The organism is Streptomyces sp. NPDC086519 (genome assembly GCF_040686075.1).
GTDB lineage: Bacteria > Actinomycetota > Actinomycetes > Streptomycetales > Streptomycetaceae > Streptomyces > Streptomyces shenzhenensis.
Window position 1 is genome coordinate 1 of sequence record NZ_JBFBJL010000030.1, and the last position, 112053, is coordinate 112053.

Here is a 112053-nt window from a genome sequence, read left to right on the forward strand (position 1 = left end):
TCGCCGTCCTCGTACGCGGCCCTGCGCTGGGCCCTGCGGTACGCCGGCCTCGTCGGCGGTGTCGTGGAGGCGGTCGCCGTGTGGGAGCTGCCGGGCCTGTACGGCTGGTCGGCGCCCGCCGTGGACATGGACCTCGACGTGGAGGAGGCCCGGGACCGGATGCGGCAGGAGCTGACCGACGTGCTCGGTCCGCTCCCACCTGGTGCACGGCAACGCCTCCGACGTCCTGCTGCGGGCCGCGGAGGGTGCCGAGGCGCTGGTCGTCGGCAGCAGAGGGCGGGGCGGGTTCGCCCGCGCCCTGCTGGGTTCCGTCAGCCGGCAGGTCTCCCAGCACGCCACCTGCCCGGTCGTGATCGTCCGCGCCGGACAGCCCGGACAGCCCGGACAGCCCGAGCGGCCCGGACAGCCCGGGCAACCCTGGCAGCGGTGACGCGGGAACCGGTCACTGGAAGGCCGCGTGGATCTCCTGCTCGGTGGCCTCGTGCGAGACGAGCAGCAGTTCGTCGCCCGCCCGGAGCCGTATCTCCGGGCCCGGGACGGTCGGCCGGCCCTCGCGCACCACGGTCGCCACGACGGTGCCGGCCGGGAGGGTGATCTCGCCCAGGGTGTGCCCGGCCGCCCTGGACTCCGCGGTGATCGCGGTCTCGATGACCTCGACGCCCGCCTTGCTCAGGCGCAGCAGCGCCACGGTGTCCGTGGCACCGGTGGCCTCCTCGATGAGCGAGACCAGCGGGGTGGCCGCGGGCACCGGCACGTCCACGCCCCACCGGCGGTCGAACAGCCAGGCGTTCTCCGCGTCGTTGACCCGGGCCGCCACCCGCGCCACGCCGAACCGCTGCTTGGCGAGCAGGCTGATGACCAGGTTGTCCTCGTCGCGGCCGGTGGCGGCGATGAGGACGTCGGCGGTGCGGGCCCCGGCGTCGGCCAGCAGACCGGGCTCCGAGGCGTCCCCGGCCACCAGCCGCACCTGCGGCATGCCGTCGAGTTCCGCGAGCCGCCCGCCGTCGCGCTCGACCAGGGTGACGTCGTTGTGCGCGGCGGCGAGCACTCGCGCGATCTGGGTGCCGAGCCGGCCCGCACCGGCGATCAGGACCTTCATGTTCCCAGCTCCTTGTCGAGGAAGCCGCGCAGCCTGCCGAGCGCGGTCGCGGCGACGGCGAAGGTGACCAGGTCGCCGGGCTCGGCCGCGACGCCGTGGGCAGGCAGCAGTGAGCGGCCGGCCCGGGTGATCTCCACGACCCGGATCTCCCCGTCGACGTCGAACGCGGTGAGCGGACGCCCCGCGAGGTAGTCCGGGAGTTCGGAGCGCACCAGCAGCGTCTCGCCGTTGCCGAAGGCGAGTTCCGGGGTGAGGTGGCGGTGCAGCAGCATCTGGTGGATGCGGCTGACGGCCCAGCGGACGCTGGAGACGGCCGGGATGCCGAGGTCCTGGTAGATGTCGGCGCGGCGGGGGTCGTGGAGGCGGGCGAGGACGATCGGGACCCGGTAGGTCTCCTTGGCGGTCCGCGCACTGACGATGTTGGTGTTGTCGGTGGAGGTGACCGCGACGAAGGCGTCGGCACCGTCGACGCCGGCCGTCTCCAGCACGGGACGGGCGAAGGCGTTGCCGACGTGGAAGGCGCCGGGGAAACCCACCGGCAGCAGCTCTCGTGCCGTGGGCCGCCGGTCCACCAGCCGTATGTCGTGGCCCTCGGTGGCGAGCTGCGAGGCGAGGGTGGCCCCCACGCGGCCGCAGCCCACGATGACGACTCTCATCGTGTTCCTTCCTTCGCGGCCGCCGGGTGGCGCCGCAGCAGCCGTTTCCGGCACTCCTCGGCGGCCAGCAGCAGGGCACCGAAGCAGGTCAGGACCGCCCAGTCGGCGGCCGTCAGCGGGGCGGTGTCGAAGACCGCCTGGAGCGGTGGCGCATAGCTGATGGCGGCCATCAGCGCGATGCCGAAGCCGCCCGCGGCCAGCAGCCAGGGATTGCTCAGCAGTCCGGCCCGGAACACGCTCTGCCGGTCGGTGCGCACCGCGAGGGCGTTGAAGAACTGGCTGACGACGATGCCCGCCTGGACCAGCGTGATCGCCTCCCGGTAGGCGGGGGTGTCCTTGGTGAAGTCCGCGTAGGGGATGCCGGATGCGTGGATGTGCCAGAAGAAGACGGCACACACGCCCAGGGCCTGGATGCCGCCCAGGAAGAGGATGCGGCCCACGACGGCCGCCGAGAACAGCCGTTCCCGGCGGGGCCGCGGCGGGCTGTCCATCACGTCGGGCTCCGCCGGCTCGGCGCCGAGTGCCAGCGCGGGCAGCACGTCCGAGCCGAGGTCGATGGCGAGGACCTGGACGGCGGTGATCGGCACCAGCGGGAAGCCGGCGAAGGTGGCCGCGAGGATCGGCACGAGTTCGGCGATGTTGTGGCTGAACAGGTAGATCAGGAACTTGCGGATGTTCCGGTAGACCGAACGGCCCAGCCCCACGGCGGTGGCGATGGAGGCGAAGGAGTCGTCCAGCAGCACCATCACCGCCGCCTCCCGGGCGACGTCGGTGCCGGAGGCGCCCATGGCCACCCCGATGTCCGCGTGCTTGAGCGCGGGCGCGTCGTTGGCGCCGTCCCCGGTGACGGCAACCACCTCGCCCCGCCTCTGGAACGCCGTGACCACCCGCATCTTGTGCTCGGGGCTGACCCGGCACAGCAGCAGTTCGGCGGATCCGGCCAGCAGCGCGTCCAGCCCGCCGTCGTCCAGCGCGTCCAGCCGCGCACCGGTCACCACGGTCGGATCCGGGCCGCGGACGATCCCGACGCGGCGGGCGACGGCCTCCGCGGTCAGCGGATGGTCCCCGGTGACCATGACGATCCGGATCCCGGCCCGTCGGCACGCGTCCACCGCGTCCCGCACCTCGGGCCGCGGCGGGTCGTACATCCCGGCGAGCCCCAGCAGCGTCAGCTCCGACTCCACGTCGCCGAGCGGCGGGCGCGGCCCGGCGACCCGCCGCGCGGCGACCGCCAGCACCCGCAGCCCCTGCCCGGCCATGCCGTCCGCGGCGGCGGCGACCTCGGTGCGGGCGGAATCGGTGAGCGCGACCGGCGCGCCGTCCCGGTCGACGGCCGTGCAGCGCGCCAGCAGTTCGAGCGGCGCCCCCTTGACGTACGCGACGTACGTCCCGTCTGCGGCGCGGTGCACGGTGCTCATCAGCTTGCGCACGGAGTCGAAGGGATACTCCGAGACCCGGGGCGTACGGGCCTCCTCCGCCGCCGGATCCAGGCCGGCCTTGCGGGCGGCCACCACCAGGGCGCCCTCGGTGGTGTCGCCCAGCACCCGCCACGCGTCCCGCCCGTCCGGCGGCACCAGCCGCGCGTTGCCGCACAGCGCCGCGGCCCGCAGCAGCTCCCGTACGGGCGCCGCGTCGGCGACCTCGCCGTCGGGCGCGTACCCGACGCCGGTCACGGGGTGCGGCGTCCCGTTCGCCCACAGTCGTACGACGGTCATCTCGGCCTGGGTGAGCGTGCCCGTCTTGTCGGTGCACACCACGCTGGTCGAGCCCAGCGCCTCCACCGCCAGCAACTGCTTCACCAGCGCGTGCCGGCGGGCCATCCGGCGCACCCCGATCGCCAGGGAGACGGACAGCGTCGCCGGCAGCCCCTCCGGCACCAGCGCGACCATCACGCCGAGCGCGAAGACGAACGTGTCCACGAACGGCTGCCCGCTGGGGACGCGCAGCGCGAACACCACGGCCCCCGTCGCCAGCGCGGCACCGGCCACCCGCCGGGCCATGGCGGCGACCTGACGCTGTAGCGGGGTCTGCTGCCGTGGCGCCGCGGCGGTGAGCCGGAAGATCCGCCCGAACTCGGTGGCGGGCCCGGTGGCGAACACGACGGCCTCCGCGGTCCCGGCCACCACGTCGGTGCCCATGAACACGCAGTTGCGCGCGTCCAGAAGGGCGCCCGCGGGTACCGGGTCGGCGACCCGTGCGACGGCGTCGCTCTCGCCGGTGAGCGCCGCGTTGTTGACCGCGACCTCCTGCGCCCGGACCAGCCGGCAGTCGGCGGGCACCGCGTCCCCCGCTTCCAGGACCACCACGTCACCGGGCACCAGATCGCGCGCGGGCAGCTCCCCGGGCTCACCGTCCCGCAGCACCCGGCAGGTGTGCGGCACCATCGCCTGCAGGGACTCCGCGGTGCGCTCGGCGGAGTACTCCTGGGCGAAGCCGATGCCCGCGTTCAGCAGCACCACGCCGAGGATCGCCACGGCCAGCTCCAGCGTGGCCGCGTCCCGGGGCCGGCCGAGCAGGTAGGCGAGGAAGGTGATCGCCGAGGCGACCAGCAGGACGACGGCGAAGAGGTCGGTGAACTGCGCGAGCAGCCGCCGCCCCAGCCCGCCGCGGGCCGCAGCGGGCAGTTCGTTGGCGCCGTACCGGGCCTGCCGCGCCGCCGCCTCGGCCGGGGTGAGCCCGCGCGGGCTGCCGGCCAGGGCGGCGAAGACGTCCGCGGCCGGAAGACAGGGGACGGCGGCGGGTTCGGGGGCCCGGGGCCGCTCGATCGTCGGTCTGCCCGGATCCGCCGGGGAGGCGTGGTGCTCGCGCACCGCGGGTGTCCCCGGAGCCGGATCAGAGCGCATGCGGCGCCCCGCCCGCCGAGTCGGGCCCGGACGGTTCCTGCAGCACGGTCCGGGCAAGCGGCCCCAGCAGGTCGCCCAGTCGGCGGAAGACGTCGAGGAACAGGTCGTCGACCGTCAGCACGCCCGTCACCCGGCCCAGCTCCAGGACCGGCAGCCGGCGCACCCCGGTGCGGCTGAACGCCCGGTAGGCCGCCTGGAGGTCGTCGCCCGCGTCGACGGTGACCACCCGGTCCGACATGACCGCGCGTACTTCCGCGTCCTGGCCCAGGCCGCCGCCCAGGCCGCGCAGGGCGATGTCGCGGTCGGTGACGATGCCCAGCAGCGCCCCCTCGTCGTCGACGACGAGGACGGATCCGACGGCGGCCTCGGCCATCCGCCGGGCCGCCTCCGCCAGCCGCACGTCCGGTGCGACCGTCACCGGCGGCGCGGTCATCGCCTCGGAGATCTTCATACGACAGCTCCTCACGGTGGGAAGAAATGACGCGGGCACGGTCGGCGTACCGCGTCTCAGACGACGTCGAGCACCTCGGACACCGGACGCCGGGGGCTGGGGCTGCCCTCCGGGCCGTAGCCGAGCCGGATGACCATCTGCACGTTCGCCATGCCGGAACCCGGGTCGCGGGTCACCCAGCGCAGCTCCGGCCACTCCAGGGTCTGGGACGTCATCGTGGTGACCAGGCCGCCGGCCGTGGCCGTCAGCAGGACCCGTTCCAGCGCCTGACCCGCGCGCAGCCAGTCCGCCGGTCCGTCGTGACCGGTACCCAGCAGGGCGATCTGCGGGTTTCTCTCGAACACCGCCCAGCCGCGTCCGGGCACCGGCCGTCCGGCGGCGAAGTCGCGCACCGGGGTCGCCGGACCGTACCGGCCGGGGCCGAACGCCTCGGCGGGGATCCCGTCCGACGGCCCCTGGTCGTCCGCCGGCCCGGTCCGGGTCCAGCGGATCGTCTCGGCGCGCAGGCCGGGGTCGAGTGCCTCGCGGCCCTCGGCGTCCTGCACCAGCTCCAGCAGTTCCTGCACGTGCCAGGTGCCGGGGAAGACCAGCTGCGCGCCCTCGGCGCCCGCGGCCTCGCACATGTCCTCCCGCAGGTCGGCCGGTATCGGCCGCTCGCTGTAGGGGTGACGGCTGGAGTGGCGCCGGGGGATCGCCGGGTGCAGGGCGGCGAGGGCCTGGTCGGGCGGTCCGGTGCCGTTCAGGTCCACTTCGGCGAGGAGCGCCGGGTCGGCCGGGTCCGGCAGCAGCCGTACGACCGGGGCGCGTCCCGCCGCGGCGGCGGCCACGCGCAGATTGAACAGGGCGGCACCGCAGCCCATGTGCAGGCCACGGCTGTCCGGGTCGGTGCGCGGCAGCGCGCGCGACTCATCGGCGTACAGGCGCAGGACGCCCTCGGCGGCGAGGTGACGGAACCGCCACGGCTGTGTGTTGTGCTGCGACGGCGCCGCCGTGGCGTCGGCCACGAGTGCGTGGAGCGCGTTCGCGTCCACGTCTTGAGCGGTCACGGTGACTCCCTTCGCCGGGCCCCGGTTCCAGCGTGGACGATCACCACCGCGGCGGGGCAGGGGCCGCATGGACCCGGCGAGGGACCGAGTGGACCTACGGCGGCCGCCGCTCAGGCGGCGGCCGGCGGAACGACGAGGACGGGGCAGCGGGCATGGTGCAGCACGCCCTGGCTGACCGAGCCCAGCAGCATGCCCGTGAAACCACCGCGCCCGCGGGCGCCGACCACCACGCCCAGCGCGTGGGCCGAGGCGTCGGTGAGCACCTGCACGGGATGGCCGACCACCAGTTCGTGCCGCAGGTCCACCTCCGGATAGCGGGCCTGCCGCCCGGCCACGATCTCGGAGAGCAGACGGCGCGCCTCCTGCTGCGGTTCGTGCTCGTCGAAGATCCGCAGCGGCCCCGGCTGCCACACGTACAGGGCCCGCAGTTCGGCACCGTGCAGCGCCGCCTCCGCGAAGGCCAGGTCGACGGCGGCGGCGCAGTGCTCGCTGCCGTCGACGCCGACGACGAAGTACGCCGGTTCCTGGGTGACGTGCTCCGGTTCCGGTACGACGATCACGGGACAGCGCGCGTGGGCCACGACCGGTACGGCGACCGAGGCGGAGCCGAACACCTCCTCGGCCCGGCTCAGATGGCGCGAGCCGAGGACGACGGCCTCGGCCTCACGGCTCTGCTCGCGCAGCACCCACACCGGGTCGCCCTCGGCGAGGAGGGTGTCGGTCACGACGTCCGGCTGCCGGGCCGTGGCGAAGGCCGCGGCCTCGTCGAGCAGCCGCCGCCCCGCCTTGTGCAGTGCCGCGTTCCACTCCTCCCAGGACGGTGGGACCTCCCGGCCCCGGTACCCCCTGGTGGGCACACCCTCGGCGTGGACCACCCGCAGCGGCAGCCGACGGCGGGCGGCCTCGTCGGCCGCCCAGGCCAGCGCCGTCCGCAGGCCGGGCTCCGGCGCCACTCCCACCACGACCGGCCGGCGGTCACCTGTCCCGGTCATGGCGGCCTCCGTCGGTCAGATGCCGGACGAAGGCGTCGGAGCCCGGGAAGTAGAGAGTCACGCGTCCGTCGTCGGCCCAGCGCACGTCGTACGGCGGGCTGCCGTCCGGGTGGTGCACCCCGACGACCTCGCCGTCCCGGGCCACGACCCCGTCCGTGGTGCCGCGCACCACGATCTCGTCGCCGACCCGGGCGTGCATCGAACCGCCGGTCGCCTCCTGGCGGGTCTCCGGATCCGTCTTCCTGCTCGGTGCGGGAGCGGTCATCGTCCTCGCCTCCTTCGGGGCGGCGCGGCGCTGCGGCCGCCGATTCCATGGAAACGCCGGCAGCGCCGGGCTGCCAGTGCCATTGGTCCCGGTCCTGGGCCTGTCGGCCCACCGGCAAACCCGCCGCGGCCTGCCGGGCCTGTCCCGGCCCGGCCTCGGCTTCGCCGTGCTCGCGCGGGGCACGGGGTGCCTGCCCGCCTCCCGGCCGGTACCGCCGAGGACTTCACCGCCCAGCCGGCCCGGTCGTACGCCTCCCGGGCCGGATCCGCGTCGGTCTCCCCGGCCCGGCCGGGGAAGCGGTCCTGGACCGCGGCGGCCAGGGAGCCGATCGTCACGAGGCGGGTGAGGGCCGCGAGGCCGCCGGGCAAGGCCCGCGCCGAAGCGGAGTTCGAGAGATCACCGGTCCGGCCGTGCAGCCCCTCCGGTATCCGTCGTCGTGTCCCCCGGGCCCCACCTCGTCGAGGCCCGTCGTCCTGCGCTCCTCGGCCCGTCGCGCGCCTCATGACCGCCCGGCCGGTCCGGCCGGACCGGGTGCGGCGGCCCAGCTGCGCCGTACCGCCTCCTCCTGTTCGCCCTCCTCCAGCGCCAGTTCCACCACGGCGAGTTCGTGTTCCAGGCGGGGGATCCAGTGCCGCCGCAGGGCCCGGACCCGCTGCCGGGTACGGGCGGCCTCGGCGGTGAGCAGTTCGGCGGCCGTCCGGTGGACGGCGTGCTCGGCGGCGGCGCGGACGGCGGCACGGTAGGCCGTCTCGGCGTGTGCCAGGGCGGTGTTGGGGGGAGTCCGCTCCGCCGCGGAGCGGACGGGGGCCGTCCAGGCCGCGGCGGCGGGGTGACGCACCCCCATGAGGGCTTCCCAGCCGATCTCGACGTGTGCCGGGTCTGCCGGCACCGCCTCGGCCAGCGCCCGTTCGCCGCCGAGGAGCACCCCGCGCACCAGCCAGCCGTCGCCGTCGGCCAGCCGGTCCCGCCACACCCGGCCGGCCTCCTCCGCGGCCCGCCGCGCCGTACGCTCCCGCTCCAGCAGCAGCCGGAGCTTGCGTTCGAGCAGGTCCGCCCCGCGCCGCGCGGCGGTGAGACTGCGCCGCAACCGCAGCCGGCCGGCGCGGCCCGTCGGCGCCCGTCGCCCGTGCCCGCTCACCGCTCGTCCTCCCGCTCTTCCCCCTGCTCCTCCCGCTCTTCCGCCTGCTCTTCCCCGTGCCCTTCGTACGGCCCTTGGTACCGCCCTTCGTTCCGTTGCGGGCGGTGGGCGTCGAGCAACTCGGCCGGGATCATGCCGAGCTGGCTGTCCGGCAGGGTCAGCAGCACCTCCCAGGCCCGGTCCAGCGACTCGTCCAGCGGGCGGTTCTCCGTCGTGCCCTGGGCGAGGAACCGGCGCCGGAAGCCGTCCTCCAGGTCGAGGTGGGGCAGGTCGGTCGGGCTGAGCGCCTGCCGCCCGACCAGATCGGCCAGTTCCCGTACCTGCCGGGACCGGGCCAGCGCGGCGATCAGCTGGGCGGCGACGGCCGGGTGGTCCGCCCGCGTCCGGTCCGGCCCGGTGCCCCTGCGCATCAGCCGCGACAGCGAGGACAGCGGATCGACGGGCGGATAGGTGCCGGTGGCGTGCAGTTCGGCGGAGAGCACGATCTGCCCCTCCGTGATGTACCCGGTCAGGTCCGGCACGGGGTGCGTGATGTCACCCGCGGGCATGGTGAGCACCGGCAGGACGGTCACCGAACCCGGCCTGCCCCGGATCCGGCCGCAGCGCTCGTAGAGCGAGGCGAGGTCGCTGTAGAGATAGCCCGGGTAGGCCCGGCGGGCCGGGATCTCGCCGCGCGCGGCGGACACCTCGCGCAGCGCCTCGCAGTAGGCGGTCATGTCGGTCATCACCACGAGGACGTGACGGCCCTGCGTGAACGCCAGATGCTCGGCCACCGTCAGGGCGAGGCGGGGAGTGAGCAGCCGCTCGATCACCGGATCGTCGGCGGTGTTCAGGAACAGGACCAGGTCCCGCGCGGCCGACCGCTCCGCCAGCCCGTCCCTGACGAACGCCGCGTCGGCGTGGGTGAGCCCCATGCCGGCGAACACCACCGCGAACGGCTCGCCGCCGCACGTCGCCTGGGCCGCGATCTGCACGGCCAGCTCCAGGTGGGGCAGCCCGGCCGCCGAGAACACCGGCAGCTTCTGGCCCCGCACCAGCGTGGTCAGCACGTCCACCGCGCCCACCCCGGTCAGCACCGGTTCGTCGGGCGGCTCCCGGCGCACCGGGTTGATCGGTGCGCCGCCGACCGCCGCGTACGACCCGCCCAGCACCGGCGGCCCGCCGTCGGCCGGCTCACCGCGCCCGTCGCACACCCGACCCAGCCATCCGGGGCCCACCGGGATCCGCAGCGCGGTGCCCGAGAAGGCCACCCGGGTGCCGGTCCGGCCCATGCCCGCCGTCCCCTCCAGCACCTGCACCACCGCGAGGTCCCGGTCCACCTCCAGGACCAGCCCGTGCCGCCGCTCCCCGGAGTCGAGAGCGACCGTGGCGAACTCGTCCCAGCCCACCCCGCGCACCCCCGCCACGACGACGAGCGGGCCGCGCAGCTCCCGGACGTCCGTGTACTCGACGTCCGCGGGACCGCTCATACCGTCACCCCCTTCAGCAGACCCAGCACGGTGTCGCGGGCCGCCGCCACCGGAGCCGTCTGCGCGGGCCCCGCCGTCTCGCGGGCCCGCAGCAGCGGGGTGAAGTCGACCCCCTCGACGTCCTCCACCCGGGCACCGGCGTCGGCCAGCTGCGCACAGCGGTCGATCACCGCCAGCACGGCCTCGACCAGAGCCGCGGTCTTCTCGGGGGCGCTGTAGGCGTCGGCCGGCGACAGCGCGTTCTGCTGGATCAGCGCCTCCCGCAGCAGCCGCCCGGCGAGCACGCTGATCCGCTCCCGGGGCGGCAGGGCCGTGACGCCGACCAGCTCGACCAGGTCGGCGAGCCGGTCCGCCTCGGCCAGCAGCCGCGCCACCCGGCCGCGCCGCTCGGCCCACTCGCCGTCCCCGGCACGCGCGTGCGCGGCGGCCAGCACCGGGGCGTCGCGGGAGAACGAGGCCGCCCAGGACACCGCCGGATAGTGCCGCGCGTAGGCGAGGTCGCGGTCCAGGCTCCACAGGCACCGGACGAACCGTTCGGTGTGCGCGGTGACCGGCTCGGTGCGGTCACCGCCCGGCGGGGACACGGCACCGATCACGGTGACGGAACCGGTCGCGCCGCCGAGGACGCGCGCGGCGGCGGCCCGCTCGTAGAAGGCGGCCAGACGCGAGGCCAGTCCCGCCGGATAGCCCTCCTCGGCGGGGAGCTCACCCATCCGCGAGCCGAACTCGCGCAGCGCCTCCGCCCAGCGCGAGGTCGAGTCGGCGATCAGTACGACGTCGAGCCCCATGTCGCGGAAGTACTCGGCGACCGTCGCCGCCGTGTACACACTCGCCTCACGGGCCATCATCGGCATGTTGGAGGTGTTCGCGATCGTCACGGTCCGCTCCGCCAGCCGGCCGCCGGTGCGCGGATCGGTCAGCTCCGCCAGCTCCTCGATGACGTCCGCCATCTCGTTGCCGCGCTCGCCGCAGCCCACGTAGACGATCACGTCGGCGTCGCACCACTTGGCGATCTGCTGCAACAGCATGGTCTTGCCGGTGCCGAAGCCGCCCGGCACGGCGACCGTGCTGCCCCGGGCCACCGGGAAGAGCAGATCGACCGCCCGCTGTCCGGTGGTCAGCGGCACCTCGGCCGGCAGCCGCCGCGCGACCGGACGCGGCCTGCGCACCGGCCAGTACTGCGCCATCCGCACCTCGTGCCCGCCCACCACGGCGAGCACGGCGTCGGCGCCCCACTCGCCCGCCGGGGCGAGCCGGGTCACCTCGCCCGACACGTCCGCGGGCACCAGCAGCCGCAGGGCCACTCCCGCCCCGATCCCGCCGAGGACGGCACCGGCCGTGACCCGCGCCCCCTCGGTCACCGTCGGTGTGAACCGCCAGGTCCGTCGGCCGGGTGCGGCGCCCGGCGCGGTGGCCAGGAGCAGGTCCCCGGCGCCCGCGAGCGGACGCAGCAGCCCGTCGTACACGCCCCCGAGCAGATCCGGGGCCAGCCGCACCGACAGCGGCCGGCCCTGCGGTTCGACCGGGTGGCCGGGGGCCAGTCCGCCGGTGTACTCGTACGCCTGGACGGCGGCCGTGTCGCCGCGGATCGCGACCACCTCGCCGGTCAGCCGGTGCTCGCCCAGCTCCACCAGGTCGTGCATGGCCACCGGGGCCGGGCAGGAGATCTCCACGAGAGGGCCGGCGACCCGCAGCACCCGGGCCGCCTCCGGCGCGGGGCCGGCCGCCGGGGCACGGGTCACGGCGGCCCCCACAGCGTCTCGGCCCGCGCCCCCAGCCGGTCCAGAGCACGGTCGGCGAGGGCGTCCGCCGACAGGTCGGCGCGGCGGCCGGGGACCTCCGCCGTGACCCCGCCACCCGGCGCTTCCACCACCCGGGCCCCGGGGCCCAGCAGGGCCCGCGCGGTTCGGGTGAGCCGCCGCTGCCGGCCGGTGTCCTCCGCCAGCGCCCGGCGGACGCCCGCGCGGACCTGGTCGCGCAGCTGTGCGTACACCTCGGCGCGGGCCGCGAGCTCCGCCGCCCACGCGTCCTGTACGGCCCGCGTCCGCTCCCGGCGCGCGGCGTCGGCCCCGTCGGCCGCACCGAGGTCCCGGGCCCGTGCCAGGGACTCCTCGGCCGTGGCACGGGCCGCGCGCAGGATCTCCTCCGCCTCGGCCCGCGCGCCCTCCAGCACGGCGGCCGCCGCGTCCCGTGCCGTCCGCAGGAGTTCGGCGCGCACCGGTTCCAGCGCGTCCGGGGGCGCGGCCATCAGGGCATCACCACCGTCAGCGGCCGGGACGGGTCCGGCGCCCCCACGCTCCCCAGCGCCTTGGCCGCCTCGGCCGTGAGGATCACCAGCCCGACCGTGTCCGGAAGCGTCCGCCAGGCCCGTCGGACGGCGTCCGGATCCTCCGCCACGAGGACGTCGACCCCGGCCAGCGCCAGACCGCTCACGCGGACGTGCGCGCCGATGGCGGCCACGGTCGCCATGGTCACGCCTTCCCGATGAGCAGGACGGCGACCACCAGCCCGTACACGGCGATGCCCTCCGCCAGGCCGACGATCACCATGGCCCGGCCGAACAGCTCCGGCCGTTCGCTCAGCGCGGCCAGCGCCGCCGCACCCGTGTAGGCGACCGCGATCGCGGCCCCGATGGACGCCCCGGCCACCGCGATGGCCGCCGCGATCAGCGCGGTCCCGTTGCTCCCGCCGGACGCGGCGGCCTGGGCCGCCGCGTGTGCGGGGGCCGCCAGCGCCGTGGCCAGGACGGCACCGGCGCCGCCCAGCAGGGCCAGGTTCGTGGCCAGCAGCCAGCGGAAGGCGTGCCGGGTGCGGCGGCGCCGCAGCAGCCGGACGGCACCGAGCGCCGCGGCCAGCACCGGCAGGACGATCAGCCAGGTGAGCATGGGACCACCTTCGTGTCGCGGTCGGCGGGTTTTGCCGGGGGAACGTGCCAGGGACGGAACGGGCGGCCCTCCGCCTCGAAGAGCCGGGAGAACACTTCGTAGAACTCCAGCCGCAGCGCCTGCACACCGGCCACCAGGGCCTCCAGGCCGAAGGAGACGGCCGTACCCACGGTGAAGACCAGCACGGCGCCCACGACGGCGGCGCCACCGCGTGCGGCCAGCCCGGTGGTGCCGCGCCACACCACGTCGGCCAGGGCCGCGTGGGTGAGGCCGAAGGCGGCGAGCCGGGCGAAGGAGAGGGTGTTGGTGCCCGTGCGGACCACCACGTCGAACAGCCGGACCGCCGTCTCGGCGAGCCCCGCACCGCCGCCCGCCGTGTCCCGGAACAGCCCGTACGCCACCAGGGCCAGCCCGGCGCCGGCGAGGGCGGCCCCGGTCACGGCCAGGGCCGGCCGGTGCAGGAGGAGGCCCGCCGCGGCCGTCGCCAGTCCCACGTAGAACAGCAGCCCGGCGCAGCCGGACGCCGCGTACAGCCCCACGCCCCAGCCGGCCTCACGGACCCGGTTGACCGCGCCGGCGGCATGCGCGAGGGCCAGCAGGCCCGCCCCGAAGAGCACGGCGGCGACCAGCAGGCGGGCCGGGCTGTCCAGCGGGCTCAGCCACAGCACCGGGAGCAGCCCGGTCGGACCGAAGAACTCGCCGTAGGCGGCGCCCGCGAGCATGGCAGCGAGCCCGGCGCCCGCCAGGAACGGCCACAGCCGGGTCCACCGGGCCAGTCGCCGGGGCCGCCCGAGACGCAGCGCGAGCGCGCCGAGCAGCAGCAGCGCGCCGTGCCCCACGTCGCCGAACATGATCCCGAACATCGCCAGGTAGGCGAGTCCGGCCGGCCATGACAGGTCCAGGTCCCCATAGGCCGGGGTGCCGTACGTCGTGACCAGCGGCGTGAAGGAGACCGGCCCGCGTGACCGCAGCAGCGTCGGCGGATCGGTGCCGCGCGGCGTCGGCAGAGTCAGCAGCGCGCCACCGGCGGCGGCCAGCCGGCCCGCCACCCGCGCCACCTCACCGGCCGGGCACCACCCGGCCAGCGCGGTCACCTCCCCACGCCGTACGGCGCCCTCCGCGCGCTCCTCCAACTGGGCCTCGCCCGCCAGCAGTCCGGCACCGCGCCGCTGTTCGAGAAGGTCGAGGTCGGGCGCGACGGCGGCCAGCACGGCGGTGGTGTCACTCTGCGGCCCGTCCGCCCCGCCCCGCCCGCGCAGCCGTTGCAGGCGTACCGCCGCGGGCCCCGGAGCGGCCTCCTCGGCGCGGTCGAGTTCCACACAGCCCTCCCGGGCGATCCGGACCAGCGCGTCGCGCAGGGCCGCCTGCGGCACGACCAGTGCGACACGGCGCATCCGGACCGGTGTCATCGCCTCAGACCAGGGCATCGAACACCTCGCCCGGCCGTCCGCCGCGTGCCGCCGACTCCAGCGCGGCCCGCACCCGCCACGCGTCCACCGACAGCACGGCGACCGCGCCCACGACCACCCGCGGCCCGTACCGGCCCTCGCGGAGCAGCGCCGTCCCGTCCCGCAGCACGGTCCGCCACCAGCGGGCCTCGGCCCGCCACAGCCCGCCCGGCTCCTCGACACCCGACAGGACCCACCGGGCCGCCGCGGGCAGCCGGCCGTGGAACTCCTGGTAGGTGGCGGCGGCCGGCGCCCTAGTCCCGAGCAGCCGGGCCGCGTCACGCCGTACCGGATCCGGCAGCGACCGCCCCTGGACGAACCGCTCACGGGCCGTCAGCAGTGCGGCCCGGCCCTGTGCCCAGCGGCGTGCGGGGGGCACGGTGAGGGCGGTGCGGCGTGCGGCGGCCATGCGCATGCCGGTGACCAGCGCCCACGGCGTGTCGGCGCCGGGATCGCCCCAGGGCGAGGCGGCCAGCGCCGCCCGCACCTGCGCGGGGGTGTCCGCGCGTGCCAGGCTCCGCCACGCGGTCTCCAACGCGCCGAGCCGGTACGGCGCGGGTACGTCCGTGCGGCGGCCGTCGGAGAGGACGTCGACGACGTTGGCGATCTCGAAGCCCGCCGCGAGCGGGACGAGCAGCCGGGCACCGCCCGGCGGCAGCCACCCGGCCAGCACCCGCAGGTGCCAGAGCAGGGTGGCGGACACCGCCCGCTGGGCCTCGGGCAGGTTGGTCGCGGGCCGCGCGTACCTCGCGTACGGCGTCGTGGCGAGGCGCCGCAGGCCGTCGTCGAGCGTCGGTCCCGCGGCGATCTCCCGCGCCCCGTCGGCCCCCGGATGCCGGCCGACCAGGCCCTTGGCCCGCACGGCTGCGGCGACCCATCCGGCCTTCACGGCGGTCCGCCCGGCCCGGCCGCGGGCCGCGGTGTCCCGGCCACGGCCTGCTCCGGGCCGGGCGTCCGCGCCCCGGCCTGTTCCCGGACCGCGGGGGCCGTTCCGTCCTCGGCGGCCCGCAGCGCATCAGTCACCGCCTGCCGCACCAGGTCGGGCATCCGCGCCGCCGCCTGTGCCCGGACCGCGGCGGCCGTACGGTTCCCGGCGGCCCGCAGCGCCTCCGCCTCGTGCCGGGCCGTCCGCAGCGGCGGCTCGGCGGCCTGTCGGCGAAGTTCGGGGGCGCGTTCACGGGCGGCCGCCACGATGCGGGCCGCCTCCCGGGCGGCATCACGCCGGACGGCGTCGGCCCTCTCGTCGGCGTCGGCCCGGATGCTGTCCGCCTCCCGCTGGACGTCCGTCAACGACGCGAGGGCGGGCTCCAGTTCGGCCGCGCGTTCCGCCGTACGATCGGCGGGCACGCCGACGGCGGACGCACCCGGTGTGCCCACCGGGCGGAATCGCTCCAGGAAGTCCCGCAGGCCCATCGTCCGGCCTCCTGACGGTCGGCTGGCTCCTCCAGTCTCACCGTTCCCGGTCCGCCCCGCACCGGGTAGGGCCGTCAAGTCGCCACACCAGGGCCGTTCGGCTCTTGGCGGGCGCGGAGACAACGGAAGACTGGGACTGTAGGCAACTCGACGGATTCCGGAGGCCATCGTGAACACGCACGAGAACTTCTCCGCGGAGAGCGACGCCCGGCGGTCCGTGCCTCCCCGTCCGTGGAGCCCTGGTGAGCAGATGCGGCAGGACACGCTCGTCCGCTACCTGGGCGCCGTCGCCACGGCCGCGGCCAGACAGGCCGGCACCGAGCCCCCGGCTTCTGCCGCCGAGGCGGGCCCGCAGGTGTCCCCCGCTCCCGCGCTGCCCTTGGTGCGGGACGTGATGGACGTGCCCGCCGTGTCCGTCCACGACGACCTGCCGTACCGCGACATCGCCCGGCTCCTCGCCCGCGAGGGGACCAGCGCGGTCCCGGTCGTGGACGCGGAGGACCATGTGGTCGGCGTCGTCTCGGAATCCGATCTGCTGGCGAAGGTCGCCTTCGACGCGTCCGGTCACCGGCCCGGACCGGTCGGCAGGCTGCGCGAGCGGCGGCTGCACGGCAAGGCGCAGGGTGAGACGGCCGCCGCTTTGATGACGAGCCCCGCGATCACCGTGCTGCCGGGTGCGACGGTCGCCGAGGCCGTCTGGCTCGCCGCCCTGTCCCGTCTGAAGCGGATACCGGTCACCGACCGCGACGGACGCCTGGTCGGCGTCGTCCGCCGGGACGCGTTGCTACAGGCGCTGATCAGGGACGACGCGGGCATCCGGGCGGAGGTCGAGGGACGGATCGCCTCCCTGTGCCCGCCCGCCGACCGGGAGGCCGTGACGGTGACCGTGCACGACGGCAGCGTGGAGCTGACGGGGCGGGCGCCGGCGGCGACGGCGGACCGGCTGGTGGCCGAGATCGAGGCGATCACCGACGTCGTCGAGGTGAAGAACCTCCTGACCGCCGACTGATCCGGGGCCTCAGGCCACCGGCGAGGCACATGGCCACCGCGCTCCGGCCCGGGCACCCCCGCGTGGGTCCGCGGCCGGAGTGACCCTCCGCGCCGCGGGGGCTACGGTGGATGCGTAGTGATTCGACGTCTCCTCGCCGATGCACCGACGGGTCCAGGAGGAGCGTGGTGACCAGCCCGGAGCGTTCCCGTGTCCGACTGCCGCAGCTGCGGCTCGACGAACTGCTGGACGAGCTGCGGGCGCGGGTCGACGCGGCCCGCCACACCCGTGACCGGGTGCACGGTCTGCTGGAAGCGGTGCTCGCCGTCGGCGGCGAGCTGGATCTGGAACACGTGCTGCACACCGTCGTGGACGCGGCCGCCGTACTCGTCGACGCCGAGTACGCCGCCCTCGGCGTCGTCGGACCCGACGGCAGGACCCTTTCGGCGTTCCACACCGCCGGTCTGACCGAGACACAGATCGCCGCGAGACTCGGCGACCATCAGGCCGCGGACGGCTTCCCGCCCGACCACCCGCCGACGAACAGCTTCCTCGGCGTCCCGATCCGCGTCTGCGACCAGGTCTTCGGCAATCTCTACCTCACCGAGAAGCGCGGCGGAGCCGGGTTCGGCGAGGAGGACGAGGCGATCGTGTCCGCCCTGGCCGTGGCCGCCGGCATGGCCGTCGACCACGCCCGGCTGTACGCGGACTCGCGGCTGCGGGAACGCTGGCTGCGGGCGGACGCCGACATCACCCACAGCCTGATGTCCGGCAGCCCGCGCGCCGAGACGCTCGGCCTGATCGCCGAACGGTGCCGGGAGATCACCGGCTCCGCCCTGGCCGCGGTCGCTGTCCCGATGGCGGAGACCAAGGCTCTCACCGTGGAGATCGCCGTCGGACTCGACGCGGAGGACCACCGGGGGCTCGTGCTGCCCCTGCACGAGAGTCTGATGGGGCTGGCGTACACCGCCGCCGCACCGGTCGCCAGCGACGACATCGCCCACGACCCGCGTATCTCCCTCGAACCCCCGCGCTTCAAGGGGCTCGGCCCAGCGGTCGCCGTCCCCGTCGGTACGCCCGAGGGCGGCACCCGGGGCGTGGTCCTGCTGGCCCGCGAGGCCGGCCGGACGGTGTTCGCGCGGAAGGAGACCGAGCTGCTGCAGGCGTTCTCCGCGCAGGCGGCCCTCGCGCTGGAACTGGCCGAGCACCGGCAGGACGCCGAGCGGGTCGCACTCCTGCGGGACCACGAGCGGATCGCCCGCGACCTGCACGACCTGGCCATCCAGCGCCTGTTCGCCACCGGGATGACACTGCAGAGCACGGGACGCCTCATCGCGCATCCGGAGGCCACCGACCGGGTCCGGCAGGCCGTGGACGACCTCGACGAGACCATCAAGATCATCAGGTCGGCCGTCTTCGGTCTGCGCAGGCACGAGGGCGCCACCGCCGGCGGGCTGCGGGCCCGGGTGGTGGACGCGGTGGGCGAGGCCGCCCCCGAGCTGGGCTTCACCCCGGTCCTGCGGATCGAGGGGCTGCTGGACACCCAGGTACCGCGAGAGGTCGCCGACGACGTTCTGGCCGTGCTCGCCGAGTCCCTCACCGGCATCGCCCGGCACGGCCGCGCGAGCCGCGCGCAGGTGGTGCTCACGACGGACGGCCGTGAAGCGGTACTGACGGTCTCGGACAACGGCGCGGGCCCCCCGGACGCAGGCCGTGACGGCGGCCTGCGCGCCATGGCCGAGCGGGCGGAACGGCGGGGCGGCCGCCTGAGTGTGTCCCGTCGCGACGACGGCGGCACCGAACTGACGTGGCGGGTCCCGCTGCCTGCGGAGCAGACGCCCGGAGGCTGAGCCGGGGACCTCGGCCGGTTCCGGCCCCGCGAAGGGCCACCCGGCCCAGGCCGCGAACGGCACGGCCCCGCTGTGACCCGTGCCCCGGTTCGACCGGCGCGGGGAACCGGACGCCGGCCGCAGTGTGCCCGACAGCCGGCACCGCGCCGGCTGTCAGGCACGCCGCGGATCCGTGCGGACCACTACAGGGGCCAGCCGGCGCTCTGCGCGGTGGTCGTCCGCGGGCCGGTCACGCCCTGGACGTCGTTCTCGGCGATGTGCAGCAACTGGTGGCCGAGATCCTCCATGGCCCGGCCTGCGGCCAGTTCGTCGCCGATCTCCGGCACATTCGTGTCCGCGGGGTTGCAGTGCGCGGTCCCGCGGCCGACGAGTTCGGTGGTGCCGGTGTCCAGCACCACCTGCGCCTTCGTTGTCCCGTCCTCGTCCTCGAAGAGGTGGAGACGGACCTTCCACTGCTCTGTGTGCGACATCGCTCTCTCCTTGCCTCCACGCGCCTGCGGGATGCCGGCCGCGGCTTCGTGCGCCCGGCCGCCACGTCACGCGGCCCACGCCGACGGAGCCGGGTGCCAGGCCTCCAGCAGGCCGCATCTCGGTCCCCCTCCTCTCACTTCTCCACTCTCGGACAGGGCGGCCCTCGGTCACAGGGCCGAACGGCCCTGCGGGACCGGCGTCCGGTCCGGGCGGCACCTGCCCGCCGCTCCGGCCGCCGCGACAGCAGCCGGAGCGGCACCCCCGTGCCCGGCTCTCTGCCAGAACCCGGACCGAGTCAGTGCGGGTGCCCGGCGCAGACCACTCCGAGCGGAGCCACAGGGCGAACGGGACCGTGCCCAGGGGCCGATCGCCCTCGTACAGGTGCCGTTCGGCCTCTGTGGCCGGCTCCCGGCAAGGAGCAGCCTTGACACGAGCCGTCGAGCAGGAACGCGCAGAGGGTGGAGCCATGGACGCTTCCGGTGCCGGCGCGGTCGCCTTGCTGCGTGCCGCTCACGAGCGGTTCGTGACCTCGGCCGGCCGGGGGCCGGAGGTACGAGGCCTCGTGGCCGACTCCTGGCGGCGCTGTGCGGCCGGCGGGATACGACCCGACGGCGGCGACCCGCCCCCGCTGCTCCGGCCCCCCGCCGAACTGGACGCCTGCCGCCTGACGCATCCGCTCGCCGCCGTACTGCCCCTCTTCCGTGACCTCCTGGGTCCCGGCGCCGCCGACGACGGGCACGTGTTCGCGGTCGGCGACGCGGACGGCACCCTGCTCTGGGTCGAGGGGGACGCACAGGCCATCGGGCGGGCCGAGCGGATGCGGTTCGTCGCGGGAGCCGGCTGGGCGGAGCGCACCGCAGGCACCAACGCCCCCGGAACCGCCCTGAGGCTGGGGCGCCCCGTGCAGATCGTCGCCGGCGAGCACTACAGCGTCGCCGTGCACGACTGGTCCTGCGCCGCCGCCCCGGTGCGCGATCCCGCCACCGGACGGGTGGTCGGCGTGGTCGACCTGTCCGGCGGCGCCACCATCGCCACACCCCCGGCCCTGGCCGCCGTGCGCGGCGCCGCGCTGGCCGCCGAGGCGCAACTCGCCCGCACACCCGCCTCGGTACCCTTCCCGGGGCCTGACGCGGCTCGGGGTGAGATGCGGCTCTCGGCGCTGGGCCGGGACCACGCCGTGCTGGAGTACGGGGACCATGCGGTCCGACTCAGCCCGCGGCACAGCGAGATCGTGCTGGCCCTCGCGCTCGTCGGCCGCGGCATGAGCGGGGAGCAGCTCGCCGTGGACCTCTCGGAGCGCGAGATACCGGCCTCCACACTGCGCGCCGAGATGACCCGGCTGCGGGCCGTGCTGGGTGCGGACCTGCTCGGGTCCCGCCCGTACACGCTGCTCCGCCCCGCACGCACCGACGCCGACGACGTGTCCCGGCTGCTGGCCGCGGGCCGCGTCCACGAGGCGCTCGACCGCTATCACGGCCCGCTGCTGCCGGGCTCCGAGGCACCCGTCGTCGTAGAGCAACGCAGGTGCCTGGAGCAGCAGTTGCGCGCGGCCGTGCTCGCCGCCGGGGACGCCGGCCTGCTGCGCCGCTGGGTCGGCGCGACCTGGGGTGCCGAGGACACCGCCGCCTGGGCGGCGCTCGCCCACACCCTTCCCGGCGGCTCCCCGCAGCGCGCCGCCGCGGCCGCCCGCGCTCGCGCGCTGGCCCCCGCGACGCCCGCGTTCCCCCAGCTCCGCACGCATGCAGCGGTGTTGCAGCGTTTCCGCTCCTAGCGTCCTGAGCACCACCACTCGTCGTGCTCGAAACGGGACGAGACAGGGAGAGAGAAGGGGACGGTCATGAAGTACCAGCCTCCGGGCACTCCGGGCAGCGTCGTGGACGTCGCCCCACGCTACGAGAACTTCATCGGCGGCAAGTGGGAGGCACCCACCACCGGCGAGTACAAGCCCAACCTGTGCCCCGCCACCGCCAGGCCCATCTGCGACATCCCGAAGTCGGCGGCCGAGGACATCGAACTCGCGCTGGACGCCGCGCACTCGGCCAAGGACAAGTGGGGCGAGGCCTCCACCGCCCAGCGCGCCGCGGTTCTCAACAAGATGGCCGACGCCATCGACGCCCACCGCGAGGAACTCGCCGTCGCCGAGAGCTGGGACAACGGCAAGCCGGTCCGCGAGACCCTGGCCGCCGACATCCCCCTGGCCGCCGACCACTTCCGCTACTTCGCGGCCGCGATCCGCGCCGAGGAGAGCGAGATCACCGAGATCGACAAGGACACCATCGCCTACCACTTCCACGAGCCGCTGGGCGTGGTCGGACAGATCATCCCGTTCAACTTCCCGCTGCTGATGGCCGCGTGGAAGCTGGCCCCGGCCCTCGCCGCCGGCAACGCCACCGTCATCAAGCCCGCCTCGCCGACCCCGTGGTCGATCCTCAAGCTCATGGAGGTCGTCGGCGACCTCGTCCCGCCCGGCGTGCTCAACGTCGTCAACGGACCCGGCGCCGAGATCGGCAAGGCCCTCGCCGCCAACAAGCGCATCGCCAAGGTCGCCTTCACCGGCGAGACCACCACCGGCCGCCTGATCATGCAGTACGCGGCCCAGAACATCATCCCCGTCACGCTGGAGCTGGGCGGCAAGTCGCCGAACATCTTCTTCGACGACGTCGCCGCCAAGGACGACGACTTCCTCGACAAGGCCGTCGAGGGACTCGTCCTGTACGCGTTCAACAAGGGCGAGGTCTGCACCTGCCCCTCGCGCGCCCTGATCCAGGAGGACATCTACGAGGAGTTCATGGGCCGCTGCCTGGAGCGGATCCGCGCCATCAAGCAGGGCGACCCGCTCGACACCGAGACCATGATCGGTCCCCAGGTGTCGAAGCAGCAGATCGACAAGATCGCGTCGTACGTCGAGATCGGCGTGAAGGAAGGCGCCGAACTCCTCGCCGGCGGCCACCGGACCGCACTCGCAGGGGAGTTCGCGGACGGCTACTTCTACGAGCCGACCGTGCTCAAGGGCCACAACAGGATGCGGGTCTTCCAGGAGGAGATCTTCGGACCCGTCCTCGCCGTCACCACCTTCAAGGACGAGGCGGAGGCCCTCGCCCTCGCCAACGACACGCCCTACGGCCTCGGCGCCGGCGTGTGGACCCGCGACGGCGCGCGCGCCTACCGGATGGGCCGCGCCATCAAGGCCGGCCGGGTCTGGACGAACTGCTACCACCAGTACCCCGCGGGTGCCGCGTTCGGTGGCTACAAGGTCTCCGGCATCGGCCGCGAGACGCACAAGATGATGCTCGACCACTACAGCCAGACCAAGAACCTCCTGGTCAGCTACGGCACCAAGCCGATGGGGCTGTTCTAGAAGGAGCGCGGTGACCATGTCCGTCAGTTCGGTGATCGTCGAGAACGGCACCGCCGGACGCGTCACTGTCACCCGGGCGGCCCGCAGGGCGATCGACGCCCTGCTCGCCGCCCAGGGCGGACCGGTGATGTTCGTCCAGTCCGCCGGCTGCTGCGACGGCAGCGACCCCATGTGCTTCCCCAACGGAGAGTTCCTGCTGGGGGAGGGCGACATGCTCGTCGGCGTGGTGCACGGCTGCACCTTCCACATGAACGCCGACCAGTACGAGGCGCTCGGCCGCCCCCGCCTCGTCCTGGACGTCGAACCGGGCACCCCGGGCGGCTTCTCCCTCGCGGCCGGGGACGGACTGCGCTTCGTCACCCGGACCAAGCCGCCCGAACGCCAGACCAGTTGAGGAGCAGATCATGAAGGCAGCGGTCGTCACCGACTTCGGCAAGCCCCTGGAAATCCAGGACCTGCCCGTCCCCACCCCCGGCCCCGGCGACGTGCTCGTCCGCATGGAGGCCTCCGGGCTGTGCCACACCGACATCCACGCCGCCCACGGCGACTGGCCGGTCAAGCCCAACCCGCCGTTCGTCCCCGGCCACGAGGGCATCGGCCCCGTGGAGGCCGTCGGCGCCGGCGTTTCCGAGGACCTCCTCGGCAAGCGGGTCGCCGTCCCGTGGCTCGGCTCGTCCTGCGGCACCTGCCGCTACTGCGTCTCCGGCTGGGAGACCCTGTGCGAGTCCCAGGTCAACTCCGGCTACTCCGTCGACGGTTGCTACGCCGAGTACGCCGTCGCGAACGCGGGCGCGACCGTCCCGGTCCCCGACGGCGTGACCTCCTTCGACGCGGCCCCGCTGACCTGCGCCGGCGTCACCACCTACAAGGCGATCAAGGTCGCCCGGGTGGTGCCCGCCGAACGGGTCGCCGTCTTCGGCGTCGGCGGCCTCGGCCACCTCGCCGTGCAGTACGCGCGGCTGGTCGGCGGACTGGTCACCGCGGTCGACCTGGAGCCGGACAAGCTGGGCCTGGCCCACCGGCTCGGCGCCGACCAGATCGTCAACGCCCGCACCCACGACCCGGTCGAGGAGATCAAGAAGGCCGGCGGCGCGGATGTCGCCGTGGTGCTCGCCGCCGCGCCGAAGGCCTTCGAGCAGGCCTACCGGTCGCTCAACCGCGGCGGACGCCTCGTGATGGTCGCCCTGCCCGCCGACAACGCGGCGGTCACCGTGCCGATCTTCGAGACCGTCCTCGGCGGCATCTCCGTGATCGGCTCCATCGTCGGCACCCGCCAGGACCTGGCCGAGGTGTTCGCGCTGCACGCCGCCGGACGCACCCAGGTCATCGCCGAGCCCCGGCGCCTCGACCAGGTCAACGACGCCTTCGACGAGGTCCTCGGCGGACGGGCCGAGGCCCGGCTCGTCTTCCAGTTCTGAGAGTTCCGCGGCCCGGCGGATGCGCCGGGCCGCGGGGAGAGGCAGCAGATCATGGCCACCGTCACCGTGGGCGCCGTACGGGAGCGGGCACCCGGCGAACGCCGCGTCGCGCTCGTCCCCGAGGCCGTCACCCTTCTGCGCCGGGCCGGAGTCGACGTCCTGGTCGAGACCGGGGCGGGTTCGGGTGCCTGGTTCACCGACGCCGACTACACCGACGCGGACGCCACCGTCGTACCCTCGGACGAGCTGTACGCCCGGGCCGACGCCGTCCTGTGCGTGGCACCGCCCGACCCGGAGACCGCGGAGGCCCTGCGCCCCGGGCAGACCCTGATCGGCCTGCTCGAACCGCTGCGCCACCCCGACCTGGTCGCCGGCCTGCACCGGCGCGGCGTGCGCACGGTGAGCCTCGACCTGCTGCCCCGCACCCTCAGCCGCGCCCAGTCCATGGACGCGCTCACCTCACAGGCCAACGTCGCCGGCTACAAGGCCGCCCTGCTGGCCGCCGACACCTACGACCGCTTCCTGCCGATGCTCACCACCGCGGCGGGCACCATGCGCCCGGCGCAGGTCCTGGTCCTCGGCGCCGGAGTGGCGGGACTGCAGGCCGTCGCCACGGCCCGCCGCCTCGGCGCCGTCGTCACGGCGTACGACGTACGCCCCGCGTCACGAGGGGAGGTGGAGTCGCTGGGCGCCCGGTTCCTCGACATCCAGAGCCCCGCCGAGGAGGAACCGGACGCCCGACGGGGCGGCTACGCACGGGAGCTGACGCCCGAGGAGCAGCAGGCGCAGCGTGCCGCGCTGGACGCGCACATCGCCCGCTCCGACATCGTCATCACCACCGCCCAGGTGCCCGGCCGCAAACCCCCGCTCCTGGTCACCTCCGCCGTACTGGAGCGCATGCACCCCGGCTCGGTCGTTGTCGACCTCGCCGCGAGCGAACTCGGCGGCAACGTCGAGGACTCCGAACCCGACAAGACCGACGTCCTGCCGAACGGCGTGACCCTGATCGGCGCCGGGCATCTGCCGTCCGCCATGGCCACCGCCGCCTCCACCGCCTACGCCCGCAACCTCGTCGCCCTGCTGCGTCACCTCGTACGCGACGGCGCGCTCGTCCTCGACCCGGACGACGAGATCACCAGCGCCCTCCTCGGAGGTGAACCCTCATGAACGACCTCGACCTCCTCACCGCGATCACCGTCTTCGTGCTGAGCGTCCTCGTCGGCGTCGAGGTGATCAGCAAGGTGCCCGCCACCCTGCACACGCCCCTGATGTCCGGCTCCAACTCGGTGCACGGCATCGTCGTCATCGGCGCCATGCTGATCGCCGCCGGGTCGCACACCTGGCTCGGCTACCTCCTCGCCTTCGTGGCCATGGTGTTCGGCGGGATGAACGTGGTCGGCGGCTACGCCGTCACCGACCGCATGCTGGAGATGTTCCGGGCCAGGCCGCCCGAGACCCCGAAGAACCCGAAGGCCGAGGTGTGACCACCATGGACACCGTCTCCAACGCCGTCCACTACGTCTTCCTCGCCACGGCCGTCTGCTTCGTCCTCGGCCTGCACCTGATGAACCATCCCCGCACCGCCCGCCGCGGCAACGCCCTCTCCGCGGGCGGGATGGCCGTGGCGATCGCCGCCACCGTCTGGCTCGTGATCCACGAGGGCACCATCACCACGACCGGCTGGCTGGTGCTCGCCTCGGGCGGCCTCATCGGTGCCGCGCTGGGCCTGTACGCCGCCCGCGAGGTCAAGATGACCGCCATGCCCCAGCTGGTCAGCGTCTTCAACGCCGTCGGCGGCGGCGCGGCGGCGCTCATCGCGGTCAACGATCTGCTTCAGGCCGATGACGCGGCCGCGCTCGGCGCCCGGGTGTCCCTGCCCGGCGCGCTGGACATCGTCATCGGCGCGGTCACCTTCTCCGGGTCGCTCATCGCGGCGGGCAAGCTCCAGGGCGTCGTGTCCGGGGCGCCCGTGGTGTTCCCGGGAGCGCGGCTGCTCAACGTACTGCTGCCGGCGTCCTTCGTCGCCGGCACGGTCTGGCTGGTGCTGGCCCCCGACTCCCGCACCGCGCTGTACGGACTGACCGCCGTCGCGCTGCTGTTCGGCGTGACCATGGTGCTGCCCATCGGCGGCGCCGACATGCCCGTGGTCATCGCCCTGCTGAACGCGTTCACCGGATCCGCGGTCGCGATGGCCGGCTTCGTCCTGGACGAGACCGCCCTGATCATCGCCGGCATGCTGGTCAGCTCCTCGGGCGGCATCCTCACCAAGCTGATGGCCAACGCCATGAACAGGTCCGTCGTCAACATCGTCGTCGGCGGCTTCGGTACGGGTGACAGCGCGCCGGCCGCGACCGGCCCGGGCGGTGCCCCGGCCCAGGTCCGCCAGGTCTCCGCGGACGACGTGGCGATCCAGCTGGCGTATGCGCGGAAGGTCGTCTTCGTTCCCGGCTACGGTCTCGCCGCCGCCCAGGCCCAGCACGAACTCGGCGACCTCGCCAAGCTGCTGACCGACCACGGCGTCGACGTCAGCTACGCAGTCCACCCGGTGGCCGGCCGGATGCCCGGGCACATGAACGTGCTGCTGGCCGAGGCCAACGTGCCCTACACCCAGCTCAAGGAGATGGACGACGTCAACCCGGAGTTCCCGCAGGCGGATGTCGCCCTGGTCATCGGCGCCAACGACGTCACCAACCCCGCCGCCCGCAGGCCAGGCAACGCGATCTCCGGGATGCCCATCCTCGACGTCGACAAGGCGAAGAGCGTCGTCGTCATCAAACGCTCGATGGGCCACGGCTACGCGGGCATCGACAACGAGCTCTACACCGCTCCGAGGACCGGGATGTTCTTCACCGACGCGAAACGCGGACTGGCCGAACTCAAAGCGGCGGTCGGCGAGTTCGTCGGCTGACCGCACACCATGGTGGGCCCCGCCGGGAACGGCGGGGCCCACCATGACGGAACGGGCCGGGCCCACTCACCCCCACGCCACAGGCGCGGCATCTCGGGTCGGGGCGGAGCGACGGGCGCGGGCCTCGTGCGCGTCACCGCCGCCCCTCAGCTCATCGCACCTCCTTCGCGTACGGCGCGACGACGATCCGGTCGATCAGCGGCGCCCAGCGGGAGCGGAGCAGGATCCCCGGGAAGGTGTCCGAGGCGTAGGTGGTGCCGTCGAAGTTCGGCAGTTCCTCGGAGCGGAACGTGATGGTGTTCTCTCCCTTCTTCAGGTGGACCGGGACGGTCAGTTCCCAGAAGTTGTTCTGGTGGAAGCTGTGCGCAAAGCCGACGCGCTGGAGGTCACCGCCGTTGACGGTGATGTCGGCGTGCCGGGCGAGCGGGTCCGGGTTGTAGTGGGTGGCCTGCGACTGCTCCGGGTTGGCGTAGCGAATGCGCAGCGCGTACAGGCCGGTCCTGTCCGCGGCGACCCTGAACGTCGCGGTGTTGCCGTTGCCCGGGTCGCCGCCGATCCCGGTGATGGCCGTACCGTCGGTCGCCAGGGACAGCGGGGTCAGCGTGGCCGAGCCCGCGAGCACGGCGTCCTGCGCCTCGTACGTACGTGGTGTGAGGGTGCCGTCGGTCGGCGTGACCGTCAGCCGGTCGACGAGGGTGGTGGCCGAACCGCCCGTCAGCGTCACCTTGTTGATGCCGCCCGAAAGGGAGACGGCCACCTTGTGCCTGGCCTTGGTCACGTGCATGACGTCGTGCCCGTTGACCGACAGCCGCGCGTCCGCGCCGGCGAGGGCGTCGACCCCGAGGGAGGCCTCGCGGTCGGCGGGGGAGTACACCCAGAACGTGGCGGTCTGGTTCTTGGCGAGCCGGACCGCGCCCGAGCCGGTGGCGGGTGCCGCGGTGTGCTTCGGCAGGTCGTAGACGGGCCGTGCGCCGCCGCCCAGCCAGGCCAGCTCGCCCTCGTATGTCCGGGTGGTCGCCGATGCCGAGGGCAGGGACAGGGTGAGCCGGTCGACGATGGCGTCGCCTTTGGTGGCGCGCTTTCCGTCCAGGCTCTGCGCGGCGAGCGTGAGGGTGTGCCTGCCCTTGGTGAGGCGGACCTTGGTGTCGGTGTGGTCCCACACCACCCACTTGTAGCCGAGCGGCAGGTACAGCTCCTGCTCGCCGGCGGCGTCGCCGTCCACGCGCAGGAAGACGTTGGTGGGGCCCTGTTCCCTCACTTTGTCGTAGGTGTTGAGGGAGTTGGCGAAGACGCTCAGGCCGTAGGTGCCGTCCTCGGGCACGTCCACGGTGAAGTCGAGGGTGACGTCGGAGCCGGTACGCAGGCCGCCCACGTCGTACCCGCCGGAGGTGTAGAACTTCGACACGTCGCTCGTCGAGCCCTCCGGGCCGTTCCTGGAGTAGCCGGAGCCCGTGTGCGCGGCGTCCTCCGCCTCGTACGACCCCTGCCAGCGCACGGGTGACGACTGCGTGGCTCTCGCCTTCCCGGCCGGGCTGAGGACGATCTCGTACGCCGAGGACTCCTTCAGCGGCGGCAGAGCGCCGTCGCCGAAGTCGACGACGGCCCTGCCGTCGGCACTGACCTTCAGGTCGGTCTCCGTGAGCAGCCTCGGCCCGGAGCTGTCGCCGACCTGCCCGCTCCACTCGATCTCCCTCACCCAGGCGTGCACACGGTCCCCGAAGACCTTCCTGGGGACGCCCGCGAAGGTGATGTGCCCCTTGCCGTCGGAACCGCCGAAGACCAGCCGCGCCTGCTTCTTGTCCTCGTCGAGCGTGGCGACACCCTGCATGGTGTAGTTCTGGCCGGGGAACGGCGGGGTCACCGTCACCGTGTGCCCGCTCATCGAGGCGTACGAGTGCAGCAGCCACCACTGGCCGTTGCCACGGTTGGCCTGCACCGCGGAGTCGGACAGGTTGCCGTCGATGTTCCAGTACGCGATGTCGGCGTCCACCTTGGACTCCTCGATCGCGGACACCCACTGGATCATCTGGCCGGGCACCGAGGTGTGGTAGTTGAAGGCGTACTCGTCGATGTTGACGGGGAGCCGGGTGCCCTCCCGGTCGGTGCCCTTGAACAGTTCCTTCTCCCACGTCCGGTACGTGGCGACGTTCTGGCGCACCGCCTCCGGGTGGCTCAGCTCATGCCACGTGATCACGTCCGGCAGCGTGCCGGCGGCCAGGGCATGGCCGAGGAAGCCCTTCACCTGGCTGTACAGGACGCTGGTGTTGGGGCCGGCGATGCGCGCGTTCGGCATCCTGCCCTTGATGAGCCTGTAGACCTCGTCCCAGGCGGCGAAGTAGTCCTGGGGATCGTTCAGCCAGCTGACCTTGTCGTAACTCCACTCACCGGTGCCGAACATGTTGCCCTCGGGCTCGTTGAAAGGCACGAAGACGACGTTGTCCTGGTACTTCTCGGGGAGTCGCAGGACCTGGTCGACCTGCTGGGTGATCTCCTCCTCGTACCGCTTGAGCTTTGCGGCCGGGGTGTCGCCCGGCCACTCGTACGGGAAGCCCCGGTAGATGTCGGTCATGTAGACGTAGACGTCGCCGTCGGTGGAGTCGGCCAGCGGCTTCACCACGTCCAGCGCGTCGGCACCGGGGTGCTGCGGGCCGTCCTGCGCCTTGGTGGAGACGGTGCGCAGGCCCATGCCCTCGATGAGGTTGTCGGTGGGGACGCCCGGCCCGTACACGCCGTAGAGCGTGCCGGAGGCGCCGCCGTGGAAGGCGCCGGTGTCCGAGGAGAGATCGACGGTGAGCTCTCCCTCACGGACGACGGTGACGGTCGCCCGCACGGCCCGCCCGGCCGCCGTTCCCGCCACGGTGAACGTGCCCGGCCCGGCGTACTTCTCGGCCGGTACGGCGTCCCAGGCGATCGGTGTGTCCCGGTCGTAGCCGTCGGAGTAGGAGGAGCGGACCGTGCCGGGCAGGGACGGGGCGGTACCGGTCGTCGTACGGACGTCGAAGGACACCTGCGAGAGCTCCTGCGGCGTCGGGGCGTTCGCGACCGTGCCGGCGACCTGCTCGGGGGTGAGTGCCGAGTGCCAGACCGTGAAGTCGTCGATCGCGCCCTTGAGCAGCGGGTCCTGGTAGAAGGACCTGCCGATGTAGCCGGCCGACCTGGCCGAACCGTCCAGCAGGTCCTTGGCGTTGACGGTCGTCGCGGCGGAGGAGACCGCCACGCCGTCGAGATAGGTGGTGACCCGGCGGGCGGTGGTGTCGAGGGTGACGGTGACGGTCCGCCAGCCGTCGGCGGGCAGCGGTGCGTAACCGGAGACCTGCGCCTCCGCGCCCCCGCCGCCGGTGGTCACGGCGGTGCGCAGCACGCTGCCGTTGGAGGGCGTGGTGAACAGGTACCTGCCGGTGTCGGTGCCCAGGTCGAAGATCCGCTGCCAGGCCGACTGCTCGCCGCTCCATCTCACCCGGGCCGAGACCGTCAGATCGCTCGCGTCGCCCAGCACTTCGCGGGGCAGCCGGACGAACGCGCCGTCGGAGCCGGCCGCCCCGCCGGGCAGGTCCAGCGCCCTGCCGCCGTCAGCGCCGGCGACGGACCGGGCGGTGGAGGCGTTCACCAGGGTCGCGGTCAGACCGTTGCCGGAACTGTCGCCGATGGTTCCGGAGGAGAGGTCGTCCTGGTCGAAGGTGTAGTGGGCGGCGGGCTGGGGGGCCTCGGCCGCCTGTGCGGGGACGGCCGGCGCCACCAGCGCGCCCGCGCCGAGGGCCAGGGCCACGGCGGCCGGGGCCCGGCGCCGGGCAGGTCTGTCAGCGGATGACATGGATTGCGTCCTCAATCCTTTGGGTGACGGGTCCCGGTCTGCCCGCCTCGGCCCGGCTGCTCGTCCGCATGCCGTGGCCCGTGAGGCCAGTCCGAGGTGACACGATGTCGAATCGGTTCGATCGAGTGCCGTCCGGAGGTGAGACGGCTGACCCAGGTGGTGGTGGCGCACCGCACGCGACGGGCTGTGCGGAACGGGCTTCGGTCGCGGGAAGGGTTCGTCGAACCGGTTCGCAGGAAGCTAGCACCGGGGAAATTCCGCAGCAATACCTCCGGCACGAGCGGAGGCGGCGAAGTCCATGGATCGCCCGGATCTCCCCGCGTCAACGAGAAGTGTCGTTCCAGGTGTTGACAGTCGCCCGGCTTGTTCCTACCTTCGCTTCACGCGAACCGGTTCGACGACCGGTGACCGTCCTGTCTCTTCGCCCAGCATCCCTACGAGTCGGACGATCTGTCTCGCGGGGGTATCGAACCGGTTCGAGCAAGGAGTTCTCGGTGAACATCGGTGAGATCGCCCGCAGGGCCGGTGTCTCGCGGAGCACCGTGTCCTACGCGCTGAGCGGCAAGCGCCCCGTCTCGGACGCCACCCGCCGCAAGATCCGGGAGGTCATCGACGAGCTGGGCTACCGCCCGAACGCCAGCGCCCGTGCCCTGGCCAACGGCCGGACCAGCACGATCGGTCTGGTGTTCCCGCCGGCCGGCAGCCACTACACCGGGATGCAGCTGGATTTCATCGGCAGCGTGGTGGAGGCCGCCGCGGCCTACGACTACGACGTCCTGCTCTCCCCGAGCGGCGTGGACAGCGACCGCTCCTTCCAGCGGCTGCTGGGGGAGCGGCGGGTCGACGGTGCCATCCTCATGGAGATCAGGCTGGCGGACGACCGGGTGGACCACCTGGCCGACCTCGGCTTCCCGTCCGTCGCCATCGGCCGCACCGCCCACCCGGAGGGCGGCTGGTGGGTGGGTCTCGACCACACCGCTCTGGTGCAGGCGTGCGTCCACCACCTGGCGGACCTCGGCCACCGCAGGATCGCCTTCGTCAACCGTCCCGAGCAGATGCTGCGGGCCGGATACGAGTCCGCGCACCGCGGCCTGGACGGCTTCACCAAGGCCGCGGCCGAGCGTGGACTGACCGTGCGGACGTACCACTGCGGAGACGACGCCGCCTCGGGGCAGGCGTGCCTGGAGCGGATCCTGCGGGACGACCCGGCCACCACGGGTCTGGTCACGCTCAACGAGGCGGCGCTCGGCGGTCTCTACCGGGGGCTCGCGCGGGCGGGCCGCCATGTGCCGCGCGACTTCTCCGTCACGGGAGTCGTGGCCGGCCGGTGGGCGGAGACGGTGACTCCGCAGCTCACCGCGGCCGACGTACCGGCGGAGGAGATGGGCCGTCTCGCCGTCGACCTCCTCGTCGAGCGGCTGGACAACCCCGACGCGCCGGCCCGCAACCACCTGCTCGCGCCGCCGATCTCCCTGCGGGCCAGCACCGGGCCCGTCTTCGGCACCGCCTGAGCCCGAGGCCCCGGCCTCCTCACTCCGCCCCCCCGACCACGCCCCACAGGCGCATTCCCGACCACGACCGGCGGGCACACCCCCGACCACGACATACGGGCATCTCCGTCGCAGCGCACCGAGCACCCGAATCCCGCGCCGGCGCCGTCAGGCATGCCCGGCTCTCCCTCCGTCACCCCTCTCACGGCACATCCCTGCCAAAAAAGCGAAGGACCTGCCATGTACAGCACCATCAGACAGCGCCGTCTGACCGCGGCGGCCCTGACCGCCCTGGCCGTCGCCGTCAGCGCCACCGCCTGCTCCTCCGGCCCGGGCGGCACCGGCACCAAGAGCGCCGGCGGTGGTACGTACACCATCTGGGACCCCTACCCGCAGTTCGACAAGACCTCGGCCTGGGCGAAGCTGCTGGACCAGTGCGGCACCAAGGCGGGCGTGACGATCAAGCGGACCGGCTACGACACCAGCGACCTGGGCAACAAGACACTGCTGGCGGCTCAGCAGGGCAACTCCCCGGACGTCCTCATCGTCGACAACCCGGTCGTCTCGACCCTCGCCGAGGCGGGCGTGCTCACCACGACCGAGGACAACGAGCTCGACACCTCCAAGGTGGACCCCAACCTGCTCGCGGCCGGCCAGTCGGGTGGCAAGACCTATGGCACACCGATCGGCGCCAACACCCTCGCCCTCTACTACAACAAGAAGGTGCTGAAGGCGGCCGGCGTCGACATCGCCGCGGTCAAGGACTGGACGTCGCTGACGGCGGCGCTGGCGAAGGTGAAGAAGGCGGGCAAGAAGGGCATCACGTTCTCCGCGATCGGCACGGAGGAGGGCAGTTTCCAGTTCCTGCCGTGGTTCTGGGGCGCGGGCGCCGAGCTGACCGAACTCGACAGCCCCCAGGCCGTCTCGGCCCTGTCGTTGTGGAAGAACTGGCTGAAGCAGGGCTACGCCCCGAACTCGGTGCTCAACAACACGCAGACCACCAGCTGGCAGGAGTTCGCGAGCGGCGACTACGCGTTCAGCGAGAACGGCACCTGGCAGCTCGCGGGTGCCAAGAAGGCCGGCCTCGACTACGGGGTGCTGCCCATACCCGGCGCGAACGGCGGCACCGCCGCGGCCCCGACCGGCGGCGAGTTCGTCACCGTACCGGTCCAGAAGGACACCGGCCGCTACACCGCCTCCCAGCGGCTGGCCACCTGCCTGACCAGCACCGCCAACCTCTACGACACCGACACCACCCTGTCCTACGTCGCTCCCACCCGCGAGGTCCAGGACAAGCAGGTGGCGGCGAACGCCGGGCTGAAGCCGTGGGTCGAGGCGGTCAAGGCGGCCAAGGGCCGAACCAGCGACGACCTGGGCACCAAGTACCCCACGATCTCCGAGCAGATGTGGAAGGCCGTCCAGTCCGCGCTCAGTGGCGCCGAGTCGCCGAAGGACGCGCTGGCCAAGGCCCAGTCGGCCGTCAAGTAGTCCGGGACGCGGTCCGCCGATGAACGACACGAAACAGGTCTCGGACGTGCGAGAACGGCGCCGTCCGCCCTCCCCGCAGTGGGCCGCCTGGGCCTTCCTCGCCCCGGTCGGCCTCTACCTCGGCCTCTTCTACGCCTATCCGCTGTACCGCAACATCGACCTCAGCCTGCGCGACTACACGGTCCGCTCCTTCGTCCAGGGCGACGCGCCCTTCACGGGCCTGGAGAACTACCGGAAGATCTTCGACGACCCGACCTTCGCGCCCGCCCTGCTGCACACCGTGGTGTTCACCGCCGTATGCCTCGTCTTCCAGTACGCCATCGGCCTGGCCCTCGCGGTCTTCTTCAACCAGCACTTCCGACTCTCCGCCACCCTGCGGGCGCTGTTCCTGGTGCCCTGGCTGCTGCCGCTGATCGTCTCGGCCTCCACCTGGTCATGGATGCTCAACAGCGACTCCGGCATCGTCAACGCCGGATTGCACGCGGTCGGAATCGGACCGGTGAACTGGCTGACCTCACCGTCCTGGTCACTGGCCTCGGTGATCATCGCCAACATCTGGATCGGCGTCCCGTTCAACCTGGTGGTGCTCCACAGCGGCCTGCAGTCCATCCCGGTGAACCTGTACGAGGCGGCGGCCCTCGACGGGGCGAACGCCTGGCAGCGATTCTGGCGCATCACCTTCCCGCTGCTGCGCCCGGTCTCCGCGATCACGTTGCTGCTGGGTCTCGTCTACACGCTCAAGGTCTTCGACATCATCTGGATCATGACCAAGGGCGGCCCGGCGGACTCGTCGACCACCTTCGCCACCTGGTCCTACCAGCTCGGCTTCGGCAACCTCCTGCCCGCCTTCGGACCCGGGGCCGCCGTCGGCAACCTGCTCGTGGCCGCAGCCCTGGCCTTCGGCCTGGTCTACGTCCGAGCCCAGCGAAAGCAGGCGCGGTCATGAACCGGGGCACCGCTCGCGCCCGGGGGAAGACGGTCATCGGCCTGCTGCTGACCGGGGTCATGCTCTTCCCGGTCTACTGGATGGTCAACGTGTCCCTCACCCGTGACCAGGACATGCGCAAGAGCCCGCCGGACCTGTTCCCGGCCCACGGCACCCTGACCGGCTACCGCACCGTCCTCCACGAGCAACTGCCTTACCTCGGCACCAGCCTCGTGGTCGCTCTCGGCACCGTCGTGCTGACCGCGGCCCTGGCCGCGCCCGCCGGATACGCCCTGGCCAAGCTGCGCCCACGCGGCGGCGGCATCCTGAGCTTCGTCCTGCTGGCCGCCCAGATGATCCCCGGCATCATCATGGCGATGGGCTTCTACGCCGTCTACCTCCAACTCGGCCTGCTCCAGTCCGTCCCCGGCCTGATCGTCGCCGACTCGACACTGGCTGTCCCCTTCGCGGTGCTGATCTTCACCGCGTTCATGTCGGGTATCCCCGGCGAACTGCTCCAGGCCGCGCAGATGGACGGAGCCGGCGCCCTGCGGGCCTTCTGGTCGATCGTCCTGCCGATGAGCCGCAACGCCGTCGTCACGGTGTCCCTGTTCGCCTTCCTGTGGTCCTGGTCCGACTTCGTCTTCGCCAACACCCTGGTCAACGGCGGCGCCCATGAGCCGATCACCCTCGGCATCTATCACTACATCGGCAACAACAACCAGGAGTGGAACGCCGTCATGGCCACCGCCGTCGTCGCGTCACTGCCCGCCGCGATCGTCCTCGTCCTCGCCCAGCGCTACGTGGCGGCCGGTGTGACCACCGGCGCCGTCAAGGACTGAGTCCCCGCAGCCCCTCCCGACAACCGGCGCCGGCCGGTCGTCGCCCCTGCTCCAGAAACGAGTCACGCCTGATGACCGCCGCCCGATCCGGTCCGGCCTTCTCCGTCCACGACATCCCGTTCAGCACGTACGGATCCTGGTTCGGCATCTCGCCCGTGGTGGCGGAGAAGACATACGCCGAGGACCTCCACCTCGTCTCGCACCAGAACGGCATGCACGGCGTCCTGCGCCTGGTCCCCCTGGACCCGGCGAGCGGCGAGCGGGCCGAGACCCGCGTCGAGGCGGCACCGGGCCTGCTCGGCTGGACCGGCGGGAACGGGCGCGTCGAGCTGGCCTACGAGTCGCCGGACACCGTTCGCCTGCGGGGCGGCGGCCTGGACTTCGCCGTGCTCGCCGCCGCGCGGACCCTGACCCCGTTCAGCGGCACGTACTTCTTCCACGACCCGGCGGTGGACGCGCACGTGTTCACCTCGTACGAGACCGGCCGCCGGTACCGCGTCACCGTGCTGTCCGGTGTCCTCGCCGGCACAGCCGGATCCCAGGCCCTGGCCGGCAGCGACCGCGGTCTCACCGTGACCGCGCGGGCGGACGGCTGCTGGGAGATCGCGATCGAGGAGCTCGACGCCGCCCGCCCGCCCTACGTGTCCTCGGCGCCCTTCGAAGCCGTCGTGGCCGCCGCGCGGGGCGCCTTCGCGGGCTTCGTGGACGCCGTGGCGCCCTGGCGTTCCGACGCGACCCCGGCCGCCGAACTCGCCGCCTACGTCGTCTGGTCGGCGACCGTGGCGGCGAAGGGCCAGGTCACCCGGCCGGGCGTGCTGATGTCCAAGCACTGGATGGACAAGGTCTGGAGCTGGGACCACTGCTTCAACGCCCTCGCCCTGGCCGAGGGTTCGCCGGAGCTGGCCTGGGACCAGTACCAGCTGCCCTTCGACCACCAGGACGAGAGCGGCGCGCTGCCGGACTCGGTCACCCACTCCGAGGTCCTCTACAACTTCGTCAAGCCGCCCATCCACGGCTGGGCCTTCGGGCGCCTGCGTCGTCGGCTTCCGAGCCCCCTCGACCGGGCCGAACTGACCGAGGTGTACGAACGGCTTGCGCGCTGGACCGGATTCTGGCTCACCGCCCGGCGCGTTCCCGGCGCCGAACTGCCCTACTACCAGCACGGCAACGACAGCGGCTGGGACAACGCCACCACCTTCGCCGCCCAACGGGTGGTCGTCACCGCCGACCTCGCTGCCTTCCTCATCCTTCAGCTCCGCCAACTTGCCGAACTGGCCGCCGAGTTGGGCAAGGGTGACGCCGTCACCCGGTGGACGCGGACGGCCGAGGAGATCCAGGCGGCACTGCTCGACCAGCTCTGGACCGGAGACAGGTTCGTCGCCCGCTCGGCAGGCACCGGGGAGACCTGGAGCAGCGCCAGCCTCCTCGACCTGATGCCCATCGCGCTGGGCGAGCACCTGCCCGCCGAGGTCGGCAGCGTGCTGGCTGATCACATCAAGGCCCACCTGACCCCGTACGGCCTCGCCACCGAACTTCCCAGCTCCCCGCATTACCTCGCCGACGGCTACTGGCGCGGCCCGGTCTGGGCCCCCGCCACCGTCCTCATCGAGGACGGCCTGCGCCGCGCCGGCCACCAGCGGCTGGCGGACGACATCAGCGCCCGCTTCCGCGCCCTGTGCGAGACCCATGGCTTCGCCGAGAACTTCGACGCCCTCACCGGCACCGGCCTGCGCGACCGCGCCTACACGTGGACCGCCAGCAGCTATCTGCTCCTCGCCCGTGACCACCACCTCCGCGCGGACGCCGGAACCGACCCCACCGTCCTCTGACCGGTCTCCCGCGCGATCCCGGCAGGGGCTTCCGGACCGGCGGGCGTGCGGACGCACATGAAGGGTGCTGTCCGGTGGGCGAAAGCGCTGCTCTTCACCGCCGGGCGGCGACCATGCGCAGGGTGGGTTCGTTGCGGAGCCTCATGAAGACGGTGACCAGAGCGGCGGCCTGAACCAGAGCGCAGGCCAGTATGACGTTGCCGAGGTGCGGTGGCGGGGTGAGCGCTACGAGGACGCCTGCCGCGGGGAAGGGCAGCAGCAGGAGAAGCATGGTCAGCGAGAGCGTGGCACCGAGTGCTGTGGGAGGGATGATCAGCGAGCGCACCGTGCGCAACACGACCGTGAGGCCACCGTCTCCCGCCATGAACAGCGCCATCAGGACGGTGTAGGAGACGTAGGACGGAGCCTGGGTGATGGCCAGACACGCGGCGGAAGCGAGCGTCGCGGACACCATGCCCACCCCCCACAGGTCGATGCGGGTCAGTGCGAGTCGGCAGCAGGTGATCGCCAGCAGAGTCGCCACGGCGGCAGCGGACCACATGGCGCCGACATCGGCGGAAGAGCGCCCGAGACTCTTCACCACGATCACCGGGCTGGCGGACTGGAGCAGCCCGAGGGCGAGGTTGGAACAGGCCAGCCCGGCCACCAGCCAGCCCAGGGCGGGAAGCGCCAGCAAAGTACGCAGGCCCAGGCGCAGTGCGCTGTCGTTCCCCGCGGCGTCGGCACGTGCCGCGCGGAGCGGAGTCGGCGGAAGCTGCAGGCCGAGCACGGCGGCGACCAGGGAAACCGCGCTCAGGCACCCGAGCATCCATCCCGGTCCGGCCAGGACAAGGAAGCCGGCGAGCAGCGGACCGATGACCGTGGCGGTCTGGTCGATGCCGACGAGGATTGCCTGTATCCCATGAGGCCGGGCTTGGTCCCGCCGCGTGACGACCGCTCCGACGGCCTCGTTGGCAACGAAACCGAACTGGGAGAGAGTGCCGGTGACGGCTGCCAGAATCAGTACGACCGCGGTCTCGGCAGTGCCCCGTGGCAGCATCATCAGGGCGACCGCAGAGACTGCCACCACCATGGCCCGGGCGAGAGAGGCGATGAAGCAGACGATCGCCGCGCCCCGGCGGTCCACCGCGTTGCCGGCGGGGACGAACGCCGCGATACGCGGAGTCCACTCCAACGCGAATGCCAGGCCTGTCAAAGACGAAGATCCGGTAATTGCCAGGACCAGGAGCGGCATGGCGTACGTCGCCATGGAAAACGCCAGCGCGTCACTCGCGCGGGGAGCATAGATTCGCCGGAAGAGACTGCCGGACGGAACGGCGGCATGCCGACCGACGGGCCGGTCCTCGTGCACGGTGATGGCCACGAAAGAGGGGAGGCTTTCGATGAGACGTATCGGGGGGCGATGAGAGATTCCGGTCACCTGCGTGGGAAATGCCCGTATGGAAACAGGCCGGGCTGCGGCAGGTTCTCGTGATGGTTGTCAAGGCAGTCCCGTGGTGGCCCGAGTCGCATCTGCGCTCATCACGAGACGCACGAAGGGCACCTGGCCTCCGCTCTGAGGTAGGAAAAGGAACTGGCGCGCAAGCAGCAGCAGTTGACGGCTGAACTATACCGCTCTCAGGGCGATGGGGCGGACGCGGCGTAGGAGTCTGCCGGAGGAAAACGCCATGCCCTTCTCCGGCGTGAAAGGTCCTGCTGATTTATATGCGGTGGTATCAGACCGATACCGGTGATCACTCCTTCAATACGGACAGAATTCGTGCGGAGGCCGTCAGTCGTCGAAGATCCCGCCGAGGCTGAACACCGTCGCTGGTCGGATCGGCCCTCTCGGCCGGCGGAAGCGGGGCCTTCTCGAAAGCCGGGTCGGCCGTGATACCGGCGCTGATGAACAGGGCGTTCCCGAGCACCAGCGAGTGTCCGGGGCCCCGGTGCCCGGCGGCCGGCAGCGCGGCCCGGCGAGGATCACCACCGCGTCTGCCGGCCCTGGAGGTGGTCGGCGTCGACCACGGCCTGGGCGAAGGCGGTGGGCGCTTCCTGGGGCAGGTTGTGGCCGATGTCCGCGATGGTGCGGTGCTCGTAGGGGCCGGTGAAGTGGTCCCGGTAGCCCGTGCCGTTTCCGGCCGGGGTGAACGGATCGAGGGCCGGGTCGAGGGTGATCGTGGGAACGTGGATCGGGGGCTGTGCGGCGAGCTGCCTCTCGTAGCGGTCGTAGCGGTGTTCGCCCTCGATGAGACCGATGCGCCAGCGGTAGTTGTAGAGGACGATGGCGGCGTAGTCGGGGTTCTTGAACGCCTCGGCGGTGCGCTGGAAGGTGGCCTCGTCGAAGTTCCAGTCGGGGGAGACGAGCGTCCACACGTAGCGGCACAGCGCGATGCGCTTTTCGACGTCTTCCATGGTCTTCTTGCCGCGCTCGGTGGCGAAGTACCACTGGTACCACCAGTTGTGCTCGACGGCGGGCGGGGCCGGCTCGAGTTGCGCACTGACCTTGGTGATGACGTAACCGCTGGTGGAGACAAGGGCCTTGACGCGCTCGGGCCACAGTGCGGAGATGATGTCGGCGGTGCGCGAGCCCCAGTCGAAGCCGGCGAGGACGGCCTTCTCGATCTTCAGTGCGTCCATGAACGCGATGATGTCGAGCGCGACGGCCGACTGCTCGGCGGTGCGGGGGGTGCGCCGGGACAGGAACCGGGTGCTGCCGTGGCCGCGCAGGTAGGGAACGAGGACGCGGTAGCCCAGGTCGGCGAGCAGCGGGGCGACGTCGACGAAGCTGTGGATGTCGTACGGCCAGCCGTGCAGGCAGATGACGACCGGGCCGTGAGCGGGGCCGGCCTCGGCGTAACCGATGTCCAGCAGGCCTGCCTTGACCTGTTTGACCGTGCCGAACTCGGTGTGGGTGCCCGGGGCGAGGGTGGACACCGTGGGGACGGAGGCGCCGCCCGCCCGGTACGAGGCGGTCGCGGCCGACGCGTTGGCCAGTAGGCCGGCCGGCGAGACCGCGGCCGCGCCGGTGCCCAGGCCGACGGCCTTGCTGAAAGTGCGCCTGTTGATCATGGGAAATCCTCCGTCATGCGTTTCCGGTGACCGGCCCGCGCCCGGGATGGCCCACGCTCGCATCGGGCGGTACGAGATCACCGTGCCACTTGGCGGGACGACCCTGGCACACCACCCGTCACCTGTCAAACCGGTGACGGCGAACCGCCTCCCGGCGACGCGGACGCGTCGCGGCGGACGCGGGCGGCCTCGTCGGCGGGCATGCGGGTCCCGCTGGTCGGGGCTGCTTCCAGGTTGCGCGCCGCATCGGCTCTCGTGCCTCAACAGCAGCGCCTGTGCGGAGCGTCATGGAGTTGCCACCACGCTTATGTGCATCTAATCGGCGCAAGCGCTACAGTGGCGTGGCGTTTGAGGGAATGGCCGAAATCGAAACACTGGAAGAGAGACGGCGCATGATCACCTACGACCGGCTTTTCATCGGGGGTTCCTGGGTCGAGCCGAGCAGCCCCGAGCTGCTCGACATCGCCTCGCCGCACGACCGGTCGGTGATCGGCCGTGCGGCACAGGCACAGCCGGCGGACGTCGACCGCGCGGTCGGTGCGGCGCGCGCGTCGTTCGAGGCGGGCGTGTGGCGGCTGACCCCGCCGGCGGAGCGGATCGCGGTGCTGCGCCGCTTCAACGCGCTGCGTGAGGAGAACGCGGAGAAGGCCGCGCACCTGATCTCACTGGAGAACGGTTCGGCGGGATGGTTCACCCGCGCCGGGCAGCCGGGTCTGACCCGGCAGGCGAACGCCTACCTGAAGGCGGCGGAGGAGTTCGGCTGGGAGGAGACCCTGGTGCCCTCCGACCCGGCCTCCCCGGTGCGCAGTGTGGTGCGCCGCGAGGCGGTCGGTGTCGTGGCCGCGGTCATTCCGTGGAACTCGCCGTTCTCCTCGGCCACTTCGAAGATCATCCCCGCCCTGCTCGCCGGCAATTCCGTGATCCTGAAGGTGTCCCCGGAGAACTCGCTGAGCATGGGCTTCCTCGCGGAACTGCTGGAGCGGGTGGGTCTGCCCGAGGGCGTGCTCAGCGTCCTGCCCGCGGACCGGGAGACCAGTGAGTACCTGGTGTCGCACCCCGAGGTCGACAAGATCGCGTTCACCGGCTCCACGCGAGCCGGCCGCCGGATCGCCTCGATCGCGGGCGAGCAGCTGAAGCGGGTCAGCCTGGAACTGGGCGGCAAGTCCGCCGCCGTCATCCTGCCTGACGCCGAAATCGACAAGGCCGTCGCGGGCCTGAAGTTCGGCTCTCTGCTCAACAACGGTGAGTCCTGCATCGCGCAGACGAGGATCCTGGCCCCGCGCGGCCGGTACGAGGAGGTCGTGACCGCGCTGAAGGAGCTGGTGGAGTCGCTGAAGGTGGGCGACCCGAACGACCCCGACACCTTCGTCGGCCCGATGATCCGCCCCGACCAGCAGGAGCGGGTGCGCAACTACATCCAGCTGGGCATCGACGAGGGCGCCCGGCTGGTCACCGGTGGCCCGCAGATCCCCGAGGGCCTGGAGAAGGGCAACTACGTCATGCCCACCCTGTTCGCCGACGTCGACAACTCCATGCGGATCGCACAGGAGGAGATCTTCGGCCCGGTGCTGGTCGTCATCGCCTACGACGACGAGGACGACGCCGTCCGCATCGCCAACGACTCCGAGTACGGCCTCTCCGGCGGCGTCTGGTCCGCCGACGAGGCCCACGCCCTGGCCGTCGCCCGCCGCATCCGCACCGGCACCGTCACGGTCAACGGCGCCTCCGTCGCCTTCGACGGGCCGTTCGGCGGCTTCAAGGCCAGCGGCATCGGCCGTGAGTACGGTGCGGTCGGCCTCGGCGCCTACACCGAGTACAAGACCATCACCCTCTGACCCTCGCCTGTTCCAGGCGCTCGGCCGGCTGACTCCCCGGCCCCGCCAACTCCATTGAGCCGAGGTGGTGTTGACGGAGCCGAGATCATCAGGCACACGCCAATCACCATCTTGACGAGTGACGCGCAGGCTGCCATGGTTGCGTCACCATCTCAACCGGTGACGGGGCAGTGTGTCTGGTCGGCAGGCGACCGAAGACGCATCGAAGTCCTCTGAAGATCTCTCGAACCCAGATGGGGAGCACAGTCATGGCAGTCAGCTACACCGCCGTTGTCGACGTCGACGGAGAGGGACGCGACGGCGGCCACGCCCGCTCCTCCGACGGTCAGCTGGACACCGGCCTCGCCCTGCCCAAGGAACTCGGTGGCGCCGGCACCGCGACCAACCCCGAGCAACTTCTCGCCGCCGGCTGGGCCGCCTGCTTCCTCGGAGCCCTGCGGCGCGCCGCGACCTCCCGCAAGATCCGGCTGACCAGCACGAGCATCACGGCCGAGATCACCCTCACCCACGGCGACGACGGCGAGTTCTCCCTCTCCGCGGTCCTCAACCCCGTTCTCGGCGGTGTCGACCAGGCGACCGCCGAGGAACTCGCGCATGCCGCGCACCAGATCTGCCCGTACTCCAAGGCCACGCGCGACAACATCCCGGTCACCATCAACGCCGCTGCCGCGGCCTGATCCGCCCCCGCGACCGCGGGTCCGGTACCCCCTTCCATGCCCCGGCGCGGCACCCGCCCCCCCACCCGCACCTCCGCGGCGCCGACCGGTAGGCGAGGGCAGGACATGGCCTCCATGGCGCACTCACACCAACGTGCCGCCCGGCATCGCCGTTCCTCCGCCGGCCACGGCGAAACGTCCGTCCCGACGTTCGGGAAACCCCGAGAGCCGTGACCTGCCCACCGATACGCAGGTGTGGAACCGGGCGGAGAGCGCGGTGCTGTCGGGGTACGGCCCGGCAGCTTCCACGGTCGCGGTCCTGAGCGCTGTCATCACAAAGAGGGAACTGGCCGACGATACGTGTCGAGGCAGCCGCCGTGGGCCTGGCCGTCCGTGACCGCGAGTGGACGACGCGGCTCTGCCGCTCTCAGTCGCCCGTCGGCGTGCTCTGCCGTTGCCCGGACTTGATGAGGGTGTACATGACCGAGCGCTGCTGCTTGTGACGCCGGATGCGGCCCTTGGCGACCAGGGACTCCAGGGTGTTGCGCACCACCTGGGGGGTCGGGTTGCGGTCCGGATACTTCTGCAGCAGCTCGTCCCGCAGTTCCTTCGCCGGACGAGGCTCGTCGTGCGTACCGAGCAGCTCCGCCAGGAGGTCGGCGAGCAGGGGCCGGCGCGGCCTCTTCCTCGCACCGGCCTTCGCCGTCTCGTTCGCCGGAGCGGTCTTGGCGGACGTCGAGCGCCGCGCAGTGGCTTTGGCGGGGGTGCGCTTCTTGCCCGGGACGGCAGGCTCGTCCTGTCCCTGCTCGGGCAGAAGCGAGGCGTCCGCGAGGCCCTCGTACCGCTCGGCGAGCTTCAGGATGTCCGCCAGGAGGGCTTCCTCCCGCTTCAACGCCGAGAGCCGCTCCGTCAGCTCCTGCTGGCGCCGATGGTTCTCCTCCAGGTCCGACGCGGCTTGTTCCACGTACCGCGACCGGAGCGTGCCGGCTGGCTGACTGGTCACAACCGTTCACTCCCTCGATATGGATGACGTTGCGCATGGTACCCACGCCGAGGGGCCCGTGCAGATAAGTGTCAATGCCTGATGGTTCGTCGAGCATGTCTTCTCTTCACGATAAGCACCGACGTGCCTGCGCACGGAGCGAGCCCCCGGTTTTCTCGACTGCTCCTGAGGGTGTCGTCCGCACGGGATCTCCTCATGGTCGTACTGTCCGGTAAGTGTGTCGTCCCACCGCTCGTGCCGACCTCGGCGGGCCCTGGTGTGCGGAGGTGGTCAGGCGGCGTGTCCTACAGGCGTTGTTCGCCTCCGCGACGCCTGCTGGACCCCTTGGGGCATGCCAAAAGGGCCTGCCGTCTCCGTGCCCCTGCCGGCCGAGCAGGAGCGGGCGTGCCGGTGCTTCGGCGAGCGGACCGTTCCCGCTCTCGGTGCCGGCGACACGTTCACCTTGAGGAGTCACCGGGTCATGTATCTCTGAGCCGCGCAGAAAACACGTGAGATCCCGCGACACACGTGTGAGCGGCGGCGTCACGGGGCCTTGCGGGCGGCGGCGTTGACCGTGTCGAGCGCCTTGGCATCGAACTCCTCGCCGGGACGACGGCCGGTGACGAGCCGGTAGACGGCCTCGCGCACGACCCTCGGGTCGCGGACGTCGGCCTCCTCGCCAGGTGTGACGGTGTCCGCGAGTCCGGACTCCAGGTATCAGGCGTTGAGTCGCTTCGGCGTCACGAACATCTCGAACCGGGTGGAGGGCCGGGCCCGGAGGGTGGTCACCGGCGCACTGATCCCAGGCCTCGACCGCGCCCAGGCCGGGCCGACACCTCACGAGTCGTTCGTGGCGCCGGGGCACCTCGCGGGCCTCGGCCTCGGAAGCAGCTCAGGCGCTCGTGTGATGCCAGAGGTCGCCGCGTGGTGGGCTCGCACCACAACAACGTAAGCGAGAGGGCATTTTGAGCGTTCTTGGACACAGCCGAAGGGTAGTCAGTGCCCCCCACGAACCATGATCATCTACTGACGGGTCGGTGGATCCCGCCCAACGGGGTTGTCGCCGGGCGCCAAGCCAAACCGCGGCCGGAAGGCCGGTCGACGGGGCTCGGCCGATCAGGGGGCGGCAGGCGGCGGGCAGGTGCCCGGTCACCCAGTCGAGTGAACGCGTCACCGGACTCACCCCGTACGACGCCCTGCCCACCCCCGTCGCCACGGCTCGCACGGGTGAGGCCCCGGGATGGCTGCGCGTCGGTGCGGCCCGGCCCGCGGCTCTGCCCGTGGCGGGCTACCAGATCAGGCACCAGTAGTTGCCATAGTGCCCGATGTCTATACGCCGGACCTGCGGCACGAGCTTCGGGTCCGGCTGTCCCACGGCGGCCAGCGAGCAGACCGGGTCGCCGACCGCCTGGGCAGCCGCCATCCGCTTGGCGGCAGCCACGGCCTCCGACGACGTGACCCAGGTGGTCGTTCCCGGTCCATTGCCCGTGGTCGTCGGGGCCGGAGTCATGGGCACCGGCGTCTGCGAAGGCTGCGAGGTGAGCGGGGGCGGGGGCGGGGGCGGGGGCGGGGTCGGCCGTGTCGTCGCCGGGGACGGCGGGGGCGGGGTCGGCCGCGTCGTCGTGGGAGACGGCGGGGACAGGGGCGGCCGCGTCGTCGCGGGGGACGGCGAGGGCGGGGGCGGGCTCGGCCGCGTCGCCGTGGGAGACGGCGGGGGCGGGCTCGGCCGCGTCGCCGTGGGGGTCGGCCCGGGCGGGGTCACGGACGGTCTGGGCGTCGGTGCGTGGGGAGGTGCAGACTGCGTGGTCGGCGTGTGCACCGGCGGCGGGAGAGCCGAGGTCGTTCGGTGGGGCGCCGACCGGGTGGCGGTCGGCACCGGCGGCACGGTCTGGGTCGGCCTGGGCGCGGGGGTGTGTGGGGGCCTCGGCGTCGCCGGGGCCGGTGAACTCGGGGCCGACAGCCGCGGCGAAGGGGACGGGGATGGACTCGGCGTCGACGGCGACACTGTCACCGAGCGTGACGGGGTCGGGTGGGGGGCGCTGCCGCCGCCGGACGACAGCAGCGCCCAGGCCGCCAAACCGCCCCCCAGGGCGACCACGGCCGCTCCGCCCGCTATCCACGGAGTCCGCCGCGATGGCTGCCGGTGCCGGTTCATGATTCTCACTGTCTATCCGATCGCCGATGGCCTCAAGCCGGAGCCCGAGCCGCCGCCCGCTTCCGGCAGCGCCCGCCGGTGCCGTACTCCTGGCCCGGCACGGCGTGCGCCGGGACGACCGCGAACCCTTCTCCCGGCTGCCGTCCACCGCACGAGCACCGGTGCCACACGCACCGAAACCCACCTCGGCCACCGCGAACGTGACGCCGTTTGCCGGGCGGAACCCGGCCGGCGACGGGGACCGGGCCGATTCCGCCGGGTGCCGGTCCGTCCCCGCCTCCGCCGCGACGGCCGAAGCGGTGACAGCGGCGCTCAGCAAGGCGGATGGGTCGGCCTGTGCAGACGGCGAGCCATGGCCGCCCCGGCAGCCGCACGACAATCGGCGCGCCCTCGCGCCGAGCGCCTTGTCCAGGGCGCCCGGACCGTCGCTGTAGCTGCCCGTGAAGAGGGTGGCGACCTCTGCGTCCGTCGTATCCGTGGGTACGAAGCGCCCAGGCCACGTCACCTCGCCCACCGTGGCGTCTTCCGGGACAGCCTGGACCCGGTGGGTCGAGACGTAGTCGGTCGGATGGCGCAGCCAATGTCGGCCCGTCCGGCCAGGTAAGTGCTTGCGGCGTTGTCAGACGGATCTGGCCAAGGACTGCTTGCTTACCCCCCCGACGCCGGCGAACTGATCCCCGCCAGAGGCCAGTTCCTGGCCCACGGCCATGTCTGTCGCGACGCTCCTCCCGCAGTGGCCTCGGCGCCACCCATGGACCTGACAACCCATCAGGAAAGTCGGCACCAGGTGTGCATTGGCTCTGCTGAAGCTGCCCACACGTGCCCACACGTGGGAATCGACAGAGCCCCCGGAGGTGCCGTTTCGGCAGCTTCCAAGGGCTCTTTCCGTCAAAGACCGTCTTCAGGCGGAGGGCGGCCGCGTGGTCATCGACTCTCGGCGGGAGAGTTGGCGTATATGCAGGTCAGCGCACTCGCCCGCGTGGTTTGAGTGGTGTCGCCGGCATCTCCGGTGCCGACAGCGGCGCCCCGTCATACCCCTTCACCTCGCCGAAACGGGTGCCCTTCGCCCAGTCCTCACGGGCCTGTGCGATCTCGTCCTGGGAACGGGCGACGAAGTTCCACCACATGATCAACTCCTCCTCGAACGGCTCGCCGCCCAGGAGCATGATCGACGCGTCCGACTCCGCGCGCAGGGGGAGTTCCAGGCGGCCGCAGCCCAGGTAGAGCATGGAGCCCGGGAGCACCGGAACGCCGTCGACGTGCACCTCGCCGGACATCGCCAGGACGCCGTACTCGAAGTCGGGCTCCAGCGGCAGGCGCAGGTCGGTGCCCCGGGCGAGGGTGAGGTCCGCGCCGACGATGGGGGTGAACGTCGTGCCGGGGGACGTCGCGCCGTCGAGAGAGCCGAGGATGACCGTGGCCCGCAGGCCGGGAGCCGTGACCGTCGGCAGGTCGGGGTGGTGTTCGAACCTCGGGTCCGTGTGGCGGTGGGAGTCCGGGAGGGCCACCCACAGCTGCGCCCCGTGCAGGTAGCGGGCGTGCGGCCGGGGGCTCTCCTCGGAGTGGCTGATCGCCCGGCCCGAGGTCATCAGCCCGAGCTCGCGCGGGCGGATCGTCTGGAGACTGCCGGTCGAGTCGCGGTGCAGGACCTCGCCCTGGTGCAGCCAGCTGACCGTCTGCAGCCCGATGTGCGGGTGCGGCGGCACCTGCATCCCGGGCTCGTCGGCGATGTCGTCGGGGCCGTAGTGGTCGACGAACGCCCAGGCGCCGATCATGCGGCGGCCGAGGTTCGGCAGCAGCCGGCGCACCTCGGTCGACTCGCCGAGTTGCACATGGCGGGGGCTCAGCAGCTCGCGGACGGGTTCGGCGACGACGAATCCGCGGCCGCCGCACACGCTCGGAACGGGCGCGCGGTCAAGGTTGCTCATGTCGGACAACTTAGCGGCCGGAGGTCCCCCTTGCCGAGCGATGGGCCGCCCGTGCGGAATCCGTCCCTCACGCTGCCGAGGACCGGCCGGTGCGTGCCCCGCTTCGCGTCCGGCGCGGACAGGCAGGTGCGGTACTCCCGGCCGCCCGGTGGGCCGGTTCCTTCCGGCTGTGCATCGACGGGAAAAGGGCGGTGCGGGGCGACGAATGCGGCTCGTCGCCCCGCACGGGCGTGCTCGGGATCACTGCGGCACAGGTCAGCGCGCCGTCAGCTTCCACAGGTGGTCGGCGGTGCCGTTGTCGTCCCACTGGAGGACCTGGGCGCCCGACGAGGTGCTCATGCCGGTCACGCCGAGCAGCAGTCCGCTGTTGTAGTTCGCGATCTTGTAGTAGCCGTCGCCGGACGGGATCAGCTGCCAGAGGTGGTCGGCGGTGCCGTTGTCGCCCCAGATCAGGGCGGTGCCGCCGGCGCTGGTGCCCGCGTTGGTGATGCCGAGGAGCAGTCCGCTCGCCTGCTGCCGGATCTTGTAGAGGCCGCTGCCCGCGGCCACCAGGGTCCAGTTCTGGTCGGTGCCCGTGGTGGAGGCCGCCTGGACGACCGCGGTGCCCTGGGCGGTGCCCGCGCCGCTGGTGTCGAGGGCGAGGCCGCTGTTCCTGTTGGTGATCTGGTAGCGGCCGGCCAGTGAGGTGGCGGTGCCGCTCGGGGTGATGGTCAGGTGGTAGCCGTCGGAGGCGTTCATCGTCACCGGGACGGTGATCGAGCCGCCGCTGACCGGGTAATCGGTGTCCGAGACGGTCACCGGCCCAGAGGCGGCGGTCGTCCGGCCCTTGGAGGGGGTGTACTCCAGCCTGACGTGCACGGTGCTGCCGAACGCGGAGAGCGACGACAGTCCGTTGATCGTGACGGCGCACGAACCCGTGCAGCCGCCGGTGACCACGCTGATCTGGTTGCCCGCGCCGTTGCGGGAGGCGAAGCCGTCGATGCCGGTCTGGGCCGCGGGCGTGGTGACGAGCATGTTCCCCGACATGTCGCCGTACCACTTGTACAGCCAGTAGGCGCCGTTGGGTGAGCCGCCGGTGTCGGTGAGGGTGTCGCCGAGGGTGCCGTAGTGGTTCCAGAAGGCGAGTTCGGCGTCGTGCACGCCGGCCCGCTCGAACTTGGCGACATAGCTCGCGAGCGGACCGGGGACGCCGACCTCGCTCGGGGTGCCGTACTCCTCGATGGCGATCGGGCGGGGGCTGAGACCGAGGCTCGACTCCAGCGCCCGGTAGTCGGCCACGTGCGCGGCGATGTTCGCGCTGCTCTGCAGCTCGTGCCAGCTGATGATGCCGGGCACGGCGTTGTTCGCGATGGCGTCCTGGAGGAACGTCTTCATCTTGCTGTCGGTGTACGTAGCGAAGCTGGGCCCCTGGATGGGGGTGCCGGTGTCCTTCGCGCGCACCTCCTTGTACGTCCGTGACCAGCCGTCGTCGAAGGCGCCCGCCGCCGAGGTGTCCCAGGTGCCGTCGGGCTCGTTCCACAGTTCGTAGGCGCTGATGTTCGTCGCGCCGGACGAGTGCACGGACGCGACCTGCTTGTCCACGGCTGCCAGCCAGTCGCTCCAACTCACCCACTTGTACGGGAAGTTCGGGTACCAGTCCGGCATCCGTACGACGACCTTGGCGCCGGCCTTCGCCGCCTCTGGGGCCACCGCCAGGGCGTCACCGCCGGGGGTGGACTCGCCGTTGGGCAGCTGGCTGCCGCCGGGCGCCATCTGGACGAAGGTGTTCGGCTTCAGCGGCTCGACCAGGCTGTCGGCCGGCACGCTCGCGGTGTCCAGGCCGTACAGGCTGCCCGAGGCCGCGTGCGTGACCGGGCGCAGGGTCTGGTCGGCGCTCACCACGAGGGTGGTGGCGGAGGCGGGTGCCGCCTGGGCGGGGGCGGTGATGCCGAGGGCGGCGGCGGTGAGGACCACGGCACCGAGTGCGGCTCTGCGGGGAATGCGGCTCATGGCATGGATCTCCTCAAAAGAGTGGGCGAGTTGCAGGATTCAGTCCTTCACCGCGCCCGCGGTCACGCCCGCGGCCACATAGCGCTGGGCGAGGACGAGGAGGACGGCCGCGGGGACCGACGCGACCACGGCGGTGGCCATGATCGAGTTCCACTCCTGGTTGTTGTTGCCGATGTACTTGTAGATGCCGAGCGTGATCGGCTTCCAACCGCCGCCGCCGTCCAGGGTGTTGGCGAAGACGAAGTCGGACCAGGCCCACAGGAAGCCGAACAGCGAGACGGTGACGATCGCGTTGCGGCTCAGCGGGAGTACCACCGACCGGAAGGTGCGCCAGGTACCGGCGCCGTCGATCCGGGCGGCCGAGACGAGTTCGCCGGGGATGCCCGACATGAACGCGGTGAAGATCATGACGCCGAAGGGCACGGCGATGGTGGAGTCCGCGACGATCAGTCCCCACCAGGAGTTGAGCAGACCGAGGTCCAGGAAGATGCCGTAGAAGCCCATCGCCATGACGATCCCGGGGATCATCTGCGCGATGAGGAGCGCCAGGCCGAGGGCGCCGGTGCCGCGCGGGCGGAGCTTGGCCAGCGCGAAGCCGGCGGGGGCGGCGAGGAGGAGGGTGAGGGCGACCGTGCCCAGGCCGATCAGCAGGCTGGTGCCGAGGTAGGGGAGCTGGTCGTCGAGGACCGCCCGGTAGCCCTCGAAGGTCGGGTGCAGCGGGAGCAGGTCCGGCGGACTCTTGCGCATGTCCCGCTGCGGGGTGAGGGACACGTTGACCATCCAGTACACCGGGAACAGCATCAGCGCGGTGAGCAGGAGGCCGATGACGGTGTGACGGCGCCTGCCCGTACGGGACGTCATGACTCCTGCCTCCTCTGGACGCGGATGTACAGGAGGCCGAAGGCCAGGGCGATGAGGATGAGGATGTCGCCGACCGCGGCGCCCGGGCCGAACCTGGGCAGCAGCGTGCCGAAACCGAGCTGGTACGACCAGGTGGCCAGGGTGGAGGAGGCGTCGCCGGGCCCGCCCTTGGTCATGATCCAGATCAGGTCGAACACCTTGAGGGTGTAGACGAGCCCCAGCAGCAGGGTGATCGCCGACACCGGGCGCAGCAGCGGGAAGGTGATCCGGCGGAACTGCTGCCAGGCGCCGGCCCCGTCCAGGGCCGCGGCCTCGTACAGCTCACCGGGGATGTTCTGCAGGCCGCTGTGCAGGATGACCAGGTTGAAGGGGATGCCGATCCAGATGTTGGCGATGATCACCGAGGCCAGCGCCCAGGTGGGCGAGGTCAGCCAGCCTACGGGCGCCACGCCGAGGAAGTGCAGGAGGTAGTTCACCACCCCCGACTCGCTGTTGAACATCCACGACCACGTCGACGCCGACACGATCAGCGGCAGCAGCCAGGGGATCAGGAACAGGGCCCGCAGCACGGTCGAGAGCCGGAAGTGCCGGTTGAAGAAGACCGCGAGGGCGAGCCCGATCACGTACTGGAAGGCGATCGACACGAAGGTGAAGACCATGGTGTGCCGCATCGCCGGTCCGAACGTCGGATCGCCCAGCACCGTGCGGAAGTTGTCCCAGCCGGAGAACGGGGCGTCGCCCGCCACGAAGGAGCGCACGGTGTAGTCGCGCAGGCTGAGGTCGAGGTTGCGGTAGAGCGGATAGACGTAGAAGGCGGCGAGGTAGACGAGCAGGGGAGCCACGAAGGCGAGCGCGGTCAGCCGCTGTCTGCGGCGCAGACAGCGGGTGCCGGTGTCGCTCGCCCGCGCCGCGGCGGCCGGTGCTCGCCGCGGCCGGTCGACCCGGGCGACGGTCATGCCGGTCCTAGCCCTTCTGCGCGCTGGACTGGGCGGTGGCCAGGGCGTCCTGGGGGCTCCTGCTCCCGGAGAGCGCCGCCTGGACGGCCGTCCACATCGGCTGCGAGATGGTCGGGTACTTGGTGCCCAGTCCGCCGCTGGTCCGCCCCCGGGCCGCCGCGACCGCCGCCACCCACGGCTTCAACTCGGCGTTCTTCTTGACCTGTTCGCTCTGCACGGCGGAGGTCGGCGCCACGTACATGAGTGTGGTGTCGGTGGCCAGTAGACTGGAGTCGCTGGTCAGACAGTTGACGATCTTCTTGCTGACCGCGTAGCGCGAGGTGTCCTGCTGCACGGGCACGGTGACGAACTCGCCGCCCGTCGGCACCGGTGCCGAACCGCCGTTCTGCGCGGGGATGTTGATGACACCGTAGGAGAAGCCGGCCTTGTCGGCGTTGCCCAGCTGCCAGGTGCCGTTCTCGCTGAACGCGTAGTCGCCGGTGGCGAACTCCTGCCAGCTGGTGGTCTGGGTGTTCTGCAGCACGTCCTTCGGCGCGTACCCCGCGTCCACCCACTGCTTCCACAGCGCCAGCGCGGTGACTCCCTTGGCGGAGTCGAGTTCGGTGAGGTCGCCGCCCGCGCCCCAGAACCACGGCAGGAACTGGAAGCTGCCCTCCTCGGTGTTGATCGCCGAGAACGTGATCCCCTTCTTCCCGGCCGCCTTGACCTTCTTCAGCGCGGCCGTGAGCGACGCCCAGTCCCGGACGGAGCCCGGGTCGACGCCGGCCGCGGTGAGGACCTTCTTGTTGTAGTAGAGCGCGAGGGTGTTGGCGCCGATCGGCACGCCGTAGGAGGCGCCGTCGATCGTGCCGGCGCCGATGATGTTCTTCTGGATCGACGAGGTGTCCAGGCCCAGGTCGCTCGTCTTGTTGAGGATCCCCGCCTCCACCAGCGTGGAGACCACCGGGTTGTCGACCAGCATCACGTCCGGCGCGTTGCCCTGCTGCGCGGCCAGCAGTGCCTTGTTGCCCAGGTCGGTGGTGTCGTACCCGGTCCGCTTGAGCTTCACCCCGGCCGCGGTGCCGCACGCGGTGACCCGCTTGCCCCAGTCCGAGGAGGCGTCGAACTGCGGGTACGGGTCCCAGAAGGTGTACGTCCCGCCGGCCGAGGACGACGATCCCGAGGAGCCGGAACCGCCACCGCAGGCGGTGAGAGGGAGAAGGGCGGCCGTGGCGACGGCCATGAGGGTACGGCGGGTGGGTATCACGGGGTGACCTCGTTGTCGTAGGACGGGGTGTCTCAGGAGGTGGGGAGCCAGACGCGCATGCTGCCGTCCTCGCGGTTGGCCCAGACGTGGTACGGGATCGCGGTCAACTCGACCGGCTCGCCGTCGGTTTCGGCGGGAACACCGTGGGCGGGGGCGTACGGCCACCAGCCCCGGTCGGGGACGCGGCGCCGCCGGCCCGCGGCCACCACGGTGGTGACACCGCCGAGCAGGTCCGGGCGGTGCTTCACGGCGAGCGGGCGGGACGGGTCGAGGACGATGTCGTCCAGACCGCCGCCCGGATGGTCGACCTGCTCCAGGCAGTGCACGAGCGGCCCGCGCTCGATCGCCACACAGCCGCGTACGGCGTCCACGCGCGGGTCGGCGGCGGTGAGCCGCGGCTCCAGGGCGAGTTCCAGCACCACCTGGTCGCCCGGCGCCCAGGTCCGCGCCAGCCGCAGCCACCCGTGGTCGAGCGCGGAGTCGTACGTCTCCTCGCCGCACCGCACCCGGAACTCACGGCACCACTCGGGGATGCGCAGCGACAGCGTCCAGGGGCCGTCGGACGGGGTCTCCTCGACGGTGAACGCGATCGTGCCGTGCCAGGGGTAGTCCGTCTCGGCCCGCACCCGGACCCGGTCGGTCGTGTACGTCCCGGTGACGAACTGGTGGATCTGTAGGCCCTGTTCGTCGCTCGACGCCAGGTAGTGCTCCAGGCTCGCCAGCAGCCGCATCACGTTGGGCGGGCAGCAGGCGCAGCGGAACCAGCGGGTGCGGCGGGCCGACTGGTCGCCGCCGGTGTCGGTGTGGCCGTCGCGGACCTGGAGCGGGTTGACGTACAGCCACCGCTCGCCGTCCAGCGAGACCCCGGCCAGGAAGCCGTTGTAGAGGGTGCGCTCGATCAGGTCGGAGTAACGGGCCTCACCGGTGAGCAGGGCCATGCGCCAGCTCCACTGGACGGAGGCGATCGCGGCGCAGGTCTCGCAGTAGGCACGCTCGTTGGGGAGTTCGTAGGGGTCGCCGAAGTCCTCCTTGTCGTGGTGCGCGCCGAGCCCGCCGGTGAGATGGGTCTTGGTGGTCGTCATGGCGAGCCAGAGCCGCTCGGCCGCCGTGCGGAGTCCGGTGTCCCCGGTCTCCGCCGCCAGGTCCGCGGCCGCCGCCAGCAGGTACAACTGCCGTACGGCGTGGCCCTCGACGTTCGTCGCCTCGCGCACCGGGACCCGGTCCTGGCAGTAGGCCGCGCCGCCGAGCAGGCCATGGCCGTGCCGGTCGACGAAGTACCCGGCCAGGTCGAGATAGCGGCGCTCGCCGGTCTCCCGGTACAGCTCCACCAGGGCCGTCTCCACCTCCGGGTGGCCGTCGATGCCGTCGATCGGCCTGCCGCTGCCGGGAGGGCCGAACACCGAGTCGATGTGGTCGGCGAACCTGCGGGCGGCGTCGAGGAGGTCGGGGCGGCCGGTGGCACGGTGGTGGGCCACCGCGGCCTGGATCAGGTGGCCGGCGCAGTACAACTCGTGCCCCCAGCGCAGGTCCTGGTACCGCTCACCGCCCTTGACCAGCTGGAACCAGGTGTTGAGATAGCCGTCGGGCTGCTGGGCCGCGGCCACCAGGGCGACGATCCGCGCCACGTCCGCGGCCAGTGCCGCGTCGGTGCTCTCGCCGGTGTCCTCGTCGGTGTCCTCGTCGGTGTTCCCGGCGAGGTGCCAGGAAGCCGCCTCCAGCCACTTGTAGACGTCCGTGTCGACGAACGGGTACGCGCCCTGGAACGTTCCCTCGGCAGTGCCGGCCGCCAGCCGCAGGTTGTGCAGGTTCCCGGCGGACTCCAGCAGGTCCGGGCCCTGCGGGAGGGAGACACGGGCGTTGGCCGCGCGCCGGTCGTGCCAGAAGCCGCCGTCGACGGTCACGGCCGCCGGGCGCAGCGCGGTGCGGGCACCGGGGGTGAGACGGACCGGGCCGGCGGGGGAGGGCAGGGCGGAGCGGGTGCGGGGCATGGCTCTCCGAGGTGGGGAGGGACGGGACGCCTGGACGCGCGTTTTCGACATGTCGAACACCGTTTGGAATATCGAGCGCGGAGATATGCGGAACCGTTTTGGGCAACCGTTTTCTCGCCGAGAAGTACAGGGCAGCCAGGGAGAGCGGTCAAGACGCCCGGCGCAGATTTTTCAAGTTGCCCGGCAGGGCTGGTGGTCCGGGCGAGCGGCTGCGACGATGTGGGGCGGCTCTGCCGTCGCGAGGCCGACGGCGGTGCCGAGGATCCGTCTAGGAAAAGGTTTGCCCGTGACCTCTGCTCCAGGCTCTCCGCCCGCTCCGAACTCTCCGCCGGCCGGCCGGGCCAGGCTCGCCGATGTCGCCGCGCTCGCCGGTGTCAGCGTCGGTACGGCGTCCAAGGCGCTCAACGGCGCCGGCCGGATGCGCCCGGAGACCCGGCAGCGGGTCATGGACGCGGTGCAGGCGCTCGGATTCCGGCCCAACCAGCACGCCCAGAGCCTGCACAGCGGCCGCAGCTGGACGGTCGGCCTGATGACGACGGACGGCATCGGCCGCTTCAGCACCCCGGTCCTGCTCGGTGCCGAGGACGCGCTCGGCGCCGGGAAGATCTCCGTCCTGCTCTGCGACACCCGCGGTGACGCCATTCGCGAGCAGCACCATCTGCGCACCCTCACCGACCGGCGCGTCGACGGCGTCATCGTCGCCGGCCGCCGTACCGACCCGCGCCCGCCGCTGACCGGCATCGACCCGGCGATCCCGGTCGTCTACGCCCTCGCCCCGTCGACCGACCCCGCCGACACCTCCGTCGTCACCGACGACCGCGGCGGTGCCCGGCTCGCCGTGGAGCACCTGCTCGCCGCCGGCCGAACCCGCATCGCCCATGTCACCGGACCCGAGCACCACCAGGCCGCCCGGGACCGCGCCCGGCACGCCGTCGAGCACCTGGCCGGGGCGGACCTGCGACTCGCCGCGGGGCGCGTGTACTTCGGGGAGTGGAGCGAGGCCTGGGGGCGGCGCGCCGCCGAGGCGGTGCTGCGCACGGCTCCCGACACGGACGCCGTCTTCTGCGGCAACGACCAGATCGCCCGGGGCGTCGCGGACGCGCTGCGCGAGCGCGGCAAGGACGTGCCGGGGGACATCGCCGTGGTCGGCTACGACAACTGGGACACCATGGCCCTCGCCTGCCGTCCGCCGCTCACCACCGTCGACATGAACCTGACCGAGATCGGGCGGATCGCCGCGCTGCGGCTGCTCCAGGCCATCGACGCCGAGCCGGAGCCCGGGGTGCACACCGTGCCGTGCCGCCTGGTGGTGCGCGAGTCGAGCTGACGGCGGACGTGCGCCAAGCCCTCGTCCGCCGGCATCGCGGGAAACCGACTGTTGCTTAAGTCAATCAACTGACTTACATTCGGGAGGGTCGTGCAGACCCGAGCGGCCCTGTGGAGGCCCGACCATGTCCCATGCACAGCCCCGGCCGGCAGCCGCCGGGGACCCGGCCGCGCCGCGGACCGACGTCATCGTAGCGGTGCTCGCCTTCGGCGGGATCGTGGTCTCGCTGATGCAGACCCTGGTGATCCCCATCGTGCCCGAACTGCCGAAGCTGCTCAACGCCTCGGCGTCCAACGCGGCGTGGGCCGTCACCGCCACCCTGCTCGCGGCCGCCGTCGCCACCCCCGTGACGGGCCGGCTCGGCGACATGTACGGCAAGCGGCTGATGCTGCTGACCAGCGTGGTCATGCTGGTCGCCGGCTCGGTCACGGCCGCGCTGAGCGACTCCCTGGTACCGATGATCGTCGGGCGGGCCCTACAGGGCCTGGCCTCCGGCGTGATCCCGCTCGGCATCAGCATCATGCGCGACGAACTCCCCGTCGAACGGCTCGGTTCCGCCACCGCGTTGATGAGTGCCTCCCTCGGCGTCGGCGGCGCCCTCGGCCTGCCCGCCGCCGCGCTGATCGCCGACCGCTTCGACTGGCACATGCTGTTCTGGACCTCCGCCGCCCTCGGTGTCGTCGCCGCGCTGCTGGTGCTGCTCCTGGTACCGGAGTCGAAGGTGCGCACCGGCGGCCGTTTCGACCTGGTCGGCGCCCTCGGCATGGCGGCGGGCCTGGTCTGTCTGCTGCTCGGCGTCTCCAAGGGCGCGGACTGGGGCTGGGGCAGCGGCACCACGCTCGGCCTGTTCGGCGCCGCGGTGGTGATCCTGCTCGCCTGGGGCCGGTACGAACTGCGCACCCGGGAACCGCTGGTCGACCTGCGCACCACGGCCCGCCGCCAGGTCCTCGTCACGAACCTCGCCTCGATCGCCTTCGGGTTCTCGATGTTCGCGATGTCCCTTGTACTTCCGCAGCTCCTGCAGTTGCCCGAGGCGACCGGCTACGGTCTGGGCAAGTCACTGCTGGACGCCGGTCTGGTGATGGCCCCGACCGGCCTGGTGATGATGGCGATGGCTCCGCTGTCCGCGCTCGTCTCCAGGAACTTCGGCCCGAAGATCACCCTGATGTGCGGCGCGGTGATCGTGGCCGCCGGATACGGGCTGAACATCGTGCTGATGAACGCCGTCTGGCAGCTGGTGCTCGTCTCCTGCGTCATCGGCGCCGGCATCGGCTTCGCCTACGGCGCGATGCCCGCGCTCATCATGGGCGCCGTCGACCCGCACGAGACGGCCGCCGCGAACAGCCTCAACACCCTGATGCGGTCCATCGGCACGTCCACCGCGAGCGCCGTCGCCGGGGTGATCCTGGCCCAGATGACCACCGTCTTCGGCACGGCGTACATACCCTCGGAGAACGGCTTCAAGGTGGTCATGGCGGCGGGCTCCGGCGCGGCGCTCCTCGCGCTGCTCGTGGCCGCGTTCATCCCGCGCCGGAGGCTGGCCCTGACAGCGCGGATCCCGGCCGAGGCCCCGGTGGGCGCGAAGGACGCCCCGCTGAACGCCCCCGTCATCCGCGACGAGGGCATCCAGGTGCACGGCCGGGTGCGGGGCGCCGACGGAACCGGCGTCGGCCGGGCCGCCGTCACCCTGGTCTCCCTCGGCGGCCGCCAGCTCGACCGAGCGGTCGCGGACGGCGACGGCGGCTACGCGGTGGTGGCGCCCGGCGAGGGGTCGTACGTCCTGATCGCCTCCGCGGACGGCCGCCGGCCGCAGGCCGCCACCCTCGTCGTGAGCTCCGAACGGGTCGCGTACGACGTGCTGCTCACCGGCGCCGGCGGCCTCGCCGGGCTGGTGCGGGCCGCCGACAGCGGGGCACCGGTCGCCGGGGCGACGGTGGTCGTCACCGATGTACGCGGGGACGTGCTCGCCAGTCAGCAGACCGACGGGCTCGGCGAGTTCACCGTCGGCGACCTGGCACCGGGCACCGTGACTCTCGCGGTCGGCTCGCCCAAGCACCGGCCGAAGGCACTGCCCGTGGAGATAGCCGCGGCCGGGACCACCCGGGTCGAGGTCGAGCTGCGGCCCGGGGCACAGGTGCGCGGCACCGTCCGCGGAGCCGCGGGGCCGCTGGGCGACGCCCGGGTCACACTGGTGGACGCGGCAGGCAACGTCGTCGGCACGACCACCACCGGGGACGACGGCGGGTACGCCTTCTCCGACCTGGACACCGGCCAGTACACGGTCATCGCGACCGGCTACCCGCCGCACGCCGCCGGGGTGGCCGTCTCCGGCGCCGACATCCACGACCACGACATCGAACTCGCCCACCCCGGGGCGTAGTTCGCGGGGGCCGTCAGCGCTGCTCGGGCCGCCGGGCCGCCCACAGGCCGCGCACGTGGCCCAGGTGGCGGGTCATGACCTCGCGCACGGCCCGCTCGTCGCGGGCCAGCAGGGCGTCGAGGAGCTCCAGATGCTCCTCGGCGGAGGCCTTCAGGCGTCCCGCCGTCACCAGCGCCGTCAGCCCGTACAGCCGCGAACGGCGGCGCAGGTCCCGCACCACCTCCACGAGGTGGTCGTTGCCCGCCAGCCCCAGCAGCCCCAGGTGGAAGGCCAGGTCGGCCTCGACGTACGCGATGAGGTCGCCCTTCACGGCCGAGGTGACGATCTCCAGGGCGAGCGGCCGCAGCGCCTCCAGGTCGCCGGGGTCGGCGGTGGCCGCGAGGGCGACCGTCGTCGGGATCTCGATCAGGGACCGGACCTGCGTGTACTCGTCGAGCTGCTTCTCGGAGACCGCGGTGACCCGGAACCCCTTGTTCGGAACGATCTCGACCATGCCCTCCTTCACGAGTTCGAGCATGGCCTCGCGCACCGGGGTCGCGGAGACGCCCAGGCGGGGGGCGAGCCCGGGCGCCGAGTACACCTCGCCGGGGCGCAGCTCACCGGCGATCAGCGCGGCCCGCAGGACGTCCACGACCCGTTCCCGGAAGTTCGGTTTCCGGCCGCCGAGCGACGGAATGGCAGGAGCGGCGGTGTTCGGACTGCGGGGCTGGTCGGCCATGGGGGAACTCCTGGGACGGGTACGGGGAGGATCAGAGTACGAAGCCGGCCGGGAACGGGTCGTCCGGGTCCAGCAGATACTGGGCGGTGCCGGTGATCCAGGCCCGGCCCGTGAAGCTGGGCAGGACCGCGGGGCGGCCGGCGACCTCGGTGGTGCCGAGGAGCCGCCCGGTGAACCGGGTGCCGATGAAGGACTCGTTCACGAACTCGGTGTCCAGCGGGAGTTCGCCGCGGGCGTGCAGCTGGGCCATCCGCGCGCTGGTGCCGGTGCCGCAGGGGGAGCGGTCGAACCAGCCGGGGTGGATGGCCATCGCGTGCCGGGAGTGGCGGGCCGTGGCGCCGGGGGCGATCAGGTGGACGTGGTGGCAGCCGCGGATGGACGGGTCCTCGGGATGGACGGGCTCCGCCTCGGCGTTGATCGCCTCCATGAGGGACAGGCCGGCCCGCAGGATGTCGTCCTTTCGGGCGCGGTCGAAGGGGAGGCCGAACTCGTCCAGGGGAAGGATGGCGTAGAAGTTGCCGCCGTATGCCATGTCATACGTCACCGACCGCCCGTCGGCCAGCACGATCTTCCGGTCCAGCGCGACGGAGAACGACGGCACGTTCCGCAGCGTGACGTTCCTCGCCGCGCCGCCTTCCACCGCGACCTCGGCGACGACCAGGCCTGCCGGGGTGTCGAGCCGGATGGTGGTGACCGGCTCCACCACCTCCACCATCCCGGTCTCCACGAGCACGGTCGCCACGCCGATCGTGCCGTGCCCGCACATCGGCAGATAGCCGGAGACCTCGATGTAGACCACGCCCCAGTCGCAGTCGGGCCGGGTCGGCGGCTGTAGGATCGCCCCGCTCATCGCGGAGTGCCCGCGCGGCTCGTTCATCAGCAACTGCTTGATGTGGTCGCGGTGTTCACGGAAGTACAGCCGCCGCTCGTTCATGGTCGCGCCGGGAATGGTCCCGATCCCGCCGGTGATCACGCGGGTGGGCATGCCCTCGGTGTGCGAGTCGACGGCGTGCAGGACGAGTTTGCTGCGCATGACGCTCCTGGTGGGTCGGGAGTCCGGGGCGGGACCGGGGCGGGGGCCGGGCCGGTCACGCCAGTCCGGCCGCCAGGGCCTTCTCGGTGGCGGCGCGGACCGCGGCCGCCTGCTCGGGCAGCAGCGGCACGCGCGGCGGGCGGCAGACGCCACCGTGGCGGCCGACGATGTCCATGGACAACTTGATGGCCTGCACGAACTCGACCCTGGAGTCCCAGCGCAGCAGCGGATGCAGCTGCTCGTACAGCCGCCTGGCGGTGTCCAGGTCCCCGCCCACCGCCGCGCGGTACAGCTCGACCGTCGAGGCCGGCAGCGCGTTGGGGTAACCGGCCACCCAGCCCTTGGCGCCCGCGATCGCCAGCTCCAGCAGGACGTCGTCGGCGCCGATCAACAGGTCCAGTTCCGGGGCGAGTTCGGCCAGCTGGTAGGCGCGTCGGACATCGCCCGAGAACTCCTTGACCGCGTGGATGTACCCCTCGCCGTGCAGTGTGGCGAGGAGTTCCGGCACCAGGTCGACCTTGGTGTCGATGGGGTTGTTGTACGCCACGACCGGTACCCCCGCCTTCGCGACCTCCGCGTAGTGCGCCAGCACCGAACGCTCGTCGGCGCGGTAGGCGTTGGGCGGCAGCAGCATCACGGCCGCGCAGCCGGCGTCCCGGGCCTGCTCGGCCCAGCGGCGGGCCTCGGCCGAGCCGTAGGCGGCGACCCCGGGCATGACCCGCGCCCCGCCGATCGCGGCCACGGCGGTCTCCACCACCCTGGCCCGCTCCTCGGGGGTGAGCACCTGGTACTCGCCGAGCGAGCCGTTCGGCACGACGCCGTCGCAGCCGTTCTCCACCAGCCAGGCGCAGTGCTCGGCGTATTTCTCGTGGTCGACGGAGAGATCGTCACGGAGCGGGAGCGCGGTGGCTACGAGGACACCTCGCCAGGGGCGGGGGTGGGGGACGGTCATCGGGGCACCTCCATGATGGTGGAATGTGACATATCACTGTTCGTCTTCGGTACTGCCGGCCCGCGCGAGCACCCCGAGCGGCACCGGCCGGGCGAACGGCCGGCGCGCCGCCGTCTCCGGGCAGCCGGCGAGGCCGGCGACCGCGGGCCCGCACATCCGCCCCTGGCACCAGCCCATCCCGGCCCGCGTGAGCAGTTTGACGGTCCGCACGTCTCCCGCGCCCAGCTCGGCCACGGCCCGCCGGACCGCCCCGCCGGTGACCTCCTCGCACCGGCAGACCACCGTGTCGTCGGTGACCTGCTCGGCCCAGTGCGCGGGCGGCGCGTACGCGTCGTCCATCGCCGCGGCGAACCGCCGCAGCCCCGCACGGATCCGGGCGGCCTCCGCCCAGCCACGCGGGTCCGGCTCCCGGCCCGACAGCCGCGCGGCTGCCGACCGGCCCGCGATGTGCCCCTCGGCGAGGGCGAGTTCGGCGCCACCGATGCCGGTGGCCTCGCCCGCCGCCCACACTCCCGGCACATCGGTGCGCTGCTCGTCGTCCACGTGCACCGCGACCCCGTCGATCCGGCAGCCCAGGGCCTCGGCGAGATCGGTGTGCGGGAGCATGCCGTGCCCGACGGCCAGGGTGTCGCAGTCGACGCGCCGCCGGGTGCCCGGCGCCACCCGGCCCGTGGCGTCGAGCGCGGCGACGGTGACGGCTTCGAGCCGCTGGTCGCCGTGCGCCTCGACGACGGCCTGGTGGACCAGGGTGCGCACCCGGTGCCGCAGCAACCGGGCCGCGTAGTGGGCGCCTTCGGCGAGCTTGTGCGGCTGGGCGGCCAGCGCGGGGGAGCGTCGTACGACGGCCCGCCAGTCGGCGGACTCCACCAGGGCCGCCACCCGGGCGCCCGCCGCCGCGAGCCCGGTCGCGACCGGCAGCAGCAGCGGTCCGGTGCCGGCGACGACCGCCGTACGGCCCGGCAGTACCAGTCCGCCCTTCAGCATGGCCTGCGCCCCGCCCGCCGTGACGACACCGGGGAGCGTCCAGCCGGGGAAGGGCAGCACCTTCTCGTAGCCGCCGGTCGCGAGCAGCACCGCGTCCGCGCGCACCTCCACGGGCTGCTCCTGCTCGGGGCCGAGCAGCGCGTGCACGGTGAAACCGGACCGCTGTCCCCCCGTCACGCACCACACGTGATGGTCGCGCAGATGGGTCACCAGCCCCGCCGTGATCTCCCGGTCGAGGCCGGCGCGCAGGCGTTCCCAGCCCCGCCGGCGGTGGTGCAGGGCCTGCGGGCGGCGGGCGCCGAGCCCGGCGGCGGGCTGCCGGTAGAACTGACCGCCCGCTTCCGGCGCCGCGTCGATCAGGGTGACGCGCAGGCCGTGCCGGACGGCGGCCAGGGCGGCGGCGAGACCGGCCGGCCCCGCGCCGATCACGGCGAGGCGGGGTGACCTCTCCCGGCGGCTCGTGTCAGTCATCGTGCCCCGTGCCCTCCTGCGTACGGATCGCGTCGCCCGGTTCGACGGGCACCACACAAGCCCGTTGGTTGGGGCGGCCGTTGACGGTGACCAGGCAGTCGAAGCAGACGCCGATCCCGCAGAAGACCCCGCGCGGACGGCCCTCGCCGCGGGTGGCCCGCCAGGACGTGACTCCGGCCGCCCAGAGCGCGGCGGCGACCGTCTGGCCGGGCAGCGCCACGAGTTCCCGGCCGTCGAAGGTGACGGTGAAGGCGGGGCCCGGCCGGGCATCCGCCAGCTCCAGGGGGTTCACAGGGCCTCCTCGCCGAAGCGCTCGGGACGGAACGGGGTCAGGTCCAGCTCGGGGGTCCCGCCGCTCAGCACCTGGGCGATCAACCGCCCCGTACCGGTGGCGAGTCCGATGCCCGCGCCCTCGTGCCCGCAGGCGTGGAACAGGCCCGGCGCACGCGGATCGGGGCCGATCGCGGGGAGGTGGTCGGGCAGGTACGGGCGGAAACCCACGTAGCTGCGCACCGCGCGGATTCCGGACAGGAACGGGAACAGCCGGGTCGCGCCCGCCGCCAGCGCCCGGACGGCCGGCAGTGAGAACGACCGGTCGAAGCCGACGCGTTCCCGGCTCGCGCCGATCAGGACCGGCCCGGCCGCCGTACCCTCCACGACCGGCGAGGTCTGCAGGGCGGCCGAGTCGCTGGCCACGTCGGCCACGTAGTCGGCGGCGTACACCTTGTGCCGTACGCGGCGCGGCAACGGCTCGGTGACCAGGACGAAGCCGCGCCGGGGGAGGACGGGCAGGCGCACTCCGGCGCGGGCGGCCACCTCGCCACCCCAGGTACCGGCCGCGTTCACCACGGCGGGGGCGTGGATGTCGCCGCGGTCGGTGCGCACTCCGCGTACGGCACCGCCGGGGCCGCGCAGCACCTCCGTCACCGTGCGGCCGGTCGACAGGCGGGCGCCACCGGCCCGTAGGAGATGCGCGGCGGCCAGGGCCGGCATGACCTGGGCGTCCTGGGGGTAGCGCACGCCGCCCGCCAGGCCGGGGGCCAGGTACGGCTCCAGGTCGTGGAGCCGATCCGCGGCCACGTCCTCCGCCAGCACCCCGGCGGCCCGTTGCCCGGCCGCGAGCCTCTCCAGGGCGGCCAGCCCCTCGGGTTCGGCGGCGACGACCACCCCGCCCTTGGGCTCGTACTCGATCCGGTCCCCCAGTTCCCCGGCCAGGGCGGCCCACAACCTGCCGGACAGCAGGGCGAGTTCTAGTTCGGGCCCCGGCTCCTTGTCGGACACGAGCAGATTGCCCTCGCCCGCCCCGGTCGTGCCGCCGGCCACCGGGCCCCGGTCCACCACGATCACGTCCAGCCCCGCCCGGGACGCGTACAGGGCGCAGGCGGCCCCCACCATGCCCGCCCCGATCACCACGACGTCGCAGGTCAGTCGCATGCTCACGTCAGTAATATGTCACATGGCACCGCCCGGCGGAAGACCGCCGCGTGGCGCTCCCGACTTGACGGGAAGACGATGGAGTGGTGGACGGGCGCGCGCAGGGAGAACTGCGAAGGGAGAACACCGTCATGCTGGAGATCAAGACGGTCGACAAGCCGGACGAGCGGCGCGACTTCCCCCGCGGCCACCTGGAGGCCGTGCACCTGACCGGCCTCGACTTCGCCATCGGCACCTTCGAGCCGGGCTGGCGCTGGTCGGAGTCGGTGGCGCCGATCGCGGGCACCGAGAGCTGCATGGTCCACCACAACGGCTATGTGGTGCAGGGCAGGATGCACCTCGTCATGGACGACGGCGGCGAGGGCGAGATCGGCCCCGGCGACGTCTTCGTCCTGCCGCCGGGACACGACGCGTGGGTCGTGGGAGACGAGCAGGTCGTCCTGTACGACTTCGCCGGCGGCATGGCGACGGACTACGCGAAGTCCAAGAGCAGCTGAGCGTGTCCGCCGGGTGCCGTCACCTCCCGTGTGACGGCACCCGGTGTCACACCGGCAGCAGTCGCCCGATCAGGCCGCCGAGCTGGCGGGCGGTGCGGCACTCGTGCATCTCCACCAGCTTCGCGTACTCCGGCGCGGCCGAGTCACCCGTACCCCACAGGGAGTGCGGTTCGGGGTTCAGCCAGTAGAGGCGCCGCGCCTGTCCGGTGATCTCGCGGACGGCGGCGAGGTTCGGGTCGAGGTTGTTGGTGCGGGCGTCACCGAGCACGAACACCGTGGTGCGCGGGGTGACCGCGGCACCGTACCGCTCCGCGAACTCGCCCAGTGCCATGCCGTAGTCGCTGCTGCCGTGCCAGCCGGTGAGCGTCGCCTCGGCGCGGATCCGGGCGCCCAGCCCCTCCGGATCGGCCCGGCCGCGCTCCAGGAGGCCGGTCACCTCGTCGATCCGGTTGACGAAGGCGAACACCCGGACCTTGCTGAACTGGTCGTGCAGCGCCTGCACCAGCAGCATCGTGAAGTCGGAGAACCCCGACACCGAGCCGGAGACGTCGCACAGCAGCACCAGCTCGGGGCGGACCGGCCGGCGCCGGCGCAGGACGGGCCGCATCGGCACCCCGCCCGTCGACAGCGACCCGCGCAGGGTCCGCCGCAGGTCGATGGTGCCCCGCGCGGCCCGGCGGCGGCGCGCGGCCAGCCGGGTCGCCAGCTTCCGTGCCAGCGGCTGCACGGTCCTGCGCAGCTCGCTGAGCTGCTCCCGCCCGGCGGACAGGAAGTCCACCCGGTCGGCGCTGGGCGCCACCGCCCGCCGGGCGATCCGGTCCCGGCCGCGCCGCTCGGCCACCCGGCGCCGGGCCTCCGCGGCGACCATGCCCCGGAAGGCCTCGATCCGCCGCCGGATCTCGTCGTCGAGCAGCCGGTCCGTGAACCCGGCGTCGCCGCCCCGCGTCCGGACGTCCGCCCGCACCCGCGCGAGCAGCGTCTGCGGCCGCAGCCGGTCCAGGGTCTGGTACGACGACCAGCCGTCCGAGCCCGGCGAACTCCCGTAGCCGCCCAGGCCGTCGACGGCCTCGGCCGCCAACTGCCGCAGCAGCGCGGTGTCGTCGTCCGCCAGCGCGGCCGCGAGCCGCTCCCGCAGTTCCTCCCGGTCGCCGGACCGGTCGCCGGAGGCACCGCCGGGCCCGCCCACGCCGCGCGGGAAGTACAGGTCGAAGACCTGGTCGAACACGGCCCGTTGGCCGGGGCCGTGCAGCAGCGTCGCGGCCAGTCCCTCGCGCAGCAGCTCGCGGTCCGTCAGTCCCAGCGCCGCCACCGCACGGCCGGCGTCCACGGTCTCCCCGGTGCCGATCCGCACTCCGTGCGACCGCAGCGCGCCCACCAGCCCCGTCAGCCGGCCGGCGAGGTCGGCAGGCGCGTCGGCCGGGGCGTCGGCCGGTGTGCTCACAGCGCGTCCAGGTCCAGCTTGGCGGCCGCCTTCTGGATGTCGTCCTGGTGCTTGAGGATCACGCCCAGGGAGTCCCGTACGACCTGCTCGTCCAGTGTGCCGGCGCCCAGGGCCAGCAGGGTGCGGGCCCAGTCGATCGTCTCCGCCACCGAGGGGACCTTGCGCAGGTCCATCGCCCGCAGCGCCCCGACCACCCGGACGACGGACTCGGCGAGCGCCTCGGTCAGCTCCGGCACCTTCAGCCGTACGATCCGGCGCTCCAGCTCCTCGTCCGGGAAGCCGATGTGCAGGAACAGGCAGCGGCGGCGCAGCGCCTCGGACAGCTCTCGGCTGGCGTTCGAGGTGAGCACGACGAAGGGGCGGCGGGTCGCGGTGACCGTGCCCAGCTCGGGGACCGTCACCTGGAAGTCGCTGAGCACCTCCAGGAGCAGGCCCTCCACCTCGACGTCGGCCTTGTCGGTCTCGTCGATCAGCAGCACCTTCGGGTCGTCGCCCCGGATCGCGGTGAGCAGCGGGCGGGGAAGCAGGAACTCCTCGCTGAAGATGTCGGTGCGGGCCTCGTCCCAGGTCTCGTCCCGGCCCGCGCTGATCCGCAGCAGCTGTTTGGCGTGGTTCCACTCGTACAGCGCCCGGGACTCGTCCACCCCCTCGTAGCACTGCAGCCGTACCAGCCGGGCCCCGGCCACCTGGGCCACGGCCTTCGCCAGCTCGGTCTTGCCGACCCCGGCGGGGCCCTCGACGAGGAGCGGTTTGCCGAGCCGGTCGGCCAGGAAGACGGTGGTGGCGACGGCGGGGGAGGCGAGGTAACCGGTCTCGGCGAGGCGCGCGGAGACGTCGTCGACGGAAGTGAACAACGGGGCCTCCGGCTGGTCGGGGTCGTGGCACACGTGCGGTGAACAGGTCCGGGACCTATCTAAGCGCTTGTTCACCTCCCCTGCCACCCTGGATACCGATCGGTTTCGTTCCGGCTTTCCGGCGCGGTAACCTCGGCCGTATGGCGACCACGGACAAGGCGTCCCCCCGCGACCGGCTCCTCGAAGCCGCCGCCGAGCTCTTCTACCGCGACGGCGTCTCCATCGGCGTCGAGGCGCTGTGCAGGTCCGCCGGTGTCTCGAAGCGCTCGATGTACCAGCTCTTCGACAGCAAGGACGAGATGCTGGCCGCCAGCCTGGAGCGCCGCAGGCCCTGGTACGAGGCCCAGATGATCGGGCCCGCCGGGACCGTGCCGGCGACCCCGCGCGAACGGATCCGGTACGTCTTCGAACGGACGGCGGAGGCCTCCGTGAGCCCGGACTACCGGGGCTGCCCCTACCTCGCCGTCCTGGTCGAGCTGAAGGACCCCGAGCACCCGGCGAGCGCGGTGGCCCGAGCGGTCAAGGACCGCCTGCAGAGCTTCTTCCGCGAGCAGGCCGAACGGGGCGGCGCCGCCGATCCCGACGTCCTCGCCCGGCAGTTGATGCTGGTCTTCGACGGCGCCAGTGCCCGGGCCGGCGCCCGCATCGAACGGCTGGACGACGGACTGACGGCGAGGACGGCCGACGCCCTCATGGACGCGGCAGGGATGAACTAAGCAGGCCGGGCGAAGTCGGCTGCGGTTCGGGAGCGCCCCAAGGGGCGCGGGGCCGTATCCGATGTGCGGCTGCCGCCGCGTGGGCGCGGCCGGCCGCGACGGCGCCGCGGACGGCCGACCGCATGACGCGGCACCTCCGGCGGAGCCCCTGGCCGACCCGGACGGATCAGCACAACGCGCCGGGCCGGTCGCCCACCCGGTGCAATGGACGCGTGACCGCGCCCCCGAACGACTGCCTCGCGCGCAACGAGTGGATCTGCGGCGCCTATCTGACCAGCCGCCGGCAGATCCTCCTGGACGCCGTCGGGCAGCACCTTCGGCTCACCGCGGTCTCGGTGCTCATCGGACTCGCCATCGCCGTCCCGCTGGCCGTACTGGCCCGCCGCCGGCGCTGGTCGGCCGGACCCGTCCTCGGCGTCACCACCATCCTCTACACCATCCCGTCCTTGGCGATGTTCTCCCTGCTCCTGCCCCTGTACGGCCTCTCGGCCACCCTGGTCGTCGCCGGTCTGGTGCTCTACTCGCTCACCCTGCTCGTCCGCAACATCCTCGCGGGCCTGCGCGCCGTCCCCGACGAGACCCGGCAGGCCGCCCGCGGCATGGGCTACGGCCCGGTCCGCCTCCTGCTCGCCGTCGAGCTGCCCCTCGCCCTGCCCGCCGCGATGGCCGGCCTGCGCATCGCCACCGTCTCCGCGGTCTCCCTGGTCACCGTCGGTGCGATCGTCGGCTTCGGCGGACTCGGCAACCTGATCTACGCCGGCATGAACACCTACTTCAAGGCCCAGGTCCTCACCGCGTCCGTGCTCTGCGTGGTGATCGCCGTCGCCGCCGACCTGCTGCTGCTCGGCGTGCAGCGACTGCTCACCCCGTGGACGCGGGCGGCCCGGTCGTGAACACCCTCGCCGACGCCTGGGCCTGGCTCGCCGACCCCGCGCACTGGGCCGGCGACGACGGCATCGGGCACCGGCTGCTCCAGCACCTCGTCCTCACCGTCGGCTGCCTCGTCATCAGCTGCCTGATCGCACTCCCCGTCGCGCTGGTCCTCGGCCACCTCGGCAAGGGCGGCGCACTCGCCGTGAACATCTCCAACGCAGGCCGGGCCGTCCCCACCTTCGCCGTCCTGGTGCTGCTCCTCCTCACCCCGATCGGCGGATGGGGCGAGGGCCCCACGGTGGTCGCCCTGGTGCTGTTCGCCGTACCGCCCCTGCTCACCAACGCCTACGTCGGCATGCGCGAGGTCGACCGCGGCGTCGTGCGGGCCGCGCGGGGAATGGGGATGACCGGGCGGCAGATGCTGTTTCACGTGGAACTGCCCCTTTCGCTCCCCATGGTCCTCAACGGGGTGCGGATCGCCGCCGTCCAGCTCGTCGCCACCGCCACCATCGCCGCACTCGCCGGCGGCGGAGGACTGGGCCGGATCATCACCGCCGGATTCAACCTGGCCAGCACACCCCAGGTGGTCGCCGGAGCGATCCTGGTAGCCGTGTTCGCCCTGATCGCCGAGGGCCTCTTCGCACTCGCCGAGCGGCTCGCCCCGGTCCGGACGCGAGGCTCGCGATGAGACCCCGTACGGCGGCCGGCGCCGTACTCCTGCTCACCGTCACCGCCTGCGCCACCGGTCCCTCCCTGGAGAACCGCGGCGAGGTCACCGCACCCCCGGGCGACAGCCGGCATCTGACCGTCGGCTCCGCCGGGTTCACCGAGAGCGACCTGCTCGCCCAGATGTACGCCCAGCTTCTGAACCAGGCCGGATACCAGACCTCCCTGATCACTGTCGCCAACCGCGAACTGTACGAACCCGCCCTGGAGTCCGGGCAGATCGACGTCGTCCCCGAATACGCGGCCACCTTCGCCGACTGGCTCGACGCCAAGGCCGAGGGCCCCGACGCGCCCCCTGTGGGCTCACCCGACCTCACCACCACGATGAAGGCCCTGCGCCGCCTCGCCACCCCCCGTGGCCTCACCGTCCTCGACCCCGGCAGGGCGGTGGACCAGAACGCCTTCGCGGTCACCGCCGCCTACGCCCGGCAGCACCGCCTCAGGACGCTCAGCGACCTCGGCGCCTCGGAACTGAGGGTACGGCTCGCGGCCGGTGACGAATGCGTGCGACGGCCGTACTGCGAACCCGGGTTGAAGAAGGTCTACGGCATCGACATCACCGGCGTCGACCCCAAGGGCGTCGGCACCACCCAGGCCAAGCGGGCCGTGCAGAACGGGCAGGACCAGATGGCGCTGACCACGACCACCGACGCGACGCTCGGCCAGTTCGGCCTGGTGCTCCTCGCCGACGACAGACATCTGCAGAACGCCGACCACGTCGTCCCCGTCGTCAACCGGGCCCGGGCCGGCAGCGAGCGGGTGATCAAGGCGCTCGGCAAGCTCAACGACGTCCTGACGACGGCCGACCTGGCCGCCATGAACCAGCAGGTCGACAGCTGGCGGCGGCTGGCCCAGGACGTGGCCCGGACCTGGCTGCGGGACAAGGGCCTGCTGAAGTGACGGCGAGCGAGGGCGGGTGCGGCGACGGCCGGGGCCGTTGTCAGTGGCGGGCGTTACCTTCGGGGCATGGGGATCTATCTGGTGAGTGTCGGTGCGCAGGAATGGCTCGACGGTGACGGCGAAGGTGACGGCGACGGGGCCGAGGGCGGCAGGGGCAGCCTCGCGGCGGCCCTCGACGAGGAGTTGAGGCGGCGCGGGCTGGCGCCGTACGAGTCGGTGCCCGAGACGGCCGCCTTCGTGCGCGGCTCGGGACTGTCGTTCGAGGAGAAGCTGGTACCGGCCATGGACGGGTTCGCCGCACTGTGCCGGGAGCACCTGACACCGAAGGAGACGGAGCTGCTGCTCGGGTGGTCGGTGCTGGTGCCGTTCTCGCTCGACGAGGAGATCCGGCTGCCTGTCGAGTCCGCCTACACCGACGAGACGGTGATCGCCGGCGCCCCCGAGGTGCTCGCCCTCGCCCAGCGGCTCGCGGCGGCGATCGGGCTCCCCGTCGAGGCGATACCGCAGGCCTGCGACAACCTCGATCTGACCATGTGGTTCCTGGAGGGCCCGGCGAAGGAAGCGGCCGCCGTCCGTCCCGGCCCCTGGGGCGAGGACCTGGACACCGCCTTCTACGCGGCGCTGTACCTGCGGGCCGCCCAGCACTCGCTGCGCCGCGGCTGCCCGATGACGTACTGCTGACGGGCACCGGGCTTTGCCGGTCAGGCGCCGGAGACCGAGGCGAAGGGCACCTGACCGCGCGAGACGCCACGCGCGTCCGCGTCCACCGAGCGGCGCAGCGCCTCGTGCAGCCTGGCCGGGGTCAGTACGCCGAGGAAACGCGAACCGTCCAGCACCGCGACCCACCCGGCGTCGTACTGGAGCATGACACCGAACGCCTGCTTCAGCGGGGCACCCACCGGTACCCACGCGGTCATCCGGTGGGCGAGGCCGTCGATCGTGCCGCCCGCCGCCAGCTCGTCCCGGCCCACCCAGCCGTGCAGGTCGCCGTGCGGGTCCAGGACCACCGCCCACCGGGCGCCCTCCGCCCGCAGCCGTGCCGCCGCGCTTTCGGCCGACTCGTCCAGACGGACGACCGGCGGCTGCTCCAGGTCGTCCGGCTCGATGTCGGTCACCGACAGCCGCTTCAGCCCCCGGTCCGCGCCCACGAACCCGGCCACGTACGGGGTGGCCGGCCTGCCCAGCACCGCGCCCGGAGTGTCGAACTGCTCGATCCGCCCCTGCCCGTACACCGCGATCCGGTCGCCGAGCCGTACCGCCTCCTCGATGTCGTGCGTGACCAGCAGGACGGTCTTGCGCACGGCGGCCTGCATCCGGAGGAACTCGTCCTGCAACTGCTCCCGCACCACCGGGTCGACCGCGCCGAACGGCTCGTCCATCAACAGCACCGGAGGATCGGCGGCGAGCGCCCGGGCCACGCCGACGCGCTGCCGCTGGCCGCCGGAGAGCTGGTCCGGGTAGCGCGGCCCGTACGTCTTCGGGTCAAGACCCACGAGGTCCAGCAGCTCGGCGGCGCGGGCCCGGGCCCTGGCCCGTCCCCAGCCGAGCAGCGCGGGGACGGTCGCGGTGTTGTCGAGGACCGTGCGGTGCGGGAACAGGCCCACCTGCTGGATGACATAGCCGATCCGGCGCCGCAGCCGCACCGGATCGACGCCCGCGACGTCCTCGCCGTCGACGAGGATCAGGCCCGTGGTCGGTTCGACGAGCCGGTTGACCATCATCACGGTGGTGGTCTTGCCGCAGCCGGAGGGGCCGACGAGCGTGACGAGTTCGCCCTCGGCCACCTCGAAGGAGAGACCGTCCACCGCGGTCGTCCCGTCCGCGTACCGCTTGGTGACCTGCTCGAACCGGATCATTCCCTCACGTTAACCGCGACCGTCACCGCTCGCCCGCGTCGACCTCGGCACCTGGCCGGTCGCCGCTGACCAGCACCACCTCCAGGGTGCGCGGACCGTGCACCCCCTCGACCCGGTCCAGCTCGATGTCGCTGGTGGCCGAAGGGCCGGAGATCCATGTCAACGGGCGGGTCGCGTCGAGCCGTTCGAGGGCCTGGGGCACGGAGGACACCACCTGCTCCGGGACCCGTACGACACAGATGTGGTGATCGGGGACGAGGGTGATCCGGCGGCGGCCCTGGTCCGGGCCGCCGTCCAGCACGATCGTGCCGGTCTCGGCGATCGCCACCGCACAGCCGGTGACCACACTCGCGACCCCGTCGAGCTCGTGCGGAGTGCTCTCCGCGCGATCCGCGACCTGCTCGGCGTCCATCGCCGCGAGCCACCCCTGGTCCAGCCCCGCAGGCACGACCACCGACGTCGAACCGTGCCCGGCGACCAGACGCCCGATGACGGCGGCCAGTTCGCCGGCCGTGCAGCGGTGCACGACGGCCCGGTAGTCGGCCAGGTTCTCGGCGAGCAGATCCACCGTCTGCGCGGTGCTCCGCTGCCCGTGCTCGCGCAGATACGCCCGCTCGACGGGCGCGTCCTCGTCCCGCACCCCGGCCAGCGCCCGCCGCACCCGGCCCAGGATCCGCTCCCTGCTGCTCACTTCGCGCCGCCCTTTCCGCCGCCGGTCCGCTGCCACCAGTCCCTGAACGGCTCCGCCGGTACGGCGGGCAGGTCCCGGGTCCCGCTCCACGCCCTGCCGGGGCCCGGCAGGGTACGGGGATGCAGGCGGCGGCTGCGGGAGGCGAGCCGCTGGCCGGTGCGCAGGGCGGCCGGGTGGGAGAACGCCCAGCGGGCCGCGCGCATCGCCGCCCGCTCGGCCGCGTGCCCCTTGGCCGGCTTGAGCACCACCTTGTTGCCGTCGCGGACCGCCTCGCCGCCCTGAACGACCCGTTCGCGCAGATGCACCAGCACCTCGGGGATGTCGATGGCGACCGGGCAGACCTCGTAGCAGGCCCCGCACAGCGAGGAGGCGTACGGGAGCGAGGCGTCGATCTCGCTCTGTGTGCCTCGCAGCTGGGGGCTGAGGATGGCACCGATCGGGCCCGGGTAGACCGAGCCGTAGGCGTGGCCGCCCGCCCGCTCGTAGACCGGGCAGACGTTCAGGCAGGCCGAGCAGCGGATGCAGCGCAGGGCCTGGCGGCCGACCTCGTCGGCGAGGGTGTCGCTGCGCCCGTTGTCCAGGAGCACCAGGTGGAAGGTCCGCGGGCCGTCGCCGTCCGTGGTGCCGGTCCACGTGCTGGTGTACGGGTTCATGCGCTCGGCCGTGGAGGAGCGGGGGAGGGTCTGCAGGAAGACCTCCAGGTCCCGCCAGGTCGGCACGATCTTCTCGATGCCGACGACCGAGATCAGCGTCTCGGGCAGCGTCAGGCACATCCGGCCGTTGCCCTCGGACTCGACGACGACGAGGGTGCCGGTCTCGGCGACCATGAAGTTGGCGCCGGAGACGCCGACCTTCGCGCGCAGGAACTTCTCCCGCAGGTGCAGCCGGGCCGCCTCGGCCAGTTCGGCGGGTGTGTCGGTGAGGCCCTCGGGCGCGGGGCGCCCCCACTCGCCCATCTCCGTGCGGAAGATGTCCCTGATCTCACCCCGGTTGCGGTGGATCGCGGGGACCAGGATGTGCGAGGGCCGGTCGTGGCCCAACTGCACGATCAGCTCGGCCAGATCGGTCTCGTAGGCCCGGATGCCCGCGGCCTCCAGCGCCTCGTTGAGCCCGATCTCCTGCGTGGCCATCGACTTGACCTTCACGACCTCCGACTCGCCGGTCTCCTTGACCAGTTCGGTGACGATCCGGTTCGCCTCGTCGGCGTCGGCGGCCCAGTGGACCGTGCCGCCCGCCGCCGTCACCGCCTCCTCCAACTGGACCAGATAGCGGTCGAGATGACGCAGCGTGTGGTCCTTGATCCGCTTGCCCGCCTCGCGCAGCTCGGCCCAGTCGGACACCTCGGCGACCGCCTTGGCCCGCTTGGCGCGGATGGTGTGCGTGGCGTGCCGCAGATTCCCGCGCAGGACGGGGTTGGCCACGGCCTCGTGCGCGGCCTTCGGAAAGGCCGGCATCCCTACGAACGTCCCGCTCATGCGGCCGGCTCCTTCTCGGTGCTCGCCAGGATCTCCGCGATGTGCACCGGCCGCATCCCGCTGCCCAGCCGGGTCATGGTGCCGCCGATGTGCATCAGGCAGGAGTTGTCGGCCGCGCACAGCACCTCGGCGCCGGAGGACTCGGCGTTGCGCACCTTGTCGGTGCCCATCGCCGCCGAGACGTCCGAGTTTTTCAGCGCGAACGTGCCGCCGAACCCACAGCACTCCTCCGCCCCCGGCAGCTCCACCAGCTCCAGGCCCTCGACGGCCTCAAGGAGGCGGCGGGGGCGGTCGCCGAGCCCCAGACCGCGCAGCCCGTGGCAGGTCGGGTGGTAGGTCACCGTGTGCGGGTAGTACGCCCCGACGTCCGTCACCCCCAGCACGTCCACCAGGAACTCCGTCAGCTCGTACGTCTTCGGCACCACCGGTGCCAGCGCCGCGGCCAGCCCGCTCCCGCGCCCCTCCGCCCGGGCCCGCTCGCCCATCCTCGGATACAGCTCCCGCACCATCGCCCCGCAGGACCCGGACGGGGTCACGATCGCCTCGTACTCACCGAAGACATCGGAGAAATGCCGGGCCAGCGGCTCCGCCTCATGGCGGTACCCGGTGTTGTAGTGGGCCTGCCCGCAGCAGGTCTGCGCCATCGGGAAGTCCACCTCGACGCCCAGCCTGGTCAGGAGTTTCACCACCGCGCGGCCGGTGTCCGGATAGAGCGTGTCGTTGACACAGGTCAGGAACAGTGCGACACGCATCGCGGCTCCTTGGGGTTGGTCATCGGATGAGTTCTGGAGGCACCCCTTACGCGTTCAGCGTAGTGGGGGACCGGCCGGCGGGCGTGGGGCGGGGGGAGACCCCGGCTCACCGCGTGGTGAGCCGGGCCTCGGCCGCTCGCCAGCGGGCCGCGTCACCACGCGGCTCGTAGCGGGTCAGCTGCTGCGTCCGCACCAGGAGCCGCCGGGCGTCGGCCAGGTCGCCGGCGAGGCCGTGCGCGCGAGCCTGCGCGAGCACGTTGCCCAGGGCGGCCGCCTCGGTCGGGCCGGCCACCACGGGCAGCCCGCAGGCGTCGGCGGTCAGCTGGCACAGCAGCGTGTTGCGGGTGCCGCCGCCGACGATGTGCACGACGTCGACCGGATGGCCGGCCAGTCGCTGGGCGTCCTCGATCGCCCGCCGGTGGGCGAGGGCGAGGGAGTCGAGGATGCACCGGGTGATCTCGGCCCGGCTCTCGGGCACCGGCTGCCCCAAGGCGCGGCAGGCCTCGGCGATCCGCTCCGGCATCCGCCCCGGCGCGAGGAACGTCGCGTCCCCCGCGTCCACCACCGAGCGCAGCGCCGGAACGGCGGACGCCTCCCGCAGCAGTGCACCGAGGTCGGGGTCGCCCCAGGCGCGTACGCACTCCTGGAGCAGCCACAGGCCCATGATGTTGCGCAGATACCGGACCGTGCCGTCCAGCCCGAGCTCGTTGGTGAAGTTGGCGGCCCGGCTCTCCTCGGTCAGCACGGGCGCGGCCAGCTCCAGGCCGGCCAGCGACCAGGTGCCGGTGCAGATGTAGGCGAACCGCTCCCCGTCGGCCGGAACGGCGGCCACCGCCGACGCGGTGTCGTGCGAGCCGACCGCCGTCACCGGCACCGGCCCGGTCAGACCTGTCTCCTCCAGCACCTCCGGCCGCAGGAACCCTGCCGGATCGCCCGGTTGCCGCAACGGTGCGAACAGGCCCAGGTCGATCCCCAGCCGGTCCGCGACCTCGGACGACCAGTCGCGTGTCCGGGGATCGACCAGCTGAGTGGTCGAGGCGTTGGTCAGCTCGGTGCCCTGCTCCCCGGTGAGCCAGTACGCCAGCAGGTCCGGGACGAGCAACAGACGCTCCGCATGGGCGAACTGCCGTGTCCCACGGGCCGCCACCAACTGGTACAGGGTGTTGAAGGGCGCGTACTGGATGCCGGTCGCCGCGTACAGCTCCGTCGCCGGTACGGTCGCCCACACCTTCTCCGCGACGCCCTCCGTCCGGGCGTCGCGGTAGTGCACCGGATTGCCGAGCAGCGCCCCGTCGGCGTCCAGCAGCCCGTAGTCCACGGCCCAGCTGTCGATCCCGACGGAGTCGGCCTGCCCCGCGGCCCTGAGCCCGTCGAGGACACCTCTGTACAGGGCGAGGACGTCCCAGCGCAGCCCCTCCGGAACGCGCACCGGCCGGTTCGCGAACCGGTGCGCCTCGGTCAGTTCCAGCGAGTCCGGCCCGACGCGCCCGACCATGACCCGCCCGCTGGACGCGCCCAGGTCGACCGCCGCGTAGGACTTCACACCGCCGCTCATCGCAGGAAGGCGGCCGCGACGCCGGCGTCGACCGGGACGTGCAGTCCCGTGGTGTGGGTCAGGTCACCGCCGGTGAGGGCGAACACGGCGTTCGCCACGTGCTCGGGCAGCACCTCGCGCTTCAGGATGGTCCGCTGGGCGTAGAACTCGCCCAGCTTCTCCTCCTCGACCCCGTACACGGCCGCCCGCTGGGCACCCCAGCCGCCCGCGAAGATCCCGGAGCCGCGCACCACCCCGTCCGGGTTGACGCCGTTGACGCGGATGCCGTGCTCGCCCAGCTCGGCCGCGAGCAGCCGGACCTGGTGGGCCTGGTCGGCCTTGGTGGCCGAGTAGGCGATGTTGTTGGGGCCGGCGAAGACGGCGTTCTTCGACGCGATGTAGACGATGTCGCCGCCCAGCTCCTGCGCGATCATCACCCGGGCCGCCTCCCGCGAGACGAGGAACGAGCCCCGGGCCATGATGTCGTGCTGGAGGTCCCAGTCCTTCGCCGACGTCTCCAGCAGCGGCTTGGAGATGGAGATGCCCGCGTTGTTCACGATCAGGTCGACCCCGCCGAAGGCCAGCACGGCGGCCTTGAAAGCGGCGGCGATCTGTTCCTCGTCGGTCACGTCGACGGTCACGGCGACCGCCTTGTCGGGGCCGCCGAGCTGCTCGGCGACGGCAGCGGCGTTCTCCGCGTTCAGATCGGCGACGACCACACACGCGCCCTCGGCGACCAGCCGCTGCGCGATGGCCTTGCCGATCCCGCTGCCGGCACCGGTCACCAGGGCGACGCGGGTCGCCAGCGGCTTGGGCCTCGGCATCCGCTGGAGCTTGGCCTCCTCCAGCGCCCAGTACTCGATGCGGAACTTCTCCGACTCCTCGATGGGCGCGTACGAGGACACGGCCTCGGCGCCCCGCATCACGTTGATGGCGTTGACGTAGAACTCGCCGGCGACCCGCGCGGTCTGCTTGTCCTTGCCGAAGGAGAACATGCCCACGCCCGGGACCAGCACGATCGCCGGGTCGGCGCCGCGCATCGCGGGGGAGTCGGGCAGGGCGTGCCGCTGGTAGTAGGCGGCGTACTCCTCCCGGTACTCGGCGTGCAGCTCCTTCAGCCGCGCGATCGCCTCGTCGACCGGAGCGGTCGGCGGCAGGTCCAGGACGAGGGGGCGCACCTTGGTGCGCAGGAAGTGGTCGGGGCAGGAGGTGCCGAGCGCGGCCAGCCGGGGGTGCTCGGCACGGGCCAGGAACTCCAGCACCGGCTCGGAGTCGTTGAAGTGCCCGACCTGCGGCTTGTCCTGGGAGGCGAGGGCCCGCACATACGGTGCGAGCGCCGCCGCCCGTTCCCTGCGCTCGGCCTCGGGAAGAGCGCCGTACCCGTCGACGACGGGCCCGAAGGGCTCGGCCTTGCCGTGCTCCGCCAGGAACTTCTCGGCGGTCCGGATGATGTGCAGCGAGTTGCGCTCGCATTCCTCGGCGGTGTCGCCCCAGGCGGTGATGCCGTGCCCGCCGAGGACGACGCCGACGGCCTGCGGGTTGGCCGCCTTGATCGCGGCGATGTCCAGCCCCAGCTGGAACCCGGGCCGCCGCCACGGCACCCAGGCGACCGTGTCCCCGAAACACTCGGCGGTCAGCTTCTCCCCGTCGGCCGCGCAGGCGAGCGCGATACCGGAGTCGGGGTGCAGGTGATCGACGTGCGCGGCCTCGACCAGCCCGTGCATGGCGGTGTCGATGGAGGGAGCCGCCCCGCCCTTGCCGTGCAGGCAGTAGTCGAAGGCGGCGACCATCTCGTCCTCGCGCTCGACACCGGGGTAGACGTCGACGAGCGCCCGCAGCCGGTCCAGCCGCAGCACGGCCAGTCCCGCCTCGGTGAGCGTTCCGAGGTCCCCGCCGGACCCCTTCACCCACATCAGCTCGACGTCGCCACCGGTCACGGGGTCGGTCTCGGTGCCCTTCGCGGACGCGTTGCCGCCGGCGTAGTTGGTGTTACGGGGATCAGCGCCGAGCCGACGGGACCGGGAGAGAAGAGCGGCAGCTTCGGGATGGGTGGTCACAATGATTCCTGTTTCGTTGAAGGAGCGGGACTACGACGCGCCCCTCCGGGGGCGCTGGGGGTACCCCCGGCCGAAGGCTGGGGGAGGAACTGCGCGACCAGCCACTCCAGCCCGCAGTCCGCGACGCGACAGATCAAGGCAGGCGCCTACGCACCCCACCCCGCCTGCTGTCCTCCCACCCGCTCGGCGACGATCTTCTCGGCCCACCCGGACCGCCGGTACGCGGCGACGGGGTTCGCGTCCAGCCCCATCTCTTCCCGGACCTCGGCGAGCAGCGGCCGTACATCCGTGTTGTACGCGTCCATCAGCACCGCGTTGGCCTCCAGCACGTCACCGGCCGCCTGAGCGGCAGCCAGCGCCGCGCGGTCGACCAGCAGCGCCTTCGCGGTGGCCTCCTGCACGTTCATCACCGACCGGATGATCGCCGGGATCTTCGCCTCGATGTTGTGGCACTGGTCGAGCATGAACGCGACATCCGGGCCGAACCCGCCGCCGCGCACGACCTCGTACATGATCCGGAACAGCTGGAACGGATCGGCCGCGCCCACCATCAGGTCGTCGTCGGCGTAGAACCGCGAGTTGAAGTCGAACCCGCCGAGCTTGCCCTCGCGCAGCAGCGTGGCGACGATGAACTCGATGTTGGTGCCGGGGGCGTGGTGCCCGGTGTCGACGACCACCTGGGCCTTCTCGCCCAGCTTCAGGCAGTGCGCGTACGCGGTCCCCCAGTCCGGCACGTCCGTCGCGTAGAAGGCCGGCTCGAAGAACTTGTACTCCAGCAGCATCCGCTGCCCGTCACCGAGCCGTCCGTAGACCTCGGCCAGTCCCTCGGCCAGCCGGTCCTGCCGGGCGCGGATGTCGTCCTGCCCCGGATAGTTCGTGCCGTCCGCGAACCACAGCTTCAGGTCGGTGGACCCCGTGGCGTCCATGATGTCGACGCACTCCAGCAGGTGGTCGACGGCCTTGCGCCGTACCGCCGCCTCGGGGTGGCAGATGCTGCCCAGTTTGTAGTCGTCGTCCTGGAAGGTGTTGGAGTTGATCGCCCCGAGCTTCACCCCCCGTTCCTCGGCGAACTTCGCCAGCGCGGCGTAGTCCTCGACCCTGTCCCAGGGGATGTGCAGCGCCACGGTGGGCGCGACCCCGGTGAACGCGTGCACCTGCGCCGCGTCCGCCAGCTTCTCCTGCGGCGTGCGCGGAACGCCCTGCTGGGCGAACACCTTGAAACGCGTCCCCGAGTTCCCGTACGCCCACGACGGCGTCTCGACGGCCTGGGTCTTCAGCGCGGCCTTCACCGCGGCGAGGTCGGTCACTTCGGGCTCCTGTGACATCGGGCCGGAAAGGCCTTTGTGTGAAACGATTCAGAAGTGGAAGCTATGGGCACCCCGGGAGCGTGTCAATCCCTGTAGCCAGGTGTCCTTTCCGTGACCCGGGCGTGACCTTCGAGTATCGAAAGATTTTCGGGCGGCATCCATTGACGTGACATGTCTGTCATGCCTAACGTCCCGGCAACCCAGTTGAAACCTTTCACGGCGCTGTGGCGGCTTCTTCCGTCGGCGTCGTCGAGGAGCCACCCATGACCCACCCGTCCGATACGGGACCGGCCCCGGTACTGGCGCTGAGGGATGTAGCCAAGTCCTTCGGAGCCGTACGCGCCCTGCGGGGCGTCTCCCTGGAGCTGTTCGCCGGTGAGGTGCACGCCCTCGCCGGCGAGAACGGCGCGGGCAAGTCGACCCTGATCAAGACCCTGGCAGGGGTGCACCGTCCGGATGCCGGCCAGGTGCTGCTCGACGGTGAGCCGGTCCAGTTCCACGGACCCGGTGACGCCCGCGACGCCGGCATCGCTGTGATCTACCAGGAGCCCACGCTCTTCCCCGACCTGTCGATCGCCGAGAACATCTACATGGGCCGCCAGCCCCGGCGCGCCTTCGGCCGTATCGATCACAAGGCCACCCATGACGCCACCGCCGCCCTGATGAAGCGGCTCGGCGTCGACCTCGACCCCGACCGCCCGGCCAGCGGCCTGTCCATCGCCGACCAGCAGATCGTCGAGATCGCCAAGGCGCTCTCCTTCGACGCCCGTGTCCTGATCATGGACGAGCCGACCGCCGCCCTCACCGGCAGCGAGGTCGCCCGTCTCTTCGGAGTCGTGCGCACTCTGCGCGAGCAGGGCGCGGCGGTGCTGTTCATCTCCCACCGGCTGGAGGAGATCTTCGAGATCTGCCAGCGAGTGACTACTCTTCGTGACGGTGCCTGGATCGCCAGCGAACTCCTCGACGGCATGTCCGAGGACGACCTGGTCCGCCGCATGGTCGGCCGCGACCTCGACGAGCTGTACCCCAAGCAGGAGGTCGAGCCCGGTGACGTCGCCCTCAGCGTACGGCGCCTGACCCGCGAGGGCGTCTTCACGGACATCTCCTTCGAGGTGCGGCGCGGTGAGATCGTCGGTCTCGCCGGACTCGTCGGGGCCGGCCGTACCGAGGTCGCGCGGGCGGTCTTCGGCGTCGACCGGTGGGACGCCGGCGAGGTCGAGATCGACGGCCGCAAGCTGACCAACGGCGCGCCCTCCACCGCCATGGCCGCCGGCCTCGCCCTGGTCCCCGAGGACCGGCGCGCCCAGGGGCTGGTGATGGACATGTCCATCGAGCGGAACATCGGCCTGACCGGACTCCGTACGACCGTGAGGGCCGGCCTGATGGACCGGGGCGCCGAGCGCAGCCGGTCCCTGGACTGGGCGGTCAAGCTCCAGGTGAAGTACGCCCGGATCGCCGACACCGTCTCCACGCTCTCCGGCGGCAACCAGCAGAAGGTCGTCCTCGCCAAGTGGCTCGCCACCGGCCCCAAGGTGCTGATCGTCGACGAGCCCACCCGCGGCATCGACGTCGGCACCAAGGCCGAGGTGCACCGGCTGCTGTCCCAGCTGGCCGCCGACGGCGTCGCCGTCCTGATGATCTCCTCCGACCTGCCCGAGATCCTCGGCATGGCCGACCGCGTGCTGGTGATGCACGAGGGCCGGCTCACCGCCGAGATCCCCCGCTCCGAAGCCACCGAGGAAACCGTGATGGCAGCCGCCACCGGGAGGGCCGCCGCATGACGGTGACCACGCCCAACGAAGCCCCCGTCACCGAGGTGCCCCAGTCCAGCGGCACCCGCCTGGTCGACCGCGTCTTCAAGATGCGCGAACTCGCCATCCTGATCGTCTTCCTGGCGATGATCGGCATCACCCAGGCCGGCAACAGCCAGTTCCTGTCCGAGCAGGGCATCAAGGACCTGCTCCTGAACGCGACCATCCTGGTCCTGGTCGCCACCGGCCAGTCGCTGGTGGTCATCACCCGCAACGTCGACCTGTCCGTCGGCTCCACCCTCGGCATCAGCGCCTTCGCCGCCGGCACCTATCTGCACGGTGGCGGCAACCCGGTCGTCGCGATCGTCCTCGCGGTCCTGCTCGGTATCGGCTTCGGCCTGCTCAACGGACTGCTCGTCAGCCTCGGCCAGGTGCCCGCGCTGGTGGTCACCCTGGGCACGCTGTACATCATCCGCGGCATCGACTCCATCTGGGTCGGCTCCCGCCAGATCACCGCGGCCGACCTGCCGGGATCCTTCGTCGACTTCGGCTCCGGCGGCATCGGCGCCGTACCGTATCTGGCCCTGATCGCGCTCGCCGTACTGGTGGGCACCGCCTACTACCTCAAGCACTTCGGCAGCGGCCGCGAACTGTACGCCCTCGGCTCCAACCCGGAGGCCGCCCGGCTCGCCGGCATCGCGGTCCGCAAGCGGATCCTGGTCGCCTACACGTTCTGCGGCGCCCTCGCCGGTCTCGCCGGCGCCATGTACCTGGCCCGGTTCGGCAACGTCGACTCCAGCACCGGCAATGGCTACGAACTCACCGTCGTCAGCGCGGTCGTGGTCGGCGGTGTCGTCTTCACCGGCGGCTCCGGCAGCGTCTACGGCGCGGCCCTCGGCGCCCTGCTGCTGACCTCCATCAACAGCGTGCTGCCCGCCCTCGGCGTCAGCTCGGTGTGGGTGCTCGCCATCAACGGCGTGCTGCTCCTGCTCGCCATCGCGGTCGACCGGATCGTGGCCCAGCGGGTGGCGGCCGCCCTGAAGAAGAAGTCGGCCTTCGAGAAGTCCGCCGTACAGAAGGGGGAGGCTCGTGCCTGAGTCCCTGACCCGAGCCGTCCGCTGGGACACCGTCGTAGGCGCCTTGCTGGTCGTCCTGCTCCTGCTGTCCTTCTCCACCGTCGACGGCTTCGGCAACTCGCTCAACCTGTCGTTCCTGATCGGCAACACCCTGCCCGTCGCACTGATCGCGCTGCCGATGACCCTGCTGGTCGTCTCCGGCGAGATCGACCTGTCGGTGGCCTCCACGGCCGGCCTGTCCGGCGCGGTGATGGGCAAGCTCTGGAACGCGGGCCTGCCCATCGAGCAGATCATCCCGCTGTGCCTGCTGCTCGGCGTGGTGTGCGGACTGGTCAACGGCCTGCTGGTGACCCGGCTCGGGCTGCCCTCCCTCGCCGTCACCATCGGTACCCTCGCCGCCTACCGGGGCATCGCCCAGATCGTGCTCGGCTCCGACGCGGTCACCGACTTCCCCACCCAGTACCTGGACTTCGCCGCCGGACGGCTCGGGAACTCCTTCCTCCCGCAGGCCTTCCTGCCCTTCCTGGTCCTGCTCGCCATCGCCGTGGTCGTCCTGCACGCCACCCCGTTCGGGCGGTCGCTGTTCGCGATCGGCGCGAGCGAGGAGGCGGCGCGGTTCGCGGGGATCAGGGTGAAGCGCAACAAACTGATCCTCTTCGTCGCGACCGGGCTCATGGCCTCCCTCACCGGAATCTTCTGGGCCCTGCACTACGCCAGCGCCCGCTACGACAACGCCACCGGCCTCGAACTCTCCGTCGTCGCCTCGGTACTGCTCGGCGGCATCGACTTCGACGGCGGCAAGGGCACCCTCGGCGGCGCGATCGCCGGTGTGTTCCTGCTGGGCGCCCTGCAGAACGTGATGAGCCTGCTCAACGTCTCCGCCCAGTCGCAGATCGTCGTCACCGGCGTCCTGCTCGTCGTCTCCGTACTCGGCCCCCGGGTCGCACGCCAGATCTCCGTCGCGAGGGCCGGCCGCCGGGCCGCCTCGGCGCCGGTTTCCCAGGCTCCCCCCACGCCTGCCGCATGACACCCTCCCCGCTCAACCCTTCGAAAAGGAAAATCGCCATGCGCAAGTCGTCGATCCGCCGTGCCTGTGCGGCCGTCGCCACCGTCTCCTCCATCGCCCTCGCCGTGACCGCCTGCGGCGGCACCACCAAGAGCGACGTCAAGAGCGGCAGCAGCTCCAACGCGGCGGCCGGCACCGCCGACCCGAACGCGGCCACCAAGAAGGGCCTGACCGTCGGCTTCCTGCCCAAGCAGGTCAACAACCCCTACTTCACCTCCGCCGACAAGGGCGGCGAAGCGGCCCTGAAGGAGCTCGGCTCCAGCTACAAGGAGGTCGGCCCCTCCAGCGCCACCGACACCTCCGGCCAGGTCTCCTACGTCAACACGCTCACCCAGCAGCAGGTCGACGCGATGGCCGTGTCCGCGCAGGACCCGGGCGCCCTGTGCACCGCGCTGAAGCAGGCCATGAGCAACGGCATCAAGGTCGTCACCTACGACTCCGACACCACCGCCGACTGCCGCAACGCCTTCATCTCGCAGGCCAGCGCCGAGGACCTGGGCCGTACCGAGGTGCAGCTGCTCGCGAAGCAGATCGGCTACAAGGGCCAGATCGCGATCCTGTCGGCCGCGCAGACCGCGACCAACCAGAACACCTGGATCGACTACATGAAGAAGGAGCTGGCCCTCCCGAAGTACAAGGACGTCAAGCTGGTCAAGGTCGCCTACGGCAACGACGACGCCCAGCAGTCCTTCCAGCAGACCCAGGGCCTGCTCCAGGAATACCCGGACCTGAAGGGGATCATCTCCCCGACCACCGTCGGCATCAAGGCCGCCGCTCAGTACCTGTCCGGCTCCAAGTACAAGGGCAAGGTCGAGCTGACCGGCCTCGGCACCCCGAACGACATGCGCAAGTACGTCAAGAACGGCACCGTCTCCGCGTTCGAGCTGTGGGACCCGGCGAAGCTCGGCGACCTCGCCGCCCGTACCGCCGTCGCGCTGGCCTCCGGCCAGATCACCGGCAAGGAGGGCGAGACCTTCAAGGCCGGCTCCACCAGCTACACCATCGGCAAGGACGGCGTGATCACCCTCGGCAAGCCGACCGTGTTCAACGCCTCGAACATCGACAGTTTCAACTTCTGATCCGGGAGCGGTACTTCATGCAACGCGTCTGTTTCCTGCTCAAGGTCCGGCAGGACCGCATCGCCGAGTACCGCGAACGCCATGCCGCCGTGTGGCCGGAGATGCGCGCAGCGCTCTCCGCCACCGGCTGGCACAACTACTCCCTCTTCCTGCGTGACGACGGCCTGCTGGTCGGCTACCTGGAGACCGAGGACTTCGACGCCGCCCTGGCGGGCATGGAAGCCACCGAGGTCAACACCCGCTGGCAGGCCGAGATGGGTCCCTTCTTCGAATCCCTCGACGGCGCCCGTCCCGACGAGGCGATGAAACCGCTCACCGAAGTGTTCCACCTCGCCTGACCCGTCCCCTCAGGAGCCGCTCGTGAAAAGACGTACCGTGCTGGGCGCCGCCCTCGTCGGCGCCGTGGCCACGCCCGCCCTCGCCGCCGGCACCGCCCGCGCGGCCGACCCCGGCCCGTCGGTGAACAAGCAGCAGAGCACGCAGCTCGACGCCCAGGCGATCTACTTCGTCTCCTACGACGGCCTGGTCAACAACAACTCCTTCCAGAAGAACGGCCTGTTCACGTACAAGGGCTACCAGTACGCCGGCTGGTACACCGCGACCGGCTCCGCGGTCATCGGGCGCCGGGTGCTCGGCGGGCCGGCGTGGTCGACCGTCACCCTCGCCCACCAGCTCAAGTCCAGCGACTCGCACAACGTCATCTCCATGGGCGTGTCGAAGACCGACGGCCGGCTGCACATCAACATGGACTCGCACAGCGACGGCTTCTTCTACGTGAAGTCGGTGGCCGGGCTGCTCGACAACCCCGGCTCCACCAGCTGGACCTCGGCCGTCTTCGGCGCCGTACAGACGTCGTTGGACGGGGTGTCGCTCACCTCCCAGTTCACCTACCCGCAGTTCATCTGCACGCCCGAGGGCAGACTGCAGCTCAGCTACCGCGTCGGCATCTCCGGCAACGGCCGCAACGCCCTCGCGGAGTACGACGGTTCGTCCTGGACGGCGCTCGGGGAGTGGTCCGCCTCCACCGGCACCTACACCAGCTCGCACGGCTCCAGCACCGCCCGCAACATGTACCTGCACGGCATCGACTACGACGTCGACGGGCGGCTGCACTCCTTCTTCACCTGGCGCGAGCAGAGCGCCGCCGTGATGTGCGACAGCGGCGGGATCACCAACCACGACACCGGCTACGTCTACTCCACGGACCGCGGCCGGAGCTGGCGCAACGACGCCGGCGCCCTGGTCGCCACCACCGGCAGCTCGGACACCGTCGCCGTCACCGACGCCGGGCTGGTCGTCGACTCCCTCAACCCCGACCACTCCCTGATGAACCAGGAGAGCCAGTGGACGGACTCCGCGGGCCTTCCGCACGCGATCATCAGTTATGTCCCCGGCCGCTTCGGCCAGTGCACCACGGACTACGTCGCCGACCGCACAGCCAACGGCCGCGCCTTCCACCTGCGCAAGAACTCCGCCGGCAGCTGGCAGAAGACCGAGATACCCGTCGCACTGGACTCCAGCCAGCGCACCAAGCTGGTCCTGGACAAGTACGACAACGCGTACGCGGTGTTCCCCTACGGGCGGATCGCCGGCGCGTCCAAGGCATCCGGGTACTCGGACTGGACGCTGCTCCACGACGGCAGCGGCCTGAACGCCTTCGGCGAGGTCGTGATCGACGAGATGCGGGTCAAGGCGGACAACGTGCTGTCGTTCATGTACCAGGAGACGTCGAGCGGTACGACACCCTCGGCTCTCCACGTCGTCGACTTCGCGCTGCCCGGCTGAGCCGGACCGGTGTGCGAAGTCATGTCGTAATGTGAAGCCCTTCCCGATGTGCCCTTCCGTGCTGTGAAGGCGCCGTCCACGTTTCCTGGAGGTCTCGCCCGATGGCCCAGTCGGTGGGTATCAAGGACGTCGCCCGTGCCGCCGGAGTCTCGGTGGGCACGGTCTCGAACGTCATCAACCGCCCGGACACCGTCGCCGGCGAGACCCGGGCGCGGGTGCAGTCGGCGATCGACCGGCTCGGCTACGTCCGCAGCGAGTCCGCACGCCAGCTGCGCGCGGGCCGCAGCCGGATCATGGGCCTGCTCGTCCTCGACATGGGCAACCCCTTCTTCGTGGACGTGGCCCGCGGCGCCGAGCGGGCGGCCCGGGACGCCGGGCTCGGTGTGATGGTCTGCAACAGCGCGCAGAACGCCGGCGAGGAGGCCGAGTACCTCGCGCTCTTCGCCGAACAGCGGGTACGCGGCGTCCTGCTGACCCCGGCGGACGCCACCGGCCGCAACATCGAGACCTTCCGCCGGCACGGCATCCCCTTCGTGCTGGTCGACCGGGTCGCCGAGGGCACCACCGAGTGCTCGGTCAGCGTCGACGACGTGGCGGGCGGGGCGCTGGCCGTGCGTCACCTCGTCGATGCCGGGCACCGGTCCATCGCCTACGTCAGCGGCCCGCCCGGCTTCAACCAGGTCCGCGACCGGCGCACCGGTGCCCTGAACGCCCTCGCCGAGGCCGGCCTCGGCCCCGGCGCACTGCGCGAGCTGCCGACCGAGCGGCTCGACGTGGCCGCCGGACGGGACGCGGGCGCCCGCCTCCTCGGCCTCGCCGACCGGCCCACCGCCGTGTTCTGCGCCAACGACCTCCTCGCACTCGGCGTCCTGCAGGCCATGTACGCGGCCGGAGTGGTCGTCCCGGACGACCTCGCGATCGTCGGCTACGACGACATCGAGTTCGCCGCCGCTGCCGCCGTACCGCTGACCTCCGTCCGCCAGCCCGCCATCACCATGGGGGCGATGGCCGCGGACCTGCTCCTGGAGGAGACCGAGGAGCGGGAGGGGCAGGCGGCGCACCAGCACCGCCGGGTGGTGCTCCAGCCGGAACTGGTGGTGCGCCGCTCCAGCCTCGCCGCCCGCTGATCGGGTATTCAGTAACGATTTCATGATCCCGGGGTCGGACTGCCCCCGGACCTGTGCTGAACTGGGACGCGACCGTCCGTCCGTCCCGGGAGAACCGTTGAGCCTCAGCTACCGCCAGCCCGGCGTCGTCCTCACCGACCGCCACTTCACCGTCCCCCTCGACCACGCGGACCCGGGCGGTGAGACCATCGAGCTGTTCGCCAGGGAGGCGGTCGCGAGCGACAAGGCGGGCCAGGAGCTGCCCTGGCTGCTGTACCTACAGGGTGGTCCGGGCTTCGGGGCGAATCGTTTCGTCGGGCGGCAGGCCTGGCTCGACCGGGCCCTTCAGGACTACCGCGTCCTGCTCCTCGACCAGCGCGGCACCGGCCGCTCCACCCCGGTCAGCCGGCAGACCCTCCCGCTGCGCGGCGGCCCGGCCGCCCAGGCCGACTACCTGGCCCACTTCCGTGCCGACTCGATCGTCCGGGACTGCGAGGCGATCCGCCCGCGGCTCACCGGCGGCGCACCCTGGACGACGCTCGGCCAGAGCTTCGGCGGCTTCTGCACCGTGACGTACCTGTCCTTCTTCCCCGAGGGCCTCAGGACCTCCGTGATCACCGGCGGCCTGCCGTCCCTGGACGCGCACGCCGACGACGTCTACCGCGCCGCCTATCCGCGCATCGAGCGCAAAGTCCTGGCGCACTACGACCGCTACCCGCAGGACGTCGAGCGGGCCCGGCGGATCGCCGAGCACCTCCTGGAGCGCGAGACCCTGCTGCCGAACGGCTACCGGCTCACCGTCGAGGCCTTCCAGTCCCTCGGCTTGATGCTGGGCACGAGCGACGGCAGCCACCGCCTGCACTTCCTCCTGGAGGACGCCTTCGTCCGCACCCCGTCCGGCCCCGAACTCTCCGACGCCTTCCAGGAGCAGGTCCAGGGCCTGCTGTCGTACGCGAGCAACCCGCTGTACGCCCTGGTCCACGAGCCGGTCTACGGCCAGGACGCCCGCCCCACCGCCTGGGCGGCCGAGCGGGTGCGCGCCGAGTTCCCGCAGTTCGACGCGGCCAAGGCGCTGGCCGACGACGCCCCGGTGCTGTTCACCGGGGAGACCGTGCACCCCTGGATGTTCGAGACCGACCCGGCCCTGCGGCCCCTGAAGGCGGCGGCGGACCTGCTCGCCGCCCGCACCGACTGGCGGCCGCTGTACGACCCGGCCAGGCTCGCCGCCAACGAGGTTCCGGTCGCCGCCGTCGTCTACCACGACGACATGTACGTCGACGCCGGCCACTCGCTGCGCACCGCACGGGCCGTCCGGGGGCTGCGCACCTGGGTCACCGACGAGTTCGAGCACGACGGACTGCGCACCGGCGCACCGAGGGTCCTGGACCGGCTGCTGAAGCTCGCCCGCGACGAGGCGTGACGCGCCGTAAAAGATGTCGCGGGCGTGGCGGGTCCGCATAGTCTGCCTCCGTGGAGCAATGGGGGGGCACGAACGGCATGAGCGCATGAGCGGCATGGACGGCATGGACACGGGCACGGAACTGCTGGCGGACCGCTTCCAGGAGCACCGCGGCCAACTGCGCGCGGTGGCCTACCGGATGCTCGGCTCGCTCGCCGAGGCCGAGGACGCCGTGCAGGAGGCCTGGCTCAGGCTCGGGCGCGCCGACGCGGAGGAGATCAGGAACCTGGGCGGCTGGCTGACCACGGTGGTCGGCCGGGTCTGCCTGGACATGCTGCGCTCCCGTACGGCGCGCCGCGAGCAGCCCATCGACGAGACGTTCGTCCCCGACCCGGTGATCCGGCCGCTGTCGGGCGTCGACCCGGAACAGGAGGCGCTGGAGACGGACTCCGTCGGGCTCGCTCTCCTCATCGTCCTGGAGACGCTGGAGCCCGCCGAGCGGCTGGTGTTCGTCCTGCACGACATGTTCGCGGTGCCCTTCGACGACATCGCGCCCATCGTCGAACGCAGTTCGGCGGCCACCCGCCAGCTGGCCAGCCGGGCCCGCCGCCGGGTCCAGGGCGCCACGCCCACCGGCGACCCGGACCTCGGCCGGCAACGCCGGGCGCTGGAGGCCTTCCTGGCCGCTTCCCGGGGCGGCGACTTCGAGGCGCTGGTCGCCGTGCTCCACCCGGACGTGGTGCTGCGGGTCGACTCCGGGGCGCTGGTGCGCGGTGCGGCCGCCTCCAAGGTGCTGCGCGGCGCGCGGGCGGTGGCCGAAGGGGCGTTCACCTTCCGCCAGTTCGCGAGGTGGGCGCGGCTCGTGCTGGTCAACGGCGCCGTCGGCGTGGTCACCGCGCCCGAGGGACGCCCGCTGTCGGTCACGGCGGTCACCGTCGCCGACGGCCGGATCACCGAGATGTACATCCTGGCCGACCCCGAGCGGCTCGACCGCCTGGACCTCACCGCCGGAGAGGACTGACAGCCGCTCAGACGGCGGGCGCCGCGGGCCGGCGGGGGCTCACGGTCCGCCCGTCGGGCAGGAGTTCACCGGTGTCGTCGAAGACGATCGTGCCGTCGCACAGCAGGCTCCAGCCCTGTTCGGGATGGGCCGAGACGATGACGGCCGGGTGGCGGTCGGGGTGGTCGGCGCCGGGGCACGGGGGCTGATGCCTGCACATGGTCCGTCTCCTGTCGTGCGGGATCCTGCCCCTGTCATAGCCCAGTTTGTTTTCCGCCGGATGAAGAGGACCTCCACAAGAGCGGAATCCCAGCGGTGAGGTTCCGGCCGGCGGCCTTGTGGCGGGGGCCCGGCCGGCCGGAACCGGATCAGTAGCGGGCGGAGCTCGCCAGCAGCGGCGGATACACCGCGCTCGGCACCCCGTCGACCGTGGCGCCCGCGTACTTGAGCATGGTGCCGACGCGGTGGTTGAGGTCGTGGGGGAAGTTGAGGGCCGGGGCCGACACCTCGTCCAGCCGGGCCGTCTGATCCGGTGTCAGGCGGACGTCGAGGGCCGCGACATTGGCCTCCAGGTGGGCGAGGGTGCGCGGGCCGATGAGGGTGGAGGTGACGCCGGGGCGGTTCTGCACCCAGGAGAGGGCCACCGCGGCCGGGCTCGCGCCGGCCTCCTCGGCGACGGCGGCGAGTGCCTCGATCACGGTGAACTCGGCCTCGCCGGGCTGCCCGATGACGGCGGACCGCAGGGCGTCGGCGGGTGCGGGCCGCCCCTTGCGGTACTTCCCGGAGAGGAAGCCGCTCTTGAGCGGGCTCCAGGGCAGCAGCCCCATCCCCGCGTCCTGCGCCAGCGGGACCAGCTCGCCCTCGATGGTGCGCTCCAGCAGGGAGTACTCCATCTGCAGCGCCGTCACCGGCGTCCAGCCGCGCAGCAGCGCCGTGGTGTGGGCCTTGGCGGTGAACCAGGCCGGTGTGTCGGAGAAGCCGACGTACCGGATCTTGCCGGCCGTCACCAGGTCGTCGAGGGTGCGCAGGGTCTCCTCGACGGGGGTGGACCGGTCGTGATTGTGCAGCCAGTACAGGTCGACGTAGTCGGTACGCAGCCGGCGCAGCGAGTCCTCCAGCTGGCCGACGATCGCCTTGCGGCCGGCGCCGCCGCCGTTGGGGTCGCCGAGGTGCAGGTTGCCGAAGAACTTGGTGGCCAGCACCAGGCGGTCGCGGCGGCCGGGACGGGCGGCGAGGAAGTCGCCGAGGATCGCCTCCGAGTGGCCGTTGGTGTAGAAGTTGGCGGTGTCGACGAAGTTGCCGCCGAGGTCGAGATAGGTCTGGAGGATCTTCTCCGCCTCCTCGACCGAGCAGCCGAAGCCGCCGTCCTCGCCGAAGTTCATCGCGCCGAGGCAGAAGGGGCTCACCTTGAGCCCGGACCGGCCGAGACCGACGTACGAGTCGAGTGCCATGAATTGCTCCGTGGAAGATGAGTGGGAATTTCGACTCTTCGAGCAAACCAGGCTGAGCTGCGGGAACACTATGGCGATCGTACCGATGACTTGCACGATCCTGCCCGGCTTCCCGGGGACCGAGTAGCAGCGCCGGTTCGGCCGGGCGCCGGGCGCGGACACGGTACGGCGGAGAAACGCGCAGGAAGCGGTCCTCACCGGTCAGTAGGCTGGCCGGATGCCAGAACAGATATCCGAACGTGCTGGGCTGACCGGGGACTGCGCCCGCTGCTTCGGGTTGTGCTGTGTCGCCCTGCCGTTCGCCGCGTCGGCGGCCTTCGCGGTCAGCAAGCCCGCCGGAAAGCCCTGCCACAACCTCGGCGGCGACCACCGCTGCGGCATCCACACCGAGCTGCGGCAGCGCGGCTTCGCCGGCTGCACGGTCTACGACTGCCTCGGCGCCGGGCAGAAGGTCTCGCAGGTCACCTTCGGCGGCCGGGACTGGCGGACCGGGTCCGAGGAGGACGCCCGCCGGATGTTCGACGCCTTCCCCGTCGTACGGCAGCTGCACGAACTGCTCTGGTACCTGACGGAGGCCATCGGCCTGGCCGCCGCCCGCCCCGTCCACGCCGGTCTGCGCGCCGCGCTGCGGAGGACCGAGGAACTGAGCCTCGGTACGCCCGAAGAGCTGGCCGCGTTGGACGTGGCCGCCCATCGGCAGGAGGTGAACGTGCTGCTGCTGCGGACCAGCGAGCTGGCCCGGGCAGGGGTGCGCGGCAGGAAGAAGGACCGGCGGGGCGCCGACCTGATGGGTGCCCGGCTCCGCGGCGCCGACCTGCGCGGGGCGAGCCTGCGCGGCGCCTGTCTCATCGCCGCAGACCTCACCGGGGCCGATCTGCGGGACGCGGACCTGATCGGCGCCGACCTCCGGGACGCCGGTCTCGGCGACGCGGACCTCACCGGCGCCTTCTTCCTGACCCAGCCCCAGCTCGACGCGGCCCGGGGCAACGCGGGGACGCGCCTGCCGGGGTCAGTCACCCGCCCCGCGCACTGGACAGCCGCCGCCCTCTGACGCGGGTGCCTCGGGCACGGACACCGGCGCCGGGGCGGGAGTGCGGCGCTCCAGCCGCAGCCGCAGCCCGTCCGGCATCAGGGTGAGCCGCTCGGTCACCCGCAGCCGGTAGTCCGGGTCGGCCCGCAGGGTGTAGCGGCGCAGCAGCAGGCCGAGGACCAGGGTCGCCTCGTGCAGCGCGAACTGCCGGCCGATACAGGCCCGCGCCCCGGTGCCGAACGGCTTGAAGGTGTGCGGGGCCCGGCCCCGCGCGGCCTTCGCCTCGAACCGGTCCGGGTCGAAGCGCTCGGGTTCCGGCCCCCACACCTCGGGATCACGGTGCAGCAACGGGGTCAGGACCAGCGCCCAGGCGCCCCGGCGCATCGGATGCTCCCCGCCTAGCACGGTGTCCCGGAGGGCCTCGCGGGCGAAGGCGGGCGCCGTCGGCCACAGCCGCAGCGACTCGTCGAGGACCCGGCGTACGTAGCGCAGCTTCGCCACCTGGTCGTAGCCCGGCGCGGGCGTGTCGCCCCAGACGCGGTCCACCTCGGCGGCGGCGCGGGCCGCGATCCCGGGGTGCAGGGCGAGGTAGTGCAGGGCGAAGGAGAGCGCCCCCGAGGTGGTCTCGTGCCCGGCGACCAGGAAGGTGATCACCTGCCGCCGTACGTTCTGCGCGGACAGCCGCTCCCCGGTCCGCGGGTGGGCCGTCTCCAGCATCCGGTCCAGCAGGTCGCCGTCCGCGCGGCCGCTCGCGCGCCGCTCCTCGACCAGGGCGTCGACCGTGCTGTTGAGGTGGGCGATGTCGGCCGCGTTGCGCCGGGCGGCCTGCCGCAGCAGCAGCGGGGCCAGCGGCCCCGGCACGCTGTTCAGGCGCTGTGCGTAGGTGAGCGTGCCGATCATCGCCGTCACGAAGGGGTGCGGCCGGTTCCGCTCGAACGAGCCGAAGTCGTGGCCGAACCCGGTGCGGGCGATGGTCTCCAGGGTCAGCTTGGTCATGTCCCCGGGCACGTCCACCCAGCGGCCGGCCGACAGCTCGCGGTCCCAGTGGTCGGTGAGCCGCCCGGCCACCGCGAGCATCATCCCGTGGTACCCCTCCATGGCCTCGCGGCTGAAGCCGGGTGCCAGGACGTCGTGCGCCAGCTGCCAGTTCGGCTCGTGGTTGTACGCGGTGAACAGGCCGTCCCCGGCGACCGGGCGCAGATTGGCGACCCCGAGCCCCACGTGCTTGGCGAACCGGGACTCGTCGGCCATGTCGGCGGCCAGTGCGGCGCCCCACACGAAGACGAACTCGTTGCCGAACGCCTTGCGCCTGAAGATCGGGCCCAGCCGGGTGCCGATCCGCATCGAGTCCTGCAGGGGCGTGCGCCGGTCGACGCCCAGGACGTCGCCGAGCAGGGGCAGCCGGCGCGGCGGGTGGGGGATGCGGCTCAGCTCGGGCCAGCCCTGTTCGGCGCCCCGGAACCCCTTGGGCAGCGGGAGCTGCGCCTCCGTCCGCGTGACCGTCTCCGCCATGACGCGCTCTCCCTCGATGCTGCGGCACGTGAGCTATTTGTACATGGGTTCAATAAGCGGTCTCAGTCTCGTCCCGTTGTTGAACCCGCGTCAAGTAAGGTGCGGGTATGGCCGCGAATCCGAGTGAGCGCACCCGCCGCAGGCTCAGTACCGCGGAACGCCGTGAGCAGCTCCTCTCGGTCGGGTCCAGGCTCTTCTCCGAGAGCCCCTACGACGACGTGTGGATCGAGCAGGTCGCCGAGATCGCCGGCGTCTCCCGAGGCCTGCTGTACCACTATTTTCCGACCAAACGCGATTTCTTCGCGGCGGTCGTGGAGCGGGAGGGCGAGCGGATGCTGCGGATGACGGCGGCCGTGCCCGGTGTGCCGGCCCGTGAACAGCTCACTGCGAGCCTGGACGTCTATCTCGACTACGTCCACACCCACGCGCACGGCTTCCGGGCGTTCCATCGCGCCGAGGCGTCCGGCGACCATGCCGTGCGCCGCGTCTACCGGCAGGCGCAGGCGGCCCAGGAGCGTCAGGTCCTCGCCGCGCTGGCCGCCGACCCCGAGTTCGGCCCGGCTCTCGACCGGCGCCCGGACACCCGCCTCGCGGTGCGCGGCTGGCTCGCCTTCACCACGCATGTCTGCCTGGAGTGGCTGCGCACCGAGGAACTGACCCGGGAACAGGTACGGGATCTGTGCGCACGGGCCCTGCTGGGTGTCATCTCCTGAGCCTGCCAGGTCCGTTCCGCACCCCTTCTTCTCCTGCTCCTGCCCGCGGGCCCTACAGCGGCAGCGCGCAGACGGCGACCGGTGACGCGAACGGCTCGCCCGTGAGCCGGAGTTCACCGCTCGGCGGATCGACGGTGAAGACGCTGACGGTGCCGGAGCGCTGGTTGGCCGCGAACAGCAGCCGGCCGTCGGGGGAGAAGGCGATCTGCCGGGGGAAGTCCCCGTGCACCGGCACCGTGTCCAGCAGCCGCAGCCGGGCCCCGTCGGCCTCGATCGCGTACCGCGCGAGCGTGTTGTCGCCCCGGTTGGCCAGATAGGCGAAGGCGCCGTCGGCGGTGACCAGGAACTGGGCCGGGTAGTTGGTGCCGGAGGCGCCGGTGGCCTGCGGCTCGCCGATCGTCAGCCGGCCGCCGGCCGGCTCGTAGCCGCAGACCGCGACCGTGTTCCCCACCTCGTCGGCCAGGTAGGCGTACCGGCCGCCCGGGTGGAACGTGAGATGGCGCGGGCCCGCCCCCGGCTTCGTGTGCGCCTGGGCGGCCTCGGTGAGCGTGCCCCGCACGGGATCGAGGCGGTAGCTGTAGACCGTGTCGGTGCCCAGGTCCACGGCGAGGACGTGGCCGCCGTCCGGGCTGGTGATGAACTGGTGGGCGTGCGGCCCCTGTTGGCCGGGTCCGGGGGCCGGGCTGGAGTGCGTGACCAGGTCGGTGCGCTCGCCGAGGGCGCCCGTGGCGTCGATCGGGTGCACGGCCACGCTGCCCGAGGTGTAGTCGGCGCTCAGCAGCCAGCGGCCGGTGGGATGGACCGAGAGGTGACACGGGCCCGCCCCGCCCGTGCTCCGGCTGCCCAGGATCTTCCGGTCCGCCAGGCGTACGGCGGTCACGCTCCCCTCCGCCCGCTCGTTCACCGCGTACAGCGTGCGGCCGTTCGGGTGGACGGCCAGGTACGACGGGTCGGCGACCCCCGTCAGCGTGCCGGTGCCGGTGATCCGGCCGGTCACCGGGTCGTACTCGGCGAGGCCGATGCCGGCGCCGCCGCCGTCCACGGAGGTGTACGTGCCGAGGTAGAGCGGGCGGGGAGCCGAGGACGTCCGCGCGCGGGTCCTGGCCGCCGGGCGCGCCGCACGGTCCGGCCGTCTTGCGGGCGGGGCCGCCGGCGCCGGGACCGCGGCCACGGCCGCCGCGCCCGCCAGCGCGCCGACGAACCGGCGCCTGTTCCAGCCGCCGCGCGTCCCTTCCGTACCACTGCCCATGCCACGCACCTCAGGTCGTGAGTCACCCCGGACCCGACACACCCTGACGCGGACCGCGGGGTCGGCGCAAGAAAGGCAACACTCGTTGCGTGTGACGCAACGGCGGTTACCAGTCGCCGTCCGACACCGGCTCGCCCGGCGCGTCCTTCAGGGGGACCACCTGCTCCGGGGACGGCTGCTGCCAGGGCTCCCGGTCGTCGCCGAGCCAGTCGCCGACGGGCTTGACCGCCTCCAGGGTGTCCGCGGCGGCGAGGTCCCGGGCGTCCTGGTCGAAGTAGTCGTACCAGGGCAGTCCCGCGCGGGTGTAGGCCGCCCGGTCCACCGGCGACGGCGGGGGCGCCTCGCCGGTGACGCGATGCCACTGCGGGGGCGTGAGCAGGTGCACGAAGACGCGTCCGGCCGGAGTCCGGGTCCAGTCCCGCAACGGCCGGTCGTCCTCGTACACCTCCTGGCGCATCGAGCCGCCGACGCCGAGGCCCATCCCGGCCGGCCTCGCCGCCGGGGCCGCACCGGGGGCGGGGGCGGGGAGCGCGGACATCATCGGCAGGGCCGCACCCCGGCCGCCGGCCGGACCGAGCCCGCGGGTGCGCTCCCGCCGCAGCCGCTCCTGCCGCCGCCACTCGGCGAGCGGGCCGTCCTGGAGCGAGAAGGCCTGGAGCTGCACTCCGCCCCACACCTCCTCGCCGGTGACCTGCCCCTCCACGGTGGCGCCCAGCCCGAGCGGCACCGCCACGAACTGGCGGACCGTGCCCTTTCCGGAGTTGATACCGTCCAGCCACGGCTGCCGGGGCAGGACCAGGTAGTTCTGAGGTGTCCGGGACAGCCGGTCGCGCCACGGCTCGCCGGAGACCGCGCACACCTTGCCGACGCCGACCTGCAGCGCGGCCGGTTCCGCCGTGCCCGCGAAACTCAGCCACATCGCCTCGCGCAGGTACACCGGCAGCATCACCCCGCCCCGCGCCCGCCACTCGGCCGGAACCGTGTCCGGGTAGTCGCTCACCCGCTGGACCGGGAACTCGCCGAGCCCCGGCGGCAGCGGATGCGTGCCCTTCTCCGGCAGCCGCAGCGTGCGCACGAAACGCACCGCCACCCCGCCCGGCAGCCGCAGCGTGTTCCCGTCGATCCGTACCGCCGTGTCCGTCATCGGCGTGCCCCCTTCTCTGTCCGGGACAGAGAACGCCCCGGACCGCCGCCCTGGTTCCGCCGCAGCCGCTCCGGCACGCCCACCCGCTCCCGCAGCCCGGTCGGCCACGGCCGTCCCGCGCGCTGCTCGCCGGAGACCCGGTCCAGCTCCTCCAGCAGGCGGCGGGTGCGGTGCTCGGTGTCCAGCTCGTCGAGGAGCCGGTTGACCTCGGTCAGGACCGCGCCGAGCAGCTGCCAGTTCCGGTCGTCGCGGTGGATCTCCCGCTGGAGCAGTTCGGCGAGCTTGTCGCGGGTGCCGCTCGCGGTGTGCAGCTCGGCGGCGAGCCGCGCCTCGGCCGACTCCGCGCTCTCGCTGATGCTGGTGGTCACCAGGACCGCGAAGCTCACCACGGCGTCGGCGATCTCGGACAGCAGCTGCTCCACGGCGGCACCCGCATCCGATGCGAACAGCGGTTCGGGTTCGCGGGCCTTGGCCAGGTCGGTGAAGGTCCGGGCCAGCACGCGCAGCACGACCGTGCAGATCTCCAGCGTGTCCAGGCCGGTGCGCAGCACCACCCGGTGCAGCAGGCCGTCCCTGACCCGCGGATTCAGCCGCAGGCTGTCCTCCGCCCGCCGCAGCGCCGCGTCCACCTCGACGATGGCGTGGTCCAGGCGGCGGGCCTCGTGCAGCCGCGCGGCGGCCTGCTGCCAGGGCATGATCTGCGCCGCTTCCTCGCCCATCCGCAGCATCAGCTGCCGCAGCCGGCGGGCCAGGCCCTCGACGGACTCGCCGGCCTCGTCCACCCACACCGGGGGCGGGAGCAGGAGGTTGCAGCCCATGCCGACGACCGCGCCGATCAGGGTCTCCACGATCCGCGCCCACGCGGTGCTGCTGATGGTGGTGACCCCGAGCACCAGCATGGCGCTGATCGCCACCTCGGGGATGTACTCGTCGACGCGCACCAGATGCCCCACCGCCAGTGAGGCCACGATCAGCAGGGCCAGGCTCCACCAGGTCAGCCCCACCAGCTGGCTGAAGGCGATGGCGACCAGCACCCCCGCCACCACCGCGTTGACCCGGCGGAAACCGTTGGTCAGGGTGGCGTACAGGGTCACCTGGACGACCAGCAGCGCGGTCAGCGGAGCGGTGAGCGGAGCCGGTTCCGGGCTCAGGTGGAGCGCGACGACGTAGGCGATCGTGGCCGCGGTGGCCGACCGCAGCGTCTGGACGACCACCGGGTCCCGATGCCGCCGCAGCATTCGCGACAGCCCCTCGGCCCACTTCCGTACGTGTTGCATCCCTTGGCCTGTTCCCCCTCGCCTGTCACATCGAACACGTTTTCCGCAGATCACCCGCGTGCCAGTGGCTGCTTGACCAGCCCCCGCCGCGGAAACTGAACGCCGGTCAAACGCGTCTTCTGCACCCGAGGTGCTGAACGGCCGGGCGGGGCGGAAGGGTTGGGACGTTGAACCTGGCAGCGGCCCTGCGCCCGGTGGCCGGCCGGGGGCTGCTCGTAGCCGTGGCCGGGGTCTTCATCGCCCTGACGAGCTGACGGCCGAAGCGAAGAAAAGGCCGCGACCGGGCCGACCGTGATCGGCTAGGGTCGGCCCACACCGGACCGGCCACAGGGGGAACCCGATGGAACCCGCGGACATGGGGACGGCACGGGGCGCGGCGGCGCTGCGCCAGGTGGCCGCGCTGTCCTCGGGGCCGCCTCTGGACCCCGGCCTGCGCATCACCGTGAACTTCCAACCCGACCGGCTCTCGGCCGGGCTGCCGATCCTGGAGGCGCTCGCCCGGGACGGCGCCTACCACTCCCAGTTCGTCACCGGCACCGGCAACGGCGGTCTCACCGCCCACCCCGGCGGCGACCGGTGGCGCTGGGAGGGCCGGATCTTCGGCGGGACCTACGACGACGCCGACCCCGCCGAGCGGCCGGTGTACGGAGCGCTGGACTTCCGCCGCCAAGTGGTCGGCGCGGCCCCCCGGTTCGGCTCCTCGCACCTGCGCCTGACCGGACCGGTCCTGCACCGCGCCACCTTCTGCTACCCCGACAGCGCGGCCGAGCCGACGGACTTCGGGGTTGCCGCCGGCACGCATCTGCTCGCCCTGGCCGAGGCCGACGAGCGGGACGCCCTCGACGACTACATCGAGACCCAGGTGCACGGCGGGGTACGGCTCGACCGGGACGTCGAGGCCCTGGTGCTGGACGCCTGCTACCGGGGCACGCCCGTCGCGGTGGCCGCCGGCCGGCTGCCGTTCCCGGTCGAATGGCATCCCGGCTACCGGCTCACCGTGCCCGACCTGCGCCGGCATGCCGGCTACCGGGGCCCGGACTACGCCGAACTGGGCGCTTCGATCGCGGAGAAGGGCGTCGTCGACCCCCGGGTCATCGGTGCCGCGGCCCGCACCGGCCGGTACGAGATCCAGGACCTCAAGATGGTCTGGCACACCCTGGCCCGCTTCGGCGCTCCCGAGGGTGCGGGCACCGCCTGCCCGGCCGGGGCGGGCGGCCGCAGACCCGGCTTGAGCACGCCAATGGCGTAGGCACGGGGGACCGTCCGGTGCGGCCCGTCGCGTCGCGGCGGGCCGGCGGGCGGCGCAGGTGACAGGCGACGGCACGGCCGTACGAGAGGCGTTCCGCACGACGTTCCGGGGCCGCACGCCCGGGGGAAATCCCGCAGAACGGCTGAACTCCCTGGTGGCGGACGGCCGTTTTGTGGAGGATGGACACGGCGTCGAGCTGGGCGACGCCGTCGCCCTGCGGCGCCCCGTCAGGAGCACGGGGCTCTACTGAGATGGGGCAGCGCCGTGCGGGCGCGAGCAACCAGAGCGGACCCGCAGCCCGTGGACGACCAGTACCCCAGGGCACGATCCGCGGTCACCCCCTCCTTAGCTCACAGCGTGAACTAAGGGTTGGGGAAATATCGCTTCCGCCCTCCCGAAGGAGTATGTTGCAGGTCGGGCAGGGTTCGTGAAGGGAGCCACATGGCGGGGCGGAACGGGCGCACGGTACGCGACCTCAGGAGGGCCAACCGCACGGCCGTGCTGCAACGGCTCTATTTCGACGGCCCACTCAGCCGCTTCGAGCTGGGCCCGGCCACGGGCCTGAGCTCCGGCTCGGTGAGCAACGTGGTCGCCGACCTGGTCGCCGACGGCCTGGTCGAGGAGGCCGGCAGCGTCGACTCCGACGGCGGCCGCCCCCGCACCCTGCTGCGCGTCGCCCCGCACAGCGGGCACATGATCGGCGTGGACGTCGGCGAGACCCGGGTCCGGGTCGAGCTGTTCGACCTCACCCTCACCGAACTGGCCCGCGTCGAGCGCCCCTTGACCCAGCAGGGCTACGACGTCGACGTGATCGTCGGCCACATCCGGGACGGCATCGACGAGGTCCTCGCCACCGAGGGCGCCTCACCCGAACTGCTGCTCGGCGTCGGCGTCGGTGTCCCCGGCATCATCGAGCACACCGAGGACCGGGGCGCCGTCGTGCACGGCCAGACCATCGGCTGGGACGCCGTCCCGCTGGAGGAACTGCTGCGCACCGGCTGCCGGCTTCCGGAATCCGTGCGGTACTTCATCGACAACGGCGCCAAGACCCTGGGCCAGGCCGAGATGTGGTTCGGCGCCGGGCGCGGCGCGGACAACGCGGTCGTGGTGCTGTTCGGCTCCGGCGTCGGCGCCTGCCTGGTCACCGCCGAGGTGGAGCGCGGCCGCGCCGTCGAATGGGGACACCTGACCGTACGGGTGCGCGGCCGCCGCTGCCGCTGCGGCGCGCTCGGCTGCCTGGAGGCCTACGCCGGTGCCGAGTCGCTGCTCGCCCGCTGGCGTGAGGAGGGCGGCCGGCCGGCAGAGGGCCTCGACGAGGAGTCCGCGCTCACCGCGATGCTCGCCGCCGCCTACCCGCCCGAGGGCACCGAGCCCGACCCGGTGGCGCTCGCCGTCCTGGAGGAGACCGCCGAGTACCTGGGCGCCGGCCTCTCCGACCTGATCAACCTCTTCCAGCCCGAGCGGATCCTGATCGGCGGCTGGGCCGGACTCCAGCTCGGCGCCCGCTTCCTGCCCGCCGTACGCCGGTACGCGACCATGTACGCGCTGCGCCACCCGGCCGAGCGGGTCACCATCGACCTCGGCCGGCTCGGCCCGGACGCGGTCACCGTCGGGGCCGCGATCCTGCCCCTCGCCGACTTCTTCAGCCGCGGCGGCCGCCGCGCGGAACCGGCGACCGAGGACCGGCTCCCCGCCTGGCGCGCGGCCCTGGAGGAGCGCAGCCCACGCTGACCCCGCGTTTCGCCCGGTGCCGCCGAGGTACTCGCCGGGCGCCCGGAACGAGGCCTCAGAACCAGGCGAGGGGAGTACACCGTGGGCGACAAACAGGACGGCAAGCCGGTTCCCCGGGACCTGCCGGACCAGCAGGCCGGCTCCGGCCAGGACCCGTGGGAGGCGGCGGACAGCCGGCGGGCGCAGGAGGACCGCCGCTACGACGGCGGCCTCCCCGACACCGACGAGGCCGGGACGGGCCTCCGGGGCGCTCCGCGCTCGGCGTCGGCGCACCCCGAGAACCCGGTGCCCGACGAGCCCTCGGCCTGAGTCCTGACCTGAGTCCTGAGCGGCGCGAGTCGCGCCGGGGCCGGGTGACCGGGGCGGCTCAGCCGGCCTTGCGGCCGTGCATCGGCTCCGTCGGCGCCCCGGCGCCCTCGCGCATACCCGCCAGGAACTCCTGGAGCACCTCGGTCGAGGTACGGCTCGGCCGCCAGCCCAGTTCCTCGTGGGCCCGGGCACAGTCCATCAGGGGCAGTCGCAGCACCGCGTCGAAGAGGTGTGGGGAGGCCGGCAGCAGATGCAGGCCCCAGGCGGCGGCGATCGCCGACCGGGCCGCCGTACGCGGCAGCCGGACCGGGCGCGCGCCGAACAGCTCGCCCAGCACGTCCGCGTCCAGCGGCGGATCGGCGGCCAGGTTGAAGGCGCCCCGCACCTCGGTGCCCAGGGCCAGCCGGAAGGCCTCGGCGGCGTCGTCGGTGTGCAGCGCCTGCACCCGCAGACCCGGCACGTCCGGCAGGAAGTGCAGCAGCTCGGGCCGGGCGAGCGGGCCGGGCAGCAGCCGGCCGCCGAAGATCCGCCGCTGCTCGCTCGCCGACTCCCGCTTGAACAGGAAGGCCGGACGCATCCGCACCACCCGCACCTCCGGGTGGTCGCGCTCGAAGACGTCCAGCGCCCGCTCCAGGTACGCCTTCTCCCGGCAGTAGGCCGCGTCCGGCCAGCCGTGCGTCGGCCAGGACTCGTCCACCGCCCGGTCCTTGGGACCCGGCGCGTACGCGCCGACGGACGAGGCGTGCACCAGCACCGGCACCCCGGCCGCCGCCACCGCCTCGAACACCCGGATGCCGCCGAGTACGTTGGTGCTCCAGGTCCGCGCCGGATCACGCGTCGGCTGGAACGCCCAGGCGAGATGGACCACCGCGTCGGCGCCCGCGAACAGGTCGGCCAGCGGCGCCTGCTCGGAGCCGATGTCGGCCTGCGACCACCGCGTCTTCGGCGGTGTCCCGTCCGGTGGCCGCCGGGCCAGTCCCCGGATCGATGCGACCTCCGGGTCCTCGGCCAGCGCGCGCAGCACACTCGTGCCGATGTTTCCGGTGGCTCCCGTGACCACGACCTTGCGGGAGGCTGAGCTGTTCACCTTCGGCTCCTCTCGCCGGCGGTTCCGCCCCGGGTACCCGGGCGCGGGGCCGGCACACCGGGTGCCTCAGGCGAACGCGTTCACCCCGGTCAGCTCCGCCGACAGGTCCCACAGCCGGGCGGCCTGCTCCGGGTCGACCGCCCACGACTTCACGCCGGTCGGCTCGCCCTCCACGGCGGGCTCGGCGATGTCGCAGTCCTCCAGGTACACCCCGCCCAGGCCCGCCAGCTGCGCGGAGGTGGCCGCCCAGGTCTGGGTGGCCGCACCCTGCTCGGGCGTCTTCAGGCCCGCGACCTCCAGCATGTTGCCCTGCTCGTCCATCCAGCCGCGCTCGATCTTCTCCTCGCGGGGGATGTGCCGCTGAAGCGGGGTCATGATGCCGCCGGGATGCAGGGCGAAGGCCCGCACGCCCGAGTCCTGGCCGAGCCGGTCCAGGTGCACGGCGAACAGCACGTTCGCCGTCTTGGCCTGGCCGTACGCCTGCCACTTGTCGTAGCCGCGGCGCCACTGGACGTCGTCCCAGCGGATCCCGGAGAAGTGGTGGGCGCGCGAGGAGACCGACACGACGCGGGCGCCGCCGGGCTCGACGGCCGGCCAGAGCCGGTTGACCAGGGCGAAGTGCCCGAGGTGGTTGGTGGCGAACTGGGCCTCCCAACCGGGCCCGACCCGGGTCTCGGGGCACGCCATGATTCCCGCGCTGTCGATCATGAAGTCGACGGTCCGGCCGGAGGCCAGGAACCGCTCCGCGAAGCCGCGCACGCTCTCCAGGTCGCCGAGGTCCAGCTCGTCCACCTCGACCCCGTCCAGGCCGGCCAGCGCCTCGCGGGCGGTCTCGGCGCGCCGCGCGGGGACGACGACGCGGGCGCCGGCCTCGGTGAGGGCCCTGGTGGTCTCCAGCCCGATCCCGGAGTAGCCGCCGGTGACGATCGCGAGCCGGCCGTGGAGGTCGAGGCCGGCCACGACGTCGTCGGCCGTGCTGTCCGCGCCGAAACCGGAACCGATCTTGTGCTGAGGTGTCGTAGTGGTCATGGCTTGAACGCTACGAATTGGAGTGCTCTCGAAGTCAAGCGGGCATCCCGACCGCCGCCGCGGCCGTCCCGAACGGCCCCGGACAGGGGAAAGCCCCGGTCGCGACGGGGGATTCGCGGCCGGGGCAGCCAGGTGGTGGGCACGGATGGCGGTCGCCTCTCGGCGAAAGGCTCCACAGGGCTTCAGCCGGACGATCGTCCCTGTGGGCAAAAGGTGAGGCCCGGGGACACTGTCCCATCCGCACCCACGGCTGGTTCAACGGGCCATCACCTCTGGCTGTTCCGCCCCGGTAGGTGATGCGTGTCACCCGGGAGCGAAGGGGCTGTCCGCCAGCGGGTCGAGCAGGTCGGCGGGGTCGGCGTAGATCTCCTCGGCGCCGGCCGCCACCAGGTCCGAGCGCGGGATCCCGCCGCACAGCACCCCCACGCAGCGCACCCCGGCCTTGGTGCCCGCCCGCATGTCCCACACCGTGTCACCGACGAACACGGCCCGGTCCGCGGGCACCCCGGCCAGTTCCAGGGCGTGCTCCACCGGTTCCGGCGCCGGTTTGCCCCGCGTCACGTCGTCGGCGCTCGCGGTGGCGGCGATGGCGTCGTCGGCGTCGATCGCGCGGCGCAGCGCGGCCAGCTCGGGGCCGCTCGCCGAGGTGGCCAGCACCACCCGCCAGCCGTCCCGGTGCAGGCGCCGCAGCAGCTCGCCGGCGCCCGGCAGCGGCGCGAGCCGGTCGAAGAACTGCCCGTACAGCGCGGTGTGCGCGGCGCTCAGCTCGTCGTCCTGGCTCCGGTCGCGGTCCTCGCCCAGCAGATGGGCGATCAGGTCGTCGGAGCCGAGCCCGACGGAGTGGTGCACGGCGTGCATGGTGACCTGGTGACCGGCCTGCCGGAAGGCCTCCCACCAGGTCGTGACGTGCAGGTGGTTGGTGTCGACGAGGGTCCCGTCGACGTCGAACACGGCCGCCCGGTCCATCGCTCGGCGCCCCTTCCTGTCGTACCGTTCCGGGTGACCGGGTACCGCGTCAGGCGCCGGTCACGCGCGCCGGGATCCGTCCGTTCCGGGTCCAGGCCAGCAGCTCCCCGGCGGACCAGGTGGTGACCACCCGGCCGGCGGGCACCGCGCACTCCTCGGCCCGGGCGCAGCCGAGGATCTGCCAGTCCAGCTGGCCGGGGGCGTGGGCGTCGGTGTCGACGGAGAAGAGCACCCCGGCGTCCACGGCCCGGCGCAGCAGCCGGCGGGGCGGGTCGAGCCGCTCCGGGCGGCTGTTGATCTCCACGGCCGTACCGGACTCGGCACAGGCGGCGAACACCTCGTCCGCGTCGAACTCGGACTCCGGCCGGCCCCGCCCGGTGACCAGACGGCCCGTGCAGTGGCCGAGGACGTCGGCGTGCGGATCGCGGACGGCGGACACCATGCGCCGGGTCATCGCGCGGGCGTCCATGCGCAGCTTGGAGTGGACCGAGACGACGACCACGTCGAGCCGCTCCAGCAGCTCCGGCTCCTGGTCCAGCGAGCCGTCCTCCAGGATGTCGCACTCGATACCGGTGAGCAGCCGGAACGGCGCCCAGGAGGCGTTCAGGCGCGCCACCGCGTCCAGCTGCTCGCGCAGCCGCTCCGGGGACAGCCCGCGCGCCACGGTGAGCCTGGGGGAGTGGTCGGTGAGCACCGCCCACTCGTGGCCGAGTGCGGCCGCGGTGCGGCCCATCTCCTCGATCGGGCTGCCGCCGTCGGACCAGTCCGAGTGCAGATGGCAGTCCCCGCGCAGCAGCCCGCGCAGCCCGGACCCGGGGCCGGTGCCGGATCCGGCGGTCTCTTCCGTCTCTTCCTCAAGTCTGCGCAAATATCGGGGCAAATCTCCGGCCAGCGACTCGTGGACCACCTGGGCCGTCTTCGGGCCCACGCCCCGCAGCGACTCCAGGGTCCCGGCCTGTGCCCGCGCGGCCACCTCGTCGGCGGGCAGGGCCGCCAGGACCCGGGCGGCGGTGCGGAAGGCGCGGACCCGGTACGTGGGCGCCAGCGACCGTTCCAGCAGGAAGGCGATGCGTTCCAGCGCCTCGACGGGGTCCATGGCCACCTCCACCCGTCAGGGTGACTCAGGCCGGTCACTTCCGCCCGGGGAGATCTACCCTCGATTACATGACCGAGATAGCGAGCCCGCACATCTCCCGGCCGCGGATCCGGGTGCTCGGCGTCATGACCGACAGGCCCGGCACCCCGCCCTTCCGGATCGTGGAGATCGACGGTGAGATGGTCTGCCAGGCGCACACCATCACGGACGTGCTGGAGGTCGCCGCGTCCTACGGCATCAAGGTCCACGACCTTGACGACCCGGACGTGGTCTGCTGGGTGGGCGGGGACAAGTTCACCTGGATGCCCCGCCCGTCGCGCCGCTAGCGGCGCGCTGCTCTCAGCCGACCGTCCACTTCTGGTTGGCGCCGCCCGTGCAGGTCCAGATCTGCAGCCGGGTGCCGTTGGCCGAGTTGTTGCCGGTGACGTCCAGGCACTTGTTCGCCTGCGGGTTCACGATGTCGTTCGCCGAGGACAGGGCCCACTGCTGGGCGGCGGTGCCGTTGCAGTCGTAGAGCTGGACCGTCGTGCCGTCCGCGGTGCCGCCGCTGGTGACGTCCAGGCACTTGCCCAGCGCGCGGACGGTGCCGTCGCTGCCGACCGTCCACTGCTGGGCGGCGGTGCCGTTGCAGTCGTAGAGCTGCACGGGCGTGCCGTTGGCGGAGTTCGCCCCGGCCACGTCCACGCACTTGCCGGCCAGGCCCTTGATCGCGACCCCGGTCGCACTGTCAGTGGTCGTCACCGACACCGAGTCCACGACCAGCTGCGCCGGGAAGGACGTCGAGCTGTCCGGGTCGCCCGGCCAGTAGCCGCCCACCGCCAGGTTCAGGATCAGGAAGAACGGCTTGTTGAACACCCAGGTGTTGCCGCCCACGTCGGCGGGCGTGCGGGTCTCGTAGACGGTGCCGTCGACCGACCACTTGATCGAGTTGGGCGACCAGTCGACCGCGAACGTGTGGAAGGCGTCCGCGAAGGCCTGCCCGTTCGGCAGCGAGTAGGCGGCGCCTATCCCGTTGGCGCCGGAGTAGCCGGGGCCGTGGATGGTGCCGTGCACGGTCGACGGCTCGAAGCCGACGTTCTCCATCACGTCGATCTCGCCCGAGTCGGGCCAGTTGACCGGAGTGCCGAGCATCCAGAAGGCCGGCCACATGCCCTGCCCGCGCGGGATCTTCATGCGGGCCTCGACATGCCCGTACTGGGCGTTGAACTTGCCGGAGGTGTTCAGCCGGGCCGAGGTGTACTGGCAGGTGCCGTACCAGCACTGGTAGTTGGCGGGGTTCTCCTTCCTGGCCGTGATGACCAGGTGCCCCTGGCCGTCGAGGGCGGCGTTGTCGGTGCCCGAGGTGTAGTACTCCCGTTCGTGGTTGTTGACGTTGTCGCCGGTCTCCATCGTCCACTTCGAGGAGTCGACCGGTGACCCGGCCGCCCCGTCGAAGGTGTCGGAGAAGGTCACGGCGGCCGCGCTCGCGTCGGCGGACGCGGACGCGGCCCGCGCGGGTCCGACGGCGGCCGTCGCGACCAGTGCCGCGGAGAGCGCGGCGAACAGACATCTGCGGAGCAATCGTGGGGAGGACACGGCTCTTCCTTCCGTACGGCGGCCGGGCGCGGGGAGGCAGCCGGCCGGAGTGGGGGGTGAAGGCGTCGCCTCTTGATTTAAGAAGTGAGATAAGTGGTGCGTCAATACCTTGGTACGGACCGGTGTCCGGAGGGCGGGACGGCCCGCCCCGAGGCCGTCCCGCCGGGTCACGCTTTCCGCTTGCGGGCGTGCACCGCCCGGCCGAGCCGCCGGCCCAGCAGCACCCAGCCGACCAGCGCCCCCGTGGTGTTGAGGATGACGTCGTCCACGTCGAACGCCCGGCCGGTGACCAGCGCGCCCTGTGCCAGCTCCACCAGCAGCATCACGATCGCGGTGAGCAGCAGCACCCGCAGGACGCCCCGGGCGCGGGGCGCCAGGACCGGGACGAGGATCCCGAACGGGACGCCGAGCAGGATGTTCCCGCCGATCTGCTTCACGGCGTCACGGAACGCGGGCTGGTCCAGATAGATCCTGAGGGTGGCGCCGGGGTGCAGGTTGGTGTGGGCGATCGACACCGACGCGGGGGAGGGGTCGAGCGTCAGCTTGGCCAGGACGACGGCGAACGCCACCATCGCGACGAACGCGCACATCATGGCCAGCAGCCGCAACGGGAGGGGCAGCGGGCGGCGCTCGGCAACGCCGGCCTTGGCGGGAGCTTTGGCGGAGGCCTTGGCGGGGGCTTTGGCGGCCTCGCCGGGGGCGGGCTTCCTGCCGGAGCCGCCCTTCTTCGTGGGGGCCCCGGATGTGGTGCCGCGGCCCCGGACCATGCGTGCGGCCCTGGCGAACAGCCCGGCGCTCCCGCCGGGACCCCCGTCCTTCCTCGTCTCCTCGTTCGGGTCGCCCTTGGTGGTGCGCAGGCGCGAGGCGGCGCTGGCCATCCGGTCCTCCACTCGTCAACTTTCCGGCGTGTCAAGGCTGTTACCCCCGAAGCGTGCGGAGATGCCGCCGCCTCGACGGCGTTGGAAGCCCACCGCTGGTTTCCGTCCGCGCTCCCTGGGCACTCCGGGTGCGTTCCAGCGTGCCGCAGCGCCGGTCGCGGGACGCGGTGCTTGGATACCAGAAGCGGCGAAACGGACATCTCGCCGGGCGGTGGGCTGAGGAGGCGGCGTATGACCAGGCGGACGGCGCTCGCCGCCGCGGCCGAACTGCTGGCCTGGTGGGCCGGACTGGCCCTGCTCTGGCTGGTCTTCATCAGCACCGTCGACACCCTGGAACGGATCGTCGGCGCGAGCGCGGCGGCCGCCGGCGCCCTGCTGGCCCGCGCGGGGCGAAGGGCGGTGACCTGGCGGTGAACGGCTGGATCCTCGCGGCCACCGTGCTCCTGGCCGCAGGCGGGGGCGCGGCGCTGTGGGGCGTGGCCACCGGCCCGCTGAGCCGGCGCGTGATCGCCCAGAACCTCTCCACCACGGTGATCTGCCCCTGCCTGCTGCTCCTTGCCCAGGGCTACGGCCGTACCTCCTACGTCGATCTGGCATTGCTGCTGGCCCTGCTGGGCCCGGTCGGCACCCTCGTCTTCGCCCGGCTGCTCGCCGACGACCTGAACGACGACCGGCCCGCCGCCTGGGGGCTGACCTGGACGGCGGCCGGGGTCGGCGCGGCCGTCGTGCTCGTGCTGTGCGCGGTGACCGGGCCGAGCCGGGCGATGGTGAAACTCCTGGTGATCGGAGCCCTGCTGATCAGCGGGAACGTGGTCGCCTCCAGGGCGCTGTCGGGTGGTTTCCGGGGGGTGCGCGGTGGCTGACGCGGTGATCGTCGTCGCGCTGCTGCTGACCGCGGCCTCCGCGACCGCGGCCGTGGCGACCCGCGACCCGGCCCGCCAGGCGCTGGTCCTCGCCGTGCTCGGGCTGCTGCTCGGCGTCGTCTTCACCGTGCTCCAGGCCCCCGACGTCGGCCTGTCGCAGCTCGCCGTCGGCTCGGCGCTCACCCCGCTGCTGATCATGCTGTCGGTCCGCAAGGTGCGACGGCGCGGAAAGGAGGGCGACAGGTGAGCCGGCGCCTGAGACTCTGCCTCCTCGGCGTCGGCGGGGCGGGACTCGCCGCGCTCCTGGTCGCCGCGTGCCTGGACGTGCCCGCCTTCGGCAGGCGCAGCCACCCGTACGGCGAACGCGCGGTGCGCGCCTCCCTGGCCCGGCACACCGCCAACGTCGTCTCCTCCGTCAACTTCGACCAGCGTGCCTACGACACCCTCGGCGAGATGAGCATCCTGTTCGCCGCCGTCCTCGGCTGTGCGGTCCTGCTCCGCCAGGCCAGGGACGAGCACCGGGCCGACCCGCGCCCCGCCGAAGTGGCGCTGCCGGTACGCCGGTACGCCCTCCTGGTCCTGCCCGTCGCCCTGGTCACCGGTCTGTACGTGATCGCGCACGGCCAGCTCAGCCCGGGCGGCGGCTTCCAGGGCGGGGTCGTGGCCGCGACCGCCCTGCACCTGCTGTACCTCGGCGCCGACTACCGCGCCCTGGAACGGGTCCGCCCGACCGGCGTCTTCGAGGTCACCGACTCCCTCGCCGCCTGCTCCTACCTGGTCCTGGGCCTCGCCGGGGTGCTGGCCGGCACCGCCTTCCTCGCCAACACCCTGCTGCCGTACGGCACGTTCAACACGCTGTCCTCCGGCGGACTGGTCCCCCTGCTGAACGCGGCCATCGGCATGGAGGTGGCGAGCGCGGTCGTCGTCCTGCTCGCCGGCTTCCTCGACCAGGCCGTCGAGATCGAGCAGGAGAACGGGAGTTGAACCCGCTGTGATGAGCGTCTTCCCCTATCTGGTCGCCGCCTGGATCTTCCTGACGGGCTGTTACGGCCTGGTCACCAGCCGGAACCTGATCCATGCCGTCGGCTGCCTCGCCGTGTGCCAGGCGTCGACGTACGTTCTGCTGCTCGCGGTCGGCTACCGCGACAACGGCACCGCACCCGTCTTCTCCGACCTCAGGCCGGGTACCCGGCCGCTGGTCGACCCGGTCGTGCAGGCCCTCGCCCTGACCGACGTGGTGGTCGGCGCGACCGTGACCGCACTGCTGCTGGCGCTGGTCCTGCAGATCGCCAAAAGGCACGGCACGGTCGACCCCGACGAACTGACGGAGCTGCGCGGCTGATGCACCACCTGCTGCCGCTGCTCGTGGCCGTCCCGCTGCTCGGCGCCACCCTGCTGGTGGCCGCCGGCCGCCGGCTGCCCCGGCTCGTCGCCGAGAGCCTGGCCTGCGCGGTCTCCGCGGCCACCTGCGCCCTCGCCCTGGTCCTGCTGCTGAACTCCGCTGCGCCGATGACCGAGTGGGCGGGCGGCTGGCGGCCGGTCGGCGCGGAGAGCGTCGGAATCGTGCTGACCGGCGACGGACCGGCCCTCGGCATGGCCGCCCTGGTCTCCCTGCTGACGCTGGCCGCCCTGGCGTACTCCTGGCGCTACTTCGCCGAGCCACCGCGCCGGCACGCGGGGTCCTACCCGGCGCTGATGCTGGTCTTCCAGGCCGGGATGTGCGGGTTCGCGATCGCGGGCGACCTGTTCAACGCCTTCGTGTTCTTCGAGCTGATGAGCGTCGTCGCCTACGCGCTGACCGGCTACCGCATCGACGAGGCGAAGGCCGTGCAGGGCGCGCTCACCTTCGGTGTGGTCAACTCGCTCGGCGCGTACGGCATGCTGCTGGGCATCGGCCTGCTGTACGCGCGCACCGGCGAACTGGCCATGACGAGGATCGGCCGGGGTCTGGACGCGCACGGCCGCCCCGACGCCCTCGTCCTCGCCGCCTTCGTGCTGGTCCTCACCGCGCTGCTCGTGAAGGCGGCCGCCGCCCCCTTCCACTTCTGGCTCCCCGACGCCCACGCGGTCGCGCCCACCCCGGTCTGCATGCTGCTGTCCGGGGTCATGGTCGAGCTCGGCGCCTACGGCGTGTGGCGGGTGTACGGCACGGTGTTCGCCGGACCCGGCGGCATCCCGGCGACGGACCTGGAGCGGGCCCTGGTCGTCCTCGGGGTGGGCACGGCCGTGCTCGGCGCGTTCATGTGCTGGCACCAGCGGCACATCAAGCGGCTGCTCGCCTTCTCCACGATCGCGCACACCGGACTGTTCCTCGTCGGCCTGGGCGTTCTCACCCCGGAGGGCGACGCCGGCGTCGCCCTGTACCTCCTCGGGCATGCCGGGGTGAAGGCCGCCCTGTTCGCCTGCGCGGGCGTCCTCCTCGACCGGTACGGCACCGTCGACGAACGCGCGCTGCACGGCCGGGCCCGTGAACTGCGCACGGTGGGCGTGCTGTTCGGGCTCGGCGGCCTGGCGCTCGCGGGGCTGCCGCCGTTCGGCACCGCGCTCGGCAAGTCGGTCGCCGAGGAGGCGGTGGGCGGCCCGCTGACCGTGCTCTACGTCGTCGTGTCGGCGGTCACGGCGGGTGCCGTACTGCGGGTCACGGCACGGGTCTTCCTCGGCCTCGGGGCCAGGCCGCCCCGGGGCGACGCGTACGAGACCACCGGGTCCGGGGAGGAGCCGGAGACCGAGGGCCGGCTCGGCCGGATCCCGGACACGATGACCGCCGTCCCCGCGGTGCTGCTGGCCGGGGCCCTCGCCGTCGGCGTCGCCCCGGGTTTTCCCCGGGTGCTGGCCCGGGCCCTCGCCCGCGCCGGGGCCGCGCCGGGCAGCGTTCCGGCCGCCGTCCACTGGACGGCGGCCGGAGTCCTGCTGGGCTGTCTCTC

The 112053-nt window shown here is 72.6% G+C and carries 102 protein-coding genes and 1 pseudogene; 47 read left to right on the forward strand and 56 right to left on the reverse strand.

Annotated elements, in window-relative coordinates; genetic code table 11:
- Nucleotides 1-430, forward strand: a pseudogene (locus tag AB0P24_RS26700) (universal stress protein); the annotation flags it as partial.
- 12 nt (nucleotides 431-442) lie between these two features.
- Here the strand turns inward: AB0P24_RS26700 and AB0P24_RS26705 are convergent.
- The 16 genes from AB0P24_RS26705 to AB0P24_RS26780 form a co-directional block, all read right to left on the reverse strand.
- Nucleotides 443-1099, reverse strand: a complete 657-nt coding sequence (locus AB0P24_RS26705) for an NAD-binding protein (RefSeq protein WP_365798180.1) — start codon at nucleotides 1097-1099, stop codon at nucleotides 443-445.
- Nucleotides 1096-1755 carry a TrkA family potassium uptake protein gene (locus AB0P24_RS26710; protein WP_365798182.1) on the reverse strand — a complete coding sequence of 220 codons (660 nt, stop codon included), beginning with the start codon at nucleotides 1753-1755 and terminating at the stop codon, nucleotides 1096-1098. The genes AB0P24_RS26705 and AB0P24_RS26710 overlap by 4 nt, the downstream gene beginning before the upstream one ends.
- Entirely contained in the window at nucleotides 1752-4598 is a 2847-nt protein-coding gene (locus tag AB0P24_RS26715; RefSeq protein ID WP_365798184.1) for a cation-transporting P-type ATPase, read from the reverse strand. Before AB0P24_RS26715 ends, AB0P24_RS26710 begins: the two co-directional genes overlap by 4 nt.
- The gene (locus AB0P24_RS26720) at nucleotides 4588-5049 is read right to left on the reverse strand and encodes a CBS domain-containing protein (protein ID WP_365798186.1); all 462 of its coding nucleotides are present in this window, start codon (nucleotides 5047-5049) and stop codon (nucleotides 4588-4590) included. The genes AB0P24_RS26715 and AB0P24_RS26720 overlap by 11 nt, the downstream gene beginning before the upstream one ends.
- A gap of 56 nt (nucleotides 5050-5105) precedes the next feature.
- Nucleotides 5106-6095, reverse strand: a complete 990-nt coding sequence (locus AB0P24_RS26725) for a nitroreductase family protein (protein ID WP_365798188.1) — start codon at nucleotides 6093-6095, stop codon at nucleotides 5106-5108.
- 110 nt (nucleotides 6096-6205) lie between these two features.
- Nucleotides 6206-7087 (reverse strand): universal stress protein, encoded by an 882-nt coding sequence (locus AB0P24_RS26730; RefSeq protein WP_365798190.1) that lies wholly within the window; start codon nucleotides 7085-7087, stop codon nucleotides 6206-6208.
- A complete protein-coding gene (locus AB0P24_RS26735; protein ID WP_365798192.1) occupies nucleotides 7071-7352 on the reverse strand; it encodes a DUF1918 domain-containing protein in 282 nt (93 codons plus the stop codon). The genes AB0P24_RS26730 and AB0P24_RS26735 overlap by 17 nt, the downstream gene beginning before the upstream one ends.
- A 499-nt stretch (nucleotides 7353-7851) precedes the next feature.
- A complete protein-coding gene (locus tag AB0P24_RS26740; protein ID WP_365798194.1) occupies nucleotides 7852-8490 on the reverse strand; it encodes a V-type ATP synthase subunit D in 639 nt (212 codons plus the stop codon).
- On the reverse strand, nucleotides 8487-9959 hold the full coding sequence (locus AB0P24_RS26745) for a V-type ATP synthase subunit B (protein WP_365798196.1): 1473 nt from the start codon (nucleotides 9957-9959) through the stop codon (nucleotides 8487-8489). Before AB0P24_RS26745 ends, AB0P24_RS26740 begins: the two co-directional genes overlap by 4 nt.
- Nucleotides 9956-11701 carry a V-type ATP synthase subunit A gene (locus AB0P24_RS26750; RefSeq protein WP_365798198.1) on the reverse strand — a complete coding sequence of 582 codons (1746 nt, stop codon included), beginning with the start codon at nucleotides 11699-11701 and terminating at the stop codon, nucleotides 9956-9958. The genes AB0P24_RS26745 and AB0P24_RS26750 overlap by 4 nt, the downstream gene beginning before the upstream one ends.
- Complete coding sequence (locus AB0P24_RS26755; protein ID WP_365798200.1) at nucleotides 11698-12207, reverse strand: hypothetical protein; 510 nt, start codon at nucleotides 12205-12207, stop codon at nucleotides 11698-11700. Before AB0P24_RS26755 ends, AB0P24_RS26750 begins: the two co-directional genes overlap by 4 nt.
- Complete coding sequence (locus tag AB0P24_RS26760) at nucleotides 12207-12428, reverse strand: V-type ATP synthase subunit F (protein ID WP_365798202.1); 222 nt, start codon at nucleotides 12426-12428, stop codon at nucleotides 12207-12209. The genes AB0P24_RS26755 and AB0P24_RS26760 overlap by 1 nt, the downstream gene beginning before the upstream one ends.
- Before the next feature lie 2 nt (nucleotides 12429-12430).
- Nucleotides 12431-12844, reverse strand: a complete 414-nt coding sequence (locus AB0P24_RS26765; RefSeq protein WP_365798204.1) for an ATP synthase subunit C — start codon at nucleotides 12842-12844, stop codon at nucleotides 12431-12433.
- A complete protein-coding gene (locus AB0P24_RS26770) occupies nucleotides 12829-14271 on the reverse strand; it encodes a V-type ATPase 116kDa subunit family protein (RefSeq protein WP_365798207.1) in 1443 nt (480 codons plus the stop codon). Before AB0P24_RS26770 ends, AB0P24_RS26765 begins: the two co-directional genes overlap by 16 nt.
- Complete coding sequence (locus AB0P24_RS26775; protein WP_365798209.1) at nucleotides 14258-15181, reverse strand: hypothetical protein; 924 nt, start codon at nucleotides 15179-15181, stop codon at nucleotides 14258-14260. Before AB0P24_RS26775 ends, AB0P24_RS26770 begins: the two co-directional genes overlap by 14 nt.
- Entirely contained in the window at nucleotides 15178-15705 is a 528-nt protein-coding gene (locus AB0P24_RS26780; RefSeq protein ID WP_365798211.1) for a hypothetical protein, read from the reverse strand. Before AB0P24_RS26780 ends, AB0P24_RS26775 begins: the two co-directional genes overlap by 4 nt.
- 169 nt (nucleotides 15706-15874) lie before the next feature.
- On the opposite strand from AB0P24_RS26780, the gene AB0P24_RS26785 reads away from it, so the two are divergent.
- Both AB0P24_RS26785 and AB0P24_RS26790 read left to right on the forward strand, forming a co-directional pair.
- Entirely contained in the window at nucleotides 15875-16714 is an 840-nt protein-coding gene (locus AB0P24_RS26785; RefSeq protein ID WP_365798213.1) for a CBS domain-containing protein, read from the forward strand.
- 167 nt (nucleotides 16715-16881) lie between these two features.
- Complete coding sequence (locus AB0P24_RS26790; RefSeq protein ID WP_365798216.1) at nucleotides 16882-18543, forward strand: GAF domain-containing protein; 1662 nt, start codon at nucleotides 16882-16884, stop codon at nucleotides 18541-18543.
- 182 nt (nucleotides 18544-18725) lie between these two features.
- On the opposite strand, the gene AB0P24_RS26795 is transcribed toward AB0P24_RS26790, so the two are convergent.
- Entirely contained in the window at nucleotides 18726-19013 is a 288-nt protein-coding gene (locus AB0P24_RS26795; RefSeq protein WP_365798218.1) for a DUF1876 domain-containing protein, read from the reverse strand.
- 467 nt (nucleotides 19014-19480) lie between these two features.
- Here AB0P24_RS26795 and AB0P24_RS26800 point away from each other — a divergent pair, with 467 nt between their 5' ends.
- The 7 genes from AB0P24_RS26800 (at nucleotide 19481) to AB0P24_RS26830 (ending at nucleotide 26698) form a co-directional block, all read left to right on the forward strand.
- The gene (locus AB0P24_RS26800; protein ID WP_365798220.1) at nucleotides 19481-20785 is read left to right on the forward strand and encodes a transcriptional regulator; all 1305 of its coding nucleotides are present in this window, start codon (nucleotides 19481-19483) and stop codon (nucleotides 20783-20785) included.
- A 66-nt stretch (nucleotides 20786-20851) separates the two neighbouring features.
- Nucleotides 20852-22372: an aldehyde dehydrogenase family protein gene (locus AB0P24_RS26805; protein WP_365798222.1), complete on the forward strand. Its 1521-nt coding sequence runs from the start codon at nucleotides 20852-20854 to the stop codon at nucleotides 22370-22372.
- A 16-nt stretch (nucleotides 22373-22388) separates the two neighbouring features.
- Nucleotides 22389-22766: a DUF779 domain-containing protein gene (locus AB0P24_RS26810; protein WP_365798224.1), complete on the forward strand. Its 378-nt coding sequence runs from the start codon at nucleotides 22389-22391 to the stop codon at nucleotides 22764-22766.
- Nucleotides 22767-22776: 10 nt separating this feature from the next.
- Nucleotides 22777-23790, forward strand: coding sequence for a zinc-dependent alcohol dehydrogenase (locus AB0P24_RS26815; protein ID WP_365798226.1), 1014 nt, complete (start codon nucleotides 22777-22779; stop codon nucleotides 23788-23790).
- Nucleotides 23791-23841: 51 nt separating this feature from the next.
- Nucleotides 23842-24957 (forward strand): NAD(P) transhydrogenase subunit alpha, encoded by a 1116-nt coding sequence (locus tag AB0P24_RS26820; protein ID WP_365798228.1) that lies wholly within the window; start codon nucleotides 23842-23844, stop codon nucleotides 24955-24957.
- Nucleotides 24954-25274 (forward strand): NAD(P) transhydrogenase subunit alpha, encoded by a 321-nt coding sequence (locus AB0P24_RS26825; RefSeq protein ID WP_234532717.1) that lies wholly within the window; start codon nucleotides 24954-24956, stop codon nucleotides 25272-25274. Before AB0P24_RS26820 ends, AB0P24_RS26825 begins: the two co-directional genes overlap by 4 nt.
- A gap of 5 nt (nucleotides 25275-25279) precedes the next feature.
- Nucleotides 25280-26698 carry an NAD(P)(+) transhydrogenase (Re/Si-specific) subunit beta gene (locus AB0P24_RS26830; protein ID WP_365798231.1) on the forward strand — a complete coding sequence of 473 codons (1419 nt, stop codon included), beginning with the start codon at nucleotides 25280-25282 and terminating at the stop codon, nucleotides 26696-26698.
- 151 nt (nucleotides 26699-26849) lie between these two features.
- Here AB0P24_RS26830 and AB0P24_RS26835 read toward each other — a convergent pair whose 3' ends face one another.
- The gene (locus AB0P24_RS26835) at nucleotides 26850-30509 is read right to left on the reverse strand and encodes a LamG-like jellyroll fold domain-containing protein (protein WP_365798233.1); all 3660 of its coding nucleotides are present in this window, start codon (nucleotides 30507-30509) and stop codon (nucleotides 26850-26852) included.
- 494 nt (nucleotides 30510-31003) lie between these two features.
- Between AB0P24_RS26835 and AB0P24_RS26840 the strand changes: the two genes are divergently transcribed.
- The 5 genes from AB0P24_RS26840 to AB0P24_RS26860 all read left to right on the forward strand — a co-directional run bounded on the left by AB0P24_RS26840 (nucleotide 31004) and on the right by AB0P24_RS26860 (nucleotide 37083).
- Nucleotides 31004-32020, forward strand: a complete 1017-nt coding sequence (locus AB0P24_RS26840; protein ID WP_365798235.1) for a LacI family DNA-binding transcriptional regulator — start codon at nucleotides 31004-31006, stop codon at nucleotides 32018-32020.
- A 219-nt stretch (nucleotides 32021-32239) separates the two neighbouring features.
- Nucleotides 32240-33487, forward strand: coding sequence for an extracellular solute-binding protein (locus tag AB0P24_RS26845; protein WP_365798237.1), 1248 nt, complete (start codon nucleotides 32240-32242; stop codon nucleotides 33485-33487).
- Nucleotides 33488-33506: 19 nt separating this feature from the next.
- Complete coding sequence (locus AB0P24_RS26850) at nucleotides 33507-34433, forward strand: sugar ABC transporter permease (RefSeq protein WP_365798239.1); 927 nt, start codon at nucleotides 33507-33509, stop codon at nucleotides 34431-34433.
- Nucleotides 34430-35254: a carbohydrate ABC transporter permease gene (locus AB0P24_RS26855; protein WP_365798241.1), complete on the forward strand. Its 825-nt coding sequence runs from the start codon at nucleotides 34430-34432 to the stop codon at nucleotides 35252-35254. The genes AB0P24_RS26850 and AB0P24_RS26855 overlap by 4 nt, the downstream gene beginning before the upstream one ends.
- 71 nt (nucleotides 35255-35325) lie before the next feature.
- Nucleotides 35326-37083, forward strand: a complete 1758-nt coding sequence (locus AB0P24_RS26860) for a trehalase family glycosidase (protein ID WP_365798243.1) — start codon at nucleotides 35326-35328, stop codon at nucleotides 37081-37083.
- A 94-nt stretch (nucleotides 37084-37177) separates the two neighbouring features.
- Here the strand turns inward: AB0P24_RS26860 and AB0P24_RS26865 are convergent, their stop codons facing one another.
- Nucleotides 37178-38446 (reverse strand): MFS transporter, encoded by a 1269-nt coding sequence (locus AB0P24_RS26865; RefSeq protein ID WP_365798245.1) that lies wholly within the window; start codon nucleotides 38444-38446, stop codon nucleotides 37178-37180.
- Between the two features lie 599 nt (nucleotides 38447-39045).
- A complete protein-coding gene (locus AB0P24_RS26870; protein ID WP_365798247.1) occupies nucleotides 39046-40134 on the reverse strand; it encodes an alpha/beta hydrolase in 1089 nt (362 codons plus the stop codon).
- 392 nt (nucleotides 40135-40526) lie between these two features.
- On the opposite strand from AB0P24_RS26870, the gene AB0P24_RS26875 reads away from it, so the two are divergent.
- Nucleotides 40527-41969, forward strand: coding sequence for an aldehyde dehydrogenase (locus AB0P24_RS26875; RefSeq protein ID WP_365798249.1), 1443 nt, complete (start codon nucleotides 40527-40529; stop codon nucleotides 41967-41969).
- Between the two features lie 248 nt (nucleotides 41970-42217).
- Nucleotides 42218-42646 (forward strand): organic hydroperoxide resistance protein, encoded by a 429-nt coding sequence (locus AB0P24_RS26880; protein WP_365798251.1) that lies wholly within the window; start codon nucleotides 42218-42220, stop codon nucleotides 42644-42646.
- A 406-nt stretch (nucleotides 42647-43052) separates the two neighbouring features.
- Here the strand turns inward: AB0P24_RS26880 and AB0P24_RS26885 are convergent, their stop codons facing one another.
- From AB0P24_RS26885 to AB0P24_RS26925, 9 genes are all read right to left on the reverse strand, one after another.
- Nucleotides 43053-43628: a hypothetical protein gene (locus tag AB0P24_RS26885; protein WP_365798253.1), complete on the reverse strand. Its 576-nt coding sequence runs from the start codon at nucleotides 43626-43628 to the stop codon at nucleotides 43053-43055.
- A 522-nt stretch (nucleotides 43629-44150) separates the two neighbouring features.
- A complete protein-coding gene (locus AB0P24_RS26890; RefSeq protein WP_365798377.1) occupies nucleotides 44151-44321 on the reverse strand; it encodes an ABATE domain-containing protein in 171 nt (56 codons plus the stop codon).
- A 574-nt stretch (nucleotides 44322-44895) separates the two neighbouring features.
- Complete coding sequence (locus AB0P24_RS26895) at nucleotides 44896-45117, reverse strand: hypothetical protein (protein WP_365798255.1); 222 nt, start codon at nucleotides 45115-45117, stop codon at nucleotides 44896-44898.
- Between the two features lie 1607 nt (nucleotides 45118-46724).
- Entirely contained in the window at nucleotides 46725-47690 is a 966-nt protein-coding gene (locus AB0P24_RS26900; RefSeq protein ID WP_365798257.1) for a pirin family protein, read from the reverse strand.
- Between the two features lie 255 nt (nucleotides 47691-47945).
- A complete protein-coding gene (locus tag AB0P24_RS26905) occupies nucleotides 47946-49679 on the reverse strand; it encodes an RICIN domain-containing protein (RefSeq protein WP_365798259.1) in 1734 nt (577 codons plus the stop codon).
- A gap of 39 nt (nucleotides 49680-49718) precedes the next feature.
- A complete protein-coding gene (locus AB0P24_RS26910) occupies nucleotides 49719-50540 on the reverse strand; it encodes a carbohydrate ABC transporter permease (RefSeq protein ID WP_365798261.1) in 822 nt (273 codons plus the stop codon).
- Nucleotides 50537-51496 carry a sugar ABC transporter permease gene (locus tag AB0P24_RS26915; protein WP_365798263.1) on the reverse strand — a complete coding sequence of 320 codons (960 nt, stop codon included), beginning with the start codon at nucleotides 51494-51496 and terminating at the stop codon, nucleotides 50537-50539. The genes AB0P24_RS26910 and AB0P24_RS26915 overlap by 4 nt, the downstream gene beginning before the upstream one ends.
- Before the next feature lie 7 nt (nucleotides 51497-51503).
- Nucleotides 51504-52718 (reverse strand): extracellular solute-binding protein, encoded by a 1215-nt coding sequence (locus tag AB0P24_RS26920; protein ID WP_365798265.1) that lies wholly within the window; start codon nucleotides 52716-52718, stop codon nucleotides 51504-51506.
- A 56-nt stretch (nucleotides 52719-52774) separates the two neighbouring features.
- The gene (locus tag AB0P24_RS26925) at nucleotides 52775-54730 is read right to left on the reverse strand and encodes a beta-L-arabinofuranosidase domain-containing protein (RefSeq protein ID WP_365798267.1); all 1956 of its coding nucleotides are present in this window, start codon (nucleotides 54728-54730) and stop codon (nucleotides 52775-52777) included.
- Nucleotides 54731-55016: 286 nt separating this feature from the next.
- Between AB0P24_RS26925 and AB0P24_RS26930 the strand changes: the two genes are divergently transcribed.
- Together AB0P24_RS26930 and AB0P24_RS26935 are read left to right on the forward strand one after the other, a co-directional pair.
- The gene (locus tag AB0P24_RS26930) at nucleotides 55017-56057 is read left to right on the forward strand and encodes a LacI family DNA-binding transcriptional regulator (protein ID WP_365798269.1); all 1041 of its coding nucleotides are present in this window, start codon (nucleotides 55017-55019) and stop codon (nucleotides 56055-56057) included.
- 124 nt (nucleotides 56058-56181) lie between these two features.
- Nucleotides 56182-58437: an MFS transporter gene (locus AB0P24_RS26935; protein ID WP_365798271.1), complete on the forward strand. Its 2256-nt coding sequence runs from the start codon at nucleotides 56182-56184 to the stop codon at nucleotides 58435-58437.
- A 13-nt stretch (nucleotides 58438-58450) separates the two neighbouring features.
- On the opposite strand, the gene AB0P24_RS26940 is transcribed toward AB0P24_RS26935, so the two are convergent.
- From AB0P24_RS26940 to AB0P24_RS26965, 6 genes are read right to left on the reverse strand one after another with little or no spacing between them, the layout of a single operon-like run.
- The gene (locus AB0P24_RS26940) at nucleotides 58451-59155 is read right to left on the reverse strand and encodes a GntR family transcriptional regulator (RefSeq protein ID WP_365798273.1); all 705 of its coding nucleotides are present in this window, start codon (nucleotides 59153-59155) and stop codon (nucleotides 58451-58453) included.
- Between the two features lie 31 nt (nucleotides 59156-59186).
- Complete coding sequence (locus AB0P24_RS26945) at nucleotides 59187-60188, reverse strand: proline racemase family protein (RefSeq protein WP_365798275.1); 1002 nt, start codon at nucleotides 60186-60188, stop codon at nucleotides 59187-59189.
- Nucleotides 60189-60243: 55 nt separating this feature from the next.
- Complete coding sequence (locus tag AB0P24_RS26950) at nucleotides 60244-61140, reverse strand: dihydrodipicolinate synthase family protein (protein WP_365798277.1); 897 nt, start codon at nucleotides 61138-61140, stop codon at nucleotides 60244-60246.
- Nucleotides 61141-61173: 33 nt separating this feature from the next.
- The gene (locus AB0P24_RS26955; RefSeq protein WP_365798279.1) at nucleotides 61174-62595 is read right to left on the reverse strand and encodes an NAD(P)/FAD-dependent oxidoreductase; all 1422 of its coding nucleotides are present in this window, start codon (nucleotides 62593-62595) and stop codon (nucleotides 61174-61176) included.
- Nucleotides 62588-62887 (reverse strand): (2Fe-2S)-binding protein, encoded by a 300-nt coding sequence (locus tag AB0P24_RS26960; RefSeq protein ID WP_365798281.1) that lies wholly within the window; start codon nucleotides 62885-62887, stop codon nucleotides 62588-62590. Before AB0P24_RS26960 ends, AB0P24_RS26955 begins: the two co-directional genes overlap by 8 nt.
- Nucleotides 62884-64035 carry an FAD-binding oxidoreductase gene (locus AB0P24_RS26965; RefSeq protein ID WP_365798283.1) on the reverse strand — a complete coding sequence of 384 codons (1152 nt, stop codon included), beginning with the start codon at nucleotides 64033-64035 and terminating at the stop codon, nucleotides 62884-62886. The genes AB0P24_RS26960 and AB0P24_RS26965 overlap by 4 nt, the downstream gene beginning before the upstream one ends.
- A 125-nt stretch (nucleotides 64036-64160) precedes the next feature.
- Between AB0P24_RS26965 and AB0P24_RS26970 the strand changes: the two genes are divergently transcribed.
- Nucleotides 64161-64526, forward strand: a complete 366-nt coding sequence (locus tag AB0P24_RS26970) for a cupin domain-containing protein (RefSeq protein ID WP_365798285.1) — start codon at nucleotides 64161-64163, stop codon at nucleotides 64524-64526.
- A 46-nt stretch (nucleotides 64527-64572) separates the two neighbouring features.
- Here the strand turns inward: AB0P24_RS26970 and AB0P24_RS26975 are convergent, their stop codons facing one another.
- Complete coding sequence (locus AB0P24_RS26975) at nucleotides 64573-65967, reverse strand: VWA domain-containing protein (RefSeq protein WP_365798287.1); 1395 nt, start codon at nucleotides 65965-65967, stop codon at nucleotides 64573-64575.
- The gene (locus tag AB0P24_RS26980) at nucleotides 65964-66821 is read right to left on the reverse strand and encodes a MoxR family ATPase (RefSeq protein ID WP_234542831.1); all 858 of its coding nucleotides are present in this window, start codon (nucleotides 66819-66821) and stop codon (nucleotides 65964-65966) included. The genes AB0P24_RS26975 and AB0P24_RS26980 overlap by 4 nt, the downstream gene beginning before the upstream one ends.
- Nucleotides 66822-66961: 140 nt before the next feature.
- Between AB0P24_RS26980 and AB0P24_RS26985 the strand changes: the two genes are divergently transcribed.
- The 5 genes from AB0P24_RS26985 to AB0P24_RS27005 all read left to right on the forward strand — a co-directional run bounded on the left by AB0P24_RS26985 (nucleotide 66962) and on the right by AB0P24_RS27005 (nucleotide 70717).
- A complete protein-coding gene (locus AB0P24_RS26985) occupies nucleotides 66962-67537 on the forward strand; it encodes a TetR/AcrR family transcriptional regulator (RefSeq protein ID WP_365798290.1) in 576 nt (191 codons plus the stop codon).
- Between the two features lie 212 nt (nucleotides 67538-67749).
- Nucleotides 67750-68430 (forward strand): ABC transporter permease, encoded by a 681-nt coding sequence (locus AB0P24_RS26990; protein WP_365798292.1) that lies wholly within the window; start codon nucleotides 67750-67752, stop codon nucleotides 68428-68430.
- On the forward strand, nucleotides 68427-69098 hold the full coding sequence (locus AB0P24_RS26995) for an ABC transporter permease (RefSeq protein WP_365798379.1): 672 nt from the start codon (nucleotides 68427-68429) through the stop codon (nucleotides 69096-69098). Before AB0P24_RS26990 ends, AB0P24_RS26995 begins: the two co-directional genes overlap by 4 nt.
- Nucleotides 69095-70036, forward strand: coding sequence for an ABC transporter substrate-binding protein (locus AB0P24_RS27000; protein ID WP_365798294.1), 942 nt, complete (start codon nucleotides 69095-69097; stop codon nucleotides 70034-70036). Before AB0P24_RS26995 ends, AB0P24_RS27000 begins: the two co-directional genes overlap by 4 nt.
- A gap of 66 nt (nucleotides 70037-70102) precedes the next feature.
- Entirely contained in the window at nucleotides 70103-70717 is a 615-nt protein-coding gene (locus AB0P24_RS27005) for a hypothetical protein (protein WP_365798296.1), read from the forward strand.
- A 20-nt stretch (nucleotides 70718-70737) separates the two neighbouring features.
- On the opposite strand, the gene AB0P24_RS27010 is transcribed toward AB0P24_RS27005, so the two are convergent.
- The 7 genes from AB0P24_RS27010 to rhaI form a co-directional block, all read right to left on the reverse strand.
- A complete protein-coding gene (locus AB0P24_RS27010; RefSeq protein ID WP_365798298.1) occupies nucleotides 70738-71892 on the reverse strand; it encodes an ATP-binding cassette domain-containing protein in 1155 nt (384 codons plus the stop codon).
- A gap of 22 nt (nucleotides 71893-71914) precedes the next feature.
- Nucleotides 71915-72583 carry a lactate utilization protein C gene (locus AB0P24_RS27015; protein ID WP_365798300.1) on the reverse strand — a complete coding sequence of 223 codons (669 nt, stop codon included), beginning with the start codon at nucleotides 72581-72583 and terminating at the stop codon, nucleotides 71915-71917.
- On the reverse strand, nucleotides 72580-74058 hold the full coding sequence (locus AB0P24_RS27020; protein ID WP_365798302.1) for a LutB/LldF family L-lactate oxidation iron-sulfur protein: 1479 nt from the start codon (nucleotides 74056-74058) through the stop codon (nucleotides 72580-72582). Before AB0P24_RS27020 ends, AB0P24_RS27015 begins: the two co-directional genes overlap by 4 nt.
- Nucleotides 74055-74810, reverse strand: a complete 756-nt coding sequence (locus tag AB0P24_RS27025; RefSeq protein ID WP_365798304.1) for a (Fe-S)-binding protein — start codon at nucleotides 74808-74810, stop codon at nucleotides 74055-74057. The genes AB0P24_RS27020 and AB0P24_RS27025 overlap by 4 nt, the downstream gene beginning before the upstream one ends.
- Nucleotides 74811-74916: 106 nt before the next feature.
- The gene (locus tag AB0P24_RS27030) at nucleotides 74917-76365 is read right to left on the reverse strand and encodes a rhamnulokinase family protein (RefSeq protein ID WP_365798306.1); all 1449 of its coding nucleotides are present in this window, start codon (nucleotides 76363-76365) and stop codon (nucleotides 74917-74919) included.
- Nucleotides 76362-78401 (reverse strand): bifunctional aldolase/short-chain dehydrogenase, encoded by a 2040-nt coding sequence (locus AB0P24_RS27035; protein WP_365798308.1) that lies wholly within the window; start codon nucleotides 78399-78401, stop codon nucleotides 76362-76364. Before AB0P24_RS27035 ends, AB0P24_RS27030 begins: the two co-directional genes overlap by 4 nt.
- A gap of 146 nt (nucleotides 78402-78547) precedes the next feature.
- Nucleotides 78548-79708, reverse strand: a complete 1161-nt coding sequence (rhaI, locus tag AB0P24_RS27040) for an L-rhamnose isomerase (RefSeq protein WP_365798310.1) — start codon at nucleotides 79706-79708, stop codon at nucleotides 78548-78550.
- Between the two features lie 263 nt (nucleotides 79709-79971).
- On the opposite strand from rhaI, the gene AB0P24_RS27045 reads away from it, so the two are divergent.
- The 9 genes from AB0P24_RS27045 to sigJ all read left to right on the forward strand — a co-directional run bounded on the left by AB0P24_RS27045 (nucleotide 79972) and on the right by sigJ (nucleotide 89991).
- Nucleotides 79972-81489 (forward strand): sugar ABC transporter ATP-binding protein, encoded by a 1518-nt coding sequence (locus tag AB0P24_RS27045; RefSeq protein ID WP_365798312.1) that lies wholly within the window; start codon nucleotides 79972-79974, stop codon nucleotides 81487-81489.
- A complete protein-coding gene (locus AB0P24_RS27050; protein ID WP_365798314.1) occupies nucleotides 81486-82556 on the forward strand; it encodes an ABC transporter permease in 1071 nt (356 codons plus the stop codon). Before AB0P24_RS27045 ends, AB0P24_RS27050 begins: the two co-directional genes overlap by 4 nt.
- Entirely contained in the window at nucleotides 82549-83562 is a 1014-nt protein-coding gene (locus AB0P24_RS27055; RefSeq protein ID WP_365798316.1) for an ABC transporter permease, read from the forward strand. Before AB0P24_RS27050 ends, AB0P24_RS27055 begins: the two co-directional genes overlap by 8 nt.
- Before the next feature lie 38 nt (nucleotides 83563-83600).
- Nucleotides 83601-84680, forward strand: a complete 1080-nt coding sequence (gene rhaS / locus AB0P24_RS27060) for a rhamnose ABC transporter substrate-binding protein (RefSeq protein WP_365798318.1) — start codon at nucleotides 83601-83603, stop codon at nucleotides 84678-84680.
- 17 nt (nucleotides 84681-84697) lie between these two features.
- On the forward strand, nucleotides 84698-85018 hold the full coding sequence (locus tag AB0P24_RS27065; RefSeq protein WP_181804950.1) for an L-rhamnose mutarotase: 321 nt from the start codon (nucleotides 84698-84700) through the stop codon (nucleotides 85016-85018).
- Nucleotides 85019-85040: 22 nt separating this feature from the next.
- Nucleotides 85041-86465, forward strand: coding sequence for a BNR repeat-containing protein (locus AB0P24_RS27070; RefSeq protein WP_365798321.1), 1425 nt, complete (start codon nucleotides 85041-85043; stop codon nucleotides 86463-86465).
- Nucleotides 86466-86566: 101 nt separating this feature from the next.
- Nucleotides 86567-87592, forward strand: coding sequence for a LacI family DNA-binding transcriptional regulator (locus AB0P24_RS27075; RefSeq protein ID WP_365798323.1), 1026 nt, complete (start codon nucleotides 86567-86569; stop codon nucleotides 87590-87592).
- A gap of 97 nt (nucleotides 87593-87689) precedes the next feature.
- The gene (locus tag AB0P24_RS27080; protein ID WP_365798325.1) at nucleotides 87690-88991 is read left to right on the forward strand and encodes an alpha/beta fold hydrolase; all 1302 of its coding nucleotides are present in this window, start codon (nucleotides 87690-87692) and stop codon (nucleotides 88989-88991) included.
- 85 nt (nucleotides 88992-89076) lie between these two features.
- On the forward strand, nucleotides 89077-89991 hold the full coding sequence (gene sigJ / locus AB0P24_RS27085) for an RNA polymerase sigma factor SigJ (RefSeq protein WP_365798327.1): 915 nt from the start codon (nucleotides 89077-89079) through the stop codon (nucleotides 89989-89991).
- 7 nt (nucleotides 89992-89998) lie between these two features.
- On the opposite strand, the gene AB0P24_RS27090 is transcribed toward sigJ, so the two are convergent.
- Nucleotides 89999-90190 carry a DUF5999 family protein gene (locus AB0P24_RS27090; protein ID WP_365798329.1) on the reverse strand — a complete coding sequence of 64 codons (192 nt, stop codon included), beginning with the start codon at nucleotides 90188-90190 and terminating at the stop codon, nucleotides 89999-90001.
- Between the two features lie 148 nt (nucleotides 90191-90338).
- Nucleotides 90339-91421 carry an aldo/keto reductase gene (locus AB0P24_RS27095; RefSeq protein WP_365798331.1) on the reverse strand — a complete coding sequence of 361 codons (1083 nt, stop codon included), beginning with the start codon at nucleotides 91419-91421 and terminating at the stop codon, nucleotides 90339-90341.
- Between the two features lie 217 nt (nucleotides 91422-91638).
- Here AB0P24_RS27095 and AB0P24_RS27100 point away from each other — a divergent pair, with 217 nt between their 5' ends.
- Nucleotides 91639-92472, forward strand: coding sequence for a pentapeptide repeat-containing protein (locus AB0P24_RS27100; RefSeq protein ID WP_365798333.1), 834 nt, complete (start codon nucleotides 91639-91641; stop codon nucleotides 92470-92472).
- Here the strand turns inward: AB0P24_RS27100 and AB0P24_RS27105 are convergent.
- Nucleotides 92431-93963, reverse strand: coding sequence for a cytochrome P450 (locus AB0P24_RS27105; RefSeq protein ID WP_365798335.1), 1533 nt, complete (start codon nucleotides 93961-93963; stop codon nucleotides 92431-92433). The genes AB0P24_RS27100 and AB0P24_RS27105 overlap by 42 nt on opposite strands.
- Nucleotides 93964-94070: 107 nt before the next feature.
- On the opposite strand from AB0P24_RS27105, the gene AB0P24_RS27110 reads away from it, so the two are divergent.
- The gene (locus tag AB0P24_RS27110; RefSeq protein ID WP_365798337.1) at nucleotides 94071-94676 is read left to right on the forward strand and encodes a TetR/AcrR family transcriptional regulator; all 606 of its coding nucleotides are present in this window, start codon (nucleotides 94071-94073) and stop codon (nucleotides 94674-94676) included.
- A 52-nt stretch (nucleotides 94677-94728) separates the two neighbouring features.
- Here AB0P24_RS27110 and AB0P24_RS27115 read toward each other — a convergent pair whose 3' ends face one another.
- From AB0P24_RS27115 to AB0P24_RS27125, 3 genes are all read right to left on the reverse strand, one after another.
- On the reverse strand, nucleotides 94729-95925 hold the full coding sequence (locus AB0P24_RS27115; RefSeq protein ID WP_365798339.1) for a lactonase family protein: 1197 nt from the start codon (nucleotides 95923-95925) through the stop codon (nucleotides 94729-94731).
- A 106-nt stretch (nucleotides 95926-96031) separates the two neighbouring features.
- On the reverse strand, nucleotides 96032-97069 hold the full coding sequence (locus AB0P24_RS27120) for a hypothetical protein (protein ID WP_365798341.1): 1038 nt from the start codon (nucleotides 97067-97069) through the stop codon (nucleotides 96032-96034).
- Nucleotides 97066-98346, reverse strand: a complete 1281-nt coding sequence (locus AB0P24_RS27125; protein ID WP_365798343.1) for an FUSC family protein — start codon at nucleotides 98344-98346, stop codon at nucleotides 97066-97068. The genes AB0P24_RS27120 and AB0P24_RS27125 overlap by 4 nt, the downstream gene beginning before the upstream one ends.
- 355 nt (nucleotides 98347-98701) lie before the next feature.
- Here AB0P24_RS27125 and AB0P24_RS27130 point away from each other — a divergent pair, with 355 nt between their 5' ends.
- The 4 genes from AB0P24_RS27130 (at nucleotide 98702) to AB0P24_RS27145 (ending at nucleotide 101635) form a co-directional block, all read left to right on the forward strand.
- Nucleotides 98702-99595: a DUF3626 domain-containing protein gene (locus tag AB0P24_RS27130; RefSeq protein WP_365798345.1), complete on the forward strand. Its 894-nt coding sequence runs from the start codon at nucleotides 98702-98704 to the stop codon at nucleotides 99593-99595.
- A 58-nt stretch (nucleotides 99596-99653) separates the two neighbouring features.
- Nucleotides 99654-99845: a hypothetical protein gene (locus AB0P24_RS27135; RefSeq protein WP_365798347.1), complete on the forward strand. Its 192-nt coding sequence runs from the start codon at nucleotides 99654-99656 to the stop codon at nucleotides 99843-99845.
- Between the two features lie 191 nt (nucleotides 99846-100036).
- On the forward strand, nucleotides 100037-101326 hold the full coding sequence (locus AB0P24_RS27140; RefSeq protein ID WP_365798349.1) for an ROK family transcriptional regulator: 1290 nt from the start codon (nucleotides 100037-100039) through the stop codon (nucleotides 101324-101326).
- Nucleotides 101327-101407: 81 nt separating this feature from the next.
- Entirely contained in the window at nucleotides 101408-101635 is a 228-nt protein-coding gene (locus tag AB0P24_RS27145; protein ID WP_365798351.1) for a hypothetical protein, read from the forward strand.
- 58 nt (nucleotides 101636-101693) lie between these two features.
- On the opposite strand, the gene AB0P24_RS27150 is transcribed toward AB0P24_RS27145, so the two are convergent.
- The 4 genes from AB0P24_RS27150 to AB0P24_RS27165 form a co-directional block, all read right to left on the reverse strand.
- Complete coding sequence (locus AB0P24_RS27150) at nucleotides 101694-102722, reverse strand: SDR family oxidoreductase (protein WP_365798353.1); 1029 nt, start codon at nucleotides 102720-102722, stop codon at nucleotides 101694-101696.
- A 66-nt stretch (nucleotides 102723-102788) separates the two neighbouring features.
- The gene (locus tag AB0P24_RS27155; RefSeq protein ID WP_365798355.1) at nucleotides 102789-103751 is read right to left on the reverse strand and encodes an SDR family NAD(P)-dependent oxidoreductase; all 963 of its coding nucleotides are present in this window, start codon (nucleotides 103749-103751) and stop codon (nucleotides 102789-102791) included.
- 303 nt (nucleotides 103752-104054) lie between these two features.
- Nucleotides 104055-104717, reverse strand: a complete 663-nt coding sequence (locus tag AB0P24_RS27160; RefSeq protein ID WP_365798357.1) for an HAD family hydrolase — start codon at nucleotides 104715-104717, stop codon at nucleotides 104055-104057.
- A 49-nt stretch (nucleotides 104718-104766) separates the two neighbouring features.
- Nucleotides 104767-105813 (reverse strand): PHP domain-containing protein, encoded by a 1047-nt coding sequence (locus AB0P24_RS27165; protein ID WP_365798359.1) that lies wholly within the window; start codon nucleotides 105811-105813, stop codon nucleotides 104767-104769.
- Between the two features lie 68 nt (nucleotides 105814-105881).
- Between AB0P24_RS27165 and AB0P24_RS27170 the strand changes: the two genes are divergently transcribed.
- Nucleotides 105882-106139: a hypothetical protein gene (locus AB0P24_RS27170; RefSeq protein ID WP_365798361.1), complete on the forward strand. Its 258-nt coding sequence runs from the start codon at nucleotides 105882-105884 to the stop codon at nucleotides 106137-106139.
- Nucleotides 106140-106152: 13 nt separating this feature from the next.
- Here AB0P24_RS27170 and AB0P24_RS27175 read toward each other — a convergent pair whose 3' ends face one another.
- Nucleotides 106153-107388 (reverse strand): family 16 glycosylhydrolase, encoded by a 1236-nt coding sequence (locus tag AB0P24_RS27175; RefSeq protein ID WP_365798363.1) that lies wholly within the window; start codon nucleotides 107386-107388, stop codon nucleotides 106153-106155.
- Nucleotides 107389-107555: 167 nt separating this feature from the next.
- Complete coding sequence (locus AB0P24_RS27180; RefSeq protein ID WP_365798381.1) at nucleotides 107556-108008, reverse strand: VanZ family protein; 453 nt, start codon at nucleotides 108006-108008, stop codon at nucleotides 107556-107558.
- A 489-nt stretch (nucleotides 108009-108497) separates the two neighbouring features.
- Between AB0P24_RS27180 and AB0P24_RS27185 the strand changes: the two genes are divergently transcribed.
- From AB0P24_RS27185 to AB0P24_RS27210, 6 genes are all read left to right on the forward strand, one after another.
- Complete coding sequence (locus tag AB0P24_RS27185; protein WP_365798365.1) at nucleotides 108498-108680, forward strand: hypothetical protein; 183 nt, start codon at nucleotides 108498-108500, stop codon at nucleotides 108678-108680.
- The gene (locus tag AB0P24_RS27190) at nucleotides 108677-109129 is read left to right on the forward strand and encodes a monovalent cation/H+ antiporter complex subunit F (RefSeq protein ID WP_365798367.1); all 453 of its coding nucleotides are present in this window, start codon (nucleotides 108677-108679) and stop codon (nucleotides 109127-109129) included. The genes AB0P24_RS27185 and AB0P24_RS27190 overlap by 4 nt, the downstream gene beginning before the upstream one ends.
- Nucleotides 109122-109376 (forward strand): hydrogenase subunit MbhD domain-containing protein, encoded by a 255-nt coding sequence (locus AB0P24_RS27195; protein ID WP_365798369.1) that lies wholly within the window; start codon nucleotides 109122-109124, stop codon nucleotides 109374-109376. The genes AB0P24_RS27190 and AB0P24_RS27195 overlap by 8 nt, the downstream gene beginning before the upstream one ends.
- On the forward strand, nucleotides 109373-110113 hold the full coding sequence (gene mbhE, locus AB0P24_RS27200; RefSeq protein WP_365798371.1) for a hydrogen gas-evolving membrane-bound hydrogenase subunit E: 741 nt from the start codon (nucleotides 109373-109375) through the stop codon (nucleotides 110111-110113). The genes AB0P24_RS27195 and mbhE overlap by 4 nt, the downstream gene beginning before the upstream one ends.
- 10 nt (nucleotides 110114-110123) lie before the next feature.
- Complete coding sequence (locus tag AB0P24_RS27205; protein WP_365798373.1) at nucleotides 110124-110471, forward strand: NADH-quinone oxidoreductase subunit K; 348 nt, start codon at nucleotides 110124-110126, stop codon at nucleotides 110469-110471.
- Nucleotides 110471-112053 (forward strand): complex I subunit 5 family protein (locus AB0P24_RS27210; protein WP_365798375.1); only part of this gene is annotated, 1583 nt, incomplete at its 3' end. The genes AB0P24_RS27205 and AB0P24_RS27210, both read left to right, overlap by 1 nt.

Bases quoted from the DNA above. Each gene is read 5' to 3' on its own strand.
- AB0P24_RS26745 (WP_365798196.1), bottom strand. From the start codon at position 9,959: ATGAGCGGTCCCGCGGACGTCGAGTACACGGACGTCCGGGAGCTGCGC.
- AB0P24_RS27110 (WP_365798337.1), top strand. From the start codon at position 94,071: ATGGCCGCGAATCCGAGTGAGCGCACCCGCCGCAGGCTCAGTACCGCG.
- AB0P24_RS26820 (WP_365798228.1), top strand. From the start codon at position 23,842: ATGGCCACCGTCACCGTGGGCGCCGTACGGGAGCGGGCACCCGGCGAA.
- AB0P24_RS26905 (WP_365798259.1), bottom strand. From the start codon at position 49,679: ATGAGCCGCATTCCCCGCAGAGCCGCACTCGGTGCCGTGGTCCTCACC.
- AB0P24_RS26920 (WP_365798265.1), bottom strand. From the start codon at position 52,718: ATGGCCGTCGCCACGGCCGCCCTTCTCCCTCTCACCGCCTGCGGTGGC.
- AB0P24_RS27130 (WP_365798345.1), top strand. From the start codon at position 98,702: ATGGGGACGGCACGGGGCGCGGCGGCGCTGCGCCAGGTGGCCGCGCTG.
- AB0P24_RS27170 (WP_365798361.1), top strand. From the start codon at position 105,882: ATGACCGAGATAGCGAGCCCGCACATCTCCCGGCCGCGGATCCGGGTG.
- AB0P24_RS27160 (WP_365798357.1), bottom strand. From the start codon at position 104,717: ATGGACCGGGCGGCCGTGTTCGACGTCGACGGGACCCTCGTCGACACC.
- AB0P24_RS26795 (WP_365798218.1), bottom strand. From the start codon at position 19,013: ATGTCGCACACAGAGCAGTGGAAGGTCCGTCTCCACCTCTTCGAGGAC.
- AB0P24_RS26970 (WP_365798285.1), top strand. From the start codon at position 64,161: ATGCTGGAGATCAAGACGGTCGACAAGCCGGACGAGCGGCGCGACTTC.
- AB0P24_RS27105 (WP_365798335.1), bottom strand. From the start codon at position 93,963: ATGGCGGAGACGGTCACGCGGACGGAGGCGCAGCTCCCGCTGCCCAAG.
- AB0P24_RS27165 (WP_365798359.1), bottom strand. From the start codon at position 105,813: ATGGACCCCGTCGAGGCGCTGGAACGCATCGCCTTCCTGCTGGAACGG.
- AB0P24_RS26875 (WP_365798249.1), top strand. From the start codon at position 40,527: ATGATCACCTACGACCGGCTTTTCATCGGGGGTTCCTGGGTCGAGCCG.
- AB0P24_RS26755 (WP_365798200.1), bottom strand. From the start codon at position 12,207: ATGGCCGCGCCCCCGGACGCGCTGGAACCGGTGCGCGCCGAACTCCTG.
- AB0P24_RS26715 (WP_365798184.1), bottom strand. From the start codon at position 4,598: ATGCGCTCTGATCCGGCTCCGGGGACACCCGCGGTGCGCGAGCACCAC.
- AB0P24_RS27155 (WP_365798355.1), bottom strand. From the start codon at position 103,751: ATGACCACTACGACACCTCAGCACAAGATCGGTTCCGGTTTCGGCGCG.
- AB0P24_RS27100 (WP_365798333.1), top strand. From the start codon at position 91,639: ATGCCAGAACAGATATCCGAACGTGCTGGGCTGACCGGGGACTGCGCC.
- AB0P24_RS26780 (WP_365798211.1), bottom strand. From the start codon at position 15,705: ATGGGCCTGCGGGACTTCCTGGAGCGATTCCGCCCGGTGGGCACACCG.
- AB0P24_RS26765 (WP_365798204.1), bottom strand. From the start codon at position 12,844: ATGCTCACCTGGCTGATCGTCCTGCCGGTGCTGGCCGCGGCGCTCGGT.
- AB0P24_RS26760 (WP_365798202.1), bottom strand. From the start codon at position 12,428: ATGGCGACCGTGGCCGCCATCGGCGCGCACGTCCGCGTGAGCGGTCTG.
- AB0P24_RS27045 (WP_365798312.1), top strand. From the start codon at position 79,972: ATGACCCACCCGTCCGATACGGGACCGGCCCCGGTACTGGCGCTGAGG.
- sigJ (WP_365798327.1), top strand. From the start codon at position 89,077: ATGAGCGGCATGGACGGCATGGACACGGGCACGGAACTGCTGGCGGAC.
- AB0P24_RS27030 (WP_365798306.1), bottom strand. From the start codon at position 76,365: ATGAGCGGCGGTGTGAAGTCCTACGCGGCGGTCGACCTGGGCGCGTCC.
- AB0P24_RS26955 (WP_365798279.1), bottom strand. From the start codon at position 62,595: ATGACTGACACGAGCCGCCGGGAGAGGTCACCCCGCCTCGCCGTGATC.
- AB0P24_RS27005 (WP_365798296.1), top strand. From the start codon at position 70,103: ATGGGGATCTATCTGGTGAGTGTCGGTGCGCAGGAATGGCTCGACGGT.
- AB0P24_RS27025 (WP_365798304.1), bottom strand. From the start codon at position 74,810: ATGCGTGTCGCACTGTTCCTGACCTGTGTCAACGACACGCTCTATCCG.
- AB0P24_RS26830 (WP_365798231.1), top strand. From the start codon at position 25,280: ATGGACACCGTCTCCAACGCCGTCCACTACGTCTTCCTCGCCACGGCC.
- AB0P24_RS26915 (WP_365798263.1), bottom strand. From the start codon at position 51,496: ATGACCGTCGCCCGGGTCGACCGGCCGCGGCGAGCACCGGCCGCCGCG.
- AB0P24_RS26825 (WP_234532717.1), top strand. From the start codon at position 24,954: ATGAACGACCTCGACCTCCTCACCGCGATCACCGTCTTCGTGCTGAGC.
- AB0P24_RS26710 (WP_365798182.1), bottom strand. From the start codon at position 1,755: ATGAGAGTCGTCATCGTGGGCTGCGGCCGCGTGGGGGCCACCCTCGCC.
- AB0P24_RS27050 (WP_365798314.1), top strand. From the start codon at position 81,486: ATGACGGTGACCACGCCCAACGAAGCCCCCGTCACCGAGGTGCCCCAG.
- AB0P24_RS26705 (WP_365798180.1), bottom strand. From the start codon at position 1,099: ATGAAGGTCCTGATCGCCGGTGCGGGCCGGCTCGGCACCCAGATCGCG.
- AB0P24_RS27020 (WP_365798302.1), bottom strand. From the start codon at position 74,058: ATGAGCGGGACGTTCGTAGGGATGCCGGCCTTTCCGAAGGCCGCGCAC.
- AB0P24_RS27090 (WP_365798329.1), bottom strand. From the start codon at position 90,190: ATGTGCAGGCATCAGCCCCCGTGCCCCGGCGCCGACCACCCCGACCGC.
- AB0P24_RS26815 (WP_365798226.1), top strand. From the start codon at position 22,777: ATGAAGGCAGCGGTCGTCACCGACTTCGGCAAGCCCCTGGAAATCCAG.
- AB0P24_RS26940 (WP_365798273.1), bottom strand. From the start codon at position 59,155: ATGGCCGACCAGCCCCGCAGTCCGAACACCGCCGCTCCTGCCATTCCG.
- AB0P24_RS26925 (WP_365798267.1), bottom strand. From the start codon at position 54,730: ATGCCCCGCACCCGCTCCGCCCTGCCCTCCCCCGCCGGCCCGGTCCGT.
- AB0P24_RS26810 (WP_365798224.1), top strand. From the start codon at position 22,389: ATGTCCGTCAGTTCGGTGATCGTCGAGAACGGCACCGCCGGACGCGTC.
- AB0P24_RS26935 (WP_365798271.1), top strand. From the start codon at position 56,182: ATGTCCCATGCACAGCCCCGGCCGGCAGCCGCCGGGGACCCGGCCGCG.
- AB0P24_RS26880 (WP_365798251.1), top strand. From the start codon at position 42,218: ATGGCAGTCAGCTACACCGCCGTTGTCGACGTCGACGGAGAGGGACGC.
- AB0P24_RS26850 (WP_365798239.1), top strand. From the start codon at position 33,507: ATGAACGACACGAAACAGGTCTCGGACGTGCGAGAACGGCGCCGTCCG.
- AB0P24_RS27065 (WP_181804950.1), top strand. From the start codon at position 84,698: ATGCAACGCGTCTGTTTCCTGCTCAAGGTCCGGCAGGACCGCATCGCC.
- AB0P24_RS26900 (WP_365798257.1), bottom strand. From the start codon at position 47,690: ATGAGCAACCTTGACCGCGCGCCCGTTCCGAGCGTGTGCGGCGGCCGC.
- AB0P24_RS26730 (WP_365798190.1), bottom strand. From the start codon at position 7,087: ATGACCGGGACAGGTGACCGCCGGCCGGTCGTGGTGGGAGTGGCGCCG.
- AB0P24_RS27125 (WP_365798343.1), bottom strand. From the start codon at position 98,346: ATGCAACACGTACGGAAGTGGGCCGAGGGGCTGTCGCGAATGCTGCGG.
- AB0P24_RS27205 (WP_365798373.1), top strand. From the start codon at position 110,124: ATGAGCGTCTTCCCCTATCTGGTCGCCGCCTGGATCTTCCTGACGGGC.
- AB0P24_RS26945 (WP_365798275.1), bottom strand. From the start codon at position 60,188: ATGCGCAGCAAACTCGTCCTGCACGCCGTCGACTCGCACACCGAGGGC.
- AB0P24_RS26895 (WP_365798255.1), bottom strand. From the start codon at position 45,117: ATGACTCCGGCCCCGACGACCACGGGCAATGGACCGGGAACGACCACC.
- AB0P24_RS26720 (WP_365798186.1), bottom strand. From the start codon at position 5,049: ATGAAGATCTCCGAGGCGATGACCGCGCCGCCGGTGACGGTCGCACCG.
- AB0P24_RS26770 (WP_365798207.1), bottom strand. From the start codon at position 14,271: ATGCCCTGGTCTGAGGCGATGACACCGGTCCGGATGCGCCGTGTCGCA.
- AB0P24_RS26805 (WP_365798222.1), top strand. From the start codon at position 20,852: ATGAAGTACCAGCCTCCGGGCACTCCGGGCAGCGTCGTGGACGTCGCC.
- AB0P24_RS27000 (WP_365798294.1), top strand. From the start codon at position 69,095: ATGAGACCCCGTACGGCGGCCGGCGCCGTACTCCTGCTCACCGTCACC.
- AB0P24_RS26735 (WP_365798192.1), bottom strand. From the start codon at position 7,352: ATGACCGCTCCCGCACCGAGCAGGAAGACGGATCCGGAGACCCGCCAG.
- AB0P24_RS26870 (WP_365798247.1), bottom strand. From the start codon at position 40,134: ATGATCAACAGGCGCACTTTCAGCAAGGCCGTCGGCCTGGGCACCGGC.
- AB0P24_RS27075 (WP_365798323.1), top strand. From the start codon at position 86,567: ATGGCCCAGTCGGTGGGTATCAAGGACGTCGCCCGTGCCGCCGGAGTC.
- AB0P24_RS26855 (WP_365798241.1), top strand. From the start codon at position 34,430: ATGAACCGGGGCACCGCTCGCGCCCGGGGGAAGACGGTCATCGGCCTG.
- AB0P24_RS27010 (WP_365798298.1), bottom strand. From the start codon at position 71,892: ATGATCCGGTTCGAGCAGGTCACCAAGCGGTACGCGGACGGGACGACC.
- AB0P24_RS26835 (WP_365798233.1), bottom strand. From the start codon at position 30,509: ATGTCATCCGCTGACAGACCTGCCCGGCGCCGGGCCCCGGCCGCCGTG.
- AB0P24_RS27120 (WP_365798341.1), bottom strand. From the start codon at position 97,069: ATGACGGACACGGCGGTACGGATCGACGGGAACACGCTGCGGCTGCCG.
- AB0P24_RS26845 (WP_365798237.1), top strand. From the start codon at position 32,240: ATGTACAGCACCATCAGACAGCGCCGTCTGACCGCGGCGGCCCTGACC.
- AB0P24_RS26800 (WP_365798220.1), top strand. From the start codon at position 19,481: ATGGACGCTTCCGGTGCCGGCGCGGTCGCCTTGCTGCGTGCCGCTCAC.
- AB0P24_RS27095 (WP_365798331.1), bottom strand. From the start codon at position 91,421: ATGGCACTCGACTCGTACGTCGGTCTCGGCCGGTCCGGGCTCAAGGTG.
- rhaS (WP_365798318.1), top strand. From the start codon at position 83,601: ATGCGCAAGTCGTCGATCCGCCGTGCCTGTGCGGCCGTCGCCACCGTC.
- AB0P24_RS26910 (WP_365798261.1), bottom strand. From the start codon at position 50,540: ATGACGTCCCGTACGGGCAGGCGCCGTCACACCGTCATCGGCCTCCTG.
- AB0P24_RS26985 (WP_365798290.1), top strand. From the start codon at position 66,962: ATGGCGACCACGGACAAGGCGTCCCCCCGCGACCGGCTCCTCGAAGCC.
- AB0P24_RS27140 (WP_365798349.1), top strand. From the start codon at position 100,037: ATGGCGGGGCGGAACGGGCGCACGGTACGCGACCTCAGGAGGGCCAAC.
- AB0P24_RS27115 (WP_365798339.1), bottom strand. From the start codon at position 95,925: ATGGGCAGTGGTACGGAAGGGACGCGCGGCGGCTGGAACAGGCGCCGG.
- AB0P24_RS26950 (WP_365798277.1), bottom strand. From the start codon at position 61,140: ATGACCGTCCCCCACCCCCGCCCCTGGCGAGGTGTCCTCGTAGCCACC.
- AB0P24_RS26860 (WP_365798243.1), top strand. From the start codon at position 35,326: ATGACCGCCGCCCGATCCGGTCCGGCCTTCTCCGTCCACGACATCCCG.
- AB0P24_RS27185 (WP_365798365.1), top strand. From the start codon at position 108,498: ATGACCAGGCGGACGGCGCTCGCCGCCGCGGCCGAACTGCTGGCCTGG.